The 115,343-nt window shown below is 57.4% G+C and carries 99 protein-coding genes (1 of these 99 running past the window's edge); 69 read left to right on the forward strand and 30 right to left on the reverse strand.

From position 1 onward, the window contains the following. The 18 genes from BUC36_RS00005 to BUC36_RS00090 all read left to right on the forward strand — a co-directional run. Positions 1-295: integrase core domain-containing protein (locus tag BUC36_RS00005; RefSeq protein ID WP_143186829.1), on the forward strand; the 295-nt coding region annotated here is incomplete at its 5' end. Between the two features lie 224 nt (positions 296-519). Beyond that, positions 520-756, forward strand: coding sequence for an AbrB/MazE/SpoVT family DNA-binding domain-containing protein (locus BUC36_RS00010; protein WP_073270229.1), 237 nt, complete (start codon positions 520-522; stop codon positions 754-756). Continuing rightward, positions 749-1,153: a PIN domain-containing protein gene (locus BUC36_RS00015; RefSeq protein ID WP_073270231.1), complete on the forward strand. Its 405-nt coding sequence runs from the start codon at positions 749-751 to the stop codon at positions 1,151-1,153. Before BUC36_RS00010 ends, BUC36_RS00015 begins: the two co-directional genes overlap by 8 nt. Before the next feature lie 191 nt (positions 1,154-1,344). Next, on the forward strand, positions 1,345-1,710 hold the full coding sequence (locus tag BUC36_RS00020; protein ID WP_073270233.1) for an MbcA/ParS/Xre antitoxin family protein: 366 nt from the start codon (positions 1,345-1,347) through the stop codon (positions 1,708-1,710). Beyond that, entirely contained in the window at positions 1,707-2,492 is a 786-nt protein-coding gene (locus BUC36_RS00025; RefSeq protein ID WP_073270235.1) for an RES family NAD+ phosphorylase, read from the forward strand. Before BUC36_RS00020 ends, BUC36_RS00025 begins: the two co-directional genes overlap by 4 nt. A gap of 68 nt (positions 2,493-2,560) precedes the next feature. Next, complete coding sequence (locus BUC36_RS00030; protein WP_159435957.1) at positions 2,561-3,529, forward strand: 1-aminocyclopropane-1-carboxylate deaminase/D-cysteine desulfhydrase; 969 nt, start codon at positions 2,561-2,563, stop codon at positions 3,527-3,529. A 197-nt stretch (positions 3,530-3,726) separates the two neighbouring features. After that, complete coding sequence (locus BUC36_RS00035; protein ID WP_073270237.1) at positions 3,727-4,596, forward strand: NAD(+) kinase; 870 nt, start codon at positions 3,727-3,729, stop codon at positions 4,594-4,596. A gap of 28 nt (positions 4,597-4,624) precedes the next feature. Further along, positions 4,625-5,929, forward strand: a complete 1,305-nt coding sequence (locus BUC36_RS00040) for a nucleotide sugar dehydrogenase (protein WP_073270239.1) — start codon at positions 4,625-4,627, stop codon at positions 5,927-5,929. A gap of 95 nt (positions 5,930-6,024) precedes the next feature. Continuing rightward, positions 6,025-8,295 (forward strand): glycosyltransferase family 2 protein, encoded by a 2,271-nt coding sequence (locus tag BUC36_RS00045; protein ID WP_084535399.1) that lies wholly within the window; start codon positions 6,025-6,027, stop codon positions 8,293-8,295. Between the two features lie 43 nt (positions 8,296-8,338). Continuing rightward, on the forward strand, positions 8,339-10,366 hold the full coding sequence (locus BUC36_RS00050; protein ID WP_073270243.1) for an acyltransferase family protein: 2,028 nt from the start codon (positions 8,339-8,341) through the stop codon (positions 10,364-10,366). A 118-nt stretch (positions 10,367-10,484) separates the two neighbouring features. Continuing rightward, complete coding sequence (locus tag BUC36_RS00055; protein WP_073270245.1) at positions 10,485-11,489, forward strand: DUF6395 domain-containing protein; 1,005 nt, start codon at positions 10,485-10,487, stop codon at positions 11,487-11,489. 146 nt (positions 11,490-11,635) lie between these two features. Beyond that, the gene (locus BUC36_RS00060) at positions 11,636-12,514 is read left to right on the forward strand and encodes a glycosyltransferase family 2 protein (protein ID WP_084535401.1); all 879 of its coding nucleotides are present in this window, start codon (positions 11,636-11,638) and stop codon (positions 12,512-12,514) included. A 14-nt stretch (positions 12,515-12,528) separates the two neighbouring features. Next, entirely contained in the window at positions 12,529-14,283 is a 1,755-nt protein-coding gene (locus tag BUC36_RS00065; RefSeq protein ID WP_143186830.1) for a hypothetical protein, read from the forward strand. Next, positions 14,276-16,576: an alginate lyase family protein gene (locus BUC36_RS00070; RefSeq protein ID WP_200797163.1), complete on the forward strand. Its 2,301-nt coding sequence runs from the start codon at positions 14,276-14,278 to the stop codon at positions 16,574-16,576. The genes BUC36_RS00065 and BUC36_RS00070 overlap by 8 nt, the downstream gene beginning before the upstream one ends. A 5-nt stretch (positions 16,577-16,581) precedes the next feature. Continuing rightward, the gene (locus BUC36_RS18650) at positions 16,582-17,745 is read left to right on the forward strand and encodes a glycosyltransferase (protein ID WP_159435958.1); all 1,164 of its coding nucleotides are present in this window, start codon (positions 16,582-16,584) and stop codon (positions 17,743-17,745) included. 44 nt (positions 17,746-17,789) lie between these two features. Continuing rightward, positions 17,790-18,908, forward strand: a complete 1,119-nt coding sequence (gene gmd, locus BUC36_RS00080) for a GDP-mannose 4,6-dehydratase (RefSeq protein ID WP_073270252.1) — start codon at positions 17,790-17,792, stop codon at positions 18,906-18,908. Beyond that, the gene (gene fcl / locus BUC36_RS00085) at positions 18,909-19,886 is read left to right on the forward strand and encodes a GDP-L-fucose synthase (protein ID WP_327049677.1); all 978 of its coding nucleotides are present in this window, start codon (positions 18,909-18,911) and stop codon (positions 19,884-19,886) included. Between the two features lie 73 nt (positions 19,887-19,959). Next, on the forward strand, positions 19,960-20,712 hold the full coding sequence (locus tag BUC36_RS00090) for a glycosyltransferase family 2 protein (protein WP_073274361.1): 753 nt from the start codon (positions 19,960-19,962) through the stop codon (positions 20,710-20,712). A 225-nt stretch (positions 20,713-20,937) separates the two neighbouring features. On the opposite strand, the gene BUC36_RS00095 is transcribed toward BUC36_RS00090, so the two are convergent. From BUC36_RS00095 to BUC36_RS00120, 6 genes are read right to left on the reverse strand one after another with little or no spacing between them, the layout of a single operon-like run. Beyond that, a complete protein-coding gene (locus tag BUC36_RS00095) occupies positions 20,938-22,653 on the reverse strand; it encodes a BatD family protein (protein ID WP_234994844.1) in 1,716 nt (571 codons plus the stop codon). 30 nt (positions 22,654-22,683) lie between these two features. Further along, positions 22,684-24,525, reverse strand: coding sequence for a VWA domain-containing protein (locus BUC36_RS00100; protein ID WP_073270255.1), 1,842 nt, complete (start codon positions 24,523-24,525; stop codon positions 22,684-22,686). Beyond that, entirely contained in the window at positions 24,525-25,604 is a 1,080-nt protein-coding gene (locus BUC36_RS00105) for a vWA domain-containing protein (RefSeq protein WP_073270257.1), read from the reverse strand. Before BUC36_RS00105 ends, BUC36_RS00100 begins: the two co-directional genes overlap by 1 nt. Further along, positions 25,597-26,163, reverse strand: coding sequence for a DUF4381 domain-containing protein (locus BUC36_RS00110; protein ID WP_073270259.1), 567 nt, complete (start codon positions 26,161-26,163; stop codon positions 25,597-25,599). The genes BUC36_RS00105 and BUC36_RS00110 overlap by 8 nt, the downstream gene beginning before the upstream one ends. Next, on the reverse strand, positions 26,160-27,125 hold the full coding sequence (locus tag BUC36_RS00115; RefSeq protein ID WP_073270261.1) for a DUF58 domain-containing protein: 966 nt from the start codon (positions 27,123-27,125) through the stop codon (positions 26,160-26,162). The genes BUC36_RS00110 and BUC36_RS00115 overlap by 4 nt, the downstream gene beginning before the upstream one ends. Next, positions 27,125-28,096: an AAA family ATPase gene (locus BUC36_RS00120; RefSeq protein WP_073270263.1), complete on the reverse strand. Its 972-nt coding sequence runs from the start codon at positions 28,094-28,096 to the stop codon at positions 27,125-27,127. Before BUC36_RS00120 ends, BUC36_RS00115 begins: the two co-directional genes overlap by 1 nt. 315 nt (positions 28,097-28,411) lie before the next feature. Here BUC36_RS00120 and BUC36_RS00125 point away from each other — a divergent pair, with 315 nt between their 5' ends. Beyond that, positions 28,412-33,298 (forward strand): NAD-glutamate dehydrogenase, encoded by a 4,887-nt coding sequence (locus BUC36_RS00125; protein WP_407661748.1) that lies wholly within the window; start codon positions 28,412-28,414, stop codon positions 33,296-33,298. Between the two features lie 94 nt (positions 33,299-33,392). After that, the gene (locus BUC36_RS00130; protein ID WP_073270267.1) at positions 33,393-34,430 is read left to right on the forward strand and encodes a quinone-dependent dihydroorotate dehydrogenase; all 1,038 of its coding nucleotides are present in this window, start codon (positions 33,393-33,395) and stop codon (positions 34,428-34,430) included. Positions 34,431-34,519: 89 nt separating this feature from the next. On the opposite strand, the gene rmf is transcribed toward BUC36_RS00130, so the two are convergent. After that, the gene (gene rmf / locus BUC36_RS00135; protein WP_073270268.1) at positions 34,520-34,771 is read right to left on the reverse strand and encodes a ribosome modulation factor; all 252 of its coding nucleotides are present in this window, start codon (positions 34,769-34,771) and stop codon (positions 34,520-34,522) included. Between the two features lie 462 nt (positions 34,772-35,233). Here rmf and rlmKL point away from each other — a divergent pair, with 462 nt between their 5' ends. Continuing rightward, positions 35,234-37,432 carry a bifunctional 23S rRNA (guanine(2069)-N(7))-methyltransferase RlmK/23S rRNA (guanine(2445)-N(2))-methyltransferase RlmL gene (rlmKL, locus tag BUC36_RS00140; protein WP_234994944.1) on the forward strand — a complete coding sequence of 733 codons (2,199 nt, stop codon included), beginning with the start codon at positions 35,234-35,236 and terminating at the stop codon, positions 37,430-37,432. A 93-nt stretch (positions 37,433-37,525) separates the two neighbouring features. On the opposite strand, the gene BUC36_RS00145 is transcribed toward rlmKL, so the two are convergent. Continuing rightward, on the reverse strand, positions 37,526-39,985 hold the full coding sequence (locus BUC36_RS00145; RefSeq protein WP_073270270.1) for a bifunctional serine/threonine-protein kinase/formylglycine-generating enzyme family protein: 2,460 nt from the start codon (positions 39,983-39,985) through the stop codon (positions 37,526-37,528). Positions 39,986-40,003: 18 nt separating this feature from the next. Further along, a complete protein-coding gene (locus tag BUC36_RS00150; protein ID WP_073270272.1) occupies positions 40,004-40,927 on the reverse strand; it encodes a PP2C family protein-serine/threonine phosphatase in 924 nt (307 codons plus the stop codon). A gap of 312 nt (positions 40,928-41,239) precedes the next feature. On the opposite strand from BUC36_RS00150, the gene BUC36_RS00155 reads away from it, so the two are divergent. Further along, positions 41,240-42,106, forward strand: a complete 867-nt coding sequence (locus BUC36_RS00155; protein ID WP_073270274.1) for an FHA domain-containing protein — start codon at positions 41,240-41,242, stop codon at positions 42,104-42,106. A gap of 5 nt (positions 42,107-42,111) precedes the next feature. Continuing rightward, positions 42,112-42,360: a glutaredoxin family protein gene (locus BUC36_RS00160; RefSeq protein WP_073270276.1), complete on the forward strand. Its 249-nt coding sequence runs from the start codon at positions 42,112-42,114 to the stop codon at positions 42,358-42,360. Between the two features lie 89 nt (positions 42,361-42,449). On the opposite strand, the gene BUC36_RS00165 is transcribed toward BUC36_RS00160, so the two are convergent. Continuing rightward, the gene (locus BUC36_RS00165) at positions 42,450-44,426 is read right to left on the reverse strand and encodes a transglycosylase SLT domain-containing protein (protein WP_073270278.1); all 1,977 of its coding nucleotides are present in this window, start codon (positions 44,424-44,426) and stop codon (positions 42,450-42,452) included. A gap of 159 nt (positions 44,427-44,585) precedes the next feature. Between BUC36_RS00165 and BUC36_RS00170 the strand changes: the two genes are divergently transcribed. After that, positions 44,586-46,463 (forward strand): ATP-binding cassette domain-containing protein, encoded by a 1,878-nt coding sequence (locus BUC36_RS00170; protein WP_073270279.1) that lies wholly within the window; start codon positions 44,586-44,588, stop codon positions 46,461-46,463. Positions 46,464-46,508: 45 nt separating this feature from the next. On the opposite strand, the gene BUC36_RS00175 is transcribed toward BUC36_RS00170, so the two are convergent. Continuing rightward, entirely contained in the window at positions 46,509-46,952 is a 444-nt protein-coding gene (locus BUC36_RS00175; RefSeq protein ID WP_073270281.1) for a universal stress protein, read from the reverse strand. Positions 46,953-47,100: 148 nt separating this feature from the next. On the opposite strand from BUC36_RS00175, the gene BUC36_RS00180 reads away from it, so the two are divergent. The 4 genes from BUC36_RS00180 to BUC36_RS00195 all read left to right on the forward strand — a co-directional run bounded on the left by BUC36_RS00180 (position 47,101) and on the right by BUC36_RS00195 (position 51,395). Continuing rightward, positions 47,101-47,625, forward strand: a complete 525-nt coding sequence (locus tag BUC36_RS00180) for a hypothetical protein (protein WP_073270284.1) — start codon at positions 47,101-47,103, stop codon at positions 47,623-47,625. Between the two features lie 229 nt (positions 47,626-47,854). After that, positions 47,855-50,542 (forward strand): type I DNA topoisomerase, encoded by a 2,688-nt coding sequence (gene topA / locus BUC36_RS00185; RefSeq protein WP_073270285.1) that lies wholly within the window; start codon positions 47,855-47,857, stop codon positions 50,540-50,542. Further along, on the forward strand, positions 50,539-51,027 hold the full coding sequence (locus BUC36_RS00190; RefSeq protein ID WP_073270287.1) for a DUF6586 family protein: 489 nt from the start codon (positions 50,539-50,541) through the stop codon (positions 51,025-51,027). The genes topA and BUC36_RS00190 overlap by 4 nt, the downstream gene beginning before the upstream one ends. Before the next feature lie 110 nt (positions 51,028-51,137). Beyond that, on the forward strand, positions 51,138-51,395 hold the full coding sequence (locus BUC36_RS00195; RefSeq protein WP_073270288.1) for a hypothetical protein: 258 nt from the start codon (positions 51,138-51,140) through the stop codon (positions 51,393-51,395). Between the two features lie 125 nt (positions 51,396-51,520). Here BUC36_RS00195 and lexA read toward each other — a convergent pair whose 3' ends face one another. Continuing rightward, the gene (gene lexA, locus BUC36_RS00200) at positions 51,521-52,126 is read right to left on the reverse strand and encodes a transcriptional repressor LexA (RefSeq protein WP_073270290.1); all 606 of its coding nucleotides are present in this window, start codon (positions 52,124-52,126) and stop codon (positions 51,521-51,523) included. Positions 52,127-52,295: 169 nt separating this feature from the next. Between lexA and BUC36_RS00205 the strand changes: the two genes are divergently transcribed. Then, positions 52,296-52,934, forward strand: a complete 639-nt coding sequence (locus BUC36_RS00205; protein WP_073270293.1) for an LOG family protein — start codon at positions 52,296-52,298, stop codon at positions 52,932-52,934. 31 nt (positions 52,935-52,965) lie between these two features. Here the strand turns inward: BUC36_RS00205 and BUC36_RS00210 are convergent, their stop codons facing one another. Then, the gene (locus BUC36_RS00210) at positions 52,966-53,289 is read right to left on the reverse strand and encodes a DUF6763 family protein (protein WP_073270295.1); all 324 of its coding nucleotides are present in this window, start codon (positions 53,287-53,289) and stop codon (positions 52,966-52,968) included. Positions 53,290-53,422: 133 nt separating this feature from the next. On the opposite strand from BUC36_RS00210, the gene BUC36_RS00215 reads away from it, so the two are divergent. The 4 genes from BUC36_RS00215 (at position 53,423) to BUC36_RS00230 (ending at position 56,918) form a co-directional block, all read left to right on the forward strand. Then, positions 53,423-54,055: a TetR/AcrR family transcriptional regulator gene (locus tag BUC36_RS00215; protein ID WP_073270297.1), complete on the forward strand. Its 633-nt coding sequence runs from the start codon at positions 53,423-53,425 to the stop codon at positions 54,053-54,055. A gap of 50 nt (positions 54,056-54,105) precedes the next feature. Further along, positions 54,106-55,122, forward strand: a complete 1,017-nt coding sequence (nagZ, locus tag BUC36_RS00220; RefSeq protein WP_073270299.1) for a beta-N-acetylhexosaminidase — start codon at positions 54,106-54,108, stop codon at positions 55,120-55,122. Between the two features lie 99 nt (positions 55,123-55,221). Continuing rightward, positions 55,222-56,274, forward strand: a complete 1,053-nt coding sequence (locus tag BUC36_RS00225; RefSeq protein WP_234994845.1) for a mechanosensitive ion channel family protein — start codon at positions 55,222-55,224, stop codon at positions 56,272-56,274. 428 nt (positions 56,275-56,702) lie between these two features. Beyond that, positions 56,703-56,918: a cold-shock protein gene (locus BUC36_RS00230; protein ID WP_020413094.1), complete on the forward strand. Its 216-nt coding sequence runs from the start codon at positions 56,703-56,705 to the stop codon at positions 56,916-56,918. A gap of 180 nt (positions 56,919-57,098) precedes the next feature. On the opposite strand, the gene BUC36_RS00235 is transcribed toward BUC36_RS00230, so the two are convergent. From BUC36_RS00235 to mfd, 3 genes are all read right to left on the reverse strand, one after another. After that, a complete protein-coding gene (locus BUC36_RS00235; RefSeq protein WP_073270303.1) occupies positions 57,099-58,334 on the reverse strand; it encodes a DUF819 family protein in 1,236 nt (411 codons plus the stop codon). An 88-nt stretch (positions 58,335-58,422) separates the two neighbouring features. Next, positions 58,423-59,163, reverse strand: coding sequence for a CsiV family protein (locus tag BUC36_RS00240; protein ID WP_073270305.1), 741 nt, complete (start codon positions 59,161-59,163; stop codon positions 58,423-58,425). Positions 59,164-59,262: 99 nt separating this feature from the next. After that, on the reverse strand, positions 59,263-62,742 hold the full coding sequence (gene mfd, locus BUC36_RS00245; RefSeq protein ID WP_073270306.1) for a transcription-repair coupling factor: 3,480 nt from the start codon (positions 62,740-62,742) through the stop codon (positions 59,263-59,265). 382 nt (positions 62,743-63,124) lie between these two features. On the opposite strand from mfd, the gene BUC36_RS00250 reads away from it, so the two are divergent. The 12 genes from BUC36_RS00250 to BUC36_RS00305 all read left to right on the forward strand — a co-directional run bounded on the left by BUC36_RS00250 (position 63,125) and on the right by BUC36_RS00305 (position 75,388). Then, complete coding sequence (locus BUC36_RS00250; protein WP_234994945.1) at positions 63,125-64,510, forward strand: glyceraldehyde-3-phosphate dehydrogenase; 1,386 nt, start codon at positions 63,125-63,127, stop codon at positions 64,508-64,510. Between the two features lie 351 nt (positions 64,511-64,861). Then, positions 64,862-66,202, forward strand: a complete 1,341-nt coding sequence (locus BUC36_RS00255) for a Na(+)-translocating NADH-quinone reductase subunit A (RefSeq protein WP_073270309.1) — start codon at positions 64,862-64,864, stop codon at positions 66,200-66,202. Positions 66,203-66,204: 2 nt separating this feature from the next. Beyond that, positions 66,205-67,416 carry an NADH:ubiquinone reductase (Na(+)-transporting) subunit B gene (locus BUC36_RS00260; RefSeq protein WP_073270311.1) on the forward strand — a complete coding sequence of 404 codons (1,212 nt, stop codon included), beginning with the start codon at positions 66,205-66,207 and terminating at the stop codon, positions 67,414-67,416. After that, entirely contained in the window at positions 67,409-68,191 is a 783-nt protein-coding gene (locus tag BUC36_RS00265) for a Na(+)-translocating NADH-quinone reductase subunit C (RefSeq protein WP_073270313.1), read from the forward strand. Before BUC36_RS00260 ends, BUC36_RS00265 begins: the two co-directional genes overlap by 8 nt. A 2-nt stretch (positions 68,192-68,193) precedes the next feature. Continuing rightward, positions 68,194-68,850, forward strand: coding sequence for an NADH:ubiquinone reductase (Na(+)-transporting) subunit D (locus BUC36_RS00270; RefSeq protein ID WP_073270315.1), 657 nt, complete (start codon positions 68,194-68,196; stop codon positions 68,848-68,850). 3 nt (positions 68,851-68,853) lie between these two features. After that, entirely contained in the window at positions 68,854-69,462 is a 609-nt protein-coding gene (gene nqrE, locus BUC36_RS00275; protein WP_073270317.1) for an NADH:ubiquinone reductase (Na(+)-transporting) subunit E, read from the forward strand. Positions 69,463-69,480: 18 nt separating this feature from the next. Beyond that, a complete protein-coding gene (gene nqrF / locus BUC36_RS00280) occupies positions 69,481-70,704 on the forward strand; it encodes an NADH:ubiquinone reductase (Na(+)-transporting) subunit F (protein WP_073270319.1) in 1,224 nt (407 codons plus the stop codon). Between the two features lie 107 nt (positions 70,705-70,811). After that, the gene (locus BUC36_RS00285; RefSeq protein WP_234994846.1) at positions 70,812-71,789 is read left to right on the forward strand and encodes an FAD:protein FMN transferase; all 978 of its coding nucleotides are present in this window, start codon (positions 70,812-70,814) and stop codon (positions 71,787-71,789) included. Further along, positions 71,789-72,028 carry a (Na+)-NQR maturation NqrM gene (gene nqrM, locus BUC36_RS00290; protein ID WP_073270321.1) on the forward strand — a complete coding sequence of 80 codons (240 nt, stop codon included), beginning with the start codon at positions 71,789-71,791 and terminating at the stop codon, positions 72,026-72,028. The genes BUC36_RS00285 and nqrM overlap by 1 nt, the downstream gene beginning before the upstream one ends. 73 nt (positions 72,029-72,101) lie before the next feature. Then, positions 72,102-73,499, forward strand: coding sequence for a Si-specific NAD(P)(+) transhydrogenase (gene sthA, locus BUC36_RS00295; protein WP_073270323.1), 1,398 nt, complete (start codon positions 72,102-72,104; stop codon positions 73,497-73,499). Beyond that, the gene (locus BUC36_RS00300; protein WP_073270325.1) at positions 73,496-73,960 is read left to right on the forward strand and encodes a thioesterase family protein; all 465 of its coding nucleotides are present in this window, start codon (positions 73,496-73,498) and stop codon (positions 73,958-73,960) included. Before sthA ends, BUC36_RS00300 begins: the two co-directional genes overlap by 4 nt. Before the next feature lie 597 nt (positions 73,961-74,557). Further along, entirely contained in the window at positions 74,558-75,388 is an 831-nt protein-coding gene (locus BUC36_RS00305) for an N-acetylmuramidase family protein (protein WP_073270326.1), read from the forward strand. A 270-nt stretch (positions 75,389-75,658) separates the two neighbouring features. Here BUC36_RS00305 and BUC36_RS00310 read toward each other — a convergent pair whose 3' ends face one another. Then, positions 75,659-75,955, reverse strand: a complete 297-nt coding sequence (locus BUC36_RS00310; protein WP_073270328.1) for a hypothetical protein — start codon at positions 75,953-75,955, stop codon at positions 75,659-75,661. Positions 75,956-76,150: 195 nt separating this feature from the next. Between BUC36_RS00310 and BUC36_RS00315 the strand changes: the two genes are divergently transcribed. The 5 genes from BUC36_RS00315 to BUC36_RS19290 all read left to right on the forward strand — a co-directional run bounded on the left by BUC36_RS00315 (position 76,151) and on the right by BUC36_RS19290 (position 81,337). Continuing rightward, positions 76,151-77,782, forward strand: a complete 1,632-nt coding sequence (locus tag BUC36_RS00315) for an alpha/beta hydrolase (RefSeq protein ID WP_073270330.1) — start codon at positions 76,151-76,153, stop codon at positions 77,780-77,782. A 51-nt stretch (positions 77,783-77,833) separates the two neighbouring features. After that, complete coding sequence (locus BUC36_RS00320) at positions 77,834-79,075, forward strand: lipoprotein-releasing ABC transporter permease subunit (RefSeq protein WP_073270332.1); 1,242 nt, start codon at positions 77,834-77,836, stop codon at positions 79,073-79,075. A 129-nt stretch (positions 79,076-79,204) separates the two neighbouring features. Further along, positions 79,205-79,960: a lipoprotein-releasing ABC transporter ATP-binding protein LolD gene (lolD, locus tag BUC36_RS00325; protein WP_084535409.1), complete on the forward strand. Its 756-nt coding sequence runs from the start codon at positions 79,205-79,207 to the stop codon at positions 79,958-79,960. After that, positions 79,953-81,215: a lipoprotein-releasing ABC transporter permease subunit gene (locus tag BUC36_RS00330; protein ID WP_084535411.1), complete on the forward strand. Its 1,263-nt coding sequence runs from the start codon at positions 79,953-79,955 to the stop codon at positions 81,213-81,215. The genes lolD and BUC36_RS00330 overlap by 8 nt, the downstream gene beginning before the upstream one ends. Continuing rightward, positions 81,212-81,337, forward strand: a complete 126-nt coding sequence (locus BUC36_RS19290; protein WP_268778183.1) for a hypothetical protein — start codon at positions 81,212-81,214, stop codon at positions 81,335-81,337. The genes BUC36_RS00330 and BUC36_RS19290 overlap by 4 nt, the downstream gene beginning before the upstream one ends. A 1-nt stretch (position 81,338) precedes the next feature. Here the strand turns inward: BUC36_RS19290 and BUC36_RS00335 are convergent, their stop codons facing one another. Continuing rightward, positions 81,339-81,863 carry a DUF2062 domain-containing protein gene (locus BUC36_RS00335; protein WP_073270335.1) on the reverse strand — a complete coding sequence of 175 codons (525 nt, stop codon included), beginning with the start codon at positions 81,861-81,863 and terminating at the stop codon, positions 81,339-81,341. A 318-nt stretch (positions 81,864-82,181) separates the two neighbouring features. On the opposite strand from BUC36_RS00335, the gene BUC36_RS00340 reads away from it, so the two are divergent. The 12 genes from BUC36_RS00340 (at position 82,182) to BUC36_RS00400 (ending at position 96,866) form a co-directional block, all read left to right on the forward strand. After that, positions 82,182-82,865 carry a GntR family transcriptional regulator gene (locus BUC36_RS00340; protein WP_200797164.1) on the forward strand — a complete coding sequence of 228 codons (684 nt, stop codon included), beginning with the start codon at positions 82,182-82,184 and terminating at the stop codon, positions 82,863-82,865. Positions 82,866-82,887: 22 nt separating this feature from the next. Then, positions 82,888-83,766: a methylisocitrate lyase gene (gene prpB / locus BUC36_RS00345; RefSeq protein ID WP_073270338.1), complete on the forward strand. Its 879-nt coding sequence runs from the start codon at positions 82,888-82,890 to the stop codon at positions 83,764-83,766. 120 nt (positions 83,767-83,886) lie between these two features. Then, a complete protein-coding gene (prpC, locus tag BUC36_RS00350; protein ID WP_073270340.1) occupies positions 83,887-85,014 on the forward strand; it encodes a bifunctional 2-methylcitrate synthase/citrate synthase in 1,128 nt (375 codons plus the stop codon). A gap of 268 nt (positions 85,015-85,282) precedes the next feature. After that, the gene (gene acnD / locus BUC36_RS00355; RefSeq protein ID WP_073270342.1) at positions 85,283-87,880 is read left to right on the forward strand and encodes a Fe/S-dependent 2-methylisocitrate dehydratase AcnD; all 2,598 of its coding nucleotides are present in this window, start codon (positions 85,283-85,285) and stop codon (positions 87,878-87,880) included. A 161-nt stretch (positions 87,881-88,041) separates the two neighbouring features. Further along, positions 88,042-89,220 carry a 2-methylaconitate cis-trans isomerase PrpF gene (gene prpF / locus BUC36_RS00360; RefSeq protein WP_073270344.1) on the forward strand — a complete coding sequence of 393 codons (1,179 nt, stop codon included), beginning with the start codon at positions 88,042-88,044 and terminating at the stop codon, positions 89,218-89,220. A 417-nt stretch (positions 89,221-89,637) separates the two neighbouring features. Further along, positions 89,638-89,970, forward strand: coding sequence for a hypothetical protein (locus BUC36_RS18655; protein WP_143186833.1), 333 nt, complete (start codon positions 89,638-89,640; stop codon positions 89,968-89,970). A gap of 106 nt (positions 89,971-90,076) precedes the next feature. Next, entirely contained in the window at positions 90,077-91,300 is a 1,224-nt protein-coding gene (locus tag BUC36_RS00365) for an ABC-three component system protein (RefSeq protein WP_073274373.1), read from the forward strand. Then, positions 91,297-91,785, forward strand: a complete 489-nt coding sequence (locus BUC36_RS00370) for a three component ABC system middle component (protein WP_073270347.1) — start codon at positions 91,297-91,299, stop codon at positions 91,783-91,785. Before BUC36_RS00365 ends, BUC36_RS00370 begins: the two co-directional genes overlap by 4 nt. Beyond that, the gene (locus BUC36_RS00375) at positions 91,782-93,725 is read left to right on the forward strand and encodes a DUF3732 domain-containing protein (RefSeq protein ID WP_073270348.1); all 1,944 of its coding nucleotides are present in this window, start codon (positions 91,782-91,784) and stop codon (positions 93,723-93,725) included. Before BUC36_RS00370 ends, BUC36_RS00375 begins: the two co-directional genes overlap by 4 nt. A 464-nt stretch (positions 93,726-94,189) precedes the next feature. Further along, complete coding sequence (locus tag BUC36_RS00380; protein WP_073270350.1) at positions 94,190-94,882, forward strand: transposase; 693 nt, start codon at positions 94,190-94,192, stop codon at positions 94,880-94,882. Positions 94,883-95,024: 142 nt separating this feature from the next. Continuing rightward, a complete protein-coding gene (locus tag BUC36_RS18660) occupies positions 95,025-96,095 on the forward strand; it encodes a hypothetical protein (protein WP_143186834.1) in 1,071 nt (356 codons plus the stop codon). Positions 96,096-96,569: 474 nt separating this feature from the next. Further along, positions 96,570-96,866, forward strand: a complete 297-nt coding sequence (locus BUC36_RS00400) for a hypothetical protein (RefSeq protein WP_200797165.1) — start codon at positions 96,570-96,572, stop codon at positions 96,864-96,866. 348 nt (positions 96,867-97,214) lie between these two features. Here BUC36_RS00400 and BUC36_RS19125 read toward each other — a convergent pair whose 3' ends face one another. After that, the gene (locus BUC36_RS19125) at positions 97,215-97,484 is read right to left on the reverse strand and encodes a hypothetical protein (RefSeq protein ID WP_234994847.1); all 270 of its coding nucleotides are present in this window, start codon (positions 97,482-97,484) and stop codon (positions 97,215-97,217) included. A gap of 237 nt (positions 97,485-97,721) precedes the next feature. Between BUC36_RS19125 and BUC36_RS00410 the strand changes: the two genes are divergently transcribed. The 4 genes from BUC36_RS00410 (at position 97,722) to BUC36_RS00425 (ending at position 100,400) form a co-directional block, all read left to right on the forward strand. Next, the gene (locus BUC36_RS00410; protein ID WP_073270361.1) at positions 97,722-98,066 is read left to right on the forward strand and encodes a hypothetical protein; all 345 of its coding nucleotides are present in this window, start codon (positions 97,722-97,724) and stop codon (positions 98,064-98,066) included. A gap of 223 nt (positions 98,067-98,289) precedes the next feature. Further along, positions 98,290-99,213: a M14 family metallopeptidase gene (locus tag BUC36_RS00415; RefSeq protein ID WP_073270363.1), complete on the forward strand. Its 924-nt coding sequence runs from the start codon at positions 98,290-98,292 to the stop codon at positions 99,211-99,213. A gap of 59 nt (positions 99,214-99,272) precedes the next feature. Next, positions 99,273-100,121, forward strand: a complete 849-nt coding sequence (locus tag BUC36_RS00420; RefSeq protein ID WP_073270365.1) for a PA4780 family RIO1-like protein kinase — start codon at positions 99,273-99,275, stop codon at positions 100,119-100,121. A gap of 90 nt (positions 100,122-100,211) precedes the next feature. Next, positions 100,212-100,400, forward strand: a complete 189-nt coding sequence (locus tag BUC36_RS00425) for a hypothetical protein (RefSeq protein WP_073270368.1) — start codon at positions 100,212-100,214, stop codon at positions 100,398-100,400. Positions 100,401-100,855: 455 nt separating this feature from the next. Here the strand turns inward: BUC36_RS00425 and BUC36_RS00430 are convergent, their stop codons facing one another. The 4 genes from BUC36_RS00430 to BUC36_RS00445 all read right to left on the reverse strand — a co-directional run bounded on the left by BUC36_RS00430 (position 100,856) and on the right by BUC36_RS00445 (position 104,114). Continuing rightward, a complete protein-coding gene (locus BUC36_RS00430) occupies positions 100,856-101,464 on the reverse strand; it encodes a peptidoglycan recognition protein family protein (RefSeq protein WP_073270369.1) in 609 nt (202 codons plus the stop codon). A 265-nt stretch (positions 101,465-101,729) separates the two neighbouring features. Further along, positions 101,730-102,179: a hypothetical protein gene (locus BUC36_RS00435; RefSeq protein WP_143186835.1), complete on the reverse strand. Its 450-nt coding sequence runs from the start codon at positions 102,177-102,179 to the stop codon at positions 101,730-101,732. Beyond that, a complete protein-coding gene (locus BUC36_RS00440) occupies positions 102,166-102,858 on the reverse strand; it encodes a response regulator (RefSeq protein ID WP_234994848.1) in 693 nt (230 codons plus the stop codon). Before BUC36_RS00440 ends, BUC36_RS00435 begins: the two co-directional genes overlap by 14 nt. After that, on the reverse strand, positions 102,858-104,114 hold the full coding sequence (locus BUC36_RS00445) for a sensor histidine kinase (protein ID WP_084535413.1): 1,257 nt from the start codon (positions 104,112-104,114) through the stop codon (positions 102,858-102,860). Before BUC36_RS00445 ends, BUC36_RS00440 begins: the two co-directional genes overlap by 1 nt. 241 nt (positions 104,115-104,355) lie before the next feature. Here BUC36_RS00445 and BUC36_RS00450 point away from each other — a divergent pair, with 241 nt between their 5' ends. Both BUC36_RS00450 and BUC36_RS00455 read left to right on the forward strand, forming a co-directional pair. Continuing rightward, positions 104,356-105,186 (forward strand): DUF2306 domain-containing protein, encoded by an 831-nt coding sequence (locus BUC36_RS00450; protein ID WP_073270374.1) that lies wholly within the window; start codon positions 104,356-104,358, stop codon positions 105,184-105,186. A gap of 281 nt (positions 105,187-105,467) precedes the next feature. Then, positions 105,468-106,391, forward strand: a complete 924-nt coding sequence (locus BUC36_RS00455) for a M14 family metallopeptidase (RefSeq protein WP_073270376.1) — start codon at positions 105,468-105,470, stop codon at positions 106,389-106,391. A 24-nt stretch (positions 106,392-106,415) separates the two neighbouring features. On the opposite strand, the gene BUC36_RS00460 is transcribed toward BUC36_RS00455, so the two are convergent. The 7 genes from BUC36_RS00460 to rfbF all read right to left on the reverse strand — a co-directional run bounded on the left by BUC36_RS00460 (position 106,416) and on the right by rfbF (position 114,706). After that, positions 106,416-108,512 (reverse strand): acyltransferase family protein, encoded by a 2,097-nt coding sequence (locus BUC36_RS00460; RefSeq protein ID WP_073270379.1) that lies wholly within the window; start codon positions 108,510-108,512, stop codon positions 106,416-106,418. Between the two features lie 83 nt (positions 108,513-108,595). Next, the gene (locus BUC36_RS00465) at positions 108,596-109,687 is read right to left on the reverse strand and encodes a glycosyltransferase (protein WP_073270381.1); all 1,092 of its coding nucleotides are present in this window, start codon (positions 109,685-109,687) and stop codon (positions 108,596-108,598) included. 65 nt (positions 109,688-109,752) lie between these two features. Then, positions 109,753-111,093 carry an NAD(P)H-dependent oxidoreductase gene (locus BUC36_RS00470; protein ID WP_073270383.1) on the reverse strand — a complete coding sequence of 447 codons (1,341 nt, stop codon included), beginning with the start codon at positions 111,091-111,093 and terminating at the stop codon, positions 109,753-109,755. Continuing rightward, the gene (gene rfbC, locus BUC36_RS00475) at positions 111,087-111,629 is read right to left on the reverse strand and encodes a dTDP-4-dehydrorhamnose 3,5-epimerase (protein WP_073270385.1); all 543 of its coding nucleotides are present in this window, start codon (positions 111,627-111,629) and stop codon (positions 111,087-111,089) included. Before rfbC ends, BUC36_RS00470 begins: the two co-directional genes overlap by 7 nt. 12 nt (positions 111,630-111,641) lie before the next feature. Then, the gene (locus tag BUC36_RS00480) at positions 111,642-112,688 is read right to left on the reverse strand and encodes an NAD-dependent epimerase/dehydratase family protein (protein ID WP_073270388.1); all 1,047 of its coding nucleotides are present in this window, start codon (positions 112,686-112,688) and stop codon (positions 111,642-111,644) included. Then, positions 112,666-113,844, reverse strand: coding sequence for an NAD(P)/FAD-dependent oxidoreductase (locus tag BUC36_RS00485; RefSeq protein ID WP_073270390.1), 1,179 nt, complete (start codon positions 113,842-113,844; stop codon positions 112,666-112,668). Before BUC36_RS00485 ends, BUC36_RS00480 begins: the two co-directional genes overlap by 23 nt. A gap of 88 nt (positions 113,845-113,932) precedes the next feature. Further along, positions 113,933-114,706 carry a glucose-1-phosphate cytidylyltransferase gene (gene rfbF, locus BUC36_RS00490; RefSeq protein WP_073270392.1) on the reverse strand — a complete coding sequence of 258 codons (774 nt, stop codon included), beginning with the start codon at positions 114,704-114,706 and terminating at the stop codon, positions 113,933-113,935. Positions 114,707-115,291: 585 nt separating this feature from the next. Between rfbF and prpD the strand changes: the two genes are divergently transcribed. Continuing rightward, positions 115,292-115,343: the 5' end (the start) of a 2-methylcitrate dehydratase gene (gene prpD / locus BUC36_RS00495; RefSeq protein WP_073270394.1), read on the forward strand. The gene runs 1,445 nt beyond the window's last position; the window shows 52 of its 1,497 coding nt (coding positions 1-52); the start codon lies at positions 115,292-115,294; the stop codon falls past the right edge of the window.

Genomic DNA, 115,343 nt, shown 5'->3' on the forward strand with positions numbered 1-115,343 from the left:
AGATCGAGGGGTTCAATACTGTTCGGCGCTGTACCAAAAGGAACTGAGGAAAAGCGGCATTCAGCCATCGATGACCGACGGGTACGATTGCTATCAAAATGCACTGGCTGAGCGCGTCAATGGCATCCTGAAACAGGAGTTCCTCACGGTCCGCTGTCGCACATTTGCGGAACTACAGGCGCTCCTCACTGAGTCGATCTACGCCTACAATCACCTACGGCCGCACTTGAGCCTCGGCATGGAAACGCCAGAATCTGTGCACAAAAAAGCCAGCTCCGATCAGAAGCTGGCTTAATTGAAAACCGTCAACGTATTTCAGGACGGGACATCGGGCACACACTCAAAAGCCACGAAACACCCTGTGGGAGCCTGCCTTGCAGGCGAAATCGAGTTGGGTGCGCCGCGCGCACCAACATTCCTTTCCGCCTCGCTTCAAGAACATCCTCCCCTGGCATATCCTTACCTCCAAGCTTATCCTTACCTGTGTCAAACGTCGTTTAATTGTGGAAGGTAAGGAATATGTCAGTCTCCACTGTTACCAAAAAGGGACAAACCACAGTTCCCAAAGATGTACGAGACAGCCTCGGAATAGGGCCGGGTGGAGTACTCGAATGGAAAAAGGCCGGAGAGAATACCTATATCGTCGTAGTCGTCGATAGGAGCGTCAAAAAACTGAAGGGTATGATCAAAAAGCCATCGACCAAAGTGTCGATTGAAGACATGAGGAAAGCGATCCGGGAAATGGGCGATGGATAGGGTCAATCTCGATTCCAATGTATTAATTCGTTATATCGCCCAAGATGACGAACAGCACTCGCGGGTAGCCAGTGAGTTAATCGAGGCCGAGGGATTCAGGGGTGTCGTGACGCCGGTTGTACTGGTGGAAGTGATCTGGGTACTGTTGCGTCTTTACTCTGCCCAAAAGGCCGATATCGTCCGGGTTGTCGATGCGTTGCTGACGAGTAGCGGGATTGAAATACTCGAAGATGGAAAGGTGGCTGCCGCCCTCGAGCGCTACCAGAAGCATTCGGCGGTCTTCAGCGACTGCCTGATCATCGAACTTGGTCAAAGCCTGCCGGGCTGTAAGGGCACAGTTACTTTCGACAAAAAGGCGGCCAAAGCTGGCATGAAATTGCTCGCTTCGGGCTCCTAAATGTGTGCCTATCGAAATGCCCTGTGCCCTCCGTCACGTATTTCTGGTACGCACGGCACACCCTATTTGACTCCGCCCTAGGGTGCGCCGTGCGTACCACTTCGTTTGTCGGTCATTTTGCTATTTGCTTTCTGACCGATTAAACCCTATATTTCGGACAAATGACCATTCTCAGTTGAGAGGGGCCCGCAATGACATCAATTCCCAATCATCAGCCCCAGCCCAGTGCCGATGCAGTACTGCTCGAAGCGGCGCTCAATACCGCTGACCACCTGGGCCTGAAAAAGAAAGAGCTAGGCGAAATCATCCACCTCGATGACCGCACGCTCCGGCGCAGATCGGGCCTGGATCCAGACAGCGCGCCCGGCCAGCTGGCGCTGCTGCTTGTCCGTGCCTATCGGGCCGCATTTGTATTGATGGGTGGCGCAGAGGGGGCGCGTTATTGGTTCGCTACCCCCAACCGTGCGCTCAATGCTACGCCGAGGGAATTGGCCCACCGTATTGACGGTCTGGTGCGCATCGTCACCTATCTGGATGCCATGCGGGGCAAGGTTTGAGCGCGGATATTGCGCAGAGAATAGAGGCGGGCAAGGTGCGCCTGCTCGGGCGTCTGTACCGTATCGTCGAGTCACAGGAAGAAGTCGCCACCCGCAGCCTGGTCGACAACCTGCAGAAGCAGCAGGTGCTGGAAGACTTGCTGGAGCAGGCCAAACCACCGCGGTTGCCCGGGAGTGAGCAGCTGCATTACCTGCTAGCTACCCCCTTTCGTTACCCGCCGCTGCCCTGGGGTTCCCGCTTCGGCAGCATTGCGGAGTCCGGTATTTTTTATGGCAGTAAAACCATTTCCACCGTACTGGCCGAGGCTGCTTATTACCGGCTCCTGTTCATTAATGACATTGACCCGGTCCCGCCCAAGCCCGTGACCAGCTATCACAATATATTCTCCGCAAAGTACTGTGCCGACCCCGGCATTCGATTGCAGTCACCAGACTGGGAAAGAGAATGGCCAGCCCTGACTCACCCAGCGAATTATCACTTTTGCCAGAGTCTGGGCAGGCAATTGCGCGAAGCCTCGATTATCGGCGCCGAAGTGCCGTCATCGCGGGCGCTACAGGCCGACCAGGTGCAGTTACCGCCGCTGAACTCGGATGGGATCAATGTCGTCCTGTTCGAACCGCAGGCTCTGCTGAAGCGCCCACCGACCCAGGAAGCCGACGTAACGGCGGAAACCGGTAGTGGCGATGTCGTTTTCCTGGTGAAGTCCGGTGATGGCACCTCGACTGAAACCTTCCGGCGCGAAGCCTTCGAAATCGACGGCGTCCTGCCCCTGCCTGCATAGCTCAAAGCCTGACGACGAATGATGACTTCCGGGCGAGCCTCAGTTATTTACTGTTCACCGTGAATAGCGTGAGTATTCGTTATTTAACCAGTCTCGACCTGGAAAGTTTTATCAGTGCGGCTCGCGCGGTGCCCTATCAGGGGGTGAATAGCGATCTGTTTCCGGGCGTGGAAGTCTGGATTCGTCGTGATGATCTGCTGGATCCATTGATTTCCGGCAACAAGGCCTACAAGCTGTTTTACAACCTGTTAGCCGCGAAAGAGCAGGGGGCGGATACGATCATCACCTGTGGCGGTGCCTGGTCAAATCATATCCACGCCACGGCTGCAGCCGGAGCCCGGTTTGGTTTGCGCACCATGGGTATTATCCGCGGAGAGCGCCCACCACTACTGAGCGCCACACTTCAGGATGCGGAGCGTTTTGGTATGCAGCTCAAATTCGTCACCCGCGAGCTGTATCGGCAGCGCAACCGGCCAGAGTTCCTCGAGCTGGCTGAACTTGATGCCATCAACAGCCTTTATGTGCCGGAAGGTGGGGCCAATCTTGCAGGAGCCGAGGGAATTCGCTTATTGGGAGAAGTAATTGAAAGGACCGCCCCGATTAGTTTTGATCAGTTATGGGTGGCCTGCGGCACCGGCCTGACTCTGGGCAGCCTGGCTTCATCCGTACACCGCTTTCCTGTTCATGGTGTAGAGGTGCTAAGAGCTGGTGACTCCATTCGCCGCGACGCCGAACACTGGATCGCTGTGCTGGGCACGAATAGAGATTGGCGAAAGGGATCTATACCCACAAAGGCATTTGAGTTAACCAATAAATACCACTGCGGCGGCTATGCGAAATATCCGAACTGCCTGCGGGAATTCCAGCAAGATTTTGAGCAGCAGTCTGGCATCCCACTGGATCCCGTGTATACCGCAAAACTAATGTATGCGGTGTCCCAAGAGGCGATCGGCGGCCGTATATCGCGGGGAGCGAGAATCCTGGTGCTGCATTCTGGTGGATTGCAGGGGCGGCGCGGATTTCAACCGCGCAAATAGAGCAAAAAATAAACAATTAAATTTGAGGAGCCTCACACTGACTCCGGGGCCTCGTTCGACTCCAACCCCAAGCTAAGGCATAATCGCCCGTCACATTTTATGGGGAAGCTTTCCCTCCGGTGCACAAAAAACAACCAAGTGTCCGGCTGGAAAAGCGTCAATCGCTGGGCCCAGATTCGGGCACCCAGGGGGGAGCGGTGTCGGAATTTCAAAATATCGGCCTGATCGGCCGCACCGAAAGTGATAGTGCTGTTCTCTCGCTCAAACGCCTGATGGCATTTCTAGAGCGGGAGGGTTATTCCGTGGTACTGGAGCAGGAAACTGCCAGTGCCGCTCCCAATCACAATGCCCGTGTGGCGCCAAAAGACAAGCTGGGTGAGCTCTGCGATCTGGTCATCGTTGTCGGCGGTGATGGCAGTTTGCTCGCAGCCGCCCGCGCCCTGGCCAAATTCAGTGTGCCCCTCCTCGGCATCAACCGCGGCCGGTTAGGCTTCCTGACCGATATCACTCCCGACGAGATCGAACAAAAAGTAGGCGAAGTATTGGCCGGCAAATATATGGCCGAGAGCCGCTTCCTGCTCGATATGTCGGTGACCAGAGATGGGAAGCCGATCGGCAAGGGATCCGCACTGAATGATGTCGTCTTACACCCGGGCGAATTTATCCGCATGATCGAATTTGACCTCTATATCGATGGTCAATTCGTCTATACCCAGCGCTCAGATGGGCTCATCGTCTCCACACCCACTGGTTCAACGGCATATGCTCTTTCCGGTGGGGGACCAATCATGCATCCGAAACTGGATGCAATTGTCTTGGTACCACTAAATCCGCACACGCTGAGCAGTCGCCCGATCGTTGTCGAGGGAAGCAGTGAATTCAAAATCATTGTGGGTGAGCACAATACTGCTAAGCCACATGTGACTTGTGATGGACATGAGCAGGTGATTACAAAGCCGGGGGATGTGATTCGGATACATAAGAAACCGCATCGGCTGACATTGATCCATCCCCTTGACCATAATTTTTATGAAACTTGTCGGTCCAAACTGGGCTGGTTGAATTGATAACATAAATAGGTAGTAGGAGAGCGTAATGGCTCAACAGTTGATTTCGAAACTAAGCGACAAAGAAGCGGTCATCGGAATAGTCGGGCTTGGCTATGTGGGGCTTCCCCTCTCATTGAGTTATTCAGAAAGTGGCTACGTGGTACTTGGATTTGACATTGATGCCAGTAAGGTCGATGCCATTAATGCCGGTAAGTCCTATATAAGGCATATTTCATCTGAGGGTGTAAAAGAGGCGTCTGAAAAAGGTTTTTCTGCCACAACTGACTTCTCTCGTATTACAGACGTTGACGCAATTATTCTCTGTGTTCCGACACCTTTAAATAAGTATCGAGAGCCGGATCTTTCCTATGTCATTTCAACTGTGGAACGGGTTATTCCGCATATGAGGAAAGGGCAAGTGCTTTCGCTGGAGAGTACTACTTATCCTGGTACTACAGAGGAAGAGTTGGTACCACGCGTCGAGGCTGCGGGATTTGTCGTGGGTGAAGACGTTTATGTAGTTTACTCCCCGGAACGCGAAGATCCGGGCAATCAAAACCATACGACAAAGTCGATACCAAAGGTCTGCGGAGGTCATACAGATGTCTGTATGAAGGTCGGTATTGCTCTCTACGCATCCGTCATAAGCGAAGTGGTGCCGGTAAGCTCCACTAAGGCGGCAGAGATGACAAAGCTTCTCGAAAATATTCACCGTGCAGTGAATATTGGGCTTGTCAACGAAATGAAAGTTGTAGCGGACTCGATGGGAATAGACATCTATGAAGTGATCAGAGCCGCCGCTACAAAGCCCTTTGGCTTCGTTCCTTATTACCCAGGCCCTGGACTTGGTGGACATTGTATCCCGATCGATCCTTTTTATCTAACCTGGAAGGCGCGTGAGTTCGACCTGCATACACGCTTTATCGAGCTTGCTGGTGAAATTAATACCTTTATGCCTGACTACGTTATTTCAAAGATTACCAACTCGCTTAACGGAATCCAGAAGTCAGTTAGCGGCAGCAAGGTGCTTGTTTTGGGGGCAGCATATAAGAAAAACGTCGATGATATGAGGGAGTCACCTTCGGTAGTCTTGATTGAGAAGCTTCAAGCGCTGGGCGCTAATGTTAGCTACAGTGACCCGTTTGTGCCGAACTTGCCTAAGATGCGCGCACATAACCTGGAAATGTCTAGCATTGAATTATCTGCCGAAACACTGAGCGAGCATGATTGCGTGCTAATCGCAACAGATCATGACGAATTTGATTATCAGCTCATTTTGAAGCATGCCAAGTTAATTATTGATACTCGCGGCAGGTATGTCGGGGGCGAAGAAAAGGTAGTTCGCGCTTAAAAGCTTTATTTTTGGCATCGGGCAGGCACCATCGCCTGCCTGTATACCTGCTGTAAAAATTGAGCGCCTCAAAAATGCGTTCATCGGAGGGGAAAATGAATGTATTTGTCTTGTGCGCGGGCCGCTGTGGTTCCGTGACGTTATCTAAAGCCTGTCAGCATATTGAAAATTTCTCATGCGGACATGAGTCGCGCACCGGTCTTCATGCGCATCACAGGTTGTCGTTTCCCGAAAACCATATTGAGATAGATAATCGACTTTCCTGGATGCTGGGTGCGTTAGATGCTGCATTTGGTGATGAGGCTATATACGTACATTTAACCAGGAACGACTTTGCTACAGCGGAAAGCTATAACAAACGCTGGGATAAGGATATGAGCATCGTGACCGCCTACACCGCGGGGATATTGATGCGAGATTCTCAGGGGATGGACGATTGTCTAGATTATGTCGCCACTGTCAATGCCAATATACACCATTTTCTCAAGAATAAAAGCAAGGTTTTTAAAATCGCAATTGAAAATTTCAGTGACGATTTTGCGGCATTTTGGGAAGGGATTGGGGCGCAAGGTGACTTAGATAAATCGTTGGTTGAGTTACAGAGTAATTACAATGAAAGTAAACTGGTGGAGGGGAATCGGAAGCTTCCAGTAGGGGGGAACCATAGCTTCATTTCTCGGAAGTTGTACCAAATTCTTGTCGGGCAGCAGGAGAGATTGGACACAGTTGGGAATAGGTTGGAAGCTGTTGGGGGCGGTTTGGACTCTGTTGGAAACAGGTTGGAGGCTGTTGGGTGCGGCCTAGATGCTGTGGGAAAGAGGGTAGAGCAAGCTGAGCAGCTACTAAGTAAACAGGAAAAGATGGGAGCTCTCGAACGGGAGTCGCTAAATAAAGAAATTAAGAACAATAAAGAATTGATTTCCAAGCTCCAGCTTGAAGGTAAACATTTGAATAGCTTGCTAAAAAAAGAGCGAAAAAGAAATGCGGATCTCCGAAGTAGTTTAATGTATTCGGTCGGGGCAGCCTTTATGAAAGGGCTGGGTTCTGGGCGATTGCTGCCCTTGCGCTTGCCATTCGCGTGGATTTACAGCCTGAAAGGCGTGGTTGATTACCGGAAGGCAAATCAAGCTGCTGCTGGACGTGACTTGCACGTCAGGACCGGCGCGGAGGGGGCTGCGGTCAAAAGTACTGTGGTCAGTGTCGTGAATAGGGGTAGCGAAAAATGGCCAAAGCCAAACTCGACATCTCTTGCATTTCAGGCAATGCGAGTGATGGAAAATCATGGGTTGGATGAGGCCATCAAATTTTTTGAAACTTATAAGACTGAACGCGATAACGGCGTCTACCAAGTTTTACTGGCAAATAAGGTAGTTTCCGACGATAAACAGTGGTTGTTCCATATTAATAAGTACTTGGAAGATCAGGGTGTTTTGCCAATTGCATTATTGTCGCGAGGAGAAGATGTCGCTTCAGAGTTTCAGAGAATAACCAGTGAGGTGCCGAGTTCATATTGTCTAGATGAGAATCCGAAAGTTTCTATCATAATGCCCGCATTTAATGCGGAAAAAACAATTAAGCATTCAGTGTCATCCATATTAAGCCAGACATGGAAAAATATCGAATTAATTATCGTCGATGATTGTAGTAGCGATAATACTTGGGAGTTGATTCGCGAATTTGAGCGTTGCGATGATCGTGTCATAGCTGTCAAAAATAAGGTCAACGTCGGACCCTATGTATCCAAAAATATGGCCCTAAAGTTCGCCAGCGGTGAGTTCCTTACTGGGCATGACGCGGATGATTGGGCACACCCCCAGCGAATCGAGCGGCAGCTGAAGCTTATGTTAGGCGATCGAGATATCAAGGTTAGTATCGCGCGGATGTTGCGACTGCGGCAGGATCGCTATGTCGACCGATTCTCCCGGATTGGCTCGACTAGCCATGATGGAGTCGCTCGGATAGCCAGTATTTCTTGTATGTTCGATTTGCAAGAGTTTAGGGAAAATCTAGGGCATTGGGATTGCGTCCGCTTCGGCGGGGACAGTGAGCTGATAGCGCGAGCGACGAAAATTTTCAAGGATAAATTTGTTGTTCAGGATCTTATTTCCATGATCTGCCTAGATGCAGAGGGTAGCCTGACAAACCACCCGGAACATGGGGTTGACCGAGTACGAGGTATTTCTCCCTCTCGCGCGGAGTACAGGGAAGCCTGGATGCGTTGGCATGAAGGGCTGGAAAGGGACGCGGCTTATTTAGAGTTTCCTTACGTGACAAGGAAATACCCGGCGCCTGAGGCTGCGCTTGTCCCGCTGCAAGCGATTAACGAAAACCTCGACGAGCTAACTAAACCAACGCTGCCCGCATGATGTAGTTAGTTGGCGATTATTGTTGAGATTGAGCTTTAATGGTATGAAATATATCAAATATGTTAAGGAGCTGGATGGCCTTAGGGCACTAGCTGTGCTCGGCGTCATTGGTGCACACCTCGGTGTGAGTCTGCTTCGTGGGGGGTTTGTAGGCGTTGATGTCTTTTTTGTCATCAGTGGATACCTGATCACCGCACTCTTATGTGCAGAACATGAAAAGACCGGCACAATCAATCTCCGAGGTTTTTTCTGGCGGAGAATTCGCCGGCTGTTGCCGGCGGTTCTCGTAACGGCCATGTTGGCAGTTTTAGCGGGCTATCTTTTGCTGTCCCAAGAGCAATTTGTCTCTACTATTTGGTCCGCGGTAACTGCAATATTTAGTGTCTCGAATATCTACTTCTGGCTGAATGTCGGATACTTTGACTCCATCGCAATGACCAAGCCGCTGCTTCATACTTGGTCACTTGGGGTCGAGGAACAATTTTATTTATTCTGGCCTTTTTTGTTGTTGCTCTTTCTAAAGCTGGGGCGGAGGAAGGGTGCTGTTGTTGGGGTGTCGATTCTCGCCGCCTTTTCATTCCTGTTGAATGCATTATTTCTCGATTTCACCTATGGTGAAAAAATTGCACCGAAAGTCGGCTTTTTCTCGAATTTCGTTGATGGGCCTGCGACCGCCTTTTACTGGTTTCCTTTCCGCATTTTTGAGTTTGGACTGGGGAGCTTACTTGCGGTTGCCCCTGTCGCTAGCACGATGACAAAAGTATTGCGAAGACATGTGATAGTCGCGGATCTTTTGCTGGTGCTGGGTGTTGCAGTCGTAATAGGCTATATGGTGTTACTAACTGAAGAGGCGGTCTTCCCATATTACAATGCGTTAATCGTTTCTCTGGCTACCTGCATAATCATCCTAGCGGCAAGCACGTCCCGGGTGGCAAGTGTAATTCTGGCAAATCGGGTATCTCGGCATCTGGGTAAAATCAGCTACTCGCTATATTTGGTCCACTGGCCGGTTATTGTCTATTTTACAAATCTCGGCGGTGACCTAGAGGCCTGGCAAGCTAAGGTCGCGATGCTGGCGGTTACCCTAATTTTAGGGCAGTTGCTATATTCCTTTGTCGAAAATCTATTTCGAAGTGCAAATGTGTTAACGAAGCCCCCAAAGCGTGCGTATCATTATATTGCTCGAGCGGGCCTGCCTCTTTCCGTCCCTATATTAGCAGTTGGCTTTTTAGCGCTAGCAGAGGATGAGGGCCGAATTCCTGAGGCGAGAAAAACGTTGTCCAATCAAGAATGGAGAAGCACCAGGGAGAGACTTTACTGTCAGGGTAGTTTAGAGGGGTTCCCTGCATCGCTGTTTACCTGTCAAAACGATCGTAAATCAGATCAAACGATTATTGTCTGGGGGGATAGTCACGCATTTCATTTGGTGGCTGGTGTCTCAGAGATGTTCCCTCATCATAATATTGCGGTCGCATATATGTCGGGCTGTATTCCTCAAAGCGGATTCGATGGTTACGTACGAGATATGGGGCGATCTGATCTTACGGTTGAGTGTGGAAAGCGAAATGAAGACTTTCTGGCTTGGGCAAAAAGCCAAAAGCGGCGCCTGATAATATTTATTTCTGCAGCAAAAAGATCTACCCCACAAATTATAGCTCCCATTAATAATAGACTGGTGTCCGAGCTTAATGACCTAGGGCACGCCGCATACGTTTTAGGTGATTTTATTCGGCCAGGTATTGAGCTCGCCCAATGCCGCGCTGTGCCGAATTTTATCTTGTCTGACAAATTATTGGAAGACGTCTGTACTCCGGATTTCCGCCAGGTGAAACGCGAATGGGCCTACAATGAGGCTCTTGAGGCTCTAGTGGAAAATTATATCCCTGTTAGGCAGAGCCAGTGCCCAGGTGGGCAATGTTCATTCCTTGACGATACTGGCAGAGTCACTCATCGAGACTATCACCACTTATCGTATGTCGGTGCCATTTATGAGTTTTCGAAATTGCGTGGGTTGTTAATTGAAAAAATTCCGGAGTTAAATGTGACTATTGCAAGAAATTCTGAGAATTGAGTTGAAATGCTAAGTGCGCTTAAGTAAAGCAGCATGAAATTGACAATATGAACGCTCCTGCTTTTTTTGGGGGGGCGATAGATTTTAGAAAGAAGATAAAATTCAAAATAGGTGGTTTATGCTTTCTGGCGATTGGGTGCTCGAGCAAAATACAGTGAAGTTCTTATTTCAAAATAGAGAATACTTTTGGGAGATGCCGGAAGATTATGAAATGCCGAGTAAGGCTCTATTGGATCTGGCTGAATTCCTCCTGCTACAGCCTTATGGAAAGGTGGCCGAGTCACAGGCGAGCCGAAAGTTTGGTTCGCGTGTTGGCGTTGCATACTCCGGAGGCGTGGATTCTACAGCTGCAATGAACCTGCTCCCTGATCCCATTGCAGTTTACACTCAGATAGTCAAGCCATCGGCAATCCATAAAATGGATAATGCTCTGGCCGCGTTGAAGGAGCGAGACGGGTTGGCGATTAAAAGTAATTATGATGAGCTCCCGAAACAGTACAAGAGGTCTCCAGGATTTTATGGTGCTGGCGGATTTACGATCACTCTGGTCTTATTGGCTGATTATCTTGATCTGCATACCGTAGCTGATGGTAATGTTCTTGAGACCGTTTATCTGTTTTCCGCTCATGGACATGGCACAAAATATACTCCTCGGGATTTTAGTTCGGTTTTAGAGCGATTCGAAAAAGCCGGTCTCTATTACTCCATGCCTTGCGCAGGCTTAACAGAAGTCTCGACCACATTGATTGCTGGCGAGAGCGACTACGTCATGGGGTGTATGCGTGGAGACCTGGGAACTCCATGTAATTATTGTGCAAAATGCTATCGAAAAAGCGCTCTTGCAGGACACCCCATTGCAACTTGTCCGGAAGCTGAAAAGAAGATTAATAAAGAGTACGTTTCGATGCTGCCATCCCTGCTCTGGGCGGTGGAGAGGTGCGGTTTGGAGCATCCGAAGCTTTCTCCACTGAAGAAAGATATTAGTTGGGTCGATAAATGGTATGCGGACTCAATTAAGTATGTTCCTGGCAAGTTGCGAGAGTTTTTTACAAAGAGACTGGAAGATTTTGGGATCGAGTCACTTCATGGGGTTTCCCCTCTCCAGGAATGGGAATCAAGATGATTTTTTTCTTTTCTCCAACTGGTTATTCTAGGTTGGCAATTTTTTATGAGATATATCGCTGACTCAAAGGTCCTGTTTCCTATGCGTCAGGGGTGCAGCGCATTGCGTCGTTGGTCGTAAGTTTAGCCCGGCTCCAGAGACAAAAAATGGAAAATCCGTATCTAAAATTTTCGGTCATCGTGCCAGTGTTCAATCAGTGGCGGCTTGTTTCAAAACTATTGACATGTCTGTCGCGCCAAACTTTAGCGCGTGAAGTATACGAAATTATACTTGTGGATAATGGCTCTGATTTGGAGCGGGCGCCGGAATGCTTTGGGCTTAACGTGCGCATACTTCATTGCCAGAAGCCAGGTTCGTACGCTGCACGAAATATGGGAGTCCGCGCCGCACATGCGGAGTGGTTGGTATTCACGGATGCGGATTGTCTTCCAAATCCGGATTGGCTGGAACGGATAGCTGATAGAATTAAATCGGTTTCACAGTCGAATCTCGTTCTCGCTGGGCGTGTAACGGTTACGCAGGCATCAAAAAATCCCTGCGCCTATGAGATTTATGACTTTGTAAAGGGCATTCGCCAAGACCGGTATGTTTCTCGTGGGTATGCCGCCACCGCTAATCTTTGCGTGGCAAAGTCGTTTGCTGAGCAGATAGGCCTGTTTAATGCGGAGGTCTTCTCTGGTGGTGATGTAGATTTTTGTAGGCGGGCTTTAAAATCTGGTGCCAATTTAGTTTATTTAGCTTCGGCTAATGTTAATCATCCCCCAAGGACTTCTTGGCGAGAGCTCGCAATTAAGGCTCGGCGTATTAAGGGGGGGCAGTATGCAAAAGCGCGAGGCCTCGCTAGGTTTATGATTGTGTTCAGGACACTTCTGCCTCCAGTTAATGCCTTTAAAGATTTTTTGTATTCTGGTCAGTATTCCTTCAAGTTCAGGGTTCTTGCTGCAATGGTACAGGTCAGGCTGTGGTTTTTGGAGGTTTGCGAATTATTTCGTTTGGCGGTTAATGGCCAGGCTGAGCGACGATAAGATTAAGTGGTGGTATGAATCTCTTTAATTTATGCGGAAAATTTTTGCGATGGTACTTTAGGGTCTCTAAGTATTTTTGGCGGCAATATCCTGGTACAACTTTAATTGTGGTGTGCGCCGCGGTCGTTTCTCGAGTCGCGAACATTGCTGCCTTTATCTTGCCCTTGAAAATACTTTTGCTGGCGACATCGAAATCGGTTCCAAGCTATTTGAGTAATTTAGTTGCTGTGGAAGATAAGGCAATCTGGATTGTCTGGCTTTCTGTGGCGGCTTTTTGTTTTTATGCTTTGGCAGTTTTGACCGATTTGATGATGGATCACTTTTCCTTGTCGGGTGGTTCCAAAATCATGCTGCGAGCGAACGAGATCAATGTTGTTGGCAACCAAAAGGAGAGGGTAAAAGGATTTTATTCTGATTCCTGTGAAATATGGGCTGGAGGAATTTTTGTCGGATTGATATTCCTTATTATTTCTCTACTCAATATCTGGCTTTCCTTAGTGTACTTCGCTCTTTTTCTAATTGAGTTTTTGATCTCCGCTGCAGCCTTTAAGGGGCGAAGAGGGGGCTTGTCGAGCATAAAGAGGTTTATGCTGAATAATGTCGGCGGGTATCTAAGGCTTTTATTGTCGATTAATTTTTTGTTCGGTTTTGTCGTTATTCTTCTGCCGTTTTTTTTGTACGGTGAATTGCATGTTCTGACTGCAATCCTTTCGATTGTGTTGTCGCGGCAAATGCTGGCGGCAATGTCTGGAATGATAGCGAAAAGCGTTAAGATCTTTAAGATCCGAGATCTCACCGATCCATTAGTATTTCGTCATATCCAAGTCCCTGTAAAGGGGATTAAGAAGACGGCGCCATTGGCAAAACTGTTAAATGGCCCAAATTTAGCGGGGTGGATCGGTAATCATGTGGGGGGAGCCCTAGCGGTTGATCAGCCTCTGTTTATTAGCTGGGTTGATCCAATTATTCCTGATGTAAATAGTCTCCTGCTAAGTTCGAATGGTAAATTTGCTAATGGTGCAAAATACCTACGTATTCAATTATTCTCTCCGAGTTGGGAATATCTATACGCAAACGAGGAATTTCTATTTGCCCATCTGTCGCGGGATGCTATCGGGGCACCGGCTAAATTGTCAAGTTTTGAAGAGTCGGAACTGCAATGTCAGTTGTTGGATATCTCAGATTGTGTGCCAGTGACGCTGGCAGACTGGAAAAACATCAGTCGGGATGTTTTGCTGCAACAGTGGTCGGCTAAGCCCCCCAAGGCATTGGTGTCCGCATATGTCTCCACCCATCCGTTACTCCATCAAAGAATTGCTTCGGAGCTGGTCCAGAGAGTCGAAATAGCGTGTGAGACGGCATTCCAAAAGGAACTGTTGGTGGAGTTTCTCAAAAAGCTTCCCATGGTAAGGAGAGTGCTTAAGACTTTTCCACTATATATCCGAAACCAGGATACTCATCCGTCGAATGCCGTTTCGAATATGAAGGGAAAGTTCTTTTTGATTAATTGGGGTCGCTGGTCTGTTCAGCCTATTGGGGTAAAGCTACCAAATGGTATTGCGGACCAAGAAATAGGGAATATTTTAAGTCGCGCCAGGTTGGCCCGAAAAGATATTCCGGAATGGTTCGGATTTCAACATGTAAAATTCTCACAAACTGCTCTGCAATTGGAAGAAGAAATAAAATCGCAAAGATATAACTCAGCGCTTAAGTTGATTGAGTCCCTGCTATGCAACGAAGTCGTTCTCGGGGTTAATGAACATGCTTGATCTGCGTGCTTTAGTGGCTTCTATTCCGTTTGCACGCCGTATTAAACGAGTGTTCGATAAGCATGCCAGAATGAAATTTGTGGAGGTTTCATATCCTAAGGATAGGTTGAAGCCGGTTGGCACAAATGTGAAAGACGGGGAAAGTAAAGAATGCCAGCCCGATTCGAATAATTTCGTACTATACCGGATAATAGGTAATGACCTTGTGCCTAGGCACAAAAAAGGGCAGTCGAGAAAAAATCTGGAATTTATTCTGAAGCACGAGGCGGATCTCGCGAATTGCGAAAAGAGATTTATTGTTAATCGAATCGTTGATAGGGGCGAAGAAGAAAAGATAATACAACTATTGCAAACTTATCGGCTGCCGTATATCCGCATCCCATTTGACTACGATGCGTATCGTACCGTGGGGTGGGACATCTCTGGGCTTCCTGTTCACTTTGCTCCATATTCGTCCGGCTTTAAGCGGCTGCACCTCTCGTCACAGGGGATAGCACTATTACGTGTTTACCGGAAAAAAAACAACTATGTAATGAATAATAATGGTGCAAGGAATGTGGCACTGCAAGATGGAAAAAGGCGAGCAAAGTGGATCCTTCCCTGGGATGGCAACTGTTTTCTTACGCTTTCTGCGTGGGAGGAGATCCGGCGATCTGTTATCGCGCAGGCCGATTTTCCCTACCATATTGTGCCAATGGCCCGGATTCTGGATAACAATGAATTGCTGAATCCTGGTTATCGCCCGGAGGCGATAGAGGAGCCGCAGGTTGTTTTCAGGGCGGATTCAAACGAGGAATTTGATCCTGAGTATTCTTATGGGCGGCGTCCCAAGGTCGAGTTTTTATGGCGGATCGGTTTTCCGGGCAAGTGGGACAACTGGCCGATAGAGCCTTGGGACCTCCCGTGTCCCGCGTACTCTGCTGATGCCGGGAGATACGCGCAGGGCGGATGGGTCGCCCGTTTATATTCCGGTAAGGCAGAATTCGAGAAGCAACGTGATCACAACGCTTGGGTGGGGCGTGGCGAAGCTCGTACCGAGGCCATTGCGAGTATGCTTGATATGCTCGACGCAAAGGCCTTTGACCACAATCTCAACCCAGAACAGGTAATTTTTGTCCCCACGGCGGACAGGCTCGATGGTTCCGCCGTTGCACTGGGGTACCTCAGGAATGCTGCTGCGGAGGCTCTTACCAGAGGGCCGTTTTCAGTTGTGGATAAAACGACGCTTCCCCCTGGGCGGAATCGAAATGATTACTGGCATCCGGCTCCATACTATTGGCCGCATCCGCTGAAGATTCCGGGGCTGCCCTATGTGCGGCGTGATGGCCAGCGTGTTCCGGGCACTCGGATGTATGAACCGCTCAGTGAAAAATACGACCGTACCCGTGTCCAATACTTGTTTGATGACACCTATACGCTGGCTCTGGCGTGGTTGCAGTTTGGAGATCCCGAATATGGAAGGCACGGGGCGGAACTGGTTCGGCAATGGTTCCTGAAGCCTGAGACCGCTATGACGCCTCATCTTGAGTATGCGCAGGTTCGGTGCGGTCATAACAATAATCGCGGCGCCTGCTCCGGCATTATAGAGTTTAAAGACCTTTACTATTTCCTCGACGCTGTGCGCATTCTGAAGTCGGGCAACTTCCTGGTCACGGAGGAATACGCGGCCTTCAAAGCCTGGCTGGGTAACTATCTCGAATGGTTGCGTTTCAGCAGGCAGGGTATTGAGGAGCGCGCCGCCCTCAATAACCATGGAACCTATTACGATCTTCAAGTTGCAGCCATCTGTGCTTTTCTAGGTGAAGCCAAACTCTTGCGAGAGACTTTGCGTGATTCACGCTTTAGGTTGCTTGCGCAATTTGATGCGGCAGGGGCTCAGCCTCACGAGCTAGAGCGGACTAGTACTGCCCATTATTGTTGTTTCAACCTTCAGGGATGGATTCATCTCGCCCTTATCGCTGAATCGGTCGGCGAGGATCTTTGGAGCTTCACCGGGAAAGAAGGAAACGGAATCCGGAACGGGATGGAATGGCTTTTGGGGCACTCCGCCGGTTCCTGGCCTTACGCACAAATTGATGAATTCGATGCCGAACGCTTTTATCCGATTGCCTATTGCTACCTCGATAAATACGGTCATTCAAGAGCGAATATAAAGTTTCCAATACCGGCGCCTACTAAGATCAAGCCTCTGTACCACCCGCATGATGGTATCAGACCCTATTGGAACCTGTTCATGCCCGGGGCAGTTGGCAACGCGGTACCAGTGGCCCACGAGGAAGGGGTAATGGGGTGACTCGAGTGGAAAGGCATATTGCGCTGATTCCAGACAGGTTTGCTCTGTACCGTTATCCGGTCTTCAGGCTGATTAGCGAATATAGGAGATCAGGTTCGGAGGTGGTGATTTTTGCCGATCCTAGGGAGGATCCTTCAAGAGTAAGGCTGGCGCCAACAGAGTTCTGCAGTATGGATCCGGACGAAGGCGGGATTCGTTGGCAGAAAATCCGCAGTTTTTATTTTCGCAATATTTGTTTTTGGCAGACGGGCCTTCAAAGGCTGGCATTTTCGCGAAAGTTTCGAGTAATCGTCTATTGGGGTGAGGCCCACCGTGTTTCTACCTGGCTGAGCGCTACCATCGCAAAGTCATTTGGGAAGAAGGTCGTCTTCTGGACGCATGGCATATATGGGAATGAGGGGCGCCTGAAGAAGATCATCAGGACCTGCTTTTATCGTCTGGCCGATACCATTTTGCTATATAGCGAGCACGGCAGGCAGGAGCTCGTGTCCGCCGGCATTCCCGCTGAACGCCTCCACGTCATCAATAACTCTCTTGATGTCAGCGCACAATTGGAAGTCTTGAATTCCATAGATGATGCCTACGTGGAAAAAGTCAAGCGAGGGTTCTGTGAAGCGCCTGAGCGGTTGCTTGTCTTCATCGGCCGGCTCGAGCCGCAGAAATGCCTGCATTTGCTGATCCACGCTGTAGCGCGGCTCAGAAAGAGAGGCAGCCCGGTGAAAGCGCTCCTTATTGGAGATGGGATTGAGCGTTCAGCCCTATCTCAACTGGCTATGCAGCTTGGAGTAGAGAACGATATATTGTTCTACGGCGAATGTTATGACGACGCAGTTATCGTGCCATTACTGGCGGTCTCTGATATTTGTGTGTCCCCGGGCGAGGTGGGGCTGACAGCGATGCACGCACTGGTATGTGGTACGCCTGTCATCTCACACGATGACTTTCCCAATCAGATGCCAGAGTTCGAGGCAATCAAAGTTGGAAAAAGTGGTGCATTTTACCGGCGCGGTGATGTCGAGGATCTGGTAAAAAGGATCTCGACCTGTCTGGCCGATATTGATTCCGGCCGTATAACTCCTGAAAGTTGTCGTGAACAAATTCTGAGTAGTTACACGCCCGAGTTTCAGAGGTCGGTCTTCTATCGGGCCATTGATCCTTTGCTCGCGTAACGTTGTGCAGGCTAAGATTTAATCTTTTTTACATGGGGATTTGAATGCGTAAAGCATTGATTACGGGAATTACGGGTCAAGATGGCTCTTACCTTGCTGAGTTCCTGCTGGAGCGAGGTTATGAAGTTCACGGTATTAAACGCCGCGCGTCGTCTTTCAATACAGATCGAATCGATCACCTTTACCAGGATCCTCATGAGGCGGACCGGAGATTTGTTCTACATTATGGTGATCTTACCGATAGTTCCAATCTCACGCGAATTTTGAAAGAAGTGCAGCCCGACGAGGTTTATAACCTGGCTGCGCAGTCACACGTTGCGGTCAGCTTCGAGTCTCCAGAGTACACCGCTGATGTGGATGCGCTCGGGACGTTGCGGCTACTGGAGGCTATACGTCTCTTGGGACTTGATAAAAAGACTCGTTTTTACCAAGCGTCCTCATCCGAGCTCTATGGGCTCGTGCAAGAGACTCCGCAAAAAGAGACAACACCATTTTATCCCCGATCACCCTACGCAGTTGCTAAGTTATATGCGTATTGGATAACTGTGAACTTTCGGGAATCGTATGGCATGTACGCTTGTAACGGTATTCTTTTCAACCACGAATCTCCGCGGCGGGGAGAGACATTCGTCACGAGAAAGATCACCCGTGGACTTGCTAACATTGCTCAGGGTTTGGACACGTGCTTATACCTCGGAAATATGAATGCGTTGCGGGACTGGGGGCATGCGAGGGATTATGTCGAAATGCAGTGGCTGATGCTGCAGCAAGAACAGCCTGAAGATTTTGTGATCGCAACTGGAGTTCAATACTCCGTGCGCGATTTCGTCAGGATGACTGCTGCGGAGCTTGGAATCGAGATCGAGTTTGTTGGCGAGGGCCTACAGGAAAAGGGTGTGGTTGTTTCTGTTGTGGGCCGGGACGCCCCTGCTGTGAATCCTGGAGACGAGATTATTCGAGTTGATCCCAGATATTTCAGGCCTGCCGAGGTTGATACCCTTCTCGGGGATGCCAGTAAGGCTAAAGAAAGACTCGGATGGGCGCCTACTAGATCCATTGAAGAGTTGGTGGCCGAAATGGCGGCAAGCGATTTGGATCAGGCCAAACGTAATGTGCTATTAGCCAAAAATGGTTACTCGGTCACTACCCGGCAGGAAGGATAGATGCTGTCAAAGAAACGCGTTTTTGTAGCTGGGCACAAGGGTATGGTGGGGTCAGCCATCGTTCGAAAGTTCCGCGAAAGTGGTCGCGAAGATATTGTTACGCGCTCTAGAGATGAGCTCGACTTGTCAGATCAGGCCGCTGTTAGGCGATTTTTTGCGACCGAAAGTATCGACATTGTGTATCTCGCCGCAGCGAAAGTTGGCGGTATCTATGCTAACAATCAATATCCGGCTGAGTTTATATACCAGAACCTAGCCATAGAGTGCAATGTTATCCATGAGGCGCATCGATCGGGTGTTCAGCAGCTTTTGTTTCTGGGGTCATCCTGTATATATCCTCGTTTAGCCCAGCAGCCGATTGTTGAGGCGTCTCTCTTGCAGGGTTATCTGGAGCCTACTAATGAGCCTTATGCGATAGCAAAAATTGCCGGTATTAAACTCTGTGAGTCCTATTCTCGTCAGTATGGAAGAGATTATCGTAGCGTAATGCCTACAAACCTTTACGGGCCAAATGATAATTTTCACCCGGAAAATTCCCATGTGGTACCGGCGCTGATTCGGCGTTTCCATGAGGCTAAAGCCTGTGGTGCATCGGAAGTGGATGTCTGGGGTAGCGGTAGGCCGATGCGGGAATTTCTTCATGTGGATGACATGGCTGATGCCTGTATTCATGTTGCGGGGCTCGCAAGAAGTATTTATGAGTCTGAGACTCAGCCACTAATGTCGCATATTAATGTCGGATCGGGCGTTGACTGCACGATTCGAGAACTTGCGGAGAGTATTGCTCGAGTCGTTGGGTTTACTGGGCGTCTTGTTTTTGATGATAGCAAACCAGATGGCACCCCAAGGAAGCTGCTAGACGTTTCTCTGTTGAGGCGGTTAGGTTGGGAGTCCCAAATATCCTTGGAAGATGGGCTGCAATCGACTTATGAGTGGTTCGTTGAAAATATATATCTGCAAGAAGTCGCTTCAATTTGATAAATATTGTGACGTTATAACTGGGCGTTGATCTGAATAGGTCCGTTAGTTTTGTGGTTGGTTGGGGTTTTTTGTGCAGAAAGTAAGTGTTATCACTGTTTGTTTTAATAGTGTGGCAACCATCAGGGATGCAATTGAGTCTGTCTTGGGACAGGACTATCCAAATATTGAATACATTATTGTGGACGGTGGCTCCAGCGATGGAACAATGGACATCGTTCATGAGTACGCGGGGCGGATTGCGAAGGTTGTGTCAGAGCCAGATGATGGCATCTATGATGCAATGAACAAGGGGATACGTTCTGCGAGTGGTGATATTATCGGAATGCTTAATTCTGATGACGTCTATTCTGACGTTAAAGTGATTTCCGACATTGTTGAACAGTTCAATGTTTCAAGGGTTGACTCGGTTTACGCGGATTTATCTATAGTTGACAGGGTCAATTTGGATAAGACTGTTCGCTTCTGTAGCTCTAAGGACTTTAGTGTTTCCCGCGTGCGATGGGGATGGATGGTTCCCCATCCTACATTCTTTGTTAGGAAGCGTTGCTATGATGAGTTTGGTTTATACAAGTTGGATTATCGCGTGTCCGCGGATTTTGAAATGGTGGCCAGGTTGCTGTGGAAAGAAAAGGTTACTTTTTCTCGTCTTCCAAGGTGTATAGTAAAAATGCGCAATGGCGGTATAAGTACAACAGGTTTTTGGTGGAGGATTCACCAAAACTTGGAAATTGTCCGTGCGTGTAAGGAGAATGGGATATATACGAATATATTTCTTGTCATGCTTAAGGTGCCGATGAAGCTCCTTGAATATCTTAAAGCTTAGCAGGTGTGAGTGACGGAGAAATCTGTTAATGTACCAAATCTGCTGGGCGTTGATTTTCCTCTGATTGCCGGATTCATCTTATTTTTTCTTTCTTTTCACTATAGCTGTACAAGTGGAGTTGTGCCCCACTCATATTACTTGAAAGACTATTCGCCTTTTCTTTGCCAGCCTAATCGGATCTGTTTGCGGGTCAAACGACGCGCCCCACCTGCCAGCCTGAGAGGCTCATGTAAATAGTTCGGGTAAATAGCTATTGCTCGTCAGTCGATTTGGACTTGGTTCTCTTTTGAGTAGTCTGCTCACTAGTATTTGGATCTGTTGGCGGCTAAGCGGTTTCGGCGGGCTGAGGTAAAGGGCTGCATCCAGTAGTCGCTGCAGTTTTTCCACTTCTTCAAATTGCAGCTTTCGATTGGCCTCACTGAGGGTGTTTCCACTGACCTGGGGCCAGCGGGTACGCAGCCAGTTCAAGGTGGCCTGTTGTATCAGCTGTGCTTCGCCACTCTCCACGGCTCTTTCCAGGGCGCGGGCCTGCTGCTCGGCGTTTGGCTGGCGTTTCTCCACTTCCGCGTGACGCTTGCCGCCGCGATCGCGCAGATAGAAGAAATACAGCAGCCACAACAGGTGCGAGGCGAGGGCGGCTATGGCCAGGTTGCGCCAGAACTGGTTCTGCTCCACTACTGGCGCGGCGCCGGGCTTCAGGTCGGGAATGCCCTCGCCGGGTTGCTGCGCCGGTGTGGCCGCTGCCGCGCCGCTCACGGTAAAGCGGAAGGCCGGCAGCTGGGTTGCGCGCTGGCGGTCGGTTTTGGTATCCCACCAGGTGATGGTGATCGGTGGCAGCTGGTAGTCGCCGGGCTTGGTGGCGACAAGGGCCGTGGTTTCTATGCGGCTGCCGGTAACACCGTTCTGGTCTATCTGGTCATCCTGTTGCGGCTGGTCCGGATAGGTTTTCAGGCCCTCGACATTGAGCTTCGGCATGGGTGGGAGTTGCGCCGCGCGCAGCCCTTCGGCGCGCAGGGTAATGATACGGGTGATGGGTTCGCCGACCCTGAAGCTTTCCGGATCCTGGCTCCAGCTTTGCACCAGGCCGAGGCTGCTGGCGGGCAGCCAGTGGGGGCCGCTGTATTTGTCCGGCTTGGGTTTTACCTCGATGGTCTGGGCCTCGGAGCGCAGGCGCAGTCGCTGGCTGTTGCGGTTGAACAGTGAGAAGGGGTCGCGACGGCCGGCAACGGCGACATAGTTCAGCTGTGGAATGGTCAGTTCGCCGGAGCTCTCCGGGAAGACGGCGTAGACGAGTTCGTAGACGGCGTGGCCCACGCCATTGATGCGCCGTTCATAACGCTGTTCGTCGACCTTCTCCACGTGGGCGCCGGGAATCTGCAGGGGTTCCGTGGCGATATCGTGCAGCCCAATGGTGGTATACAGGCGCACCCTGACCAGCAGCTGCTCCTGCACGTAGATCTTGTCCTTGTCCAGTTCGATTTCCAGGAAAGCCTGTCGATCCGTCGCATCGGGTCCAGCGCCGGCTTCGGTCACGGTAATCGGAATCGCGTCGGAGATCTGCCCCTTGTGGTGCAGGGAGGGGACGAACAGGTTTCCCTCCCGTTTCGGGGCCAGGGTCAGCAGCCATTCGACGAAACTCTCTGCGCGGCCGTTGATGATCCGGTATTGGTTAGACTGCTGGCGGGAGAGGATGTCGAAGTCCTGTTCCAGCAGTTCGAAGTCTGGCTGGCCGCCACTCTCGTCGCCGGAGTAGCGCAGGCGCAGGTTCAGTGTTTCATCAATGCCGATCTTATTGCGGTCGACGGTTGCGGAGAGTTCGGACGCATGGGCGGCATTGGCGACTGCCAGTAACAGGAAAAGTTGAATCAGTGTCCTGACCCAACGGGTGACAGAGACACGATTACGGCCAGTGACAGAGTCCGACCAACTGATTGGTTTCACTTCGCAATAACCTTTTGCCATCTTACTTCGCTACCATCGCTGCGTGGCCCCGTTTTCCGGGGGGCGCCATTCACCGCTGCGATAGGCGCGGCGGCGCTGCAGGCTTTCGTACTTGAATTTCTCGCGCATCAGGCCGGCGGGATCATCGGGGATCTGCCGCAGCCACTGATCCAGGGCCTGTTGCGTCTCCGGATCCAGCGGGCTTTCTTCGGCACCGGCCTGCGGCTGTTCCCCTTGCTGCTCTTCGCCGTCCATTGCCTCGCCCGGTTGCTGCTGCGCTTGCTGTTCCCGTTGCTCGCCGTTTTGTGGCTCTTGCTCGGAGGGTTCCTGGTTTTCGCTGCCGGATGTTCCCGTTTGAGACCCGGAACCCTGCTGGTCTTGTTGTTGCTGATCCTGGTTCTGTTGCTGCTGTTGGTCGCTGCCGGACTGCTGTTGCTGCTGATCGCCGGACTGCTGTTGGTTTTGCTGAGACTGTTGTTGCTGTTGCTGCTGTTGTTCCTGCAGCTTTTTCAGTTTCTCGGCGATTTCCCGATTGTGCTCGGCGTCGGCAAATTGCGGCCGCTTTTTCAAGGCTTCGTCATACGCCGCGATGGCCTCGTTATAGAGTCCCTGGCGCGTCAGGCTGTTACCGAGATTGTACAGCCCCTGGGCGTCGGGGCTGCGGGCAAAATCTTCCTCGGCTGCGGGGAAGTCGCCGGCGCGGTAATTGGCCGTACCGCGCCACTGGGGGTTTCTGAAAGTCTTCGCGGCCTGTTCGGCCTGGCCATCCTGTAGCAGCTGCTGGGCCTGTTGATCCTGGCGCTGCCAGAGATCCTGCCACTCAAATGCCTGGCTCTGCTGTGGCGGTAACAACAGTAGTGTAAAGGGGACGGTGCAGGCCAGGGCGCCGCGACGGAAAAGCAGGGCGGCCAGCGGCAGCAACAGCAGCACCAGCCAGGGCCCTTCTTCGCTCCATTGATCGAACTCGCGTTCCGTGAGCTGGGCCTGCTCCGGAGCTTCACTTTCCGGAAGTAGGTGCGCAATATCGCTGTCGTCGACACTGATCTTGGCGAAGCGGCCGCCACTGCCGCGTGCCAGCCGCGACAGTTCGCCGGCATCAAAATTGGCGATGATGATAGAGCCATCGCTGTCGGTGACAAAGCCACTGCCATTGCCGCGGGGGATGGGGCTGCCTTCGCCACTGCCAACGGCGAGAATATTCAGCTCTACTTTGGCGTCCCTTAGTAGCTTGGCGACGGTGTCCACTGCCATTTCGTCGATGCCGTCAGTGACGGCCAGCAGCTGCCCCTGCCCCGCGGCGCCGTCCTTCAGCAGGCGGATACCGGTTTCCACGGCCATTTCGGTATTGCTGCCGGGTACTGGCACGATCGACGGCGATAGGGCCGGTACCAGGTTGGCGATAGTGGCGGTGTCCTCGGTCAGCGGTGTTACCACATGGGCCTCGCCGCCATAACCCACCAGTGCGGTGAGCCCGTCCTTGCGCTGTCGCAGAATATCGAGGACTTTCAGTCGCGCGCGGGTGAGTCGGTTCGGCGAGAGATCGGTCGCCATCATCGACGGAGACAGGTCCAGCAGAATCACCAGGGCGTCCTGGCTGCTGTATACCGGTGTGGGCAGTTTGCGCCAGGTAGGTCCCGCGAGGGCGACAATCATTCCGGCAAGCAGCGCGAAGATCAGCGCGAAGAGCCACGGCCGCCGTGCGCCGCCGCGCAGCAGCAGGTGGGGCAGGAGGTCGGCATCGATGATTTTTTGCAACTGGCCACTGTTCAGGATGGTACGGGCCAGGCCCCAGCAGGCGAGGGCAGAGGGCAGCAGCAGCCACAGGAAATGTGGTCGCAGGAAGTGGAATTGTTCGAGGTCGGAGACATACATCAGGTAGCTTGACTCCGGTTCGAGAAATCGCCGGCAGGGCCGGCTCCCACAGCGTGCTTTCGAGTTGTCCGGCTGGGACGGGGCTCGCCACTGCCGATATTGAGCAGCAGCGGCACTGCGGTCCAGAGCAGCGCCAACGACAGCGCGGCGCCCAGCGGCCAGATATACAGGGATTTCAGTGGCCGGTAGCTCTCGGCCTCCTGTTCGACCGGCTCCAGCCGGTCCAGTTCGGCGTAAATTTCTGCCAGTTCCTGGGGGTTGTGGGCGCGGAAGTAGCGTCCGTCGGTTTTATCGGCGATGGCCTGCAGGGTTTCACTGTCCAGGTCGCGCGACGGATTAATGCGCCGGCTGCCAAAGCGGCTGCCGAGCAAGCCCGGCTGGACCATTTCCTCGGCACCGACGCCGACGGTATAGACGGTGACACCGGCCTGCTGGGCCAGTTCGGCGGCCTTGAGCGGCGATACCTCACCGGCGGTATTGGCGCCGTCGGTGAGCAGGATCAACACGCGCTGCTCCGCCGGGCGCTGGGTCAGGCGCTTGACCGACAGCCCGATCGCATCGCCGATGGCGGTGCCCTGTCCGGCGAAGCCGATCTGCGCTTCGCGCAGCAGGGTGCCGACGGTTTCGCGGTCATAAGTCAGTGGCGCCTGCAGGTAGGCGCGGGTGCCGAACAGAACCAGGCCCAGGCGGTCGCCTTCGCGGCGTTCAACGAAATCACCGACAACCTGTTTTACGGCATCGATGCGCATCGCCGGCCGGCCGCCGAGCAGCATGTCCGGTGTTTCCATGCTGCCGGAGATATCCACCGCGACGAGCAGATCCCGCGCGCTGCTGGTTTGGGTGATCGGCTCGCCATACCACTGCGGCCGCGCCGCGGCGCCGATCAGCAATAGCCACAGCAGTGCCATAAGCAGCAGGTTGAACAGGTTGCCCTGGTCGCTGCTGCCGCGCTGGGATAGCTCGGAATAGAAAGGCACCTTGAGGGCGCTGCTGAGTGGCCGGGCGCGCGGCAAAAAATAGCGGGCCAGCACGGGGAGCGGCAGGAGGGCGAAGGCCCAGGGCCAGGCAAATTCAAACATTGCTGGCCTCCACTGTCCCGGGTATGGGGGGGCGGGAGTGCTTTTCGCCGTGTCGCTTTACCCACTCAACCGCGTAGCGGCGGAATGCTTCGCTGGCGGATTTGTCAATGGTGTCCGCGCGGTAGAGGTGTTCGAGCACGGCCTTTCTGGCCGGGTCCGGGCAGGGGATTGCGGCGCTGTCTGCCAGGAACTCGAGCCAGGGCAGGCCGGTCAGATTTCCGCAATCACTGCGGCCGAAGGTGGTTACGGCGACGCGCTTCAGGATCTCGTTGATTTCCTGGAGGGCGGTCCGCTCCCCGATGTCGATTGACTGCAGCAAGCGGACCGCCTCAACGCGGTAGCGATTGTGCAGTCGTTGCCGGCGTCGGTGACGCCACCACACGTACACGCCGACCGCACAGGCGAGTATCACCAGCGCCAGCAACCACCAGCCAGGGGCGGGCGGCCACCAGCTGACGGGTGCCGGTTCGTGGATATCGCGCAGCTGCTCCAGCAATTTCTGCGCTTCCGGTGACGGCGGCGGTGCAGCCGGTGCCTGCTTCACTGCGACTGCCCTCATGCGCTCCGCCCCCGCAGCGCCTGTTGGCGTCCGCCGTAATAAGAGAGCAGGGTGGGCAGCAGCGGCTGGGTATTGTCAAAATCCAGCAGCGGCAGTCGGTGTTTGCGGCAGAGTTGCTCGACTTCGGCGCGGGCCTGGGCCTGTTTGTCGGCAAAGTGTTCACGCAAGGGGCGACTGCTGGCGTTGAGGAAGGTGCGCTGGCGACCATCCGAAATGGTCAGGGAATGTGCTGGCAGTTGCTGCTCCAGCGGATCGGACACGCGAATCACCTGCAGATCGGCGTGACGGGTCAGCAGATATAGAGGCTGTGAGCAGCGCTCGTCGAGATCGTGGCAGTCGCTGATCAGGAAGAGGGCGCTGCCGGGGCGCGCGATGCGTCGCGCTTCCTCGAGCAATTGCTTGAGCGACTGGCTGCCGCGCTCCGCGATCGGGCTCTGCAGTTCACCGGCGCGAGCGACCATGCCGTGAATCATGGACAGTACCGCGTGATGGCTGCGGCGCGGTCGCACCGTATCGATTTCCCGGTCGGCGAACAGCAGCGCACCGATGCGATCGCTGTGCTGCAGGGCCGCCCAGCCAAGTGCCGCGGCGATGCCGCTGGCGGCCACGGATTTGAAAGCGAGGTGGCTGCCAAAAAACATCGGCGAGCGCAGGTCGAGCATAATCACCACCGGCCGCTCGCGCTCTTCCTGATACAGCTTTGTGTGCGTCGTGCCGGTGCGCGCGGTTACGCGCCAGTCGATGGTGCGCACGTCGTCCCCGGCCTGGTAGTCGCGCACTTCTTCGAAGTTCATGCCGCGGCCGCGATAGCGGGTGAGCAGATTGCCGGCCTGGTCGCTGCGGGCCAGGCGCGGCTTGAACAGCTGCAACTGGCGCGCGATATAGCGCATCTGCACGAGCGGGGCCACCTCGGGGTAGGCGCCGCGCAGATTCAGGTCGGAGTGGGGTACAGCTTGTGGCATCAGATCGCCGGTACCTGTTGCAGCAGTCGCGTGATCACCTGGTCGGCGGTAACGCCGGCGGCTTCCGCTTCGAAGCTGAGCAGCAGGCGGTGGCGCAGAATGTCGGGGGCCACGTCCATTACGTCGTCGGGAGTGACGAAGTCGCGTCCGGCAAGCCAGGCCCGGGCGCGGGCGCACCGATCCAGTGCAATTGTGGCTCGCGGACTTGCACCAAAATCTAGCCAGGATGCCAGCTCGCTGTCATACTTCGCCGGCTCTCGTGTAGCAATGACAAGTTGGACAGTATAGGTCTCCACCGCTTCCACCATCTGCATCTCCAGAATCTGGCGGCGGGCGCGGAAAATGGTTTCCTGGCTGATCACTTCGGAAGGGCGATTTTCGCCAAGGCTTGCCTCGGATCTGGCCAAGCGCAAAATTTTAGCTTCCGCGTCGGCACCGGGGTAGGCAAGATTCACCTGCATGAGGAACCTATCCAATTGTGCCTCTGGCAGCGGATAAGTCCCTTCCTGTTCTATAGGGTTTTGTGTCGCCATCACCAGGAATAATTCTGGAAGCGGATACGTTTTTCGGCCCACGCTGATCTGGCGTTCTGCCATGGCCTCCAGCAGTGCCGACTGTACTTTCGCCGGCGCGCGGTTGATCTCATCCGCCAGTACCAGGTTGTGGAACACAGGCCCGGGTTGAAAATGGAACTCTCCGGTTTCCGGTCGGTAAATATCGGTGCCGGTAATATCGGCCGGCAACAGGTCCGGCGTAAATTGGACGCGATGGAAATCACCCTCTATAGCCTCGCCCAGCGTTTTGATCGCCTTGGTTTTGGCCAGCCCCGGCGCCCCCTCCACCAGCAGGTGGCCGTCCGCCAACAGGGCAATCAGTATGCGGTTGACCAGGGTCTCCTGGCCGATGATCTGCTGCCCCAGCCAATCGCCCAATGCGATGACGCGATCCCTGATATTCCGGTTTGCTTCCATAGTCTCGTTTCTTCTGTGAATGATCCTGCCCCCGTCCGGCCGGGCGGCTATCTATCATCTTTTATATATAGTCGCCGCCACCGCGAGGGTGGGGCCTGTTGATTTTAGCGGCACTCGGCTCTGAGGCAAACGCCGCGCAGCTGATAGACCGTCCGACTTTGGCATAGTTCGGCCGGGACTGGAGCCGGGTTCGAGCCCGGCAAAATTTTAAATTTATGGACTTGTTCCTGCACCCGTGTGGGGATAAGGCGACAGTATTTTCGGATCTGGGGAAACCGGAGCCGGTGTTAGAAGATTGAACTTGGGAGGTTCTCCGTGAATATGGCGACGGTGATCACCGACAGCCGTGAAGAATTAGTGGCGCAGGTTAGCGCATTGATTCGGGAAAAGCTGGCGGAACAGGCTGAGCCGGTAGTGGCCTTTGCGCAGCAGTTCCTGCACCAGTACCCACTGGAAGATATGGCAGGTCGGCGCCTGGTCGACGTCTATGGCTGCATCTACAGCTGGTGGAACTTTATCCAGCAGCGCCCGGGGGACAAGCCAAAGGTGCGCGTATTCAATCCGCGCCTGGAGGACGACGGCTGGGAGTGCTCCCATACCGTGGTTGGCGTACTGCAGCGGGACATGCCGTTTTTGGTGGATTCGGTGCGTATTGAGATCAATCGCCGCGACACCGTCATCCACTCAATAAAAAGTACCGTGATGCGGCTTAAGCGCAGCAAGTCTGGCAAGCTGCAGAAACTGCTGCCTTCACCCTGTGAGGCACCGGATGAGCCGCAGGAATCGAGTGCATCGAATGAGGCGTTGATCTATGTCGAGATCAACCTGGACAGCTCACCGGGCTATGCATCTGACCTGACTGCGGCCCTGAAGGACGTACTGGGTGATGTCGAGCTCGTGGTGGACGATTACGTGCCGATGCTCGATACCTGCAGCGCGATGGAAGACCAGCTGCACACCGGCCTCGCCGAGGATGATGCCAACCTGCAGGAGGCGTGTGCCTTTTTGCAGTGGATGCGCGACGGCAACTTTACCTTCCTTGGCTACCGCGAATACGAATTCTGCCAGCAGGGGGACAAGAAGATTCTCTGTGAGGTGGAGCAGCGCCGTCTCGGCATTTTCAAGAAGTTGGAGGAGCCAGCGGAACCGACACCGGAAGCCGCTTTCAACGAAGGCAAACAGCGCTTCTACCAGGGGCCGAATTTCCTCACCTTCGCCAAGTCATCGGTGCAATCGCGGGTGCACCGCGCCGCTTATTCAGATTATGTCTCCGTCAAGCGCTACAACGCCGACGGCGAAGTCATCGGCGAGTCCGCCTTTATGGGACTCTATACATCTCCGGTTTATACCGAGAGCCCGGCCAAGATTCCGATTATCCGTCGCAAGATGGCATCGATCGTCGAATCGAGTGGTCTGGCCCCCCACAGTCACGACGGCAAGGCGCTGCGCCGTATTCTCGACACCTTTCCCCGCGACGAGCTGTTCCAGAGCAGTACCCAGGGGCTGTTCGATACGGTGATGGGCGTGCTGAGCATGAACGAGCGCGCGCATATCCGCCTGTTTATGCGCCGCGATCCGTTTGGCAAGTTCGTAACCGCCACCGTTTATGTGCCGCGGGAGCAGTTCAACAGCAGCGTGCGGGAGCTGATCTGCGCGCATATTGCCAAGGCCATCAAGGCCATCGATTCCGATTTCACTACTTACTTTTCCGAGTCCATTCTCGCGCGGGTGCACTTCGTATTCCGTGTTTCCCCGAGCGAGCCGGTAGACATTGACGTGGCGCGACTGGAGGCGCAAATCGTGGACATAACCCGTTCCTGGGAAGATGTATTCCAAAAATCCCTGATCGAAAGCCACGGAGAAGAGGAGGGCAACCGACTCTACAGTGTTTACGGCCGGGCATTTCCCGCTGGTTATCGCGAGGATTTTGAACCGCGTATCGCCGTGCAGGATATCGCGGCCATCGACGACCTGAGCGAGCAGAACCGGGTGGCGATGAGTTTCTACCAGCCGGTCGGAGCAGCGCCGGGCAGCCTGCGTTTCAAGGTGTTCAACTGGGGCAGCGGCCTGACACTGTCAGATGTGATTCCCGTGCTGGAAAACCTGGGTCTGCGGGTGATGGGCGAGTTCCCATACACCATCCGCCCGAGCGGCAGAACCGATGTGTGGATGCACGAGTTCCATCTCGAATTTGGCCTGCCCACCCGCGTGGATGCGCAGGCGTCCCGCAACCTGTTCCAGGACGCCTTTGCCGCGATCTGGAGCAATGTGGCCGAGAGTGACTCCTTCAACCGGCTGGTGCTGGCGGCCCGCCTGAACTGGCGCGAAGTTGCCATGCTGCGCGCCTACGCCCGCTACCTGAAGCAGACCAAGTTCAGTGCCAGCCAGGAATATATCGCTGCGACCCTGGCCAACCATGTGGAAATCACCCGCAACCTGGTGGCGCTGTTCCGCGCGCTGTTTGATCCGCGCATCAGCACCGGCAAACAGGACCAGTCCCGCGTAGAGCGCCTGATCAAGAAGATCCACGAGGGGCTCGATGCGGTTGACAACCTGAACGAAGACCAGGTGATTCGCCGCTACCTGGAACTGATCCTGGGCACGCTGCGCACCAACTGCTTCCAGACCGGTGCCGATGACCAGCCCAAGGACTACATCTCGATCAAGTTCAGCCCGCGCAATATCCCCGGCATTCCGGAGCCGCGGCCGGAATTCGAGATCTTCGTCTATTCGCCGCGCGTGGAAGGCGTGCACCTGCGGGGCGGCAAGGTGGCGCGCGGCGGCCTGCGCTGGTCCGACCGGCTGGAGGATTTCCGCACCGAGGTGCTGGGTCTGGTGAAGGCGCAGGCGGTGAAGAATGCGGTTATCGTACCCAGTGGCGCCAAGGGCGGCTTCGTGGTGCGCCAGCCGCCGGCGGACAGCAGCCGCGAGGCGATGATGGAGGCGGGCATCGCCTGCTACCAGACATTTATTCGCGGTTTGCTCGATATCACCGACAACCTCAAGGACGGCGAGGTCGTGCCGCCGGAGCAGGTAGTGCGCCGCGACGAGGATGACCCCTATCTGGTGGTCGCGGCCGACAAGGGCACTGCAACCTTCTCCGATATCGCCAACAGCATTGCCGCGGAGTACGACTTCTGGCTGGGAGACGCCTTTGCCTCCGGCGGCAGCCAGGGCTACGACCACAAGAAGATGGGCATTACCGCCCGCGGTGCCTGGGTATCGGTGCAGCGACACTTCCGCGAGATGGGCGTGAATGTCCAGAAAGAGGACTTCTCTGTTATCGGCATTGGCGATATGGCGGGCGACGTGTTTGGCAACGGCATGCTGCTGTCCGAACATATCTGCCTGAAGGCGGCATTCAACCATCTGCACATCTTTATCGACCCGAACCCGGATGCGGCGAGCAGTTATGCCGAGCGCGTGCGCCTGTTCGAGATGCCGCGCTCCAGCTGGACGGATTACAACCAGAAGCTGATCTCCAAGGGCGGCGGAATCTTCGAGCGCCGCGCCAAGTCGATCAAAATCACGCCTGAAATGCAGGCGGCATTCGGCATCGACGCGGACCAGCTGAATCCGAACGAGCTGATCAGCGCCTTGTTGCGCGCGTCGGTGGACCTGATCTGGAACGGCGGTATCGGCACCTACGTGAAAGCCAGTACCGAGTCTCACGCCGAGGTCGGCGACAAGTCCAATGACCATCTGCGCGTCGACGGCCGCGAGCTGCGCGCCAAGGTGTTCGGCGAGGGTGGCAACCTGGGCATGACCCAGCGCGGCCGCATCGAATTCGCCCTGAACGGGGGCCGCTGTAACACCGACTTTATCGACAACGCCGGGGGCGTGGACTGCTCGGACCACGAGGTCAACATCAAGATCCTGCTGAACAAGGTGGTTACCAACGGGGATCTGACCGACAAGCAGCGCAACCAGCTGCTGGAGGAAATGACCGATTCTGTCGCCGAGCTGGTGCTGCACAATAACTATGACCAGACCCGCGCCCTGAGTCTGGCCGAGTACCAGGTGCCCGAGCGACTGGACGAGTACCGCCGCACCATCAACGCGCTGGAGAGCGAAGGGCGGCTGAAGCGCGCCCTGGAATTTATTCCGGATAACGAGCAGATCACCGAGCGCCAGAACAAGGGGCAGTACCTGACCCGCCCGGAACTGTCGGTGCTGATCTCCTACGTGAAGGTGAAGCTGAAGGAGGACCTGCAGAGCGCGGAAATCATCGACAACGCGCAGGTTCAGGAAGCGGTTGAGTCCGCCTTCCCCGAGGAACTGGTCGCGCGCTACCGCGAGCTGGTCTATGACCACCCGCTGCGCCGCCAGATCGTGTCGACCCAGGTGGCCAACGAGATGGTCAACAGTATGGGGATCACCTTCTATCACCGCATCAGCAGTGCGACCGGGGCGGATATCAACAGTGTGGCCGCGGCCTATATCAGCGCCCGCGATGTTTACCTGATGCCGCAGTTCCAGGAGCAGGTCGCCTCACTGGACTACGAAGTGCCGGCCGAACTGCAGAAAAAGCTGCTGAGTTCCATGGCGGGTCGGGTGCGCCGCGCCACCCGCTGGTTTATCCGCAACCGCCGCAATGACCTGGAGCCGGCGCTGAACTGCGAGCTGTTCCAGGCATCGGTTCAGCGGGTCATCAAGGCGCTGCCGGAAGTCCTGAGCGGCGCGCCGCGGCGCGACTGGGAGTCCCGCTACCAGAAACTGCTGGAGGCCAAGGTGCCGGAGGAAGTGGCGCTGCTGGCGGCCTCCCCGACCTACCTGTATTCGGCCCTGGGGATCTCCGAATCCGCCCGCGCCAGTGAGCGCCCGGTGGAGGAGGTGGCGATCGTCTACTTCCGCCTCGCCGACGTGTTGAATCTGCACTGGTTCGGCAACCTGATTATCGATTTACCGGTGGAAAGCTTCTGGCAGGCCCAGGCCCGCGAGACCAGCATGGATGACCTCGACAGCCAACTGTCGAGTCTTGCCGTGAACATCCTGCGTCTCGCCGGAGAGGCCGGAGTTGACGTGGATGGTGCAATGTCCCGCTGGAGCGCTATCATGGCGCCCACGATCCAGCGCTGGAACAGCATGATCGCGGAACTGAAGGCATCTCCGGTAAGCGATTTTGCGATGTTTACGGTCGCGCTGCGGGAACTGATGTATCTGGCCAACGCGACCGCGGACCAGGAATCGCTGGCCGAATAGTACAGCGCGGGCCGCAATTGTGCGGCCCGCGCAGAGCCGGGGTGGGGCGTTCGTTCGCCCCGGTCGGTCGAAAGAGACAGAAAAAAGGAAAGGCATGTATTCACATCTGCGCAAGGCCCTGTTTGCGCTCGATCCCGAGCGAGCTCACCACCTGTCGCTGGATGCCATAGGTGCAGCTGAGCGGCTCGGCTTGATGTCCCTGTTCGCCAAGCCGATAGCCGATGACCCGGTGGAATTGATGGGATTGACGCTGCCGAATCCGGTAGGGCTCGCGGCGGGTCTGGACAAGAATGCCCAGGCATTCAACGGGCTGGGAGCGCTCGGCTTTGGCTTTGTCGAAGTCGGTACGGTGACGCCGCGCCCGCAGCCGGGTAATCCGCTGCCGCGCCTGTTCCGCCTGGAAGAGGCCGATGCAATTATCAATCGCATGGGATTCAATAACGAGGGGGTCGATTACCTGGTACAGCGCGTCAAGCGCCGCCGCTTCGGTGGCGTGCTGGGTATCAATGTCGGCAAGAATTTCGATACGCCGGTAGAGCGCGCCGCAGACGACTACTGCCTGTGCATGGATAAAGTCTATCCCTATGCGGATTACATCACCGCCAACGTGTCGTCTCCTAACACCAAGGGACTGCGGGACCTGCAGTTTGGGGAGAGCCTGAACCGTCTGCTCGGTGCGATCAAGGAGAAGCAGGCACAGTTGGCTCAGCAGAGCGATCGATACGTGCCGCTGGCCGTCAAGATTGCGCCGGATGTGGACGACGATGCGATCGCGCAGATCGCCGAGACCTTGTGTGAATTTGAAATAGACGGCGTCATCGCCACCAATACCACCATCGACAAATCGGCGGTGGCTCACCTGCCACATGGAAATGAAGAGGGTGGCTTGAGCGGCAAGCCGTTACAGCAGAAATCCACCAGGGTCATTGCGCAGCTGGCAGAAGAGCTGAAGGGGCGCCTTCCGATTATCGGTGTGGGTGGAATCTTCGATGGCGAGAGTGCGGCAGAAAAAATCCGTGCCGGCGCAACGGCAGTGCAGATCTATACCGGCTTTATTTACCGCGGTCCGGAAGTGATCCGTGAGGCTGCCGAAGCGATCGCACTGGTGCGCCGCAGTGGCGCCGCGAGTTGACTGACTGCCATCACTCGAAGTGAAGGTCGAGAGGAGCCCGCGGCGCAATCGGGGTAAAGTCTATTGATCGAGTTCGCAATCGCTCGAATCTAGACGGTACTCCAGCCGTCGGGGTATTGGATATCGGTGGAGACGGCGCTGTAGATCTCCAGTTTTTGCGCCTTGGTGGTCTTGTCGAAGCCGTTCCAGTAGTCTTCGCGCCCTTCACGCCAGCCATTTACCCATTCCTGATGGGACGCACCGTTGATATACGGGCAACTATCCATGGATTTGTTATGCAGGGCTGCGAGGTAGCCCTTGTAGAATGCTCTATCGGCTGGGTTGCGTTTTTGGCGTTTCATCGTATGCAGTACCTCTGCTCTTGTTTATGCACAGGCGGCTCCGCCGCATGATCTTAGTTATTGCCGTTTTATTGCACCTGTATTTCTAAGCTTAGTGAATGATTCAATTAGGTTGCCACGCCACCCTCCATTTAACTCCGCGTTAATCCAAGAGTATTGTCGTGCCTGGCGAATCAGAAAAGCGCTCACCTCGGCATGTTGTTTTGTGCACTAAATGACATTGTGTTGGGGGCGGCCTCTCAGCGCCTCAAAGCTAACAGTAATGACGACGCATTCTAGTAGAGCAAAAGGTGCTTAATGTGTGAACGAACACTTTTGACTTAAAGCGGCTCTTGATAGACAAAATACGTATAGGTAGCAGCGCGGAATCGCCACTCCGGCGCCAATAGGTTGCATTGAGCGTCTCGGCGAAATGTTGGAAACCTGTTTCCATCAGGTTTCAAGAATGAGTAAAAGATTTTGATTGAACAGCTGAATGAACAACTGGCACTGACTGCCACCTGTCCCAAGGGTCTCGAGGGGCTTTTGGCTGAAGAACTGCGCGCACTCGGTGCCAGTGATACCCGTGAACAACCGGCGGCGGTGCATTTCTCCGGTTCGCTGGAGCTGGCTTATCGCTGTTGCCTGTGGAGCCGCCTGGCCAATCGTATCATGCTGCGCCTGGAGCAGGTCCGCATCAGCAGCGCGGAAGACCTGTACCGCGCGGTCGCGGCGCAGCCCTGGGAGCGGCATATCAATCCTTCCGGCAAGTTGTGGCTGCAGTTTTCCGGCACCAACCGAGAGATCCGCAACAGCCAGTTTGGCGCGCAGAAAGCCAAGGACGCGATAGTGGACCGCTTGCGTCGCGACAGCGGTGCGAGGCCGGTGATCGACAAGCAGAATCCGGATTTGACGGTTGCCCTGCGGCTTCAGCGGGACAGGCTGGATATCGCCATCGATCTCAGCGGTGACAGCTTGCACCGGCGCGGCTACCGCACCCATATCGGCGCAGCGCCGCTGAAGGAGAACCTCGCCGCGGCACTGTTACTGCGCGCCGGCTGGCCCCAGATTGCGGCAGAAGGCGGAACCCTGCTGGATCCCATGTGCGGTTCCGGCACCATCCTGATCGAAGGCGCGATGATAGCCGCAGACATCGCGCCGGGCCTGCTGCGCGACAGTTTTGGCTTTGAGCGCTGGCTCAATCACCAGAGTGATATCTGGAATCAGCTGCGGGAGGAAGCCCTGGAGCGCCGGCGTCGCGGACTGGAGCGGGAACTGCCAGAAATTCGCGGCTACGATGCCGACGCCAAGGTCCTGTTTGCCGCGGAAGCAAATATTGCCCGTGCCGGGCTGGAGCGGCAGGTGCGCGTCAGCTGCCGTCCGGTGGCGGCCTTCAAGGTGCCGAGCCACCGCGAGATCAAGCCCGGCCTGGTACTTACCAACCCTCCATACGGCGAGCGTCTCGGTGAACAGGAAGCGCTGCGCGAAACTTACGCAGAGCTGGGCCGCCAGCTGAAGAGCGAGTTTGGTGGCTGGCTGGTTGGTATCTTTACCGGTAATCCGGAACTCGGTTTCGAAACAGGGCTCCGTTCGCACAAGCAGTATCAGCTCTACAACGGCAGTATTCCCAGCCAGTTGCTGCTGTTCCATGTTCGCCAGCAGTCGGCCGAAAGTGGGGCGGAAGAGGGCGCCCGCAAGTTGTCCCCGGAAGCCGACATGGTGGCGAACCGGCTGCGCAAGAACCTGCGCAACATCGGCAAGTGGGCGCAGAAAAATAATATTGATTGCTACCGCCTCTACGATGCGGACTTGCCGGAATACGCCGCGGCCATCGATTTGTACAAATCAGTTGATGGGCAGGTGTCTGCCCATGTGCAGGAATACCGCGCGCCGGCCAGCGTAGATGAAAACAAGGCGCGCTCGCGTCTGCGCGATCTGGTGCGTGCGGTGCAGCTGGTGCTGGAAATTCCACAGCGCAATATCAGTATCAAGGAGCGTCGGCGCCACAGTCATAAGGGCGACCAGAAGGGCGGCAGCCAGTATCAGAAGCAAGCGGATTCTTCTGCCGCCAGCATCTGGGTCACAGAACACGGGGCCGAGCTGGAGGTAAATCTCCGGGCGTATCTGGATACCGGCCTCTTCCTGGATCACCGCCCCGTGCGTCGCTATCTCCGCGAACACGCGCGTGGCAAGAAATTTTTGAATCTCTTCTGCTACACCGCCAGCGCTACCGTCCAGGCGGCCCTGGGTGGTTGCGAGCAGAGCACCAGTGTGGATATGTCGAAGACTTATCAGGCCTGGAGTGCGCGCAATTTCCGCCGCAACAACCTGGATCCCTATCGTCATCAGTTGGTGGAGGCAGACTGCCTGCAGTGGCTGGCATCGGCCCAGCAGAACCGTCGCGCGCACTACGATCTGATTTTTCTGGATCCGCCGAGTTTTTCCAATTCCGCCAAAATGCGCGGTGTCCTGGATATTCAGCGCGATCACGCCACGCTGGTTCGCCAGTGCATGTCACTCCTGGCGCCGGGGGGAATGCTGGTATTTTCCAATAACCTGCGCAGCTTCAAGATGGATGAGAGCCTGGTGACGGAGTTCAACGTCGAAAACTTACCGCTGCTGGATAAGGATTTTCAACGCAATCCGAAAATTCACAATGTGTGGAAAATTCAGGCGAAGTAGGGCAGTTGATTAATTGTTGGAGCGCACCGGTAAAACACAGCCCCGTGTTTTACCGGTCCACTCTATCGCGCGATCGGGTGGGGATGTGCTCAGTTAGTCCAGTTCCATGACTATTCGGAAGCCCACCTCGACGGACATGGTGTTTTCACTAAGCCCCTTGCGGTAATCGGAGCTGATGTTGTTCAGTGGATCGCGCATGGATCCACCGCGCACCGCGCGCAGGCCGCAGTTGTCGATAACGACCGGGCGCGCGTCGCTGCGGCTTTTACTGTAGTCACCCAGATAGCAGTCCTGCACCCATTCGGCCACATTGCCGGCGGTGTCGTACAGGCCAAAGTTATTTGCCCGGTAGTGACCGGTCGGCGCGCTGCTGACGCGGAAGATACTGTTGAACTCGCTGGCGCAGCCGCGCCGGCAGTTGGCTTTGCCCCGCGCGTCGTCGTCGCCCCACCAGAACGGGTGTCGCACGCCACTGCGGGCGGCATACTCCCACTCCGCTTCGCTGGCGAGCCGGTAACGCTTGCCGGTTTCCCGCGACAGCCAGCGCACGTAGTCCCGGGCATCGCGCCAGCTGACGTTGATCACCGGTCGTTCGCCACGGCCCCAGCCGGCGTCGCCGGGTAGGGCGGCACCGGTCGCCTCGGCGAAGCGGTCGTATTCATCGAAAGTGATTTCGTGAGTGGAAATCGCAAACGGTTTCTCGATGCGCACGCGATGAGCCGGGCTGGCGAAAGCGCGCTTGCTGTTACCCATGCGGAAGCTGCCCGCCTTGACGACGATCATTTGTGGCCCGCGTCCGCCGGACGCCAGCGTCGAACGAATTTTTTTCCCGGCAGTGTAGGCGCGCTTCAGTTCTACGGGCACGGAGAGATCCCGGTCGTCGACTGCTATCCAGCGACGAACGGTGGTGTAGCCGGGTTTGCTTACTTCCAGGTCGTAATTGCCGGGTTCCAGTTCCATGCCGGCCTGGTAGCGCGGATTGATGTTCATGATCCGCACGCGGGCGTCGCGCGGCTTGGGGCGCACGGTGAGACTGAACAGGTCCAGCGGAGCGGTGTCGGTAGCCTCTTCGTTTGCCGCCGGCTTTTCGCTGCCGGCTTTTACCGGTGTTTCGTCCTCGACCGCTGCGGCGATATCTTCCGTCGGCGTCCCGGGTATTGCCGGTTCGTCAACTGCGGACGCTGCGCCGGTTGTTTCGGTTTGCTCCGATGCACTGGCGGCCAGCGCGCTATCGATGACTGGTGTTAGCGGGGAGGGCAGTGCTAGCGCGGCAGCGGCGGGGGCTTGCTGCGTGGCGTTATCCGCCTCCCGGGCACTCGGGTTCGTGCGGGCAAGAAGATCCCCATCCTGCTCCGGCAGGAACAACTGTGCAGTGAACCGGGTGGAATTTCCCAGCAGCGGCGAGTCAGCGTGCCACCGCAGCTTGTAGCTGATCAGGCTGAAAAGAATCCACCCGAAGGCGACGGAAACGATAAGCAGGCTGCTCAGTAGCCACCGTCGGCGCTTGTACTGGGGTGCCTGCTGAATCACCTGCTGGATGCGCATAATGGTCGCCTGTTCGGCGCGCGGGTGATTCTCGTCTAGGGGTTTGTCGCGCCAGCGCGCCCAGGCCCTAATGAGATGGTCGCTGAATGTGCCCCACAGGGTCAGTAACAGGGCGCGCATCAGGCTGGAAACACGCACCGAAGTATTGTTGAGCTGGGTGGCCTGGGCTGTCGGCTTGCCCGCCAGGGCGGCGATCAACTGGTCGATCGCATCCACAACGTCGAGGCCGCGCTGGAAGCGCTGCTCCGGGTCTTTCGCGAGAAAGCGGTCGACCAGGTTCTGATAGAGGGAGTGGCGCGCCGGCAGTCGGGGAATAGGGTCCGTCAGATGTTTGATCGCGATGGCGACGGCCTCATCCGCCTGATAGGGCACCGCGCTGGTGATCATCTCGTAAAAGACGACGCCGAGGCTGTAGAGATCGGCGCGACCGTCGATCGCCGCGCCGCGGGCCTGCTCCGGACTCATATAGTGCGGGGTGCCAACCACCATGCCGGTATTGGTCATGCGGGTGGTGCGGGCGACCGCCCGGGCCACCCCGAAGTCTGTCAGCACGGCAGAACCGTCTTCGCGGAACAGGATGTTTTCCGGCTTGAGGTCCCGGTGCACGTAGCCCTTACCGTGGGCGTTATCCAGTGCCATGGCGATCTGGCGGGTAACGTTCAGGGCTTCCAGCGGATCCATGACGCCCTTCGCCAGCCGGTCGGATACCGAGCCGCCGGGCATGTAGTCCATGGCGATATAGTTGAGGCTGCGGTAGCGGCCGATATCGTGAATGGCGACGATATTCGGGTGCGAAAGCTGGCCGACAATATTGGCTTCGCGCTGGAAGCGCTCGCTGAATATAGGGTCGGCATTGAGTACTGGTGACATCACTTTGAGAGCCACCTGGCGGCCGACACTGCGCTGGATCGCGAGGTACACGGTCGACATACCGCCCTGGTTGATCTTTTTCAGGATTCGGTAGCCGGGGATTTCCAACGAGTTATTGCTGGTACTGACGACTTCCATAGAGCGCTTTCCCTGAAATTAAAATTGGCCGAGCAGGTCGGCGGCGAAGGCGGCGATAAGTCCTACCGCGATAATCGCCAGCAGTATTTTAACGCTCACTTTAAAACGCCGAAGCAACCTGCGTAGTGCGCCAGTTGTGCACGAAGTCCACTTTTGGGCACTGGTTGGCGCCGGACTCGGCGCATTGATGACCTGGACAGTGATGTTGTCTTTGCCTCCCGCATCCAGTGCGGCGGCGATCAACAGATCGGCAGCGCGGCGATTGTCGCTGTTATCCGCCAGGACCTCGGCAATCAGCTCTGCGTCGACTTCGGCGCTGAGACCATCGCTGCACAGCAATAATTTTTGTCCCGGCGCCCAGGTCGACGAGACGCGGTCAATTTCCAATTTGGGATTGGTGCTGCCGCCGATGCAGCGGGTGATTACATGGCGATTAGGGTGGCTGGCAGCTTCCGAAGAATTGATGGCACCAGAATCCACCAGCATTTGTACGTAGGAATGATCGCTGGTGAGTTGCTTCAGTTCACCCTTGCCTGCGCCGGGTGACCAAAGATAGGCGCGGCTGTCGCCGACCCAGTAAACGTGGAAATAGGCGCCGTCCTCGGCAACCACTACCGCGGTGGAGCCCATATTGACGGAATTTTGATCATCTCCCAGTAACAGCGCGTGGGCGCGCTGCAGAGCCCGCTCGTAGTGGCGGTCGGTGGCGGCAGAGCGCTGAATCTCTTCTACGACCGTCTGGCTGGCAATCTCGCCGGCCTGGTGGCCGCCGAGGCCGTCGGCCACGACCCAGATGCCCCGTTGTTCATCGGCCCAGTAGGAATCTTCGTTTTGATCGCGTTTATAGCCGGGGTGGGTGGCGCCGGCGCTGCGCGTGGCGCCACTGGTGCGCTGGACTGTCCCGCTGTGCCGCGATACTTCGCGTACTTTGGCTTCACTCACTGGCGTGCAACTACCTGTCTTTATTCTGTTTTCCGGCGATCCAACGGCTGACCAAGATAACCGCTGGTCCCGTCCCTGTGGAACTGCAGGGAGAAGCAGTTCACGCTGATTTCGGCGCATCACCGATGTTAAACGCGTTGGCCATTGTAAGCTGCAAACGGAATCACACGCTAACGAAAATCCACGTGATAAACTCCAGACCATCGATAAGAATCAATGTTGCGGCAGCGGGCTGCTGCAAAATTGTCATCATCACCACCCAGTGGGCGCGTTTTTTTTTGCCGCGATGGGTCTGGTAGGGGAAATATCCACATGTTCAAACTTTGTGACCTGAAAGATGCCAGTTTAAGTGTCTGGCTGGTTGCGCCGAAAGTAACCTTGGGGCGCGCTGCCAACTGCGACTTAACCATTGCCGATGACTCTGTCGCCAAGCTGCAGGCGGAAATTGTCGTCGACGGCGAAACACTGACACTGAATAATCTGTCGGGTGCAGGTCAAATTCTGCTCAATGGCAGTCCGGTAAAGGGCAGCTGCGAGGTCAAGCTGAACGATCAGTTGCAGGTCGGCGGCCGAGTGCTGCAAGTGGTGGATCCCAAAGTGACCAAGCTTAGGGCGGCGGCATCCGCCAGCAGTGTCGCCTGGGCGCTGAGGGCCAATCATCCGGCGATCGCCGGCAAGGTCTTCCCGGTCAAAGAGACTACGGTGGTGGGGCGCTCGGATGAATGCGACATCACTTTTTCGCTGTCACACCTTTCCCGCCGTCACGCCCGTTTGGAAGTTCGCGAGGGGTTGTTGTTTGTCACCGATCTCGGTTCAGCGAACGGTACTTACCTCAATAACAAGCGCATCGTGGAAACCCGAGTGCGCCGCGGTGATGAACTGCGCTTCGATACATTGAGTTTCAGCGTTGTGGGCCCGGCGGACGATCTCGACAAGACGACGGTGCGGCCGGCAATTTCCATTCCGCAGGCAAGAGCTGCCAGCCAGGAGGCCAAAGACGCGCAGGGAAGACCCAATGTGGTTTCTTTCGCTGAAACCACACGGGAGCGCCAGAAATATCAAGGCAGTTCGGCCGTCGCTGAAGCGAGTGGCGGCAGTGGCTGGATCTGGGTTACCGGTTTGTTACTGGCGGCGGCCACGCTCGGCTACTTCTGGGCGCGCAATCAGGGATATTTCTGATTTCCATGTCTCGCGAGTTGTTGCTTTACACAACGCTTGGTTGTTCCCTCTGTGAAAAGGCCAAGTGCGAAATATGGCCGCAACTTGAAAAATTCCAGTTGCGCCTGCGGGAGGTGGATATCGCTGACGATCCGCTACTACTCGATCGTCTGGCGACGCGGATTCCTGTGGTCGGGCTGGGCGATCCTGACGATGTCTGCGCCTGGCCATTTGATCAACGGCAATTGGCTGAGTGGTTGCAGCGGCGTCTCTGAAACATTGCGTCAACGCTTAGTCTGTTCGTTTTCGTCACCGCACAATTGCGTTAGCTGCCTGCCGGAAAGCGGCTTACGAAAAATGTCCTCTACAGTTTACGGCTCGCCTCGTTTTCGTTGAGCAGTGACGCCTTGGTACCGCTGCGATAGGCATATATTACCGAGTACGCCAGTACATTCTGGACGTAGTGGCGAGTTTCGCTAAACGGAATCGTTTCAATCCATACATCAAATGGCAGTTGGTTTTTGCTTTCCTTTAACCAGCTCGCTACCCGAGTGGGGCCGGCATTGTAGGCTGCCGCGGCGAGAAAGCGGTTGTTATCGAAGCGACTGAGCAGCGTATTGAGATAGAAACTGCCGAGGGCGATGTTGGTGCTCGGGCTGAGCAGGTCCCAGCTTCGCCGGTAGTGCACGCCGGCCCTGCGGGCAGTTGCGCGGGCCGTCGACGGCAGCAGTTGCATCAATCCCAGTGCGCCTGCATGGGACCTTGCGTCGTGGCTGAAATGGCTTTCCTGGCGCGCGACGGCGTAGATTAGGTATGGATCCAGGGCGGTTTTGTCGCCCATGCGCTTGCTGACGTCGGCGACAATGTCGGCGAAGGCCAGTGGGAAGCGCAATTCCAGGTCATCCAGATAGTCCGCCGCCAAAACCGACTGAATGGACTTGTGGTACCAGCCCCAGGAGCTGGCCAGTTTGCCGGCCGTGAGCAGTTCGTCGTGCGACAGGCCGGCAGTGGCGTAGTCCCACTCCCGGCGCGCGTGATACAGCTCGCCAATGGCCTGCAACTCGCGCGCCCGCAGCATGGCCGGGCGCTTCGCCATCTGCTCTACCTGCATCGGAGTGACGGGCGCCGGGCGGTCGACGAAACTGTAGTTCTGTCCCAGTGTGTCGGCTGCAAGGAAGCCGTAGTAACTCCGCTCTTCCGCGGCTTTGCGATAGAGGTGCACGGCCGCGTCGGCACGGCCCTTGCCGTAGACTTCTTCCAGGGAGCGGGCCTTCCAGTAGAGCCAGCGGTCGCGCTGCTGCTGTTCCTCTGGCAACCGGTCTATCCAGAAGGCGAGCTGCTCCCAGTCCATTTCCCGCAGCGACTGTCGCGCCAGCCATTCGATGGTGCGCTCGTCGGCTATTTCCTGGTCCTTGACGAGTTGTCTGACCGCGGCGAGGTTGTCCTGACGGGCAAACTGCAGGGCCAGGTCGCGCAGGATCTCTTCCCGCTCCTGGTCGCTGAACAGGTAGCTGGCCTGGTAGCGCCGCCAGGCTTGCTCCGCGCTGGTGGCATCCTGGCGCGCCAGGCGGTGGAGGCCGTGTACCACTATGTCGCGATACTCGGGTTTATCACTGATAAATCTCGAATAATTGAGCAGCAGCTCCGGGTTCTTGTGTACCGCGCGAAGCAATTCCGCCATTTGTAGGTGGGGGGCGTCCATCTTGCCGGCGATATAGGTGGCGAGGTCCAGGTGGCCGCTCTGGAGCGCCAGCTGGTGACGGCGCCAGGCCAGGCTCTGGGTGAGGCCGCCTTCTTTCATCCAGCGGGCGAACACCGGATCACACTCCTCGGCCTGGGAGTTGCCTACCAGCCACAGCTCTTCCACCAGGCGATAGGCTTCGTCCTTGCTGCCGTGATGCGACAGCGCATCGGCGTAATAGCAGCGCAGGGCGTCGCGGGTTATCTTGTCCGGCTCGTAATATTTGAGGTAGGCCTGAAAGCGCTTGCGACTGCCCAGTTCCCGCAGTACGCGCACTCGCATCCAGTCGCCGATGGCCGTGTCTCGATTGTCGGCCAGGAATTGATCGATCTCGTCGTAGGGCAGCCGTGAGAGTTTCTTGCTGATGGCCCAGTAGTCGATATAGGGCTGCAGCGGATAATCCTGCAACTCCGTTTTCAGTGCTTGCAGAGTGCGCTGGTCATTGTGCGCAATTGCAGTGCGCGCGGCCCTCAGCTTTTCCCGCTGGGCTACGGCCGCTTCGGCGTCGCCCTCGGCTGCATGCGCCGGGGGCAGGCCCGATGTTATTGAGGTGGCCAGTAGTGAAAAGAGAAGCGCGATTCCCTTTGCGTCAATCGACATCACATTTACCCGATTGAAAGTTCGCACCGTTAATTTACCAGAACGGTGCGGAAAAAATGCGTAAAATATCCGTTTTTCACATGGCCGGATTCACTATTCCCCACAGTTTTCAGGGCTGTTTGGTTTCGAACCGGCCTACTTACATTGTAGTGCTTATTTATGTTGCTTCAGTTGGACGGGGTCAGTCTTCGTTACGGAACCCAAGTACTTGCGGATGATGTCTGTGCAAAGATCGAGCGGGGCGACCGTATCTGCCTGGTGGGTCGCAACGGCGAGGGGAAATCCAGCCTGTTGCGCCTGATTGCGGGCCAGATTGATGTCGATGGTGGCGAGGTTGTGCGAGCTAGCGGCTTGGTGCTGGCCACGCTGGAGCAGGAGCTGCCGTCGGACTGTACTGACAGCGTCTACCGCTTTGTTGCCGGCGGGCTCGGCGATGTGGGACTGTGGCTGGCAGACTACCGCGCGGAACCCTGTGCCGAACTCCAGTCGCAAATCGAGTCGGCACACGGCTGGGATCTGCTGCCGCGCATCGATAGTGTTCTGGACCGGCTGGGCTTGAATGGTGAGGATTCCGTCGCAGATCTGTCCGGTGGCTGGCAGCGGCGTGCTGCGCTGGCTCGGGCGCTGGTTACCGAGCCGGACCTGCTGATTCTCGATGAGCCCACCAACCACCTGGATATCGCTGCCGTGGAGTGGCTGGAAAACTTCCTCGCCAGTTACCGCGGTGCGCTCCTGTTTGTCAGTCACGACCGCGCGCTGGCGCAGCGGCTGGCGCGGACAGTCTGGGACCTGGATCGCGGCCATCTGCGGGTCTTCCAGTGCAGCTTCGACAGATACCAGCAGGAAAAAGAACGGGTGCTTGAGGAGGAAGCGCGGCACGAAGCGCTGTTTGACAAGAAGCTCGCCCAGGAAGAGGCCTGGATTCGCCAGGGTATCAAAGCTCGCCGCACGCGCAATGAAGGGCGGGTGAGGGCCCTGCAGGCGCTGCGAAGCCAACGCGAGGCCCGGCGCAGTCGCCAGGGGATCGCCAGGATGGCCCTGGACGCTGGCGAGATGTCCGGCAAGCTGGTGGCGGAGCTGGAGGACGTCTCGTTTGCTTACCCCGGTGAGGCGCCTCTGATCCGCAATCTGTCCTTTACCCTGTTGCGCGGCGACAAGGTCGGCCTGATCGGTCCCAACGGCGTTGGCAAGAGCACATTGATTCGCCTGTTGTTGGGTGAGCTGCAGCCGGACGCCGGCCAGATTCGCCTCGGCACCAAACAGCAAGTCGCTTATTTCGACCAGCGCCGCGATCGGCTGAATCCTGAACTGACGGTGCTGGACAATATCGCCGAGGGGCGGGATTCCATTACCGTCGGTGGCAAAAGCCGCCACGTGATGTCCTACCTGGCGGATTTCCTGTTCACTGGGGTCAAGGCACGTACCAAGGTGGAAGCCCTCAGCGGCGGCGAGCGTAATCGCGCGCTGTTGGCGAAACTGTTCAGCCAGCCGGCCAATATCCTGGTGCTGGACGAGCCGACCAATGACCTGGATGTGGAAACCCTGGAGCTGCTCGAGCAGCTGCTGCTGGACTTTACCGGCACAGTATTGCTGGTCAGCCACGACCGCGCCTTCCTCGACAATGTGGTGGACTCCTGCCTCGCCTTTGAGGGTAGTGGTCGCGTGCGGGAATACGTCGGTGGCTATGGTGATTTTCTGCGCCAGGGAGGCAGCTTCGCGCCGCTAGAGCAGAGCAAAGAACTGGCGGAGGCAAAAGCCGACATAGCCCCGGAAAGTAAAACTGCGCCAGAGAGCAGAGCGCCAGCGCAGAAGAAAAAACTCAGCTACAAACTGCAACGCGAGCTGGACAGTTTGCCGGCGCTTATCGAGCGGCTCGAAGGGGAGGTTGGTGAACTGGAGGAGCAGGTCGCGCAGCCGGAGTTCTATCAGCAGGATCAGGCCGCGGTAGAAGCCAAGTTGCGACTGCTTGCCGACAAGCAATCAGAGCTGGAGACTGCATTTGACCGCTGGTCGGAGCTGGAAAGTGGTGAAGGGTGAGTGACAAGGGGGAGAGTGGCGCGCTCGGCCACTCACCGCAATATGTTATTTCGATTCCACGTTGACCCTGACAGCCAGTACATCGCAGCCGGCGCCGTGCAGTACGCCATTGGCGGTGGAGCCGAGCAATAGCGCGAGCCCGTGACGGCCGTGGCTGCCGATGACAATCAGGTCGGCCTCCTGCTCTTCGGCGAGGCGGTGAATTTCCGTGGCCGGCTGGCCCAGTACCACGTGCTGTCGCTCCGCTGGCACATTCAGCTGGTCCGCAGCCTTGCGCAGTTGTTCCTTGGCCTGTGTCTGCAATTGTTCCTGGACTTCGGACAGGTCCATGGGGATATCGCCGCCATAGGCAAACGTCAGGGGCTCGATCACATGGACAAGACTCAGGTCTGCATCGAAAGCCTTGCCGAGTTCCCCCGCTTTTTCCAGAACTTGAGAAGATTCCTCCGAAAGATCCAAGCCAACGAGAATGCGTTTGTAACTGGCCATAAATCGCTCCGCTCCTTTCCTTTTATGTACGCGAGTGCTTTCATTGCGCGCCTCGCTCCCCGAAAGTCTACTGTAAAAAAAACTGGTTGACATAAATGGCGCGGGGCATCGCACAATAGGCGCCGTTTTCTACCGACAAGGAGTGGTTATGTCCGGTTGGCTTCCGCTGATCATTATTCTATTTGCCGTAGCCCTGGTGCTCGGGCCGGTAATGTGGCTCAAGCCCAACCAGCGCGACCGCCGTCTCGCCAAATTGCGCGGCAGCGCCGCCAAGTCCGGTATGCCAGTGCAGATGCTAAAACTTCCGGCGGCACTGGGCGAGGGGACCGCCGCAGTCTATTACAACCGTTGGGGCGACTCGCGGCGATTACAACTGGGCTGGGTGCTGGAGCTACAGCGGATGGAACACGATATGCACTTTGCCGGTCGTTGGGATTGGCGCAAAGGGCGCGCTGCGCCGCAACCGGCGTGGGAACCCTTGCGGCAATTGCTGGACCAACTACCCAGGGATGCCTGTGCAATCGTGGCCAATGAAAACGGGTTTGGCATCCAGTGGCAGGAGACTGGCGGCGATTCAGCCTTTAGTCGCCTCGAGGCCACTCTCAACGAATTTCGCCCGAGAATAGAGGAAGCAATACGCCAGCCGAAACCCGAGGAGGTGGAGCGGGAGTAGGGCGTAGGGCACAGCCAAAGAAGCGCGTGAATTGCGTTTCCCGGGCAGCAAATTGGCGCGGTTTGGCACAGTGCACTGCCCTGCAAATCCGGTGACCGACTTCGCGAATTTGCGTCACTGGCTTGACCGCACCGGGGGCGGAGCTTATATATTCGCGCAGCGTCGGCCTTCGCCAAAGGGCTGTCAGGGATGCGAAAGCAGTAAATTTTCTTATTGAAATCAAAGGCTTATGGGTAAATCACTGGTCATCGTCGAATCACCGGCCAAAGCGAAAACCATCAACAAGTATCTCGGCAAGGACTTCATTGTTAAGTCCAGTGTCGGCCATATTCGCGATTTGCCTACCGGTGGCGGCAACAAGCAACCGGTCGACGCCAAGGAGCGTGCCCGCCGTGCCGCCGAGACGCGCAAGCTGTCTCCGGAGGCCAAAGAGGCTTACAAGCGCAAGAAAAACCGGGAACAGTTGATCAAGCGCATGGGTATCGACCCCGATCACGATTGGGCCGCACACTACGAAATTCTGCCGGGTAAGGAAAAAGTGGTCAGCGAACTGCGCAAACTGGCGGTGGAAGCGGACAACATTTATCTGGCGACGGACTTGGACCGCGAGGGGGAGGCGATCGCCTGGCACCTGCGCGAAGCCATTGGCGGCGACGATCAGCGCTACCGGCGGGTGGTGTTTAATGAAATCACCAAGTCCGCGATCCAGGAGGCGTTCAAGGACCCCGGGCGGCTGAACATCAACCGCGTAAACGCGCAACAGGCGCGCCGGTTCCTCGACCGCATCGTCGGCTATATGGTCTCGCCGCTGCTGTGGGAGAAAGTGGCTCGCGGGCTGTCCGCCGGGCGCGTGCAGTCTGTGGCAGTGCGCCTTGTCGTCGATCGCGAGCGGGAGATCCGCGCATTTATCCCCGAGGAATACTGGACACTGTTTGCCGATACTGCGACAGCCAAATCCGATGCCTTGCGCCTCGAGGTCAAAAAGCAGGGCGGCGAAGCTTTCCGCCCGACGAACGAAACCGACGCAACCGCCGCCGCCAAGGCGCTGCAGGCGAGTGATTATGTCGTCAGTGCGCGAGACGACAAGCCGACCAGCTCCAAACCGTCGGCCCCCTTTATCACGTCCACTCTGCAGCAGGCTGCGAGCAACCGCCTTGGCTTCAGCGTCAAAAAAACCATGATGCTGGCACAGCGCCTTTACGAAGCTGGCCACATTACCTATATGCGAACTGACTCCACCAACCTGAGTAAGGAAGCGGTGGAATCCGTGCGCGAATTTATCGGCGAAAATTACGGCGATAAATATCTACCGGATACGCCCACCAGCTACAGCAGCAAAGAGGGTGCCCAGGAAGCGCACGAGGCAATCCGTCCGTCCGATGTGCGGGTACAGCCGAACATGCTCACCGGTGTCGAGCGCGATGCGGAGCGTTTGTACAACCTGATCTGGCAGCAGTTCGTCGCCTGTCAGATGACGCCGGCTCAATTTACTTCTACATCAGTCGTCGTCAGTGCCGGTGATTTCGAACTGCGTGCCCGCGGCCGGGTGATTCGCTTCGACGGTTTCCTCAAAGTGGCACCGCCGGTCAGTAAAAAAGATGAGGATCTGGTACTGCCGGATGTCAAAGTGGGCGAGAAGCTCTCGCTGAAAAAGCTGGATCCGAAGCAGCATTTCACCAAACCGCCGGCACGCTACAGCGAGGCGGCGCTGGTTAAAGAGCTGGAAAAGCGTGGTATCGGTCGCCCCTCTACCTACGCTTCGATTATCTCTACCATCCAGGACCGCGGTTACGTGCGTCTGGAGAATCGTCGCTTCTACGCCGAGAAAATGGGGGATATCGTCACTGACCGCCTCAGTGAAAGCTTCAAGAATCTGATGGACTACGGCTTCACCGCCAGTCTCGAGGAATCCCTGGACTCTGTTGCCGATGGCGACAAGGGCTGGAAGCAGCTGCTCGACGAGTTTTACAAGGACTTCTCGGGGCGTCTGGAAAAGGCCCAGGCTGCGGATGGCGGCATGCGGCGCAATACGCCGACGGACACGGACATCGAGTGCAGCAAGTGCGGCCGGCATATGCAGATCCGTACCGGTTCCACCGGCGTGTTCCTCGGTTGCTCCGGCTATGCGCTGCCACCGAAGGAGCGCTGCACCAACACCATGAACCTGGTGTCCGGGGATGAAGCGGTGGATGCGGATCAGGATGAAGAGGCGGAATCCCGGCAACTGCGTGACAAGCGCCGTTGCTCCAAGTGCGGCACTGCCATGGACAGCTATTTGCTGGACGAGCAGCGCAAGCTGCATATTTGCGGCAATAACCCGGACTGCAATGGTTACGAGGTCGAGAAGGGCACCTTCAAGATCAAGGGTTATGACGGCCCGCTGATCGAGTGCGACAAATGCGGCAGCGATATGCAGTTGAAGTCCGGCCGGTTTGGCAAGTATTTCGGCTGCACCAATGAAACGTGCAAGAACACGCGAAAGCTGCTCAAAAGCGGGCAGCCGGCGCCGCCGAAAATGGATCCGGTTCCAATGCCCGAGCTGTCCTGCGAGAAGGTGGATGACCACTACATTCTGCGCGACGGTGCCTCTGGCCTGTTCCTCGCTGCCAGCCAGTTCCCGAAAAATCGCGAGACCCGGGCGCCCCTGGTGAAAGAGCTGCTGCCGCACAAAGAGGCAATAGATCCCAAGTACAGTTTCCTGTTTTCCGCACCGACGGAGGATGACCAGGGTCGCAATACGGTGGTGCGTTTCAGTCGCAAGACCCAGGAGCAGTACGTGCAGTCGGAGGAAGAGGGCAAGGCCACCGGCTGGCGCGCCTTCTACCGCGACGGCAAATGGCAGATCGAAGCCGGCAGCAAGGCCGCCGGTACCACGCGCAAACCGGCGCGCAAGAAAGCGGCCGCGAAGAAGTCATGAGCAATCCCTATACCGGAACGGTAGCTTCGGCGCTGCGCAAGAGTCAGTTGCTGCTGGCGACTGACTGCGAGGCGGCGCTACAGCGAAGCGCCGTGCAGGAAGCCGCGGTATTGCAGTTGTGGCGGGCCTATCGGGCATTTCTGGCCGAACTGGCCTATCAGCTGCACCTGGATGCCGAGCCCGAATCTGCACAGGCGCTGCTGGAGCGTGCACACGCCTTTGGTAAAAGCAGTGGCGAGGCGGCGGAGTTGCATGAGCTGGCTGCTGATCCGGACAGCTGGCTCGCCCGCTTACAGGCGGCTTGGGTGGCGCTGTGGAGTTTTTCCGCAGACCAGGCTGGCAGGCGCGAAGCCGCAAACCTGATTCCGGTGCAGAACCTGTCGGCTACCGAGCCGCTGCAGCTGACTGATGAATTATTGCACGATTGGTACAAGGCATTGAGTGAGCTGGTGCGGCGGCAGCGGGCTCAGACGGAAGAATGGTAGGCCCGCCCACTGCCTCCTCGCCCCGAACTTCATGGCCCTGCTGCGCTGAAACTCGCAAATTGCCTGTGGTACACTGCATAGAAATCGATGTGCAGTGAAGGGAGAAGCGAATGTCCTCCGAGACTTTTGAAATTATCGAGCTGGCCAATGGTGATGTGGCACTGCGTCGCGCCGGCCACAAGGAGGACCCGCTGGTGCGCATTCAGTTTTCAGCGGAAAGCCTGCAGTTCCTGGGTGAACATAAAGTAACCATTGCCCGTGCCATGCTGGAAGCGGGAATTGAGGCCGTGCAGAATCTTGATGATCTGGAGCCGCCCTATCTGGACGAAGAAGAAGAGCTGATGCCGATCAACCATACGGTGCATTGATCGCAAAATAGACAGTTCGTTTGTTGCCGAAGCGGCCCATGGTCGCGATCAGGTCCCCAAATGCCGGGGCTGGATCGCGACCATGGGCCGCTTCGTTTTATCCGGAAGAACGTCGCTGCAGATAATCAGGGGCTTTGACGGATCACCCCAACCGCCAGTCCCTCGATGGCGAAACTCTTGTCCCGCATGTCCACCTGAATCACTTCGAAATCTTCATTTTCGGGCAGCAGCTGCACAGTGGCCTGGTTGCCCTTGCGACGGAAACGCTTGACCGTCACTTCGTCCTCGATGCGGGCGACCACGATCTGGCCGTTGCGTACCTGATCAGTTCTCTGCACCGCGAGCAGGTCGCCATCGAGTATGCCGGCATCGCGCATGCTCATGCCGTGTACCCGCAACAGATAATCTGCCGGAGGGTGGAAGAAGTCCGCAGGCAGGTCACAGTAATCCTCGATATTCTCTTCGGCCAGGATCGGGTTGCCGGCGGCTACGCGGCCGACGATAGGCAGGCCTGTCTGGTGGTCCGGTATGCGAATGCCGCGCGAGGCGCCGGCCACCATCTCAATCGCCCCCTTGCGCGCGAGTGCCTTTAGGTGTTCCTCGGCCGCATTCGGCGAGCGAAAGCCCAGTTCCTGGGCGATCTCGGCGCGCGTTGGCGGGTAACCGGTTTCGTCCAAATAGACTTTGATCAGTTCGAGCACCTGAGCCTGGCGTGCAGTGAGATTGGTCATCGGGTCACCTTGTCTGTTTCTGTATTTATATACAGGTGCTGTGATTATATACAGATTTGTTGACTGCGCAATCTTCGCATGGATGTCGCGGGAAACTGCTACATTGAAGAGGAAGAAACAGAGCGAATAAATAGAACGTCGAATGACGCGACAATGAGGGAATACAATAATGCTAGATGCAAAAATGCCCGAGGCCTGGCGCGTACTGCGTATTCAATCGGAATTGGTGGATGGCATAGAGCGATTGATCGCGCTCAGTGGCGCGGTCACTGTGTTCGGCGGTGCGCGATTTACCGAGGATAGCGCGGAATACAAACAGGGCGTGCGACTGGGTGAATTGCTGGCGGCGGAGGGGATTTCGGTGATTACCGGCGGCGGGCCCGGTTTGATGGAGGCCTGTAATCGAGGGGCCTATCCGCAACCGGGCACTTCGATCGGCCTGAATATTGAGCTGCCGTTCGAGCAGGAGCCGAATCCCTACCAGGATATCAGTTTGAATTTTCGCTATTTTTTTGTGCGCAAGTTTATGTTTGTGAAGCACGCTGTTGGATTTGTCGGATTGCCCGGTGGCTACGGCACGCTTGACGAATTATTTGAGGCGCTGACCCTGGTGCAGACACAAAAAGTGCGGCGTTTCCCCATCGTGCTGGTGGGAAAACGCTATTGGTCAGGATTGCACGGCTGGCTGCTAGACACGGTACTCGAGCGCAACTGTATTGACGCTTCAGATCTGGAACTATTTCGCATCGTCGACACCGTGGATGAAGCTGCCGAAGCGATTATCGAATATATCAAAGAGCGGGAGTGACAGCGTTGTATGCAATCGCGCTAGTTATTAATCAATAGAGGCTTTCGTCCGTCCCCGGCAACGTCTCACCCTCCATTGTGTCGAGTGGACCCAGACCCGGGGAGAACTCAAATCCGCTAACGTTCGGATCTTGCTCAATCGCGGTCAAGCCGAAGGCGGCATTGGAATCCTCGGGTGGTGGGGCGCTGACCACGGGCAGGCCCTGCCACTGATCGAGTTCGAACTCGTCCAGAGTGCCGTCCAGGTACTGCACTTCCACCGTTTGCTGCAGTTCGTCAATCGCCACCACCTCGAACAGCAGTCCGCTGTCGAGATCCTCAAACCAGCTGCCGATTTCCGGTTGCAAATGTGCCATGGCCGTTTGCTCCTTGTTGCTTTCCCCTCAATCTAATGTGTGCACATCCGGCTCGGTAGCGGCGTCAGTTTTGGCGCGGAATGTGCTAATCTGGCCATACTAAACAACCGTTTTAAATGTTGGTTTGAAACCTATGAGCCAGACGGATACCGTCAGTCGAATTCTGGATGCGGCGGAAGTGCTGTTTGCCGAGCGCGGCTTCACCGAGACCTCTCTGCGGACGATTACCACTACCGCCGGCGTGAACCTGGCCGCTGTAAACTATCACTTCGGGTCAAAAAAAGAATTGATACAGGCGGTTTTCGAGCGGTTTTTGACGCCTTTTACCGGGGCGCTGGCCGCCGAACTGGACCGGCGGGTCGCCGCCGGAGAGGCGCTGACGGTGGAGGGGTTGCTGGAAAGTCTGTACCGGGTGGGGATGGGCAGTCTTGCGGAGCAGGGGCGGGACCCTCAGCGCTTTATGCGGTTGTTGGGCCTGGCCTATACGCAGTATCAGGGGCACCTGCGCCGTTTTATCGTATCCCGCTACGGGGACAGTTATCGCCGCTTTGCCGGCCTGCTGGCCCAGGCACTGCCGGGACTGGATCCGGTGACCTTTTACTGGCGCCTCTACTTTATGCTCGGTGCCACCATCTTCACTTTGTCGAGCTACGATGCCATTGAGGCTATCCTGAGGGAAGATTTTGGTGCACCGAGCAGTCTGCCCGAAACGCTGGAGCGCCTGGTGCCGGCAGCGGCAGCCATGCTCAAAGTCAATTCGCAGTAAGGTCGACCGCCGCAATCCAATATGTATGTCGAACTGATGAGGGATGCCCTATGTCTGCACTGCTCGGCCCGGTAATGATCGATATCGATGGACTGGAACTAACGGCAGAAGACCGGGAGTTGCTGCGTCATCCGCTCGTGGGCGGACTGATTTTTTTTGCGCGCAACTATCGCGATCGCAGTCAGCTGCAGGACCTGGTCGCGGCGATCAGGGAGGTGCGCCCGGAAATACTGCTGGCGGTCGACCAGGAAGGGGGCAGGGTGCAGCGTTTTCGCGATGAGTTCACCCGGCTGCCGTCCATGCAGGCCCTGTGCGCCGAGGCCAACGACGAGCAGTTACAGGATGTGGGCTGGCTGCTGGCGGCAGAACTGCTGGCGGTGGGCGTGGATTTCAGTTTCGCGCCGGTACTCGATGCGGACGACCAGCACTGCCGCATCGTGGGTGATCGCAGTTTCTGCGCCGATGCCGCTCGGGTCGCTGCGCGCGTGCGGCCCTTTATGCGGGGGATGCACGAGGCGGGAATGGCGACGACCGGCAAGCACTTCCCGGGCCATGGCCACGTACTCGAGGACAGTCACGAGGAGCTGCCCGAGGACGAGCGCTCGCTGGAGCAGGTGATGACCTCGGACGCGCTGCCATTTATCGAGTGTATCGAGGCGGGCGAGCTGGATGCAGTGATGCCCGCGCATATTCGCTTTGTGCAGGTCGATAGCCAGCCGGTGGGATTCTCGCGCTACTGGCTGCAGGAGGTTCTGCGCGGGCGGCTGGGTTTCGATGGAGTCATTTTCAGCGATGACCTGTCTATGGAGGGGGCCGGTGCTGCCGGAGGTTACGGCAGCCGGATAAGAGCGGCCATGGACGCGGGCTGCGATATGGGTGTGGTCTGTAACAATCGGGCCGGTGCACTGGAGATACTCGATGCGCTGCACGATTTTTCACCAAGACGCGCGTCCAGTGACAGGCTGCAACGTATGCGGGGCAGGCCGGCGATAGAATCCTGGTCGGAGCTGGAGGCCAGCCCGCGCTGGCAGCGCACCCGCGATTGGCTGGCCGCGCTGCTGGCCTGACCATCGAACACGATCGACATAAACGCATAACAGGAGAGGTATTCAGTGGAGTCCGCGAAGGGAATGGTGTTGTCCTGGATAAATAGTAACCAATACTGGATGTTGGCAATTTTTCTGATCGTGCTGGCGACGGCGGTGGCTGCCTGGCTGTTCGGGCGCTTCGTGCAGCGCCTGCAGCTGCGGGCCGAGAAGACGGTAAATGCCTGGGACGACGCGCTGGTGGGCGCTCTGACGCCGCCTGGTCCGGTGCTGATCTGGTTGTTGGGCTTGACGGTGGCCGCCGGGCGCGCGGGTAAAGCGACCGGAGCCGAAGTCTTCGACCTTGCCACACCTGTCCGCGACGTGGGTGTGATTCTCGCAATTGCCTGGTTCGCCTGGCGCTTTTCCCACAATATCGAGCAGAACCTGCGTGACCCGCGCTATATGGGCAAGCCGATGGACACGACCACGGTTCGCGCCATGGGCAAGCTGGTGCGCGCCTCCATCCTGATCACCGCTGCCATGGTGATCATGCAGTATTTCCAGTACAGCATCAGCGGCATACTGGCGTTCGGCGGTATCGGCGGTCTCGCCATCGGCTTTGCCGCCAAGGACCTGCTGGCCAACTTCTTCGGCGGTTTGATGATCTATCTGGACCGGCCGTTTTCGGTGGGAGACTGGGTGCGCTCCCCGGATAAGGAAATCGAAGGCACTGTCGAGGATATCGGCTGGCGCCTGACCCGCATCCGCACCTTCGACAAGCGCCCGCTCTATATACCCAATGGCATCTTTACCCAGATTGCGGTAGAGAATCCGTCCCGTATGTTGAATCGGCGCATATACGAGACTATCGGTATACGTTATGAAGATGCCCCGTTAATGTCTGCAATTGTTGCGGATGTGAAAGCGATGTTACAGCGGCACCCCGAAATCGATACCAATCAAACGCTAATCGTCAATTTCAATAGTTTTGCCCCATCGTCACTGGATTTCTTTATTTACACCTTCACGAAAACTACCGAATGGGTGCGATATCACGAGATTAAACAGGATATCCTGCTGACTATCCTGAAGATAATCGAGGGGCACGGTGCCTCCTGCGCTTTCCCCACGTCCACGCTGCATATCGCCGAAATCCCCGCATTGAGGGGGGAAGCCGTGTTAGACAGCTGAAGGACAGTAGTGCGTAAAAGCACAATTGGTCAGTAATGGGGTAATTGATTTTGTCTTTTGGCGATTAATTGCGCATATATTTGAAACCGTAGTATTTATTTCACATAGAAACCTAGACACTGGCGCCATTTTATCTAAGAATCAGATATGTCTATTGAGCGTGACTTGGTGGACAGTGCAAGACAGTAATTGGCTAGGGGCCCATTGCTGATATTGGGGTGGCGTTTTCCCCTCTTGCCTATAGAGGTTAAAGGAATCTCGGAAAAAGTGACGAGCGGGTGGTTGATGGTGGCCGCCGAAGCGCAGCAGGCGGAGTGTACTTAAGTACATGAGCATGCGAGCATCGCCGGACGCCGGCAGGCGCACGCGCAGTAGTTTTCAGGGATTCCTTAAGAGGTGGACGCAATAACAATAATGAGGTTGTCTCAATGAGTGATCGCGTTACAGGTACTGTGAAGTGGTTTAATAACGCCCGGGGTTATGGCTTCATCACCTGTGGAGAAGGAACTGAAGACATTTTCGTTCATTACCGCAGTATTCGTGGTGAAGGGTATAAGACCCTGAACGAAGGTCAGGCGGTTGAATTTGAAATGCAGCAGGGTGACAAAGGATTGCTGGCGGAAGATGTTGTTCCCTGTGAGTGATTCCCGCCGAATTACTCGTTGAAATATCTTTTCTGCACGGTGGGTCTGGCCAGGCGGTTTCGGTCACGGACCCCAATCAGCGCTTCCTGAAAAGCGGGCCTACTGGTCCGCTTTTTTATTGGGCGTCGTGCGGTGTCAGAAATCCCCGCGGGCAAACCCGCAGGGATTCTCGCAACTTGATCAGCCCCCGCCGACCACGCGCAGTAACTGCCCGCAGAACCAGGCCGCATAGGTGCCGAGGGCGTAACCCATCACTGCCAGCAGCACGCCCACCGGTGCCAGTGATGGATGGAAGGCCGCGGCAACGACTGGTGCCGAAGCGGCCCCGCCGACATTGGCCTGGCTGCCCACTGCCATAAAGAAGGTGGGGGCCTTGATCAGTTTGGCAACCAGCAATATCAGGCCCGCATGTACCGCCATCCAAATCGCGCCCAGCAAGAACAGTTCGGGGCTATCTCTCAGTGCGGTAATGTCCATGTGGGTGCCGATGGTGGCGACCAGGAAGTAGATAAATACAGAGCCCACCTTCGAGGCGCCGGCGCCCTCGAGTTTTTTCGCCGGTGAAAAGGCCATGACGATGCCGAGGGTCGTGGCGATGACGATCAGCCAGAAGAACTGGCTGGTAAAGCTGAAGCGCGCCAGCTGCGGCGCGTTGGCCTGGAACCAGGGGGCCAGCTGGTCCGCAAAGGCGTGAGCGATCGCGGTGATGCCGAAGCCGACCGCTGCTATCAACATCAGGTCGGGCAGGCTCGGAATTCGCGAGTGCTTCTTCTGCCGTGCTTCCACTTTCTCGCGCAGTTCGGTGATGGCGGTGGTGTCGGCACCACGGCGCTCGTCCAGCTGCTTGGCATTGCCGGCCATAATCAGCAGTACCGCCATCCAGATATTGGCAATAATCACGTCCACGGCGACCATGGCGGAGAACACCTGTCCGCCCACGTCGAAGATTTCCTTCATGGCTGCTTGGTTGGCGCCGCCGCCGATCCAGCTGCCGGCCACGGTGGTCATGCCGCGCCAAACGGCCTCGGGGCCGGTGACACCGATCAGTTCCGGATCGAAGGTAGACATGATCAGCAGGGCAATCGGGCCGCCGATGACAATCCCCAGGGTGCCGGTCAGGAACATGATCAGCGCCTTGGGGCCGAGGTTGATAATGCCCTTGAGGTCAATGCTCAGGGTCAGCAATACCAGGCTGGCCGGCAGCAGATAGCGCGAGGCGACGTAGTAAAGCTGCGATGCCTCCGCATCGATGATGCCGAAAGTGGTGAGCAGGGACGGCAGGAAGTAGCAGAGCAGCAGTGCCGGCACAAAACGGTAAAAGCGTTTCCAGAAACGGTGCTCGCTGCCGGCGGTATAAAAGACAAAACCGAGGATAGCGGCAAGCATGCCGAGAATAATGGCGTCGTTGGTAATCATCAGATAGTTGCGAAGTCAGTTGGAAGTGGTTGTTGTCGTTGTTGTGCTTGTTCTTCTTGTTATAGGTGCGCGTTATAGGTGCGCGGGCTTATTCGCCCGCGTCTTGTTCTTCTTCCGGCGCGACAGTGCGGATTTCGATCAGGATGCCGAATGCGGGATGGTCGAGATAGTGCAGTTCGCCGCTGCGCATACGGCGCTCCTGTTGCAGTTGGGCCACGCGCTGGGCGTAAACCGGCGCCGGAGTTTCAGCAAAAAAGCCGCCGGCCGTCGTCGGGGTGAACTCACCGCTGGTCACAGTCAGTTCCATGGGCTCTTCACTGCGGGCCTGGGGGCGGCGCGGCAGCAGTATGCCGTTTTCCGACTGGCTGGGGCCGAATTCACTCAGCCATAGATCCGTACTCAGGTGCAGGTAGCGGGACACGCTGACCGTGACGCTGCCTTCCAGTCGGCGGTGGCCGTCGATACTGTCACCGCCAGAGATCAGGATCGCCGGGGATCGGCGTTTCTGCTGCAGCACTTGTTGCCAGGCTTTGTGGAATAGCACGCGGTCGCCACCGCGGGTCAGCGCCGCGGCCTTGTTGTCCAGCCTGGTGGCTACCGGGGACAGTACGAGCTGCTCCCCCTCGGCAGTGTCGAAGTCCACCCAGCGGTTCGGGTACTGCAGGCGCGGCGCAGCCGGCCAGGTCTCGCGGGCCTGCGCCATGCCCTGGGGGCGCTCGAACACGATCATCTCGATTTCGAAGGTGGTGCCGGCATAGTTGACTGCCTGGGCACCCGCCGCCGCCAGGGTCAAAAGCAGGGCGGAGCAGATCTTTAAGAATCTTGTCATGGTGTTACCGCTTGTCTCGTAATGCTGTCAGTTGCGTGTATGCCGGTCGCGGCGACGTAAAGCCGCCACAACAGGGCGCTGCCCAATGGTCAGATGGTATCACTGCGCCAGCCGCTCCAACACTCCGGCTACCTGTTGCAGGCGCTGGTCGGGGCCGTCCTCGTCCAGGCTGAAGTTGAGCTGGTTGGCGCCGGCCAGCTGGTAGCGGCCGGGTTCGGTCTGCACCATCTTAACCAATGCGAGCGGATCGACGCGGGTATTGTCCGCAAATTCGATACGTCCTTTCGCCGCCGAGGCCTCCAGTTTGCGGATACCCATGGCGTCGGCCTTGAGCTTGATCTCGGTGGTACGGAACAGGTGCTTGACCGGCTCCGGCAGCAGGCCGAAGCGGTCGATCATCTCCACCTGCAGCTCTTTCAGCTCCTGCGCATCGCTGGCGTTGGCGATGCGCTTGTACATGATCAGGCGTCCGTGCACATCGGGCAGGTAGTCTTCGGGGATCAATGCCGGTACGCGCAGGTTGACGTCTACCGCCAGCGATTCCAGCGGCTCGTCGATGTTGGGGGTACGCCCGGCGCGAATGGCGTGGACCGCCCGGTCGAGCATTTCCATGTAGAGGTTGAAGCCGACGCTCTGGATCTGGCCGCTCTGCTCCTCGCCCAGCAGCTCGCCGGCACCGCGGATTTCCAGGTCGTGGGTGGCCAGGGTAAAGCCGGCGCCGAGGTCCTGGGCCTCGCTGATCGCCTCCAGCCGCTTGACCGCATCGCCGGTCATGGCGCGTTTATTCGGTGTCAGCAGGTAGGCGTAGGCCTGGTGGTGCGAGCGCCCGACGCGTCCACGCAGCTGGTGCAATTGCGCCAGGCCGAACTTGTCGGCGCGCTCGATCAGGATGGTGTTCGCCGTCGGTACATCGATGCCCGTCTCGATGATGGTGGTACAGACCAGTACATTGAAGCGCTTGTGATAGAAGTCGCCCATCACCTGTTCCAGCTCGCGCTCGCGCATCTGGCCGTGGCCAATGCCAATGCGCGCCTCGGGAACCAGTTCCTGCAGTTCCCGCGCGATGCGCTCGATGCTCTTGACCTCGTTGTGCAGGAAGTACACCTGGCCGCCGCGCAGTATCTCCCGCAGCACCGCCTCCTTGATCAGGGCCTCGTCCCGCTCGCGCACGAACGTCTTTACCGACAGGCGCCGCGCCGGCGGGGTGGCGATCACGGACAGGTCGCGAATGCCGGCCATGGCCATGTTCAGGGTGCGCGGGATGGGGGTCGCGGTCAGGGTGAGAATGTCGACTTCGGCTCGCAGGCTCTTCAGGCGCTCTTTCTGGCGCACACCGAAGCGGTGTTCCTCGTCGATGATCAACAGGCCGAGGTTCTTGAAGTCCAGGTCGCTCTGCAGCAGTTTGTGGGTGCCGACGAGGATGTCGACCTTGCCGCTGGCGACCTTCTCTTTCACGCTGTCTACTTCCTTGCCGCTGCGGAAGCGCGAAATCACGTCCACATTCACCGGCCAGTCGGCGAAGCGGTCCTGGAGGGACTGGAAGTGCTGCTGCGCCAGCAGGGTGGTGGGCACCAGCATGGCCACCTGTTTGCCGGCGTGGGCGGCGACGAAAGCCGCACGCATCGCGACTTCGGTTTTTCCGAATCCAACATCGCCACAGACCAGTCGATCCATCGGCTTTTTCGAAAGCATGTCCGCAACGACCGCTTCGATTGCCTGCTGCTGGTCGGGTGTTTCCTCGAACGGGAAGCCGGCGGCAAACTCGCGGTAGGCCAGCCCCGGGTCTGCAAACGCGTGGCCGACACGGGCCTCGCGCCGGGCGTAGATATCCAGCAGTTCGGCGGCGGCGTCGCGAACTTTTTCCGCCGCCTTGCGCTTGGCCTTCTGCCACTGTTCGCTGCCGAGTTTGTGTTGCGGTGCCAGCGCCTCGTCGGCGCCGGAATAACGGCTGATCAGGTGCAGGCTGGCGACCGGGACATAGAGCTTGGCCTCGTCGGCGTACTCGAGGGTCAGGAATTCGGCCGGTTGGCCGTCGATATCGAGGCTCTGCAAGCCCCGGTAGCGGCCGACGCCGTGATCGATATGTACCACCGGTGCGCCAATGCGCAACTCGGCCAGGTTCTTTACGGCGTTGTCGGCATCTTCCTTGGCCTTCTTGCGGCGGCGCTGTTGCAGCACGCGCTCGCCGAACAGTTGCGGTTCGGCAATCAAGTTGATGGCCGGCTCCGCCAGTTTCAGGCCCTGGTCCAGCGGCGCCACGGTGATACCGAAGGTCTCGTCGCTATCGAGGAACTCTGCCCAGCTGCCGAAATTTTTCGGCTGCCGGCGGATTCCCTGCAGCAGTTCCAGCAGGGCTTCGCGGCGCCCGCCGCTCTCCGCGCAGAAAAGCACTCTGCCGGAGTACTCCATCAGGTAGCTCTCCAGCGCCGCCAGCGGCTGCTCGGACTTTCCGTCGACCGGCAGCGAGGGCGGTGCTTCGCTGGCGAAGTTGTAGTTGCCCTGGGCTTCTGGCAGCGATTCCGCCGAAAAGATCGCGCGCGGCATGGTTTTCAGGGCGGAGTTGAACTCGGCGATGTCGAGCAAAATCTGGCGCGGCTGCAGTATCGGTCGGGTCAGGTCACCGCGGCGGCTCTCGTAGCGGTTGCCGACTTCCCGCCAGAAGCTCTCCAGGGGCTTCTGGATATCGCCCTGCAGGAAGGCCTGGCTGCCCTCCGGCAGATAATCGAACAGGCTGGCGCAACCGCCGCCGAAAAACAGCGGCAGGTAATATTCGATGCCGGCGGGGGCGATACCGGCGCTGATGTCCTGGTATATGGGTACCAGGCTCGGATCGCAGTCGAACTGTTCGTGCCAGTTTTGCAGGAATTCCGCCAGCGCGGCCTTGTGCAGCGGGAACTCCCTGGCGGGCAGCAGGTGGATACTCTCGACGGTGTCGACGGTGCGCTGGGTCTCCGGGTCGAAGGTGCGCAGGGACTCGATCTCATCGTCAAACAGGTCGACGCGGTAGGGCAGGCGACTGCCCATCGGGTAGATGTCCATCAGTGCGCCGCGCACCGCGAATTCACCGTGTTCGTAGACGGTGTCCACGCAATGGTAGCCAGCCTGCTCCAGCAGCCGGCGCTGGGTGTTGATGTCGAAGCGCTGCCCCTCGCGCAGAATCAGCGCGTTACCGGCCACATAGTCCCGTGGCGGCAGGCGGTGCATCAGGGTGCTGACGGGTACGATGACAATGCCGCGCCCCATCTGCGGCATCCGGTAGAGGGTGGCGAGGCGATCGGAGATGATGTCCTGGTGGGGGGAGAAGGTGTCGTAGGGCAGTATCTCCCAGTCCGGAAAGTGGAAAATCTGCAGTTCTTCCGCGTCGTCGCTATCTCGCTGCGACTTGTTAAAAAATTTCAGCTGTACCTCGAGGCGATGTGCTTCGAGGCTGTCGCGGGTGACCAGCAGGGTCGGCGCCGAGTTGCTGCGCGCGGCGTTCAGGATCGCCAGTGCGGCCGCTGCGCCATGCAACTGCCCCCAGTACTGGCGGTCAGTGGTGGAGCGAAACGAGGGCGGCGCCAGGGGGTTTAAATCGGTCATCTTTCCTTATATATCCGCACTTTCTGTCAGGACAGGGTCAGGGGGGCGCTATTGTAACGGTGAACTCCGGTCGGTGCAGTTTATCCGCGCCAGTGAGTGAATTTCAGTTGGCGGGGAAGTCCCGCTCTGCGGGTTGCGCAAAGTCCCTGGAGTGGGGAACAGCTTGGTAGTTTTACTACAATTTCCGGGCTCTTTTTTGCTCAGTTGCGCACCTATAGATGAATGCTGATAATGCGCAGCCACACGGCCCGGGACCCGTTGTCGGGCCGCATTTTCCCGCCTATCAAACACATTGCAGAGGTGTCTGACAGTGACTCAGAAGCGACCGAAGCCCGCGGACTTTTTCAAGGACTGGAAAGAGCGTGAAGCACTGGCCGAATCCATGATCCCGATGATTGGTAAGCTCAATCGTGAGCGCAACGTCGGTGTTTACATGTATGGCCGCAACCTGGTTAACCGCTCAGTTCTGAGCATCATGAAGGCGCACCGCTTTGTGCGGCAGGTGGAAGAGAACGAACTCTCCGAATTCGAAAGCTTCCCGGTGCTGGAGGCGATCACCAAGCTGGACCTGGGCCCGGTACACATTGACCTGGGTACCATGACCAACAAATACATGCGCGACGCTCACGGCCTGTCCGTCGATGAGTTCGTTAAGCGGGAGCTGGCCGACGCCGTGGGCGCTGGCAAGCCGCTGCCGGAACCGAAAGACGTGGTCATTTACGGTTTTGGTCGCATTGGTCGCCTGGTGGCGCGCCTGCTGATCGACAAGGCCGGCAGTGGCGATGTGCTGCGCCTGCGTGCCATCGTGCTGCGCAAGGGCAAGGCCGACAACGACCTGGTCAAGCGCGCCTCCCTGCTGCGCCGGGATAGCGTACACGGCGCCTTCAAGGGCACCATCCGTGTCGACGAGGAAACCAACACCCTGATCTGCAACGGCAATGAGATCAAGGTGATCTACGCCAACTCGCCGCAGGAGGTCGACTACACCGCGCACGGTATTCACGATGCGCTGATCGTCGACAGCACCGGCGTGTGGCGCGATGAGGAAGGCCTGAGCCAGCACCTGGAGAGCAAGGGTGCCGCCAAGGTGCTGCTGACTGCGCCGGGCAAAGGTGACATCAAGAACATCGTTTACGGCATCAACAACGACGATATCACGCCGGATGACAAGATCCTGTCCGCGGCATCCTGTACCACCAATGCGATTGTGCCGGTACTGAAGGCGATGATGGACAAGTACGGTGTGGAACACGGTCACGTGGAAACCGTACACGCCTATACCAACGACCAGAACCTGATCGACAACTACCACAAGGGTGAGCGCCGCGGTCGCGCCGCTGCGCTGAACATGGTGTTGACCGAGACCGGTGCCGCCAAGGCGGTCGCGAAGGCGCTGCCGGAGCTGAAAGGCAAGCTGACCGGTAATGCGATTCGCGTGCCCACCCCGAACGTGTCCATGGCCATCCTGAACCTGAACCTGGGCAAGGAAACTAGCAAGGACGAGCTGAACGATTACATGCGTGATGTGGCGCTGCACTCGCCGCTGCGCCAGCAGATCGACTACACCAACTCTCCGGAAGTGGTCTCCAGTGATTTCGTTGGCTCCCGTCGCGCCTGTGTGTTCGACTCTATCGCCACCATCGTCGACGGCAAGAATGCCGTGCTGTACTGCTGGTACGACAACGAGTTCGGCTATAGCTGCCAGGTGGTGCGCTGCCTGGAGGACATGGCCGGCGTTCGCTACAAGCTGTTCCCGAAGAAGGACTAAGTGCCATCGCTGACGCCTCCCTGGCGGCCCGCGGGGCCGCCGGGGAGGAGTGGGGTGACATTTCTGGTCACCCCGACCATTCCGCCAAATCCCTGTTTTTTCAGCAAAAATTTCCTACCACAGTGCCAATTCGGCCGCTTCTGCACTGGTAAACAAACAAGCCCATCTTTATAATGCGCGCGATTTTGGCGGGGCCGCCGTGCGCCGAGAAGTTCTCTCCTCACCCGATCCCGGGTAAAGCGGCTTAAGTCCTCGCAATGTGGGAATTCCTATATCTGGCTTTGCGGCCCGTACGCGTGGTTGCAAGGCCAGTTTGCATACTTTTTAAACTAGAAACTTAGGCATAGGCGTATGAGAAAGATCCGTCGGGGATTGGATTTACCCATATCCGGCGCGCCCGAGCAGGCCATCCATGATGGTCCTGCGCTCAAGACCGTCGCAGTGCTCGGCCCCGATTACCACGGGATGAAGCCGACCATGGCGGTGGCTGAGGGGGATAGCGTCAAACTCGGACAGCTGCTGTTTACCGATAAGAAGACCGAGGGCGTGCGCTACACGGCGCCGGCAGCGGGTCGCGTGGTCGCGATCAATCGCGGTGCCCGCCGCGTGCTGCAATCCGTGGTCATCGAGATCGACGGTGATGAGGCAGAGCAGTTCGCTACCTACAGCGCCGACCAGCTGGCCACTCTCAGTCGTGAGCAGGTGGTGGAGAACCTGGTCGAGTCCGGTCTGTGGGCCGCGCTGCGCACCCGCCCGTACAGCAAGGTGCCGGCCATCGACGCCCAGCCCGTGGCCATCTTCATCAACGCCATGGACACCAACCCGCTGGCGGCCAACCCGGAGCTGGTAATCGCTGAGAATCGCGATGCCTTCGCCCAGGGCGTGGAGATTCTGTCCAAGCTCGCCGATACCACCTACGTGTGCACTGCGCCGGACGCCGATATCCCGGTGCCCAGCGCCGGCAACATCCGTCGCGAGGCCTTCGCCGGCCCGCACCCGGCGGGACTGTCCGGTACCCATATTCACTTCCTGAGCCCGGTAAAAGCGGGTCGCAGTGTCTTCACCATCAATTACCAGGATGTGATCGCCGTAGGCAAACTGTTTGCGACCGGCAAGCTGTTTACCGATCGCGTGATCTCCCTGGCCGGCCCGCGTGTGAACAAGCCGCGCCTGCTGCGCACCCGCCTGGGCGCCAGCCTGGACGAACTGACTGCGGGTGAGCTGCAGGGTGATGACAACCGCGTAGTTTCCGGCTCCGTGTTCGGTGGCCGTACCGCCGCGGGCCCGCTGGCCTACCTGGGTCGTTACCACAACCAGGTGAGCGTGCTGGAAGAGGGCCGTGAGCGTCCGTTGCTGCACTACATGCGCGCGGGCAACAAGCGTTTCTCGGTATACCCGATCTACCTGTCGCGCCTGTTCAAACACAGACTGTTCAACTTTACCACCAGCACCAATGGCTCCGAGCGTGCGCTGATGCCCATCGGCACTTACGAAACCGTGATGCCGCTGGACATCCTGCCGACGCAGCTGCTGCGCGCACTGATCGTTGGCGACACCGCCACCGCCCAGAAGCTCGGCGTGATGGAGTTGGATGAAGACGATCTGGCGTTGTGCACCTTCGTGTGCCCGGGCAAGTATGAATACGGCCCCATTTTGCGGGACAACCTGACCCGTATTGAGAAGGAGGGTTAAGGATGTTGCGTAAATTCCTCGATTCCATTGAGCCGCATTTCCACAAGGGCGGTAAGTACGAGAAGTTCTACGCGCTGTACGAGGCCGTCGATACCGGCCTGTTCCAGCCCGCGGAAACCACCAAGACCACGGCACACGTGCGCGACGGCATCGACCTGAAGCGCATCATGATCACCGTGTGGGCCTGTGCCATGATCCCGATGTTCTACGGCATGTGGAACGTCGGCTTTCAGGCCAACACCATCATCGCCGGCATGGCCGATGCGGAACTGAGCGGCTGGCGCCACGCCTTTATCGGCGCACTGGCCGGCTACGATCCCAGCAGCCTGTGGGACAACTTCGTACACGGTGCCATGTACTTCCTGCCGATCTACGCGGTGACCTTCATCGTCGGCGGTATCTGGGAAGTGCTGTTTGCCGCAGTGCGCGGCCACGAGGTGAACGAAGGCTTCTTCGTTACCTCGATCCTGTTCGCACTGACCTGTCCGCCGGATCTGCCGCTGTGGATGGTGGCGATGGGTATCAGCTTCGGTGTCGTGATCGGCAAGGAAGTGTTCGGTGGTACCGGCAAAAACTTCCTGAACCCGGCTCTGACTGGCCGCGCCTTCCTGTTCTTCGCCTATCCGGCGGCCATGTCCGGCGACGCCGTGTGGACCGCGGTCGACGGCTACACCGGTGCCACCGCACTGTCCGTGATGGCCAGCGAGGGCATCCAGAACGGTGCCGTCGGCGTGCCCACCGGTCAGCTGACCTGGTTTGATGCCTTTATTGGCAACATGCACGGCTCCATCGGCGAGACCTCCACGCTGGCTATGCTGATTGCAGGCGGCATTCTGCTGTTCATGAAGATCGCCAGCTGGCGCATTGTTGCCGGCACCATGCTCGGCATGATGGCCACCGCCTTCCTGTTCAACATGATCGGCTCCGACACCAACCCGATGTTCAATGTGCCCTGGTACTGGCATCTGGTTGTCGGCGGTTTTGCCTTCGGCCTGATCTTCATGACCACCGACCCGGTGTCGGCGGCCATGACCGATACCGGCCGCTGGTGGTACGGCATCCTGATCGGCGTGATGTGTGTATTGATTCGTGTGGTGAACCCGGCCTTCCCGGAAGGCATGATGCTGGCGATCCTGTTCGCCAACCTGTTCGCACCGCTGTTTGACCACTTTGTGGTGCAGTCCCATATCAAACGGAGGTTGGCACGTGGCTAATAAAGATTCCGTTAAGGGCACGCTGATTGTTGCCCTGGTGATGTGTCTCGTTTGCTCGGTGGTGGTTTCCACCGCGGCAGTGATGCTGAAGCCGAAGCAGGAAGCGAATGCTGAGCTGGATATGAAGCGCAACGTGCTTCTGGCCGGCGGTCTGATCGATGCGGATCAGCACAACGCCAAGGCGATCGAGGCGGCATTCGAATCCGTAACCATTAAATATGTCGACCTGAGAACCGGCAAATTCACCGACGAGGCGCCGGCCGGCGGCAGTGGTCGTGCTGCTGCCAAAATTGCCGATGCCAGTGAAAAACTGCCGCCGGAACAGGATCGGGCCAAGATCATCCGCCGCGAACACACCAAAGAGGTGTACCTGGTGGAGAAAAACGGTGAATTGGAAAAGATCATTCTGCCGGTTCGCGGTTACGGCCTCTGGGGTCAGCTGTACGGCTTCCTCGCTCTTCAGAACGACCTGACGACTGTTGCCGGTCTGGGTTTCTATGAGCACAAGGAGACTCCCGGACTGGGTGGTGAGGTGGACAACCCGAACTGGAAGGCCCAGTGGGTTGGCAAAGAAGTCTTCGACGAGGGCCTCGATGTAGCCATCAACGTGATCAAAGGCAGTGTCGATCCGAACAGCCCGAAAGCCGTTCACCAGGTAGATGGCCTGTCCGGTGCCACACTGACCAGTAAAGGTGTCGATAACCTGATCAACTTCTGGTTAGGCAGTGAGGGCTTTGGTCCCTTCCTGAAAAACCTGCAAGCAGGGGAGGCGTAAGCATGAAAGTCAAAGAGACTCTGCTGGAACCCATTTTTAATAACAACCCCATCGCGCTGCAGATCCTCGGTATCTGCTCTGCACTGGCGGTAACCAGCTCGCTGAAGGTAACTCTGGTCATGTGTGTCGCACTGACTATGGTAACTGCCTTCTCCAATATGTCGGTGTCCCTGATCCGCAAACAGATTCCCAACAGCATCCGTATCATCGTGCAGATGACCGTGATTGCGTCGCTGGTAATCCTGGTGGATCAGGTCATCAAGGCGGTTGCATACGACATCTCCAAGCAGCTGTCGGTATTCGTTGGCCTGATCATCACCAACTGTATCGTGATGGGACGCGCGGAAGCCTTCGCCATGAAGAACCCGCCGCTGCCGAGCTTCCTGGACGGTATCGGTAACGGCCTCGGCTACAGCGTTATCCTGATCGGCCTGGCCTTCGTCCGTGAACTCTTCGGTGCCGGCAAGCTGTTCGGTGCGGAGATCCTGGAGACCGTAAGCAACGGTGGCTGGTATGTACCGAATGGCCTGCTGTTGCTGCCGCCCAGTGCCTTCTTCCTGATCGGCCTGTTTATCTGGGCAATTCGCTCCTGGAAACCGGCGCAGGTGGAAGAGGACGAGTTCAAGATTGCGCCCAATACGCAAGCGCAGGAGGCTTAAGTCGTGGAACATTTGATTAGCCTGGTAATTCGCGCTGTTTTCGTTGAAAACATGGCGCTGGCCTTTTTCCTCGGCATGTGTACTTTCCTGGCTGTGTCCAAGAAAGTGGAAGCCGCAGTTGGACTGGGTGTTGCGGTAATCGTGGTGCTGACACTGACAGTGCCGGTCAACAATCTGATCTACACCTACCTGTTGAAAGACGGCGCGCTGGCCTGGGCCGGCTACCCGGATGTGGACCTGAGCTTCCTCGGCCTGCTGTCCTACATCGGTGTTATCGCCGCGTTGGTACAGATCCTGGAGATGTTCCTGGATAAGTATGTGCCGGCGCTGTACAACGCGCTGGGTGTATTCCTGCCGCTGATTACCGTGAACTGCGCCATCATGGGTGCGTCTCTGTTCATGGTAGAGCGCGAGTACAACTTCGGTGAGAGTGTTGCTTACGGCTTCGGTGCCGGCCTCGGCTGGGCGCTGGCGATTACCGCTCTGGCGGGTATTCGCGAGAGGCTGAAGTACAGCGACGTTCCGAACGGCCTGAAAGGACTGGGCATCACCTTCATTACCGTAGGTCTGATGTCCCTGGGCTTCATGTCTTTCGGCGGCATCGACATCTAAGCGGGGGAACGCAATAGCATGAATATTGAAATCATCCTCGGCGTCGCCATGTTTACCGTCATCGTGCTGGCGCTGGTGGCGGTGATCCTCGTCGCCCGCTCGCGCCTGGTAAACACCGGCAACGTCAACATTCTGGTCAACGGCGAGAAGACTCTCACTGTGCCTGCCGGCGGCAAGCTGCTGCAGACCCTGGCGGCCAACAACCTGTTCCTGGCCTCCGCCTGTGGCGGCGGCGGTAGCTGCGCCCAGTGCGTCTGTAAAGTGGTCTCCGGCGGTGGCGATATGTTGCCGACCGAAGCTGCACACTTTACGCCGCGCGATGCGAAGGAAGGCAAGCGCCTGTCCTGTCAGGTTGCGGTGAAGCAGGACATGGAAATCGAGGTGCCGGAAGAGGTGTTTGGTGTGAAGCAGTGGGAGTGCACTGTGGAATCCAACCCGAACGTGGCGACCTTCATTAAAGAGCTGACGCTGAAACTGCCGGAAGGCGAAAACGTCGACTTCCGCGCTGGCGGTTACGTACAGCTGGAAGCGCCGGCACACCACGTGAAATTCTCCGATTTCGAAATCCAGAAAGAGTACCGTGGCGACTGGGAGCACTTCGGCTTCTTCAACTTGGAATCCAAAGTGACCGAACCGGTAGTGCGCGCCTATTCCATGGCCAACTACCCGGAAGAAAAGGGCGTTGTTAAGTTCAACATCCGCATCGCGACCCCGCCGCCGCGCACCGAAGGTGTGCCGCCGGGCCAGATGTCTTCCTACGTGTTCAGCCTGAAGCCGGGTGACAAGATCAAGGTGTACGGTCCCTTTGGTGAGTTCTTTGCCAAGGATACCGACAACGAGATGGTGTTTATCGGCGGTGGCGCCGGCATGGCCCCGATGCGTTCACACATCTTCGACCAGCTCAAGCGTCTGAAGAGCAAGCGCAAGATCAGCTTCTGGTACGGTGCTCGCTCCCTGCGCGAGATGTTCTACGAAGACGACTACAACGGCCTGGCGGCAGAGTGCGACAACTTCCAGTGGCACGTGGCCCTGTCCGATCCGCAGCCGGAAGACAACTGGACCGGTTATACCGGCTTCATTCACAACGTGGTTTACGAGAACTATCTCAGGGACCACCCGGCTCCGGAAGACTGCGAGTACTACATGTGCGGACCGCCCATGATGAACGCAGCCGTCATCAATATGCTCAAAGATCTGGGTGTAGAGGATGACAACATCCTGCTGGATGACTTCGGTGGTTAATCGGGGAGCGTAAATTGCTTACAGCAATCCGAGAGCCGATAAAAACAAAAACAGGGCCCGCATTCACGGCCCTGTTTTTGCTTTTAATGCTGGTAACAGCTGCGGCAATGTTTTCCGCGTGCACGCCGTCCCCGAAGAGCTGGCAGCTGAGTGGCCCGACCATGGGCACCAGTTACCACATCACGGTGGTGGACGTGCCCGCTGGCCTGACGCGTACCGCGCTGCAGCAGCTGGTTGATGGCGAGCTGCAGCAGGTCAATCAGGAGATGTCGACCTATATCGACGATTCCGAGTTGATGCGTTTTAACCGCGGCCCAGTTGGCGAAGCGGTGCCCGTCAGTGCACATCTCGCGCAAGTGGTGGAGCTTTCGAAGGATATCTACCGGCGCAGCGATGGTGCCTTCGATGTGACCGTTGGCCCCCTGGTCAACCTGTGGGGCTTTGGGCCGCAGCCAGAACCCGAGCGAGTGCCGGATGACGCGGCTATTGCGGCACTGCAGCAGCAGCTTGGCTCTGATGCGCTGACGATCGAGCGCAATCCCGATCGTCTGGCGCGCAGTCGCCCGGTACAGATCGACCTGTCGGCCATCGCCAAGGGGCACGGTGTCGATCGCGTGGCGCGGCTGCTCGAAAAGCAGGGCATAGCGAATTACCTGGTGGAGATCGGCGGCGAGCTGCGCACTCTGGGCAGGAACCCGAAGGGGCAGGAATGGCGCATCGGCATCGAGAGCCCGGATTCTGCCGGCCGCATGGTGCAGAAACCCATTTCGGTGAGTGGAAAATCCGTCGCTACCAGCGGCGATTACCGCAATTACTATGAGCGCGAGGGTGTGCGCTATGCGCACAGCATCGATCCGCGCACCGGGCGTCCGCTGCAGCACCGCCTGGCGTCCGTTACCGTGATTGCCGATACCTGTGCCGAGGCCGACGGCCTGGCGACGGCGCTGAATGTGCTTGGGGCCGACGCGGGATTAAAATTGGCAGAGAGGGAGAATCTCGCCGTATTTATGCTGGTGAAAACCGACGAGGGATTCCAGGAGCGTTACAGCGACGCTTTTAAACCTTATCTTGAGAGGTCTGAATAGTGACTGTATTTGTGTTTGCCTTTGTTGCCATGTTGCTGATCGTTGCGGGTATGGCTTTGGGCGCGATATTCCAGAATAAGCCGCTCAAGGGCTCCTGTGGCGGCCTGAACAATCTCGGTCTGAAAGACGGCTGCGAGATTTGTGGTGGCGATGATGATGTCTGCAAGAAAGAGCAGGAGCGCCAGCAGCGTCTGGCCGATGAGGCAGATCTCGCCTACGACGCAACCAAGCGTAAGTAATCTGATTGAGCGGGAGTGGGGCGGGTCACTCCAGCCTGCGTATTTGTTGAATAATTAAAAATAGAGCTTGTAGATGGCAGAGCAAAAATTCGATCTGGTGGTAATCGGTTCCGGTCCCGCTGGTGAGGCCGCGGCGATGAGCGCGGCCAAGAAGGGACTGCGTGCGGCGGTGATTGAGAAGCGCCAGGTGGTGGGTGGCAACTGTACCCACAAGGGCACCATTCCCTCCAAGGCACTGCGCCATTCAGTCAAACAGCTGATGCGCTACAACACCCAGAGTGTCTTTCGTGCTCTCGGCGAACCGCGTCGCCTGACGTTCCCGCAGGTCATGCAGACGGTCAACAAAGTCATCTCCTACCAGGTGGAGATGCACACCGCCTGTTACGCGCGCAACCGCGTCGAGCTGATTGTCGGTGAGGCGCGTTTCCGTGACACCAACAGCGTGGAAGTGCTGTTGCCGGACGGTGCCACGGAAATTATCAGCTCAGAAAAATTTATCATTGCAACCGGTTCGCGTCCCTATCGTCCGGCAGATGTAGACTTTGGCCATGCACGGGTCTACGACAGCGATACCATCCTCGATATGCAGCATACGCCGCACTCGATCATGATCTACGGTGCCGGTGTGATCGGCTGCGAATATGCGTCGATTTTTGCCGGCCTCGGTGTCAAGGTGGACCTGATCAATACCCGTGGCAGCCTGCTGGAGTTTCTGGACGATGAGATTTCCGATGCGCTGAGCTATCACCTGCGCGATATGGGTGTAACCGTTCGCCATCGCGAGGAATATGCCAAGGTGGTGCCCACTGATAGTGGTGTCATCATGGAAATGCAGTCGGGCAAGCGCATCCACGCCGACGCCCTGTTGTGGTGTAACGGCCGCACGGGTAACACCAGCGGCCTGGGGCTGGACAGTATCGGCCTCGAAGCAAACCATCGCGGCCAGTTGAGCGTAGACGAACACTACTGTACGGAAGTCGATAATGTTTACGCGGTTGGCGATGTGATCGGCTGGCCGAGCCTCGCCAGCGCTTCCTACGACCAGGGCCGCGCTGTTGCGGCGGCCATTGTCGGCCGCGGCCACAGGATTATCGAGGATGCTCCGACCGGTATCTACACGCTGCCGGAAATCTCGTCCGTCGGCAAAACCGAGTCGGAGTTGACTGCCGCCAAGGTTCCCTACGAGGTGGGCCGGGCGCTGTTCAAGCACACCGCGCGGGCACAGATTTCCGGTGAGCGCGTGGGTATGCTGAAGATTCTGTTTCATATCGAAACCGGCGAAATACTCGGTATCCACTGCTTCGGTGCCGAAGCGGCAGAAATCGTGCATATCGGCCAGGCCATCATGAAGCAGCCGGCGCCGAACAACAGCATCGACTATTTCGTCAACACCACCTTCAACTACCCGACCATGGCAGAAGCCTACCGCAGTGCGGCCCTGGACGGACTGAACAGGGTGGCACGGCTGTGACAGAACCTTCCCCTAGTGAATTCCAGGAGCTGGTAAAGGGCTTTTTTGAGCAGATTCCCTTTAACCGACAGATTGGCCTGGAAATGTGCGAGCTGGATCTCGAGGCGCTGACGCTTTCCGCCTCCTTCGAGTTGCGCCCGGAGCTGATCGGTAATATCTGGAAAAACATACTGCACGGCGGTGTTATTGCCACAGCACTGGATACCATCGGCGGCTTGACCGCGATGGTGGCCGCTTATCAGCGCATGGGCGATATCGACTGGAAAGAGAAGACCGAGCGCCTGTCGAAGCTGGGCACCGTGGATATGCGCGTTGACTACCTGAAGCCGGGCAGGGGAGAGCACTTTATTTGTCATGGCTCTATCTTGCGCGCCGGCAACAAGCTCGTTGTATCGCGAATGGAGCTGCGCAACGACTCCGACGAGTTGATCGCTACAGGTACCGCCACCTACCTCTATTGACTTCGCGCGATTGGCCCCAGAAGAACCGCCGGTTTTGCCGGCGGTTAATTTTATCCCTTTTCAGACACACCGATCAGTTGTGAAGCGACCGGGCAGAAGTCTCTGCCGGTGTTGTCACCGTTAAATATTCCACAGTCCCCGATAGTCGTTGGAACCCTATGCGTACGTTAGGCCGTCGAGCACATCGGCGCGGCTGGCGACGTTGTTGTTGTCCATGGATTTTGTGCAGCCAGTTGACTCGCGGCGATATAAAAAATATTTGTGTCGCTAACATTGGTCCGCTCGTTTCATCTCCGGGCATTGGAATTGGACGACAGTTCTGACGCCCGGGGCACTGCATCCTGCTCTCTCGCCCGATAAGGCAAAGCTGCGAGTCCAAAGGGAAACTCAATGGCCGTTACCCCGTCTTGTCCCGTATGTGGGCGACATTACGTCTGTAAGGCTTTTGGGCTGGGCTACGCTACTGTTAGCTGGACAACCAAGCCTCTGAAAGTCAAATAATTTCGTCTTGTGGCTGGGCTCCCAGCGCCTCGAATACAAGGCTGGGCCGACAGGGTGGTCGGCAGTGGCATCCAGTAGCGCAGGGAGGAATATTCGGTGAGTGACTTCAGAAATTTCAAAGGTGCGGCCCAGCCTTTGACTGACGGGGATATAAAGACCATTGCCGGTTATCTCGGCTGTCATATCGCCGCGCTTCGTGCCGTGCTCGCCGTCGAGTCGGACGGCAAGGGATTCGGCTCAGACGGGCGTCCGCGGATCCTCAATGAACCGCATGTTTTTTACCGCGAGTTGGGTGCTGGTGCGAAGCGCAATAAAGCTGTGCGGGCAGGGCTGGCCTATCGGAAGTGGGGCACCAAGCGCTATCCGAGTACCCAGGCGGCAAGATACGTATGGCTTGAAAAAGCCATGGCGATCGACGAAGACGCTGCGCTCAAGTCCTGTTCGTGGGGGTTGGGCCAGTGTATGGGGTTCAACCACAAGCTGTGCGGTTATGCGTCCGTACAGGAGTTTGTGCGAGCTATGATGCACTCCGCTGGCGCTCAGCTTTATGCAATGGCGCGCTTTATTGTTAGCAATGGACTGCAAAAGCATCTGCGCAAGTTGAACTGGAGGGGCTTCGCCAAGGGATATAACGGCCCCGCGTACGCGTCACACGGTTATCACACCAAGCTTGCCAATTCTTACTCGAGGAAACCCGCTGCCGAGAAGGTGACACCAGCGCCGGCTACCGAGGTAGAGCTGGTGGTGCTGTCGGGCCGGCAACCAGCGCCTGCCGAAACTGATCTGGTGGTCGACGCCGAGGGGGACCAGCCTGTCGCCAGGGTCGAAATCAGAGCCTGTGAGCACTGTGGCGGCTCGCTGGAGATCGTGGCCAGTATTCAGGATCCGAAAATAATCGCGGCTGTACTGGCTCCGCTCACCAGGTGAATAAAGCTCAATGGCAGGTGCGAATATCGAAATGGGGGGCTGAAGTGTCGCTCGATAGCGCTTTAAAAAGCTGGTGGGTCCGCATCAGGTGAGGTTGAATCTCGCGAGCGCCAGCGGTTTACCAAGACGCCAGCAGCGCTGGGGCAACGATGTTGGGATCCGGCTTTGGGGGATTGACGGCCTATTGCTGCAGGGTGCCATGAAGCGGATCGTCATCCCCTCTGGATCAAGTCTCTCTGCGCATTCACCTGAAGCGTCAGAGCGCCGGCATTAGCCTTGTGGCTTCCGCACGGTATGCAGCACCGTTTCCCACTCGAAGTACACATAGAAATCCGCATATTCCCAGCGGCTGATCGCCGGATCGCCGATCGGGCCCTGGATGCTGACGGGTTCCCCCAGACGGGCCGTTACTTCGTCCTTTTTCAGGCCGCGCACCTGCTCGACATGGGTGTCGCCGCCCTGGGCGCCGACAGGGATTTCAATGGTTTCAGCCTGAACGCCGACTGTGAGCAGCAGGGTGACTGTGCCGGCGGCTAAAGTGGCACGCTTGCTGATTCTGCGGAACATGTGACCTTCTCCGGTTCTTGTTCTGAGTTGCTGGCCAATTAAAGCAGATATTGTGCCTAAACACTTGGATTTCTTCACGTTTTTACGCCGCAATCACCAGTCTGGAGATGCCGCCTGCCGATTGCTGGCCGGAACCGGGATCGCGGCGCCGTATGCTAGTCTGAAAGTCAGACTTGGCCCTGCGGGCAGGCATGGATGCGACTTGGACATAGCTTTTCGATTCCGGGATTAGTGCTCGGCGCGGTGTTTTTTGCACTGTCGCTGACGCCCTCATTGATTCCACGCAGTGACCTGGTGCAGGGCGGTATCTGCGGGCTTTCATTCACGGCTGGATACGCGGTCGGCGTATTTGGCTCTTGGCTGTGGCGCTATCTGGGGCTGCCGACTCCAGTGGACAGAGTGCGCCGGTTGTTGCTGTGGAGCGCTGTTGCTGTATGCGCGCTGCTCCTCCTGGCATTCCTGCTAAGGGCCAATCACTGGCAGAACTCCGTCAGGGCGCTGATGGGACTCGAGGAGGTCTCCGGCTTGCGGCCCTTTACCGTGACGCTGGTGGCTCTGCTGTTTTTTCTGGCGTTGCTCGCGATTGGCAGGCTGTTCCGGCGTACTTTTTTCTTTCTGTCACGCAGGCTCGAGCATGTGATACCGCGGCGTGTTTCGCTCCTGCTGGGCCTGGTTGCGGCTTTCTGGCTGTTCTGGGCCATCGTCAATGACGTGCTCCTGTCCGCCGCCTTGCGTACGGTGGACTCCATCTACCAGAGGCTGGACGCGAATATCGAGCCGGACATGCAGCCGCCGACAGACCCTGAGATGCCCGGTGGCGCCAGGTCGCTGGTGCGCTGGCAGGACATGGGCCACCAGGGGCGCCGCTACCTGGCGCTTGGACCCACGGCCGCGGATATCGGCGCCGTAACCGGAGAGGCGATGGCGCCGATTCGCGTCTATGTGGGCCTCAATGCGGCGGAAACGCCGGCTGAGCGCGCGCGCCTTGCGCTGGAGGAGCTCAAGCGGGTGGGGGGCTTTGAGCGTGCGACGCTGGTGCTGATCACGCCGACCGGTACCGGCTGGGTCGATCCGGGCGGCATCAACTCCGTCGAATTCCTGCACCGGGGCAACATCGCCAGCGTTGCGGCGCAGTATTCCTACCTGCCCAGTCCCATTGCACTGATGACTGAAGATGCCTATGGCAGGGAGACGGCCGAGGCGCTGTTTCAGTCCATCTACGGTCACTGGCGCCAGCTGCCGCGGGAAGCGCGGCCGAAGCTGTACCTGTTTGGGCTGAGCCTCGGGGCGCTCAATTCCGATCGCTCATTCGATCTTTTCGACATCATTGACGATCCCTTCCAGGGGGCGCTCTGGACCGGGCCGCCGTTCCGCAGTGATACCTGGCGGGAGGTGACGGCCCGCCGGGACTCGGGCTCGCCGGCGTGGCTGCCGCAGTTCGGCGGCGGCGCCGTGGTCCGGTTTGGCAATCACTTCGGCGGTTACCAGGCAGGCAGGGTGCCATGGGGAAACTTCCGCATTGCGTATCTGCAGCACGCCAGCGATCCGATTGTGTTCTTCGAGCCTGAGGCGCTGTTTCGCAAACCGGCCTGGATGGAGAAGCCGCGCGGGCCGGACGTGTCGCCGGACCTGCGCTGGTATCCGATTGTCACCATGTTCCAGCTGGCAGCGGATATGCACGCGGGCATAGCGCCGATGGGCTACGGGCACACTTATGCGCCGGCCGACTATGTGCGGGCCTGGCAGGCCCTGACGGAGCCAGAGGGCTGGACCGAGGAGGAGCTGGAGCGGCTGCGCGAGAAACTCGGCACCTTCAATGAGAGGTAAATCTTGCTAAAGATTTGGCTTTCCGGACGTTTTTCCGCTTAAATCCCCCCTATGTTGAAACCTGTACCCCTCTTTATCGGCCTGCGCTATGTGGCCGCTCGCCGCCGTCAGCAGTTCATTTCCTTTATCAATGGCTTTTCTCTGCTGGGCATGGCGCTGGGCGTGCTGGCGCTGATCGTCGTGACCTCGGTGATGAACGGCTTCGATCGCGAACTCAAGACCCGCATACTCAGTGTGGTGCCCCACGGCTTTGTCGAGAAGGACGGCGGCCTGGAAGACTGGCGCGGTGCCGCGCAACAGCTGGCGCAGCAGCCGCATGTGGAGGCGGTCAGCCCCTTTGTGCGCGGCTTTGCGCTGTTGAGTGCCGGTGGTGGCAGTCACGGCGTGGAATTCCAGGGTGTCGTCCCGCAGGCGCTGCGCGATGTGTCCACCGTCGGCGAACATATGCTGATGGGCAGCCTGGACGTACTGCAGCCGCGCGGCTATCAGATCGTTCTCGGGCGAATCCTGGCCCGTCAGCTGAATGTGATACCGGGCGACAGTGTGGTGCTGACGCTTCCGGAAGTCGTGGTGACGCCCGCCGGTATCTTTCCTCGCACCAAACGCTTCACCGTCGCTGGCGTTTTTTCCGTGGGCGCCCAGGTCGATCAGAATATGGCGTTGATGCATATAGACGACGCCGCCCGCCTGTTGCGGATGCCGGGTCGCGTCCAGGGCCTGCAGTTGCGTTTCGACGACATGAACAACGCGCTCGACCGGGTTTCCGCGTATGCGCAGGAGCTGGGTGAGGGCTTCAGCGGTGAGGACTGGAGTCATTCCCAGGGCAGCCTGTTCCAGGCGGTGAAGATGGAGAAGACTGTCGTCACGCTGATGTTGCTGATTATTGTTGCAGTGGCCGCATTCAATATTGTCTCCGCGCTGGTACTGATGGTCGCAGACAAGCGTTCTGATATCGCGGTGCTGCGCACGCTGGGGCTGACCTCCCGGCAGATTATGTCGGTGTTCGTGGTGCAGGGCAGTGCCATCGGTATTATCGGGGCCTTTATCGGCGCCGTGCTCGGTATCCTGATCGCGCTCAACCTGACGGACATGGTCAGCTGGGCGGAAAACCTGCTCGGGGCGAAAATTTTCGATCCGCGGGTATTTTTCGTCAGCTTCCTGCCGTCGGAATTCCGCCCCGGTGACGCGGTCATAGTGCTCACGGCCGCCGTGTTGATGAGCCTGCTGGCGACGCTGTTTCCGGCCTGGCGCGCGGCGCAGATAGAGCCGGCCGAGGCGCTGCGCTACGAGTAGTGGCAAGTTTGCTCCTACGGTTTGTAGGATGGGCAAAGCGTAGCGTGCCCATCGCTTTCCGGCCGATGGGCACGTCGCTTCGCTCCTTTGCCCATCCTACGAAGAAAGAAATTTAAGCCAGAGAAATTGATGAACAGCCAAGTGGAAATAAATACCGAACAGGCGACACCCGCAGAGTCCGGCGGCAATAGCGCGGTGCTGGCTTGCCGCCAGTTGCGCAAGAGTTATCGCCAGGGCAGCAACGAGCTCGAAGTACTGCGTGGTGTGGAGCTGGAAGTTAAGCGCGGCGAGAAGCTGGCCATTGTCGGCGCTTCCGGTTCCGGCAAATCGACGCTGCTCAATCTGCTCGGCGGGCTGGATACGCCGACTTCCGGCGAAGTCCGGGTGGCAGGGCAGGATCTGGCCAAGCTGAATGCCAATGAACGCGGCTGGCTGCGCAACAGCAGCCTCGGTTTTGTCTATCAATTCCACCATCTGCTCGGTGAGTTTTCCGCGCTGGAAAATGTGGCTATGCCATTGCTGATCGGCAAGCATTCCGTCGCCAGCGCGCGCGAGGAAGCCACGGCAATGTTGCAGGCGGTGGGGCTCGGCGAGCGCCTCAGCCACAAGCCTTCACAGCTCTCCGGCGGCGAGCGCCAGCGGGTTGCGATTGCCCGTGCACTCGTCACCCGACCCGCCTGTGTATTGATGGATGAGCCTACCGGTAACCTGGACCGGGCCACCGCCAGGGAGATCCACAAGCTGATGGACAAGCTGAACCGCGAAATGGGTATCAGCTTCGTCATCGTTACCCACGATCCGGATCTGGCCGCGGCGCTGGACCGCTGCCTGCACCTGATCGATGGCAAACTGGAAAGTAACTGGCACGAGGGCGACCGTGTTTAGGCCGCTGCCCGCATTTATCGGCCTGCGTTACGCGGGCGCCCAGCGCCGCAGTGAGGATTCCGCCGGGCTGGTGTCGTTTATTTCCGGGCTGTCCATGGTGGGACTGATTCTCGGCGTGGCCCTGATGATCGTGGTGATGTCGGTGATGAACGGCTTTGACCGCGAGCTGCGCGAGCGCATCCTCGGCATCATGCCGCACGCCACCATTTACAACGCCAGTCCCGAAGTGGATTGGCCTGCGCTGCGCGATCAGCTGGCGGCCAACCCCGAGGTGGTGGCCGCTGCCGAGGTGTGGCAGGTCAATGCACTGGCACGCAAGGGCAGGGAAGTGACGCCGCTGCTGGTGCAGGGTGTCAATCCCGACACCATTGTGCGGGTATCGAATATCGCTGAGTTTCTCGATCCGCAGGCGTTCGCCGCCCTCGGCGAACCGGCCGAACCCGGAGTCATCCTCGGCCGCGGTCTGGCGGATAAACTCGGCGTCGAGGAGGGAGAGCACCTCTCGCTGATAGTGCCGAACAGCGACAGCGAGGATGGCGGCCGCCGTGCGGCGCGCCTGGCCGGTTTCAAGGTCACGGACATATTCCATTCCGGCACAGCGCTGGATCATTCCCTCGCGCTGGTGTCCTGGTCGCAGGCGCAGGCGCTGGCTGGCGACAGCGGCGGCGCGGGGGTGCAGCTGCGGGTGAAGGAAATGCTCGAGGCCAACTGGATCATGCGCAGCCTGCTGCAGGAGCTGCCGGCGCAGAACTTCTACGGCAGCGACTGGAGCAGCACCCACGGTAACCTCTATCAGGCGATTCAGATGTCGCGCAACCTGGTGGGGCTGCTGGTGTTGCTGATTATCGCCATCGCCGCCTTTAACGTCGTTTCCACACTGGTGATGGTGGTCATCGACAAGCACAGTGATATCGCCATCCTGCGCACCATGGGCGCCAGCACCCGCGAGATCCTGCTGACTTTCGTCAGCCAGGGGGCGCTGGTCGGGCTCGTCGGGGCTGTTGTGGGCGGCTTGCTCGGCGTGCTGGGCTCGCTGACCGTCACTGACCTGGTGGCGGGGCTCGAATCGGTACTGGGTATCCAGTTCCTGAAGTCCGATGTCTATCCGGTGGACTATCTGCCCTCTGAATTGCAGTGGCCGGATGTGGCGCTGGTCGTCGGGGCCGGTTTCCTGCTCAGTCTGCTCGCGACCCTGTACCCCGCACTTCAGGCAAGTCGCGTGCAGCCGGCGGCGGCCCTGCGCAACGAACAGTGATCGATTCAAATCAATTGTTGGGGAAGTTGCGGCCGATTCCGGCCGCCGTGGTGGTCGGGCTGCTGGTCCCGCTTGCCACCCTGAAGTTTGCGCAGTGGCGCGCAGCGGCGGAACCCGAGTAGCCTAACTGGCGATCGAACGTCGCTGCAGGCGCAGCTTCCACCGCTTGACCACATGCCAGCGCCACAGTGCCTGCATCGTAAAGTAGGACACCGTCGCAAAAAAAATGCCGGCCAGTAGTGAGCCGAAGAACAGCGGCATCCAGATTTTTCCCACCTCTTCAGTCAGCCACTCCCACGACAGCTCGATGCGGAAATCCAGCGGCGGTGTGCCCAGGATCCAGGCGCCGAGCTTGTAGGTGCTGTAGAAAATTGCCGGCATCGTCACGGGATTGCTGATCCACACCAGAATCATCGACAGCGGCAGGTTGCAGCGGAACCAGAGCGCCAGCAGGGCGGCGATGATCATCTGCCCGGGTAACGGTAGAAAGCTGGTGAAGACGCCGACGGCGAAGGCTACGGAAACCGAATGCCGGTTGAGGTGGAAGAGGTTGGGGTCGTGCAACAGGGTGCCGAGAAACTTCAGGCCGCTGTTGGCGCGAACCTGTTCCGGTGTTGGCAGCCATCGCCTGATAATACTCTTCGGCATAACTCTGTTTACCCGGGTACCGGCAGCCTTGGACAGTGTCGCATTTGAATCTGAGGTGAAGTCGGCGACGGGACTGTCCGTGCTGCCCTCGAATAAGCATAGAGTGCTCGGGCAGTCGGGGCACGGGCGTACCGGCGCGGGCGCTATTATGCCCACTTAGCGCTGACAAGACTACCGCTCCACAAAAAGTCAGCTTTTTCCTCAGATTGTCAACACTTTGGCTGTGATGGTTCAGTTGACGTGGGTTTTATAGTGGTTTAAGGTCTCCGCCTACAACAGATTGTCGACAATCAAGCATCAATCCGGGAGTGATCGACGTTGGAAGGCGGGCAGCTGCAGACCATAGAGACAAGTCAGAGCTTAGCAGAGCGGCTGTATGTCACACTGCGTGGCGAAATTGTCGAAGGACAGATCGGCGCCGGCACCAAAATCAGTGAGCCGGAGCTGGCGCGGCGCTTCAACGCGAGCCGCGGCAGTCTGCGCGAGGCGCTGATGCGGCTCGAATCCCTGGGCCTGCTCGAGCGCCGTGTCAACGTCGGCGCAAGGGTAGTCGATCTGACCGAGCGCGGCCTGCTGGACCTGTATGAGGTGCGGGAGGCGCTCGAGGGCATGGCCTGTCGTCTCGCCGCTCAGCATCGCAGCGACGAAGATCTGGCAGAATTGCGCCAGATGCTCGCTCACCACGAACAGCAGGAAGAGCTGCAGGCGGGCCAGGCCTATTTCCAGCCGGAAGGCGATTTCGACTTCCATTTTCGCATAGTGCAGGCGTCAAAGAACGACCTGTTGATCGACACCCTGTGCAACCGTCTCTATTTCCGCGTGCGCATGTACCGCTATCAGCTGGGCATGGCCAGTCCGCGTGCGAAGCGCGCCTTCCGCGAACACAATCACATTATTGAAGCCATCGAAGCGGGGGATGGTGAGCTGGCCGAGCTGTTGATGCGCCGGCATATCCGCGCCTCGCGAAACAACATTGAAAAGAAACTTACGAAAGAAACCTGATAAGAGAAACCAGAGGTCGTCTATGAGTCAGAAGCTTTCCGCCGGCGCGCGTTTTCGCCGTGCCCTCGCCGAAAACCAACCGCTGCAGGTTGTTGGTACCATCAATGCTTACACGGCCATGATGGCCGAGCGCATCGGCCACAAGGCGATCTACCTGTCCGGTGCCGGCGTCGCCAATGCCTCCTATGGTCTGCCAGACCTGGGCATGACCAGCCTCGAAAATGTACTGGAAGACGTGCGCCGCATTACCGCGGCCAGCGAACTGCCGCTGCTGGTGGATATCGACACCGGCTGGGGCGGTGCCTTTAATATTGCCCGCACCATCAAGGAAATGATTCGTGCCGGCGCCGCCGCCGTGCATATCGAAGACCAGGTGGCGCAGAAGCGCTGCGGTCATCGCCCGAACAAGGAGATTGTCTCCAAAGAGGAAATGGTTGACCGCATCAAGGCCGCGGTCGACGCGCGCACTGACGACGACTTCTTCATCATGGCCCGCACCGACTCTTTTGCGCAGGAAGGTCTGGAAGCTGCCATCGATCGCGCCCAGGCCTGCATCGAAGCGGGCGCCGACGGCATCTTTGCCGAAGCAGTCACCGAGCTGGAGCACTACCGCGCATTCAAGGACGCGCTGAATGTGCCGATCCTCGCCAATATCACCGAGTTCGGCAAAACCAAGCTATACAACAAGGCGGAACTGGCAGAGTCCGGTGCCGATATGGTGCTGTACCCGCTGTCTGCCTTCCGCGCGATGAACAAGGCTGCTGAGAATGTGTACTGCAGCATTCTGCAAAACGGCGACCAGCAGGCGGTGGTAGACACCATGCAGACCCGTGCAGAACTGTATGACTACCTGAACTACCACGAGTTTGAAGACAAGCTCGACGCGCTGTTCAAAAAATAACTGGCAAAAAGTTTGTAGGATGGGCAAAGCGCAGCGTGCTCATCAACCTGACGCCGATGGGCACGCTGCGCTTTGCCCATCCTACGGCGTGAGAAAAATTCGACAAAAGGGGAATTAACGATGGCAGAGAAAAAAGTTGGTGGTGCAGGCCTGCGTGGCCAGGTTGCCGGTAAAACCGCACTTTCTACCGTGGGCGTATCCGGCTCCGGTCTGACTTACCGCGGTTACGACGTCAAAGACCTGGCGGAGAACTGTGAGTTTGAAGAAGTCGCCTACCTGATTTTTTACGGTGAGCTGCCCACCAGGGCACAACTGGCGGATTACAAAGGCGTACTGAAAGGCATGCGCGGTCTGCCGCAGGCACTGAAAGAAGTGCTGGAGCGCATCCCCGCCGACGCGCACCCGATGGACGTCATGCGCACCGGCTGCTCCATGCTGGGCAACCTGGAGGGCGAGGAGTCTTTCGACCAGCAGCAGGATCGCGCCAACCGCCTGCTGGCCGCCTTCCCGTCCATCATCTGCTACTGGTACCGCTTCAGCCACGACGGCGTGCGTATCGAAACCGAGACCGACGACGATTCTATCGGCGGCCACTTCCTGCACATGCTGCGCGACGAGAAGCCGAACGCGCTGCACGAGCAGGTGATGAACGTCTCCCTGATCCTGTACGCCGAGCACGAGTTCAACGCGTCAACTTTCACCGCGCGCGTCTGCGCCTCCACGCTGTCCGACCTGTTCAGCTGCATCACCGGCGCCATCGGCTCCCTGCGCGGCCCGCTGCACGGCGGTGCCAACGAAGCGGCCATGGAACTGATCGAGCGTTTCTCCTCCGCCGACGAGGCCGAGAAGGAACTGCTGGGCATGCTGGAGCGCAAGGAAAAGATCATGGGCTTCGGCCACGCGGTCTATACCGAATCCGACCCGCGCAACGCCATCATCAAGCAGTGGTCCGAGAAACTGGCTGCCGACGTCGGCGACGACGTACTGTACCCGGTATCCGTGCGCTGCGAAGAAGTAATGTGGCGCGAGAAGAAGCTGTTCTGCAACGCGGACTTCTTCCACGCTTCCGCCTATCACTTCATGGGCATTCCCACCAAGCTGTTTACGCCGATCTTCGTAATGTCCCGCGTAACCGGCTGGGCCGCACACGTATTTGAACAGCGCGCCGACAACCGCATTATCCGTCCGAGCGCCGAGTACACCGGTCCGGAACTGCGCAAAGTCGTGCCGATTGCCGAGCGCGGCTAATTCCCTGGGAATGCCGAGCTGTTTACCTTGGAGCGCTGAAGGCTCCAGCTCGGCACGCGGGCCGCAGGCCCGCCGTAGGAGCCTGCTTGCAGGCGAAAGGACACGGAGCTCCGTTGCCTCTCGCCTGTAAGCAGGCTCCTGCATGCAGATTCGTAGGATGGGCAAAGCGCAGCGTGCCCATCAGATTTCCGCAAGATGGGCACGCTGCGCTTTGCCCATCCTACAGTTGAAAGCGGGTGCTGAGTCTCCCCGGAAGTATCGCCTGACTATGAACACCGAATACCGCAAAAATCTCTCCGGCACGGAACTCGATTACTTCGACACCCGCGCCGCCGTCGACGCCATCCAGCCCGGCGCCTACGCCAAGCTGCCGTACACCTCGCGCATCCTGGCTGAAAACCTGGTGCGCCGCTGCGAGCCGGAAAACCTGACTGCAGCACTGAAGCAGATCATTGAGCGCAAGCGCGACTTGGATTTCCCCTGGTTCCCCGCACGCGTCGTCTGCCACGATATCCTCGGCCAGACCGCCCTGGTGGACCTCGCCGGCCTGCGCGATGCCATCGCAGAGAAGGGCGGTGATCCGGCCAAGGTCAACCCGGTGGTACCGACCCAGCTGATCGTCGACCACTCCCTGGCCGTCGAGCACCCGGGCTTCGAGAAAGACGCGTTCGAAAAGAACCGCGCAGTGGAAGAGCGCCGCAACGAAGACCGCTTCCACTTTATCAACTGGACCAAAACCGCGTTCGAAAACGTCGACGTGATCCCGCCCGGCAACGGCATCATGCACCAGATCAACCTGGAGAAAATGTCTCCGGTGGTGCAGGTGAAAGAAGGTGTTGCCTTCCCCGATACCTGCGTCGGTACCGACAGCCACACCCCGATGGTGGATGCGCTCGGCGTAATCTCCGTGGGTGTGGGCGGTTTAGAGGCCGAAAGCGTAATGCTCGGCCGCGCTTCCTACATGCGCCTGCCCGACATCGTCGGCGTCGAGCTGACCGGCAAGCTGCAGCCCGGCATCACCGGTACCGACATGGTACTGGCCCTGACCGAGTTCCTGCGCCGCGAGCGCGTGGTCGGCGCCTACCTGGAATTCTTCGGCGAAGGCGCCTCCAGCCTGAGCCTGGGCGACCGCGCTACCATCGCCAACATGACACCGGAATACGGCGCCACCGCCGGCATGTTCGCCATCGACGAGCAGACCATCGACTACCTGAAACTCACCGGCCGCGACGATGAGCAGGTGGCCCTGGTCGAGAAATTCGCGAAAGAAACCGGCCTGTGGGCTGATTCTTTGAAAGACGCCGAATACGAGCGCGTACTCAAGTTCGACCTCTCATCAGTAGGCCGCAACCTGGCCGGCCCGTCCAACCCGCACGCGCTGCTGCCGGTATCCGAACTGGCCAACCGCGGCATTGCGAAAGAGTGGAAGGAAGAAGAGGGCCTGATGCCGGACGGCGCGGTGATCATCGCTGCGATCACCAGCTGCACCAACACCAGCAACCCGCGCAACATGATTGCCGCGGGCCTGATCGCCCGTAACGCCAACAAGCTCGGCCTGACCCGCAAGCCCTGGGTGAAAACCTCCCTGGCGCCGGGCTCCAAGACCGTAAAAATGTACCTGGAAGAAGCGGACCTGTTGCCGGAACTGCAGCAGCAGGGCTTCGACGTGGTCGCGTTTGCCTGCACCACCTGTAACGGCATGAGCGGCGCACTGGACCCGGTAATCCAGAAAGAAGTGATCGACCGCGACCTGTACGCCACCGCCGTACTGTCCGGCAACCGCAATTTCGACGGCCGTATCCATCCCTACGCCAAGCAGGCGTTCCTGGCTTCGCCGCCCTTGGTAGTTGCCTACGCCATCGCCGGCACCATCCGTTTCGATATCGAGAAAGATGTACTGGGCCACGACAAAGACGGCAACCCGGTCACCCTGAAGGATATCTGGCCGAGCGATGAAGAGATCGATGCGATCGTCAAGCAGAGCGTGAAGCCCGAACAGTTCCGCGAGGTCTACATCCCGATGTTTGACCTGAACAAAGCAGAAGCAGAGAAGGGCGAGCCGCTGTACGACTGGCGCCCGATGAGCACCTATATCCGCCGCCCGCCATACTGGGAAGGCGCGCTGGCAGGTGAGCGCAGCCTGAAAGGCATGCGTCCGCTGGCGGTGCTGGGTGACAACATCACCACCGACCACCTGTCGCCGTCCAACGCGATCCTGGCCAGCAGTGCCGCCGGTGAATACCTGGCGAAAATGGGCCTGCCGGAAGAAGACTTCAACTCGTACGCGACGCACCGCGGCGATCACCTGACCGCCCAGCGCGCCACCTTCGCCAACCCGAAACTGTTGAACGAAATGGTGCGCGACGAAAGCGGTGCAGTGAAGCAGGGCTCCCTGGCCCGCGTGGAGCCGGAAGGCAAGGTCACGCGCATGTGGGAAGCCATCGAAACCTACATGGACCGCAAGCAGCCGCTGATCATTATCGCCGGCGCCGACTACGGCCAGGGCTCCTCCCGCGACTGGGCCGCCAAAGGCGTGCGCCTGGCCGGTGTGGAAGCGATCGTGGCGGAAGGCTTCGAGCGCATTCACCGCACCAACCTGATCGGCATGGGCGTGCTGCCGCTGGAATTCCAGCCCGGCACCACCCGCGAGACCCTGGGCATCGACGGTACCGAAACCTTCGACGTACTCGGCGACCGCACCCCGGGCGCAACCCTGACTCTGCTGGTTCACCGCAAAGACGGCGAAACCGTGGAAGTGCCGGTGAAATGCCGCCTGGATACCGCCGAAGAAGTCTCCATCTACGACGCCGGCGGTGTACTGCAGCGCTTCGCCAACGACTTCCTGGAAGCCGAAGCGCAAGCCTAAAGCGCACCACCCCGTAGGAGCCTGCTTGCAGGCGAACTGTTCAGCACTCCGAATGGTTCGCCTGCAAGCAGGCTCCTACAACCAAATCGCAAACCGTAGGTTGGGCAAAGGAGCGCAGCGACGTGCCCAACAGTCTTTACGCCAAACCCGCGAGACTAAAAATGACCTCCGCCCCCCAAATCAAAGTCCCCGCCACCTACATGCGCGGCGGCACCAGCAAAGGCGTCTTCTTCCGCCTGCAAGACCTGCCCGAATCCGCCCAAATCCCCGGTGAAGCCCGCGACAAACTGCTGCTCCGCGTCATCGGCAGCCCCGATCCCTACGGCAAGCAGACCGACGGCATGGGCGGTGCCACCTCCAGCACCAGCAAAACCGTCATCCTGTCGAAGAGCGAGCAGCCGGAGCACGACGTGGACTACCTGTTCGGCCAGGTTTCCATCGACAAGCCGTTCGTGGACTGGTCCGGCAACTGCGGCAACCTCACCGCCGCCGTCGGTGCCTTCGCCATCAACAGCGGATTTGTCGATGCCGCGCGCGTTCCAGAGAACGGCATCTGCACCGTGCGCATCTGGCAGGCCAACATCAAGAAAACCATCATCGCCCACGTACCCATCACCAATGGGGAAGTGCAGGAGACCGGTGATTTCGAACTGGACGGCGTCACCTTCCCGGCGGCCGAAGTACAGATCGAATTCATGGACCCGGCCGATGGGGAAGGGGCCATGTTCCCCACCGGCAACCTGGTGGACGACCTGGAAGTACCCGGCGTCGGTACCCTGAAGGCCACCATGATCAACGCCGGCATCCCGACCATCTTCGTCAATGCCGCCGATATCGGTTACACCGGCACCGAACTGCAGGAAGCTATCAACGGTGACGACAAGGCCCTGGCCATGTTCGAAACCATCCGTGCCCACGGCGCGGTGAAGATGGGCCTGATCGAAACGGTGGAAGAGGCAGCCGCTCGCCAGCATACCCCCAAGGTCGCGTTCGTCGCGGCACCCAAGGGCTATGCGGCATCCAGTGGGAAGCAAGTGGGCGCGGGTGATATCGACCTGCTGGTGCGCGCCCTGTCCATGGGCAAACTGCACCACGCCATGATGGGCACCGCCGCCGTCGCCATCGGCACCGCCGCCGCCATTCCCGGTACCCTGGTCAATCTGGCTGCCGGAGGAGGGGAGCGCAATGCGGTGACCTTCGGCCATCCGTCCGGCACCTTGCGGGTCGGTGCGGAAGCGGAAGTCGTGAATGGGCAGTGGAGCGCCACCAAGGCCATTATGAGTCGCAGTGCGCGGGTTTTGATGGAAGGTTGTGTGCGGGTGCCTGGCAATTCTTTTTAGTCTGTCTTGCAGTGGAAACCGCGATTAGCGGCGAGTACTGTTTGAGCTGATTTCGGAAGTCGAAAAAGCGAGCCTCAATTGAGGCTCGCTTTTTTTATGAGTGTCACCTGCCGATTAACATTTAGCCGAAACGCAACTTATTACCATTTGGTAGAATGGTATCTGGCGGAAAATTCATTCCGAAGAGCCTAAGCCATTGACTTAAAAGGGAATTCAAATACTATCGAGAGCAGCTATATCCAGAGGTATAAAGATACTGTGCTGAATAATTTTTTACGGCAGGGGATCCAATCCATTGCAAGTGGTTGATAAATAGGATCTTGGCCGATTGAAGAGTGTTTTGATCGAAGAGTTAACGGGAGCTAAATTGTATAGCAGCGTCTGCTTAATAAATTTTCACGAATTTAGGGGGAAGAGTTGGAATTTTCAAAAAATCTAGTCGTCGCTGCGTGGTTTGCAGCGGCCATTGCTCTGATAACTGATTTACTCGGCTATACGGCTGATATTGCACTATTTGGCCGAGCAGGGGCTGTAATGACGCTCTGTGCTGTCGTCTTGGAATATAAATTATCCACAAAAGGGCAAGCTGATACGGATTACATTGCTGATGGCCCAGTTTCCCTGGGTGATGTAGGTAAGGCTACTTTGCTTACCGAGGCCGAAAAAAAGATTCAAAGGGGAGCGCATGTTTCAGTAGTAGTGGGCACTATTATTTGGGGCTTTGGTGATTTGATAACAAGAATGGCGTAGTTCTTAATGATAAGGATAGGTCGCCCGTAGCCGAGAGCAAAGCTCGGCTTCGCCTTGTGTATGGCCTGCAGCCATTTTTGTGACCCCATTTTTGTTGGACTTGCACATGACAGATTTAGCCACGGACAAGTACTCGGCCAGCGAACAAGGCTTGGGATACATTTATCAACCGCGCCTCGCTTTGCTTCGGTTGCTAGAGTTGCCGGAGAACACCTCGGTCTACTTGGAAAAGGACGACGACCTCGACTTCGTAGGCAAGGACGGCAGAAAATCCCTCGCATCGCTCAAGCATAAGGCTGCCAGCGACCGTCTGACAGACTTGTCGACTGACTTCTGGAAGTCCGTTCGCATCTGGTTGGTCCGTTACAAACGTGACGGCCGCAGCGCATCGAACCTGCGCTTCTTCTTGTTTACGACTGGCACAGTTTCAGATACATCGTTCCTGAAGAAATTTCTACCGATCCAGAGCGGCACGGACGATGAAATTAAGACATTGGCCGAACAGGCGGAAGAAGCCCTCAGCAGATCTAAGTCGAACTTCATCGGCGACATCGCGAAAGAATTCAATGAGCTGACTCCAACCGAAAAGCAGGACTTTCTTGTCCGAATCCTAATTCTTGACGGCAGCCCCCGGATTGAGGATATCCCGGAAACCATCAGGGACAGGCATATGCGCAGCATCCGACGTGAGCATCGAAATTCCGTGTTCGAGCGGCTTGAAGGATGGTGGAATGACGAAGTCATCAAGCAACTGACCGGCAACAGGGATGAAGGAATTTTCGGCTTCGAGGTGTCGGACAAGCTCTATGCATTATCCGAAGAATACAAGCTGGACAATCTTCCCATCACGTTTCGCGGGAAAGTGCCAGCGGGCGAGATCGACATCGAGAACGACCCTCGAACCTTTGTAGTGCAACTGCGGGAAATTGGGGTATCCTCCAGCCGCATCCGAAACGCGATCTTGGATTACTACAAGGCGTTTGAACAAAGATCGGAATGGGCTCGTGAGAACCTACTGGTGACGGGGGAGATCGAGGACTTCGAAGACCGACTTGTCGATGAATGGAGCCGCTACAGAGATGTCGTATTCGAAGATCTTGACGAGAGCAGTGCAGAGACTGTTCTGCAGCAGGCTGGAAAGGAACTGTACAAGTGGGCGGATCAGCAGAGTGGGAACATCGAATCGCTTCGCATCCGAGCACGCGTGACTGAACCCTATGTCACCCGGGGTTCATTCCATATCCTGGCCGATGCAACGCCGGAACCAAGAGTTCACTGGCATCCCCGCTTTCTCGACCGCCTCGGTACGGTATTGGGAGTGTCTAAATGAAACGCTGGAGCCAACGCCCTACTGAGATAAGAAACCTGTTCAACCCCGCGTTCTGCGGCCTAATCCTGTTTCGTGCCATGCAGGGCTACGAGGAAGTAGAACCCTGCGGTATGCACTTCTCGCTCGCCCTACTCATTTTGCCCCTGTGCTTGCACAAGGATTCACGCGAAGTGATCACTGGTAATTCCCGGAGCTACCTTCTGAAGATTACGGAGACGAACCCGCAAATACAGGTGGGTTTCGCCGATAGGGTTACCGCGATGCTGCCTTATACGTTCGAGGGTTTCGGACTGCTGATGGAAAGAGGCTGCATCTCGGTTACTGATGACGGGCGTCTCCAGACCGTCCCCGGCAAGGTTAGGAAGTCCGTAACGGGAACTGATGAAACTAAATCCTGCCAGCGGGCGGCGCGCTTCGCCGGAAAGGAATTCGCGCGTATTGTTGACCGAGCGACCATCTATACCACTTTCGGAATCCGCCCATGAAGATAAAGTCTATTCACGTCTATAGCCACGAAGGGCAGCGCCGCGATCTGCAGTTCAAGGTGGATGGCCTTAACATCATCACCGGGAGGTCCTCCACCGGCAAGTCGGCCCTGTCCGAGATCGTCGAATACTGCATGGGACGTTCCTCGTTCAATGTCCCTGAAGGCATCATTCGCGATAAGGTTGCTTGGTTTGCCGTCATATACCAGTTCGAGCGTGAGCAGGTGTTGGTTGCCAAACCCACGCCACCGGGCGGTGGAGCAAGTTGCAGTACCACAATGCTGCGCCGGAGCATAGAACTGCAGGCTCCATCGTTCGAAGAGCTAACGCTCAATTCGAACGACGAAGCAGTCGTCGCTCTTCTCTCACGCCTGCTCGGAATCCCTGAGAATCGCACCGAGGTCGCCCTTGAACACAGCCGAGACAGCTACGAAGCCAACGTCAAACACACATTCTACTACCTGTTCCAGAAACAAGGGTTGGTAGCTAACAAGGACCAACTTTTCAGTTATCGTCAAGACGAGTACAACCCGGCACAGACGATCCGCGACACGTTACCGATTCTTCTTGGTGTCTCCTCAGAGGATCGTTATACACTCGAATACAAGCTGCGTGTTGCAAAGCGGGATCTCAAGCTTAACGTGAAAATGCTAGAACAAGCACGTGATGCCATTGACATGGCGCATGAGAAGGCGGTCGGCCTTTACTCCGAGGCCAAGACAGTTGGCGTGATCGCCAGCGTCGACCCAAATATCAATGCCGGCGGCATTATCGAAAGCTTGAAGGCCGCCCTTTCCTGGGAACCCGAGAAGATTCCCGAAGACGATGGCAACCAGATTTCACGCCTCGAAGAGGAACTGGGCCAATTACGAAAGGATCGCCGCGAAGCACAGGCTAGGATCGATGCCGCACGCCAGTTCTCCAAACGCGCCGGCGGCTACGAGAGTGAAGCTATCGAGCAGTTGAACCGCTTGGCCTCGATCAAGGCGTTACCGAAGAACCCAGACACCGGCGAGTGGCAGTGGCCGTTCAGCGAGCAAAACCTCGCATTGGAATCCCCTATCGCCACAGCTCTTCTAAACGAACTTCAAACGCTCGACACCGAACTACGCATCGCCACCGGTCAGCGTCCTAAGCTAGATGCTTACTTAGCGGATCTGGATGGCAAGGCGCAGGAAATCGCCGACGCAATCAAAAGGAAAGAAACCGAGCTTTCCTCAGCGATAGAGGCCGATGAAATGATTGCTCGGATGGGCACCCGTAACAACGCGGCTGCGCGTGTCGTCGGCCGTATCAGCTTGTTCCTGGAAAACCTCGTCCCTAACGAGGAACTCAGCAACCTTAAGGCCGAAAACCAGCGCCTGAAGCTGAGGGTCGAGGACCTGGAAAGCCGCATCGGTGAGGACGACAGCCACGAAAGGTTAAATTCAATATTAAACATTATCTCATCGCAGGTAACGCAGTACATTCGACAGTTTGAGGCGGAGTTTCAAGAATGCCCGGCGCGATTCGATCTAGCCAATATCACGATCGTCTTCGACCGTATCGAGCGCTCGGTTCCGATGAGTCGAACCGGTGGCGGAGAGAATCACTTGGCCTACCACCTCTCCGCACTGCTAGCCCTCCACTTGTTCGCAGTCAAGAACAACCGGCCGATCCCGCGGTTCCTGATGATCGATCAGCCGACCCAGGTCTATTTCCCCTCCGAGCAGGTCTATCAAGAAGCCGACGGATCTATCCAGAAGACAGAGGCCGACGCCGACTTGAGCGCAGTCCGGCGGTTGTTTGAGCTTCTGCTTAAGTTTGTGAAGGAGGATGCACCCGGCTTCCAGCTTATCGTCACCGAGCACGCGAACCTTCGCGACCAGTGGTTTCAGGACGCGTTGGCGGAGCAGCCGTGGACTAAACCTCCGGCGTTGGTTCCGGAAGAGTGGAGTTAACGGCGATCTTTTCTCTAAGTAGCAGTGCCATCAAACGAGGATAATTTGGGGCAGAGTAAAATTTTGAAAGGTATATAAACTACCAGAAGATTCTTCAACGCTTACTCTGATAACCGCCTCGTACATGTTCTCCATAGATATTCTCGGTGCGATACGCTGGCCGGAAGTCCAACGGGCAGCCCCGACAAAGTATGAATGACGCCCAGATACAAGCCCGCGATCTAGGTAGGCCCTACCATAGCGACTGCGATCTGCTCAGTGTGCTGCGGGATTATCGTTCATGCTGAGGTACGGTAGGCGACAGCTATCCTGACATAGGAGGGTGGTGAGAAATCAGCAGTTGAGGAGGACCTGCGGCTGCGAGAAATAAATGGGGTCAGATCAACATTATGACACCCTTTAGCACCCACTGAGTTTTCCATCCATTAGTCTATGGCCATAGCAAAAAGGGAAGGGAAAGCTCGATGGCCAGATTGCCGCGCCTCGGGCCTGCAGGGATTCCGCAGCATGTTATACAGCGGGGTAACAACTGGCAGGTTTGCTTCTGTTTAGAACAGGACAAGATCGCCTACGCCGGTTGGCTAAAACCGTATGCAATGGAATTCGATATTCAGGTACATGCCTGGGTGTTGATGACCAACCATGTTCACCTGCTGGTACCCCCGCAGTCTGACCAGGGTGTTAGCAAGATGATGCAGGCGCTTGGGCGTATTTATGTGTGTAACTTCAACCGGGAATACCGGCGTTCGGGAACCCTGTGGGAGGGGCGCTACAAATCCTGTCTGGTTCAATCTGAGGATTATCTTTTGCAGTGCTACCGGTATATCGAACTCAACCCGGTGCGCGCGGGCATGGTGTCGGATCCGGGTGAGTATTTCTGGTCCAGCTATGGCTGCAATGGGCTGGGCAGGGCATCGAGCCTACTCACGCCCCACATACAGTATCTGGCGCTGGGCCACTATCCGAAGCAGCGGCGGGAACGCTACCGGGCGCTGTTCCGCCATGAACTGGATGCGCCCGCTCTCGACGAGATCCGGGGCTCATTGAATAGGGGGTTAGCACTGGGTAGTGATCGGTTCAAAGCGCAAATCGAGAAACAGTTTGCCCGGCGGGTGACGGAAATGTCGTTGGGCCGCCTGCGCATGGCTTTACCGTGAATGTGGGTTTTCCTGCCACAATGTTGATATGACCCCATTTATTCATTCTGCCACAATGTTGATCTGACCCCATTGAGTAGATTCAGCGGCGATTCAGTTGTGCCGGGTTAAAAAGCAGGTGTGAATCCAAGGAAAACGCACCATGCGCCAGGTCCCATACCGTTTACTCGCCGCTCTCGCCATCACTTTGACGCTCGGTGGCTGTGTCACCTACCCAGCAGCCCCGCCGGTGGTCGTCGGGAGTACCTATGTCCGCAAGGCTGCTCCGGTTTACTCCTATTCAGTGATCACTGATCCCGGCTATCGCTACTACGACGATACGCTCGGCGTTTACGTATTCTACGACCGCAGCGACGTTTTCTATCGACAGGGGCATTACTATCGTTGGCATCAGGACCATTGGATCAGTGCCAATCACTGGCGTGGCCCCTGGTATCCGGCCCCGAATCTGTATATCTCCGCAAACTTCAATGATCGCTGGCATACGCGCTTGCGCCGCCATGGCCATCGCTATGCCGGAGGACGCGACTACAGACCGCCGCGCCGGAACGTTCATGACGACGGTTACAACCGGCGGGACCGGCATGAAAGCAACGGGTATCGACGTGATCGTCGTGAGGAGGGCCAGGATCGTCGTGAGAAGGGCCAGAATCGTGGCCGAGGCGGTGAACATGGGTTTGCTGGCATAGCCGAGCCAAAGCGGCGGGCGTCTCAGACGGATAACCGGAGCGGGCATCGAGATGATCGTCGTGAGAAGGGCCAGAATCGTGACCGAGGCGGAGAACACGGGTTTGCTGGCCTAGCCGAGCCAAAGCGGCGGGCGTCTCAGACGGATAACCGGAGCGGGGAGCGCGGTAATGAACGCCGGAAGCCACGTCGGAATCCAAGTCGGGACGAGCGGGTAGTTAAAGTTGCGGACAAACCAACCGGCATTCGCGCCCCACGAGTTGTTCCTGCATTAGAGCGTCCGGCAACCGATCGCCGCGCGGTGCGCGACAGGCCCAAGCCACAAAACCAGCGCGGCCAGCCCCAGCGCCAGTACAATGCGCCAAATGATCGGCGCAATACTGCCGCTAAGCCAGCTGCGCGCCAGGAGGGCGAGGAACCAAAGGAAAAGAAAAAGAAGTCCAAAAAGAAAGCTGATAAGAGCGATCAGGCACGCCGGGCGCGTGAGCCGCTGGCCCGCCGGTCCAATGAAGCAAATCTAATCTAGCGATTTAGCAATTGCCTTTCTTGGCCTGTCCCGGCGGGCAGTGCTTCTGGCTCCCGCCAACAATGACGCCAGGGACCAGTATCTTTGCAGGCTTCATTTCCAAGCTGGGGCCAACGACTGCACAGCCGTTAAGAAAAGCGGTTGCGCACAGGATCAGGGCGATTTTTAGTTTCATTAGAATACTGCGGTAAATGGATTTCGCCGCCATGCTAAAGTCTGCGTAGCTAGAGGTCTATTTGTCTCCCGGGCTTTTCCCAAATTTTGAGGGCGGTTTCTCACTGCAATCCTCCTAAGAGTGCGGCTGATCACAGAGCGAACGCGGAGTCTGACACAGGTATGAATCCCGCTCGGGCCAAGTGGTTGAGGGGGACCGGAAGAGCCCTCTGGTCCAGTTTTGGCGATTGCTGATATCTGTGTATTTGTCCAGTAGAATGGCGTCTTTCACAAATTTAACTCCCAGCCCAGAACAGTCTCTTGCCCCTAGGATTTCTCCTCAGCCGCCACAGCTTTGTTCAGCGCGGCAGCACCTGCATCCATTACTGGCTGGCCACGCCCGAGGGCCCGGCCAAGCTGGTCATTGAAGGCGAGCGTCCGGTTTTTATGGTGAAGGTCGCGGACCGCACCCAGGTGGCCGAGGCGCTGGCCGGCGTGCCCTACGATTGGGAGCAGCTGGACTTCCAGACCTTTGGCCGCGAGGAAGCGGCTTGGCCAACTCTTCAGCGCGAAGGATATGCGCGGGCTCATGTCCGTGCCAGCAGCGGGCGCCCTTGAGGGAATCGAGTTGGATGCCACTATGTGGCGGCCAGCACAAATTCGATAACCTCACTCTCGTTGATGTGGTGCTTGTAGGTGTTTTCGAGCAGGGGCTTCAGCTGCTCGGAGGAATAACGGACCCTGGACCGCGAGGACGACCTCCAGCGCTTCACCCGGGTCGGCGTAGATCCGGCAGCCGCCCATGGGCTAGACCTTCAGGAAAAATGAGGCCGCCATTTACCAATATGCGGCCGCGCTGGGCTCTGCGCGTCGCCGCACCACAGCCTTGAGATGCTGGTGCGCCTCGGTGTCCGGCTCGCGCAGTTGCGCATGGCGCTGATCGTGGAAGTGCTGCCGATTAAATCGCTAAAGATTTTTGACGATCAACCGAATTTCGTCGTTATCTGGGAACAGTTGCTCGACAAATGCTACCGCTCGATTCAGGTCCGCCCAGCGGTGCGGCTCATTTCGGGTAGTGATTAACTGGGAAGCCTTTTCAGTACCGCGAGCGTTCAACACAAATTCAATCTGGTAATAGCGTTTACCTTCGTGCCTCACACGGACCAGCTTCAGGCTGGAAACCTTGGCTCCACCCTCCATCAAAAGCGTCGTTTCGCGAGTTGTCAGCGCCTGCATCGTAAAACTATCGACCGATCATGTGTACACCCTCCGTATTGTGAATATCCTCAAAACAGGATAGCTATCATCGATTAATCAATATGCTATATTTTGATTAAGCATTGTAGTATGTTTCGACAAATTGGTTGTCGCAGCTAGAGGCTTTTCTGCGCAGGAGGCAAGAGGCGGGGTCTAGGTGAAAATTCAGAGGTAGCTATTTGCTGACGAAGCAGTCAGTTTGCAAGGAGGTTGGATATGGCTGAAATAGACGAGCTTTTGGCAACCCTGCGCGAAGTTGCTGAAAACGCCAGACGGCTATCCATGGAGCTGTGCGACTTCATTTCCGCCGAGTCGCTGTCCATCGCCGATGTGACGGCGGATTGGTTTGATCTGTGCCCTTCAAACGATAGGCCAATAAGCGAACAGGTCATTGCACGGATTGTCGAACACCGACAAACCGCTACGCGTATCAAGGCATCCCGGCTTTTTTCAGAGATAGAACTAGCAATACTGGACGATTGGCAGGCGCTGGAAGTCAAAGCATTAACATTCTCCCTAAATGCGCTATTAAAAGCCCCTTGCGCATTCCTACGAACGTAAACGCCCATTCCAAAGCATCGTGATTACCCGGATCTCCCAAGGAAGTGCGGAGCCATTTGGTGAAGGTCGAGAAGTGCTCTTTTAGTTATGGGTCTTACCTTGGAGCTGCGGCTACGAGCAGAATGTCGTGAGGTGATATCAGGCCAGGTTGCGAGCTCCGCAATCTTTCGAACCGGGTGCTAGAATGCCCGACTGCCGCGCTCATCACTGGAGAACAAGCGAAATGAAGACGGCCAAAGCATTCTATCCAATCGGTACCCCCGGCACGCCCTGGGGTGACGCGGAGCGCGCCGAGTGGTTGTCGCGACAGACCCGCCAACGGAGCTACGCGTCTGAAGTACTGAGCGCGATTGAGCCGCTGCGCGCGCGCTTTGACGTGGAAGAGTATGGCCGTCTGGAATATGGCGATGAAAGCTTTCCGCTGCTGGCGATCCGCAGCCGCGACTGGAATGACGACCTGCCGGTGGTGCTGGTGACGGGCGGGGTGCACGGCTACGAAACCAGCGCTGTACACGGTGCGCTGCAGTTCGTGGATCAGCATGCCGCGGATTACGCAGGCCGCGTCAACCTGCTGGTGGCACCCTGCGTCAGCCCCTGGGGCTACGAGCGCATCCATCGCTGGAACCCGCATGCGATTGACCCGAACCGCTCGTTCCGCGAAGACAGCCCGGCGGAGGAGTCGGCGGCGCTGATGCGACTGGTGGCGCCCGTTCGCGATCGTGTGCTGATGCATATCGACCTGCACGAGACCACCGATACCGACGAAACCGAGTTTCGCCCCGCACTGGCCGCTCGCGACGGCAAGCGGTTCACGCCGGGCGGCATTCCCGATGGCTTCTACCTGGTGGACGACAGCGAGAACCCGCAGCCCAAATTCCAGCAGGCGGTGATCGCAGCGGTGAAGAAGGTCACCCATATCGCCCCGGCGGACGCCAATGGCGAGATCATCGGCTCTCCGGTGGTCGCGCGCGGTGTCATCGAGTACCCGCTTAAGCAACTGGGACTGTGCGCCAGCATCACCAACGCCCGCTACAAGACCACCACCGAGGTCTACCCCGACAGCCCGCGCGCAACGCCGGAGCAGTGCAATACTGCGCAGGCCGTCGCGGTGTGTGCGGCGATCGATTACGCGCTGGCGCACCGCTAACAGAGACTAGCAATCGGCGGCTGGGCAGATCGCCTCCGCCGACGATCAAAACGAGAAGCATGAAAGTACCCAAGAGATTACAACCGCTGGTCGACGACGGCATGATCGACGAGGTCATCGCCCAGTTGATGAGCGGTAAGGAAGCGCAGGTGTATGTGGTGCGCTGCGGCGGCAGCCTGCGCTGTGCCAAGGTCTTCAAGGAGGCCAGGCAGCGCAGCTTCAAGCAGGCGGTGCAGTACCAGGAAGGCCGCAAGATGCGCAACAGTCGCCGCGCCCGGGCCATGTCGAAGAAGACCCGCTACGGCCAGAAAGAGCAGGAACAGGCCTGGCTGAGTGCCGAGGTCGATGCGCTGTATCGGCTGGCAGCAGCCGGCGTGCGCGTCCCCGAGCCATTCGGCTTTGTCGACGGTGTATTGCTGATGGAACTGGTGGCCGATGAGGAGGGCTACGCGGCCCCGCGGCTGGATGATGTCACGCTGACCCCGGAGCAGGCCCGCGATTATCACGCCCAGGTGATGGCCGACGTGGTGCGCATGCTGTGCGCGGGCCTGGTACACGGCGACCTTTCCGAGTTCAACGTGCTGGTGGACCGCCACGGCCCGGTGATCATCGATTTGCCCCAGGCGGTGGATGCGGCCGGTAACAACAACGCCGCCATGATGCTGCAGCGCGATGTCGACAATATGCGAGCCTATTTCGGCCGCTTTACCCCGGAACTATTGGCCACCGATTATGGCAGGGAAATCTGGGCGCTGTATGAGGCGGGCGAACTGCATCCGGAAAGCGCCCTTACTGGGGTTTTCGAACGTGACACGACCAGTGTCGACGTCGCGGACCTGATGGAAGTCATCGATGACGTGCGCGCAGAGGAGGCCGAGCGCCTGGCGCCGGCTTGGGATGGGGCATAGGTCGCTGATGATGTCCCTCGCGCAGAATTCACAATAAGGCAAGAATTCCATCGCGCCGGCCGATGACAACGGCGAGATCATCGACTGCCGGTGGTCCCGCCGGGCGACACCCAGTACCCGCTCAAGCAGCTGGGCCTGTGTGCCAGCATCACTAACGCCCCCTACAAGACCACCACCGAGGTCTACTCTGACAGCCCCCGCGCGACGCCCGAGCAATGCAATACCGCGCAGCCTGTCGCGGTGTGTGCAGCGATCGACTACGCGCTGGAGAATTGGTAAGAACGGGTAATTGGGGCTGGGGACCTCTGCCGATGGATGCTACCGCTTTTCGAAATGTAACTAACGCGGTATTGGCCGCGTTAATTATTGTGGTGGCAGGCAGTCGTCACAGGCGAACAACTGTACCGTAGTGCCGCACTTAAGCTCTGCAGTGTTTCCTGCCCTTATTTCCCAAGTGCAACTTTTACTTCCAACACTGGCTGTTCCATAAGAATAGCAGGGCAGGTAGTCGTGCTCATCGTGCAATTGCTTAAGCGATATTGGCTTTGCTTTCCTGAAGAAATCTTCTGCTGATTCTAGCGATACGGTGAAGTCTGAACAGAACTCCGTTTTGTTTTCATCAGTTCCCGAGCCAGTTACTTCATTTATCACGATCTCGCTTGAGTCACTATGCTGTGCGCAGCCAATGGTTAGAACCATCAAGCTAATGATAAATATACGAAAAATATATTTGCTTACCATTGGGCACTACTCGCTTCAGTGGCCATTTTATATGAGACTTCAGGATGTCTGTACACATCGGCAGTCGTTATTTGGAAATGCGTATAGAGTTCACTAACTAGCCACTTGAGAGATGAGTTCTGGAGTGGAGAAATTGCTTCGTACTGCTTTTTCAGCTTGTCATATGAGCCGACAATTTCAATTCCTAGCGAGTCGCTATTCAACGGAAATCGATCCGGATAAGGCTTCGATTTTTCGTGATTGTGGAGGTTAGTGATTCTGGATGAGTACGATAACCCTTTTTGGAATAACAGCTGAGTGGCGTTTTGAAGTTGTACCTTGGTGCAAGATTTGCTTTCGTAGCATTTAGACTTGATTTTGCCGACATGGTACGCCTTCTGGGTAACTCTCGCAGTTTGGTAAATTACCCCTTGTTTGTCGATTAGGAAGTGTGCTCCGTGGCCACCTTTGGCATATGAATTAAACGTTTGTTGTGCGGTATTGGCACCTGTCTGGTGTATTACGAGCGCATTTATCTTATTCAGTGAACCATGCTCTATTCCCGAAAATACCTTTTGAGTAATTTTAGGATCCAAAAGCAGTCCTTGCTTTAGCGTTGACATCAAGCCTTCCAGTAAATTAATGCGCTAGCGAATATATCAATCATGATTGATACTCTCAATGAAAGTTAAATTGACTCTGGCACAATTTAAGAAATAAGGATAAATAAATCGGGTCGGGTCAGCCCCTTTTATGTCAACGCCCCATTACAGGCCACTTCGAAGCTCCTTGCTCGCAGCCCCTCATGGAGTGGGGCTATGATCGAATACAAATATCAAGAAGAAAAGTCGTTGCTAACTTTTTCGCAAACTTGCTGAAGGCAAAACACTACCGCTTGATATGAACTGCCGTTTCAGTTCGTGCTGGCCACACCATTCCTGCTCGTATAGCCACGAGCAGAATCACAAATGACATTTCCAATGCAAGGAAGACACCAATGGGGTGGCCGGGCACACCTTGTATCAGCAGGTAGATTAAATAGAGCATGGTAAGCAGATTGCCTGCCAGGGTGGCGGTAAGCGCGTAGCCGCGCGCTTGCCAGAGCGGCTGGCTGAACAGGATATTCAACGCGGCGGTGCCGGCGAGCACTGCTCCGGGCAGCATCAGCAACAGGCGACGGGGCAGGGCAGTAGCCTCGCTCATAACCTGTGCCCAGATAGCGACAAAATGACCGTTGGCGCCCAGGATTAGCAGAACGCTCAGGAGCACAGCGCCAGCCGCGGCAAGTCTATACAGGGCATTTTCCTGCAAGCCCGGTGATGAACTAGAAACCGACATCGCGCCCTCCGGCGGTGGCCAGGCCGCATTCGTAGGCGAAGACGACGGCCTGGGCGCGATCGCGTAATCCCAGCTTGGACAACACGCTGGAAACGTGGGTTTTTACGGTGGCCGCGCCAATAAACAGGGCCTCGGCAATTTCGGCATTGCTCTTGCCATCGGCAATTGCTGCCAGCACCTCGCGTTCCCGTGTGGTCAAGCGGTCCAAACGTTCGGCCAGGTTGCGGCCTGTTCCCAGCTTTTGCGCGAACTGGCTGATCAGGCGTTGGGTGATACCGGGCGCGAGCATGGCACCGCCATCCGCAACCGTGCGCACTGCCTCCACCAGAGCCTCGGGTGGAATATCCTTGAGCACAAAACCACTGGCTCCCGCCTGCAGGGCGCGAAACACGTATTCGTCGGGATCGAAGGTGGTGAGGATGATCACCCGGCAGGCTTTGTCGCCTGCCTCTGCTCTTTCCTGCGTTTGAAGGATGCGCGCGGTGGCCTCCAGCCCGTCCATCTCCGGCATGCGGATGTCCATCAGAATGATGTCCGGCTGGTGCACGCGTGCAGCCTCGATTGCCTCGACGCCGGTGCCGGCCTCGGCCACCACTTCAATATCGGGCTCGTTATCCAGCACCAGGGCAAAACCGCGCCGCACCAGCGCCTGATCATCCACCACCATGACTCGTAACATCAGGTTCCCCTTTCCGTAGTGGGCAGTTGTGCAGTCACTTCAAAGCCACCGCCATCGATCACACCGGCGCGTAGGTGGCCGCCGAGCAGTACCGCGCGCTCGCGCATACCCGCGATGCCGTGCCCACCGCTTTGTTGTCCGCCAATGGGCTGCTCAGCGGCGCCGCGGCCGTCATCCTGAACACAGATAGCAATGTGATCGTGCGCAACGCTAACACTCACGCGCACACTGGCTTCGGCACCGACGTGTTTAATGACGTTGGTCAATGACTCTTGAACGATACGGTAAGCGGCGAGGGCGACCCTGGCAGGTACACCCCCGAACTCGCCGTGCGGTTCATAGTCCACCCTGGCCACGACCTGGCGGACCTTTTCGATCAGGGCTGGGAGATCATGCAAATCCGGCTGCGGGGTGAGTTTGGCCTCGTCGCTGGCCGGGCGCAGTACGCCGAGCAAGTGCCGCATCTCCGACAGGGCGTGGCGGCCGGCAGCCTCCACCGCAGCCATGGCCTCACTGGCTGCCTCCGGATTATTGCGGCAGATGGTTCTGGCTGCGCCGGCCTGGACCGTCATCAGGCTCACCTGATGTGCCACCACATCATGCATCTCGCGGGCGATGCGGGTGCGCTCGGCCGCTACAGCGCGCTCGGACTCCGCATTGCGCTCCCGTTCCAGATACCTGGCTCGCTCTTCCAGCAAGCGCAGGCGTTCGCCGCGAAAGCGCAGCCTGCGGCCAATGTGCCACAGCGCCCATGCCAGCACGACAGCCACGGTACCTCCGGCCGTGGGCTGAACCAGTAGCTTCTCGTCTTGCACCACAAACGCCAGCGTTGCCGCGACCGCGATCAAGCTGATGCGGGTGTTGGCCTCATAGCGGCCAAGGCTGTACAGCGAAAACGCCAGCGCAACGATGCCTTCCGCTGGCAACCCCAGCTCCAGTATCAGCGTGGCTCCGAGAACAACGGCGTGTACCTGCCAGGGGTGGGTGCGACGCCACAACAGGGCGAAACAGCCGACGAAGGCGCATTGAAAAGCGGCGACGTCCCACAGGCTTTGCAGGGCCAGGACATCGCTTGCATTTTGGCGCGACCACATCAGCAGCGTCAGTAAAAAGGCGAGTATGGCGATGAGCAGGTCGGTCAGCTGTGGCCAGCGCTCGAATGGCCCGCGCAATGGTTGCCAGGCCGGAAGCTTGGGCAACTCGGTACTGGCGTCGGGCGGGTTCGATGCCTGCGTATTGGGGGGCGGCGACTTCATTCCCGCATGCTAAACCAGGCGCGGCCAGCTGTCATGAGACTTGCGGGGGAGGTGATAGCAGCACCCTCTCCACCTTTTGGGGGAGGTCAGATTCCTGCCTGTGGCCGATGTTCTGAAGTCTGAAAGCACCGACCATGCTCGCCAGGCACATTGAGCCCAAGCCCGCGAGGACCATGCCGTGAAAACCAAGGTGCGAGAGTACCGCGTGAGTCCCGCTCTATAAACGCCTGGAGAAAAAACGATGAACGACGCTGTACTCAGCACAACAGTGCTCCGCCCATTCGATACACGGCGGGCTGTCAATCTGGCGGTGACAACCTGGTTTAGTATCGCGGCGATCGGCCACGGGATATTCCTTGCCTATATTCTTGCCGTGTTCTATCCGCCCATTGCGCAGTCGGGGCTGCACGGCCTGCAGGGCCTCGATCACCTGCCGGCCGGCTTTCGCGAGGGCGATACACTGGGCAACCTGGCGGCGGTAGCGCACGTGCTGCTGGCTGCGATTGTGATCGGTGGCGGCCCTCTGCAGCTGGTTCCTGCCGTGCGCCGACACGCCCCCACCTTCCACCGCTGGCTGGGCCGCAGTTACCTGCTGGCTGCCGTCATTAGCAGTGTGGGCGGGCTGTACATGATCTGGACCCGCCACAGCATTGGCAATCTATGGTCTCAGATCACCATCTCCGTCGACGGTGTATTGATTCTGGTGTTTGCATTCCTGGCACTGCGCAACGTTATGGCCGGCCGGATTGCCGAGCACCGGCGCTGGGCCCTGCGCCTGTTCATGGCCGCCAGCGCGGTATGGTTCCTTCGTGTGGCCCTGATGGGCTGGGCGACGCTGACCGGTGGCTGGGGCATCGACTGGGAATCCTTTACCGGCCCCTTCGTGTACGCCCTGGGTGTTGGTCAGTACCTGGTACCCCTGGCCATGCTGCAATGGTATTTCCATTGTCAAAAGCGCGACGCCGGGCACCGCGCACAGCTCGCCTTCGTTAGCACCCTGGTGCCGCTGACCGTCTTTATGGCCATTGGCATCTTTGCCGCGACCATGGGTATGTGGTTGCCGCGGATCTGAGCCCGGCGGGTAGGTTGCCACGGGGTTTCTAGATTCCCGCCTTCGCGGGAATGACGATTTTTTGAGGTACCTTTAAGCCTGCTCTCCCTTGTAGGATGGGCAAAGGAGCGTAGCGACGTGCCCATCTTCCGCGGCGCTGATGGGCACGCTGCGCTTTGCCCATCCTACGAAAACTTATGCGCTCGCCCCATTCAGGTCTGCCTCCTTTTAAGAGCGCTGCAATGTTGCTGTACGGGTGTAGAATGCCCGCCTGCCTCGGTCATCACTGGAGAACAAGCGCTATGAACACGGCCCCCGCATTTTATCCAATCGGTACCCCCGAAACGCCCTGGGGCGAGGCGGAACGCGCCGAGTGGTTGTCGCGGCAGAGCCGCCAGCGCAGCTACGAGGCGGAGGTGTTGAGCGCAATCGAGGGCCTGCGCCCGCGCTTCGATGTGGAAGAGTACGGCCGTCTGGAATACGGCTCTGAGAGCTTTCCGCTGTTGGCGATCCGCAGCCGCGACTGGCGTGACGACCTGCCGGTGGTGCTGGTGACGGGCGGGGTGCACGGCTACGAAACCAGCGGTGTACACGGTGCGCTGCAGTTCGTGGATCAGCATGCCGCGGATTACGCAGGCCGCGTCAACCTGCTGGTGGCGCCCTGCGTCAGCCCCTGGGGCTACGAGCGTATCCATCGCTGGAACCCGCTTGCGGTAGACCCGAACCGCTCGTTCCGCGAAGACAGCCCGGCGGAGGAGTCGGCGGCGCTGATGCGACTGGTGGCGCCCGTTCGCGATCGTGTGCTGTTGCATATCGATCTACACGAGACCACCGATACCGACGAAACCGAGTTCCGCCCCGCGCTGGCCGAGCGCGACGGCAAGCCGTTCGCGCCGGGCGGGATTCCCGATGGCTTCTACCTGGTGGACGATAGCGAGAACCCGCAGCCGGAATTCCAGCAGGCTGTGATCGCGGCGGTGGAGAAGGTCACCCACATCGCCCCGGCCGATGACAACGGCGAGATCATCGGCTCACCGGTGGTCGCGCGCGGCGTTATCGAGTATCCGCTCAAGCAGCTGGGTCTGTGCGCGAGCATCACCAGCGCCCCCTACAAGACCACCACCGAGGTCTACCCCGACAGCCCCCGCGCGACGCCCGAGCAATGCAATACCGCGCAGGCTGTCGCGGTGTGCGCGGCGATTGACTACGCGCTGGCGCACCAGTAGGAAGGGCAATTGGGGGCGGGGCGCTTACATCGTGCGGCGGTCGCCGGCGGTATCTCTTTCCTTCTGTTCTGCCCAGAGTGCCTCGATCAGGAGCTCAGCGCCGAATGACGTGACGTGGTTGTCGTCATAGAGAACCGGTAGCTGGTTGATTACGCCCCGGCAAATGGTTTTATCACACAGGACCTGTTGGCTGTTGAATAGAGCAGCGCCGTTTTTCTCCGTGAGCTCGGTAATGGTTTTTATCGTATTGCTGGTGCGGGCGACTGCGTCGAGATAGGGCATGGAAATATCTACCTGTCGGTCAGTCATGGCCAGCCGCATTGCCGTGGGCGCTACGAGCAGAGGGAATTCAGGGGGTGATATGACTACGGTAACCTCGCGGCCCATCGATTTCAGTGCCGCGAGCGTACGCTGCAATCCCCGGGTGAATACCGCCGGATTATTGGCAACGTCGATGGTGTCTATCTCGTCATCGTACAGGTACACATGGTCCCCGGATTGGTGATCCGTTGGCAGGCGCCTGCCTTCATAATTCACGACCCACCGCGCATTCAGTATTACATGCCGTATCTCCGGATGATCGCGCACGAAGTTTAGAGCCGAGCTGTTGAAGCTGCGGCACTCATTTTCCGGGTGGGGTAGTTCTGCTCTGGCGCTCTTGGCGACCCCGAGCAGGGGCGGGCAGTCTACGGCACCCAGGAAATATATGTCCCGGTCGCTGCCGGATTCAGCCAGCAGTGAGCGAAAAGCTGGCGTCAGGGCGCGCGCGTGGGAGTCGCCCCACAACAATATATCCCCTTCGTTTGAAGACTTTCCCTCCCCTTTGTGGATCCGGCAACTGTCGAGTGAAAGTTCCACCACTTTGTCTCCGCCCTGAAAGCAAAGGCCCGGAATGGAATCGTACTGCTCGATAGTGTGGTTGATAGCTTGAGCCTGTGCTGGCAACCTGCCGGGAAGCCCGCCGCTCAGGAACAGAGTCAGCGCCAGCGTTATTCCCGCGATACTGATAGTTGCCGCCGTCAAAATCGGCTTGGCCGAGCCAAAGTGGGTTAACAAGCCCTTGGTGGGGAGGCTTTCCGCTCTGCCGGCAACGGGGGCGGTGCTCTTTTTGCGGAGGAACGGCTGCTCGATATACTTTCTCGAGAATAAGCCAACGACCAGGGTCAAAGTCAGCAGCAGCGCGGTTTCGCCGCTGCCGAGTGGCCGTCCCGCGTACATTCCTGCAAATACGATCAGCGGCCAGTGCCAGAGGTAGAGGGAGTAAGATGTTTTCCCTATCGTGACCAGCCCTCTGTGGGTGAGTATGCGGGTTGCAATGCTGGGGCCGTTGAGTCCCGCATTGATGACCATTGCACTGCCAAGCACCGGCAAGAGTGCAGCAGTACCGGGAAAGCGCGTAGAGTCATCGTAAAAAAGTGCTGCGCCTATGATGCCGGCGAGCCCCGCAATGCCCAGCAGGTCGTTCACCGGTCCGTGTGGCAGTTTTACCCGGACGCCGCACGCAAGGACCGCACCTATCAACAGTTCCCATGCGCGACTCCCGAGCAGGTAATAGGCGGCAGAGGGTGCATGATTGGATTGATATACGCTGAGCAGGAAAGACAGCAGAATCAGGGTGAGCAGGATATTGCGCAGTTTTTCTGTAGAGATTTTCGGTAGGAATACGAACAGGAGGGGGTAGAGCAGGTAAAACTGCTCTTCAACTGCGAGTGACCAGGTGTGCAGGAGTGGCTTGGTTTCCGCCGCAGCATCGAAGTAGCCGCTTTCCATCCAGAAAATAAAGTTTGAACTGAAGGCGAATGTTGCCCCGAGACTCTTGGCGAATGATTTCAGTTCTGTGGGTAGTAGCAGGAAATAGCCAACGATCGTGGTGATAATCATGACACCGAACAGCGCGGGGAGCAGCCGACGGACTCGGCGGTTGTAAAAGCGGATGCTGCTGAATGTTCCAGCCTTGTGCTCGGCGAGCAGAATCGAAGTGATCAGGTAGCCGGACACCACAAAAAAAACATCGACACCGACGAATCCACCACTGAACGCCGGCAGTCCGGCATGGAAAAGAATAACGGGAATGACGGCAAGGGCGCGCAGACCGTCGATATCACTTCTGTATTCTGTCATTGCGAGCCTTGTTGCCGTGCGTGCTTTCTTCGTCAGGATGTTTGTTTTTCGAAAAGGGTCCCATTCCTGCAGTGTCAGAATGCCTAAGCAATGATTGCGGGTGGGAGTTTTTCGCCTTCGCAGTGTGCTTGCAGGGTATCAAGCTGTAATCGCAGCGGCTCTGGAAGGGGAGCTCCCATCGTGTTTAGTATCCGGGCAAACCGGTAGCGCCAGTCGTGCCGGTGGAGGGCGTGGATCTGGTTTCGTCGCTGGATTGCTTGCAGGCGCTCACGATCGCGAAGTAGCTGGACTATCGCGTCCGGCCCGTCGGCCGGATCGGTGGGCACGTCGACCATGCTGTCTTCCCACCCCATCAGGCTGGGTGCAGAGGTGCATTTGGGGCGGGTACCTACGACGAGATTGCCCGCGGCCCAGGCCTCGAACCAGCGATAGAGTACTGGTGAACGGTTTAGGAATCGCGGAGTATCACTGGGTTCGAAACACAGGTTGATACTGCTCGCGGACATTAGCTTCCACTGCAACTGTCGGTGCTCCCGCATGCTATTGATCGTGGCGGTCTCGAATGTAGAGTGCACATAGGTATAGGGGCTGCTGGGTGCGCCGAAAGCACTTTGTAGTGCCCTGTGGTATTCCCGGTTGATTCGACCGTAGCCGAATACGTCCACCTGGTTTTTGTTTGGAATTCGTGCGTGCGAGAGAGCGTCGATCCCAAATGGCAGGAAGTGGGCCTGCTCGAATCCGTGGTGGTTGCGCAGGTCCTCGGCTATTTCTTCGATACCTGTGAATACCAGATCGACGAACTTCAATATGCGTGGTCCAAATCCGTCCAGGGTCACCGCGTCAAAGCTATCGACAAAATAGACCGCGATGCGTGAAAAACGGTGAATGTCACGGCCGAGGCTTGCCAGGGTCAACAGGAAATGCGGTGTGCTGCAGATTACCAGCAGCTGATTGCCAGGCGCGGTTGTGGATGAGACGTCGGCAACGCGGTAGGGATTGCGGAAGCGATTGTACAGCCTGGGATTATCCTGCATCGGAAACCGGTACGCGACGTCGAGGATGGGAATATTCCAGCTGAGAATCAGCTCTTGCAGGTCATAGAGCAGCGAGTAACCGACGTGGTCCCGCTGCAGGGGGTATTCGGACAGGACAACCAGATTCTGTTCCGGGGCCATCTGTTTTCCCTAACTGGCCGGCGGCCAATGATTGTTGCAAGTACCGGCGATTTGTCCGGGCCGCGCTAGTTGATGACTCTGTTGCTATTAACTTCCGGCCTCGTCCGTTCGCGGCTGAAGTACATTGAGTCTTGCTGGGATCTGAGCCTGTCTACCAGCCTGCCAGGAGGCAGAATGACGTCGTCGTAGGTGAGTACGGTGTCCCTGGGAATGTCACGTTTGAGCACGCAGTCTTCTGCCAGCCCCATTGGCAGTAGCTTTTCGGCAAAAACCCGGTCTGCGTTTTCCGCCTGACCGTAGGTCATGTACCAGCCAATGCCATCGAGTCTCTCGCCGGCTTTCAGGTCGATTTTGGCGGTCGCCACGACATCGACCACCGGTCCTTCCAATGGCGCCACTGCGGCGTCCTGGAACAGGGCGGCCCGCGCTACGGTATTGGCCACTTCGAAATGACACAGGTGATAGGGGTTGTAGAAACAGTACAGCGGCCCGGGGCCGACTTTGTAGAGGTTCAGGTAGTGCTGTTGGCGGGGGTCGTCGTGCATGCCGAGCACAAACACACCGCCGTTCGGTGTCGGCCCGACGACATAGTCGACAATACCGGGGCCGTCCTGCAGATATTCGAGCGGATAGATCTCTGTGGTCTTTTCCAGCGGGGTGCCCGGCGGGAGCGTCGGGCCCAGCATGCCGCGCTGTGCCACCCGCATACCGGTCGCATTGGCGACAATGGCCTGTTCAAAGGAAATCTTGGTCCCGTCGGCGAATGACGTCACCATGTGGGGTTTCTGTCCCCACTTTTCGGCGAATGCACGTTGCGTCGTCGGATTCCGGTAAGGGTCCTGAAGTCCCTTGACGTTCCCGCACAGAACGGGCCGAATGCCCAAGCCGCGGACAAACCGGTAAAGATTGAGAATGACGCCGGGCTGGTCTCCATCGACATTGGTGTAGACGACGCCCGCCCGATCCGCCTCCGACTTCAGCTGGGGACCAATGGTGCTGTCGAGCTCTGCATTCATCAGCAGCAGGTGCTTGCCGTGGCGGATCGCTTCCAGTGCAATAGCCGCGCCGTATTCGATGGCTCCGGTCACCTCGAGAATCACGTCGACGTTTTCCGCCTGGCACAGGGCCAGACCGTCTTCGGTGACTGCCGGTCTGCCCGCGGCGATGGCGGACTCGAGCTCCGCACGGTTGTCAGCGTAAACGACTTCCCCGACACCCGCTTCCAGATACGCCTGCTTCGCGCCACCGATATGCCTGTTGGCAATGGCGACCAGGTCGATTCCCGGGGTTGATTTGATGATATTGAGGACGACGCCGCGGCCCATAAAGCCCGCACCGATCATGCCGAGGCGAATTGGCCGTCCGCGCTGCGCGCGTTGCTGCAGGGCCGTGTCAATAATCAGCATTTCGGCAGCTCCGTGTATTCCGACCAGCTGGCGTCCTTGTCAGAAATCACGCGCGGTTCCTGGGGCCACTGGATGGAGAAAAAGGGATCGTTCCAGCGAATACCACGCTCCGAACCGGGCCGGTAGCGTTGGCTCACCATATAAAACGCTTCGGTATTGTCGCTGAGGGTGATGAAACCGTGGGCGAAATCCCGCGGCACGAACAGGGCCCGGCGATTGTCCGCGGTCAATTCAACGCCGAATGACTGCCGATACGTGGCCGAATCCGGGCGCAGATCGACAATGACGTCGTAGAGCGCGCCCCGGGTGCAGCGCACGAACTTGGTCTCCTGGTAGGGTTCAATCTGGTAGTGCATACCACGCAGTGTGCCGCGGCTCGGGTTCCACGACAGGTTGGCTTGCAACACGTCGCCGTCGAGCCCCAGTTCGCCGAACTCATCAGCACAGAAGGCCCGGGAGAAAAAACCGCGATCGTCAGCGATCGGGTCTATGTCGATAACGAATGCGCCGTGCAGCGGGGTTTCGGTAAAGTGCATCTTTGCTACCTGTCAGTTCAGCCAGTTCAAGTCGTCGTCGACACGATTTTCAGTCATGTGGTCGTTGAGCACTTTCAGGCGAATAAAATCCGAATTGCGGAAATCCCTGTCCCGGAAGCCGATCTGTTCCAGCCCTGCTTTGAGGCCTTCGACCGCCTCTGTCAGTGATACCCGCGGCTGGTGGTGCGGCGCCAGTTCGCGAAAGCGGCTGAAGTCCACCCGGTAGGAGCGTTTGTCCGGTGCGGCATCACTGTTGATGGTTATGCGGGTCCCCGGCACAACTTTCGCGACGGTTTCGGCCAGGTCTTTTACCTGGTAGTTCCACTGGTCGCTGCCAGCATTGATGGCCAGGAAAGCGCCGCCATTAGCAGCAGGGCGGTCGATCGCCCACTCGATTGCGCGCGCCATATCTTCGATGTGAATCAGTGGCCGCCAGGGAGAGCCGTCACTGAGGATATTGATTTCCCCACTGGCAACGGCACCGGCGACAAAGTCATTCAGTACCAGGTCGAGGCGCGTGCGGTCGCTAAAGCCACAGGCAGTCGCGAAACGCAGGCAGGTGATGACAAATTCCCCGTCGGCCAATTCCCGGACACCATCCTCGGTGCCGATCTTGGACTTGGCGTAGGCCGTCAGTGGGTTGAGCGGATCTTCCTCCTGTCGCGGCGCTCCGTCGGCGGCGCCATAGACGCTGCAGCTGGAAGCAAATACGTAGTGCCGGACACCCGCCTCCTTCGCCATCCGGGCTATCTCGATACTCGATCTGCAATTGATCTCGTGGGTGACTCTTTCGAAGGTGTGCCCCATAGGGTCATTGCTGATCGCCGCCAGGTGGACGACGGCGTCAAAGCCCTCAAGGTGGTGCGGCTGTATCCGCCGCACATCCGCGAACCACTGCTGGTCGAGCCGGGTCTCGGGAAGTTTCTGTGGGCCGCTGAGGCAGTGGGCAAAGAAGCCCTGATCCAGGCCGACCAGGGTCGCGTCGGGTTTTACCTTGCGCAGGTGGCGGGTCAGGGTGGGGCCGATATAGCCGAGGTTACCGGTGATTAGAATTTTCATAGTCCGCCTGTTGCTTTGTTATTGGGGAATTAGGAAGTGAACATTCTTTTTCGTGACAGCGAAGCCGGGCGCAGACCTCCTCGGCGATGGCCAGGCACGATGTCAGCCCCGGGGACTCGATCCCGTAAAGTGCAATGTAGTTCAGAATCCCGTGTGTGCGTTGGTTCACAATCATAAAATCGCCGGGACCCTCCCCGGGGCCTGCGACCTTAGGCCGGATTCCGGCGTAGTCGGGCACCAGTTCACCGTCGCGCAGGTCCGGGTAGTAGGCCCGGATCGCCTGGTAAAACGCTGCTGATCGGGCCGGGTCTACCCGGTAATCGAGGCGGTCAACCCACTCAGTGTCTGGACCAAAACGCGCGTTGCCGGCCAAGTCGAGGGTGAGATGAACGCCGAGCCCTTCGTTTGACGGCAAGGGATAAATCAGGTGGCTGAACGGCAGTCGACGAGAAACGGTGAAGTAGCAGCCTTTGGAAAGGAAGACAGGAGGGATTCCCTGCGCGTCGCCGCCCTGCAAAAGTCTGCTCAAAGTTTGAGCGCCGTGTCCGGCGGAATTGATGAGTAGACGGCAACTGACAGTGGTTGGATCCACGCCACCCACTTCTACGTAAAAACAGCCGTCACGCCGCCGCTTGAGCCCCGTTACCGGGCTGTTACAGCATACCAGGCCGCCGTGTGCTTCCAGGTCTCCCTGAAGTGCCAGCATCAAGCCGTGACTATCGATGATACCGGTGGAGGGGGAGTAGAGCGCTTCGATAGCATTGAGGTTAGGTTCTAATTCAGACAGGCATTGCCGGTCTATGAGTTTCAGGTCGGAAACTCCGTTTGCATGCCCCTGGGCCAGGATTTTCGCGAGTGCCGGGCGTTGGTCTGGAGAGGTGGCGACAATTAGCTTGCCGGTTCTGCGATAGCTAACACTATGCGCGTCACAATAGCGGTAGAGCAGTTCGCGCCCCCTGACACACAACCGGGCTTTCAGGCTGTTGCGAGGGTAGTAGATGCCGGCATGAATGACTTCGCTGTTGCGGGAACTGGTCTCGGTGCCGGGCCGGGCGAATTGCTCGAGCACTAATACGGAGCGTCCGGCTAGGGCAAGTTGCCGAGCCGTGGCGAGACCGATGACACCGGCGCCCAGAATGATTGCGTCAAAATCCATATCTAGAATACAGCCGTGAAGCGCTGAAGAGTGGGCTTGTCCAAACGCGTGTTCCGAGCGTTCCCCGGACTAGCGCCTTACTAACCGTTCACCACTTGACCCAGGGTGCCTCGCCGGATGTAACCAGGCTTTCAAGGTAATGCTTGTCTCGCAGCGTATCCATTGGGTGCCAAAAACCACTATGTTTATAGGCATTTAGCTGTCTTTCGCGGGCAAGAGTCTGCAGGGGTTCCGCCTCCCAGGTGGTTCGATCATCCTCAATCAAGTCAAACACCGTCGGTTCTAGAACGAAGTAGCCGCCATTGATCCAGGCGCCATCGCCATTTGGTTTTTCGTGGAACGAATTGATTCGGGTCTCGCTCTCTCCAAGAGCTATCGCGCCAAACCGGCCCGGAGGCTGAACCGCAGTAAGGGTTGCCATCAGACCCTCTTGCTGATGGAAGTCCACCAACTCGGAAATGTTCACATCACTAACGCCGTCGCCATAGGTGAAACAGAAGGTTTCGTCACCAACAAATTCACGTACCCGTTTCAAGCGACCGCCGGTTAGGGTGTTCTCCCCGGTATCGGCCAAGGTGACCCGCCAGGTTTCAGATGGCTTGTTATGTACTTCCAGAGTGTTGTTCACCATATCTACGGTAATACTGGCTGTCTTTATGAGATAGTTGGCAAAAAACTCTTTGATAATATGGCCCTTGTAGCCGCAGCAGATTACGAAATCATTAATTCCATGGTGAGAATAGATTTTCATGATATGCCAGAGGATTGGCATACCGCCGATTTCGACCATCGGCTTTGGCTTAACGGTAGTTTCCTCGCTGAGCCTGGTTCCCAGGCCCCCTGCAAGAATGACGGCTTTCATGGCTACTCCTTAGCGCTTTGTGCGGTCGCTCTTCGCTGGGTGGTGGGGAGCAAAGAGTGATTGAATGAAATTTTTTATCTACCCGATATCGACTGGGTGTCTCTTCGAATGTCTAGTTATTCCCCGTTGTAGGATTTCCCATTTTTCGCAGCTCGCTGTGGCGACATGCAAATTATTTAAAGAAGGTTCGCAAAACAGTATCGTGGGGTTTTTCTTCACTAGACTTTTAGATCATAAATTTTTCGAATTAAAGTTGGCGGGCGTAAATTCATGACATTATTAGTTTCGAAAAAACTGCGCGCGACAGACCTGGCGGCGAAAGCCGATTCACGGCGTGAAAATCTGAATCAGGACACTGGTTTCGCGTTTTTCCTTAACGCTACCGTGCGCTTTCAACTCGCTTAAAGTTGAGGTCAGCTTCTGTAGTTATCTATTCTCACAGCATTCGAACCGCAACTTTATGAAAGCAATCGACGTCTTTGTAGTCGCAATGTAGTCGCAATGGATTTTCGCTTCTTGTGACGCACCCGGCGACAGTGGCACTAGGTTGCGAATTGCGACCCACAAATCCAGCCAGGGAAGGGTATGAGCACCAACGTTGACCTGAACGTCCGCCCCGACTACGACCAGGTGATCC

This window comes from Microbulbifer donghaiensis (genome assembly GCF_900129095.1).
GTDB lineage: Bacteria > Pseudomonadota > Gammaproteobacteria > Pseudomonadales > Cellvibrionaceae > Microbulbifer > Microbulbifer donghaiensis.

What these genes read in the sequence shown, in the direction of transcription:
- BUC36_RS00065 (WP_143186830.1), top strand. Translation starts at nt 12,529, where the DNA reads ATGAATCTCTTTAATTTATGCGGAAAATTTTTGCGATGGTACTTTAGG.
- gmd (WP_073270252.1), top strand. Translation starts at nt 17,790, where the DNA reads ATGCGTAAAGCATTGATTACGGGAATTACGGGTCAAGATGGCTCTTAC.
- BUC36_RS00195 (WP_073270288.1), top strand. Translation starts at nt 51,138, where the DNA reads ATGTCCTCCGAGACTTTTGAAATTATCGAGCTGGCCAATGGTGATGTG.
- BUC36_RS00155 (WP_073270274.1), top strand. Translation starts at nt 41,240, where the DNA reads ATGTTCAAACTTTGTGACCTGAAAGATGCCAGTTTAAGTGTCTGGCTG.
- BUC36_RS00210 (WP_073270295.1), bottom strand. Translation starts at nt 53,289, where the DNA reads ATGGCACATTTGCAACCGGAAATCGGCAGCTGGTTTGAGGATCTCGAC.
- lexA (WP_073270290.1), bottom strand. Translation starts at nt 52,126, where the DNA reads ATGACCAATCTCACTGCACGCCAGGCTCAGGTGCTCGAACTGATCAAA.
- BUC36_RS18660 (WP_143186834.1), top strand. Translation starts at nt 95,025, where the DNA reads ATGCGCCAGGTCCCATACCGTTTACTCGCCGCTCTCGCCATCACTTTG.
- BUC36_RS00450 (WP_073270374.1), top strand. Translation starts at nt 104,356, where the DNA reads ATGAACGACGCTGTACTCAGCACAACAGTGCTCCGCCCATTCGATACA.
- topA (WP_073270285.1), top strand. Translation starts at nt 47,855, where the DNA reads ATGGGTAAATCACTGGTCATCGTCGAATCACCGGCCAAAGCGAAAACC.
- BUC36_RS00420 (WP_073270365.1), top strand. Translation starts at nt 99,273, where the DNA reads ATGAAAGTACCCAAGAGATTACAACCGCTGGTCGACGACGGCATGATC.
- BUC36_RS19125 (WP_234994847.1), bottom strand. Translation starts at nt 97,484, where the DNA reads ATGCAGGCGCTGACAACTCGCGAAACGACGCTTTTGATGGAGGGTGGA.
- BUC36_RS00470 (WP_073270383.1), bottom strand. Translation starts at nt 111,093, where the DNA reads ATGCTGATTATTGACACGGCCCTGCAGCAACGCGCGCAGCGCGGACGG.
- BUC36_RS00110 (WP_073270259.1), bottom strand. Translation starts at nt 26,163, where the DNA reads ATGAGGGCAGTCGCAGTGAAGCAGGCACCGGCTGCACCGCCGCCGTCA.
- BUC36_RS00240 (WP_073270305.1), bottom strand. Translation starts at nt 59,163, where the DNA reads ATGACAAGATTCTTAAAGATCTGCTCCGCCCTGCTTTTGACCCTGGCG.
- lolD (WP_084535409.1), top strand. Translation starts at nt 79,205, where the DNA reads ATGAACAGCCAAGTGGAAATAAATACCGAACAGGCGACACCCGCAGAG.
- BUC36_RS00100 (WP_073270255.1), bottom strand. Translation starts at nt 24,525, where the DNA reads ATGTATGTCTCCGACCTCGAACAATTCCACTTCCTGCGACCACATTTC.
- BUC36_RS00250 (WP_234994945.1), top strand. Translation starts at nt 63,125, where the DNA reads ATGATCCCGATGATTGGTAAGCTCAATCGTGAGCGCAACGTCGGTGTT.
- BUC36_RS00165 (WP_073270278.1), bottom strand. Translation starts at nt 44,426, where the DNA reads ATGTCGATTGACGCAAAGGGAATCGCGCTTCTCTTTTCACTACTGGCC.
- BUC36_RS00050 (WP_073270243.1), top strand. Translation starts at nt 8,339, where the DNA reads ATGAAATATATCAAATATGTTAAGGAGCTGGATGGCCTTAGGGCACTA.
- BUC36_RS00045 (WP_084535399.1), top strand. Translation starts at nt 6,025, where the DNA reads ATGAATGTATTTGTCTTGTGCGCGGGCCGCTGTGGTTCCGTGACGTTA.
- BUC36_RS00375 (WP_073270348.1), top strand. Translation starts at nt 91,782, where the DNA reads ATGAAGATAAAGTCTATTCACGTCTATAGCCACGAAGGGCAGCGCCGC.
- BUC36_RS00115 (WP_073270261.1), bottom strand. Translation starts at nt 27,125, where the DNA reads ATGCCACAAGCTGTACCCCACTCCGACCTGAATCTGCGCGGCGCCTAC.
- BUC36_RS00480 (WP_073270388.1), bottom strand. Translation starts at nt 112,688, where the DNA reads ATGAAAATTCTAATCACCGGTAACCTCGGCTATATCGGCCCCACCCTG.
- BUC36_RS00460 (WP_073270379.1), bottom strand. Translation starts at nt 108,512, where the DNA reads ATGACAGAATACAGAAGTGATATCGACGGTCTGCGCGCCCTTGCCGTC.
- rmf (WP_073270268.1), bottom strand. Translation starts at nt 34,771, where the DNA reads ATGAAACGCCAAAAACGCAACCCAGCCGATAGAGCATTCTACAAGGGC.
- BUC36_RS00170 (WP_073270279.1), top strand. Translation starts at nt 44,586, where the DNA reads ATGTTGCTTCAGTTGGACGGGGTCAGTCTTCGTTACGGAACCCAAGTA.
- BUC36_RS00255 (WP_073270309.1), top strand. Translation starts at nt 64,862, where the DNA reads ATGAGAAAGATCCGTCGGGGATTGGATTTACCCATATCCGGCGCGCCC.
- BUC36_RS00175 (WP_073270281.1), bottom strand. Translation starts at nt 46,952, where the DNA reads ATGGCCAGTTACAAACGCATTCTCGTTGGCTTGGATCTTTCGGAGGAA.
- BUC36_RS00435 (WP_143186835.1), bottom strand. Translation starts at nt 102,179, where the DNA reads ATGTCGGTTTCTAGTTCATCACCGGGCTTGCAGGAAAATGCCCTGTAT.
- BUC36_RS00365 (WP_073274373.1), top strand. Translation starts at nt 90,077, where the DNA reads ATGACAGATTTAGCCACGGACAAGTACTCGGCCAGCGAACAAGGCTTG.
- BUC36_RS00020 (WP_073270233.1), top strand. Translation starts at nt 1,345, where the DNA reads ATGACATCAATTCCCAATCATCAGCCCCAGCCCAGTGCCGATGCAGTA.
- BUC36_RS00455 (WP_073270376.1), top strand. Translation starts at nt 105,468, where the DNA reads ATGAACACGGCCCCCGCATTTTATCCAATCGGTACCCCCGAAACGCCC.
- BUC36_RS00415 (WP_073270363.1), top strand. Translation starts at nt 98,290, where the DNA reads ATGAAGACGGCCAAAGCATTCTATCCAATCGGTACCCCCGGCACGCCC.
- BUC36_RS00225 (WP_234994845.1), top strand. Translation starts at nt 55,222, where the DNA reads ATGTTGGCAATTTTTCTGATCGTGCTGGCGACGGCGGTGGCTGCCTGG.
- BUC36_RS00010 (WP_073270229.1), top strand. Translation starts at nt 520, where the DNA reads ATGTCAGTCTCCACTGTTACCAAAAAGGGACAAACCACAGTTCCCAAA.
- BUC36_RS00105 (WP_073270257.1), bottom strand. Translation starts at nt 25,604, where the DNA reads ATGTTTGAATTTGCCTGGCCCTGGGCCTTCGCCCTCCTGCCGCTCCCC.
- BUC36_RS00145 (WP_073270270.1), bottom strand. Translation starts at nt 39,985, where the DNA reads ATGGAAGTCGTCAGTACCAGCAATAACTCGTTGGAAATCCCCGGCTAC.
- BUC36_RS00310 (WP_073270328.1), bottom strand. Translation starts at nt 75,955, where the DNA reads ATGTTCCGCAGAATCAGCAAGCGTGCCACTTTAGCCGCCGGCACAGTC.
- BUC36_RS00320 (WP_073270332.1), top strand. Translation starts at nt 77,834, where the DNA reads ATGTTGAAACCTGTACCCCTCTTTATCGGCCTGCGCTATGTGGCCGCT.
- fcl (WP_327049677.1), top strand. Translation starts at nt 18,909, where the DNA reads ATGCTGTCAAAGAAACGCGTTTTTGTAGCTGGGCACAAGGGTATGGTG.
- BUC36_RS00430 (WP_073270369.1), bottom strand. Translation starts at nt 101,464, where the DNA reads ATGTCAACGCTAAAGCAAGGACTGCTTTTGGATCCTAAAATTACTCAA.
- mfd (WP_073270306.1), bottom strand. Translation starts at nt 62,742, where the DNA reads ATGACCGATTTAAACCCCCTGGCGCCGCCCTCGTTTCGCTCCACCACT.
- BUC36_RS00060 (WP_084535401.1), top strand. Translation starts at nt 11,636, where the DNA reads ATGGAAAATCCGTATCTAAAATTTTCGGTCATCGTGCCAGTGTTCAAT.
- BUC36_RS00270 (WP_073270315.1), top strand. Translation starts at nt 68,194, where the DNA reads ATGAAAGTCAAAGAGACTCTGCTGGAACCCATTTTTAATAACAACCCC.
- BUC36_RS00445 (WP_084535413.1), bottom strand. Translation starts at nt 104,114, where the DNA reads ATGAAGTCGCCGCCCCCCAATACGCAGGCATCGAACCCGCCCGACGCC.
- BUC36_RS00440 (WP_234994848.1), bottom strand. Translation starts at nt 102,858, where the DNA reads ATGTTACGAGTCATGGTGGTGGATGATCAGGCGCTGGTGCGGCGCGGT.
- BUC36_RS00235 (WP_073270303.1), bottom strand. Translation starts at nt 58,334, where the DNA reads ATGATTACCAACGACGCCATTATTCTCGGCATGCTTGCCGCTATCCTC.
- BUC36_RS00230 (WP_020413094.1), top strand. Translation starts at nt 56,703, where the DNA reads ATGAGTGATCGCGTTACAGGTACTGTGAAGTGGTTTAATAACGCCCGG.
- BUC36_RS00190 (WP_073270287.1), top strand. Translation starts at nt 50,539, where the DNA reads ATGAGCAATCCCTATACCGGAACGGTAGCTTCGGCGCTGCGCAAGAGT.
- acnD (WP_073270342.1), top strand. Translation starts at nt 85,283, where the DNA reads ATGAACACCGAATACCGCAAAAATCTCTCCGGCACGGAACTCGATTAC.
- BUC36_RS00380 (WP_073270350.1), top strand. Translation starts at nt 94,190, where the DNA reads ATGGCCAGATTGCCGCGCCTCGGGCCTGCAGGGATTCCGCAGCATGTT.
- BUC36_RS00335 (WP_073270335.1), bottom strand. Translation starts at nt 81,863, where the DNA reads ATGCCGAAGAGTATTATCAGGCGATGGCTGCCAACACCGGAACAGGTT.
- BUC36_RS00215 (WP_073270297.1), top strand. Translation starts at nt 53,423, where the DNA reads ATGAGCCAGACGGATACCGTCAGTCGAATTCTGGATGCGGCGGAAGTG.
- BUC36_RS00285 (WP_234994846.1), top strand. Translation starts at nt 70,812, where the DNA reads ATGTTTTCCGCGTGCACGCCGTCCCCGAAGAGCTGGCAGCTGAGTGGC.
- BUC36_RS00485 (WP_073270390.1), bottom strand. Translation starts at nt 113,844, where the DNA reads ATGGATTTTGACGCAATCATTCTGGGCGCCGGTGTCATCGGTCTCGCC.
- BUC36_RS00015 (WP_073270231.1), top strand. Translation starts at nt 749, where the DNA reads ATGGATAGGGTCAATCTCGATTCCAATGTATTAATTCGTTATATCGCC.
- BUC36_RS00070 (WP_200797163.1), top strand. Translation starts at nt 14,276, where the DNA reads ATGCTTGATCTGCGTGCTTTAGTGGCTTCTATTCCGTTTGCACGCCGT.
- prpF (WP_073270344.1), top strand. Translation starts at nt 88,042, where the DNA reads ATGACCTCCGCCCCCCAAATCAAAGTCCCCGCCACCTACATGCGCGGC.
- BUC36_RS00120 (WP_073270263.1), bottom strand. Translation starts at nt 28,096, where the DNA reads ATGGAAGCAAACCGGAATATCAGGGATCGCGTCATCGCATTGGGCGAT.
- rfbC (WP_073270385.1), bottom strand. Translation starts at nt 111,629, where the DNA reads ATGCACTTTACCGAAACCCCGCTGCACGGCGCATTCGTTATCGACATA.
- BUC36_RS00465 (WP_073270381.1), bottom strand. Translation starts at nt 109,687, where the DNA reads ATGGCCCCGGAACAGAATCTGGTTGTCCTGTCCGAATACCCCCTGCAG.
- nqrF (WP_073270319.1), top strand. Translation starts at nt 69,481, where the DNA reads ATGAATATTGAAATCATCCTCGGCGTCGCCATGTTTACCGTCATCGTG.
- BUC36_RS00160 (WP_073270276.1), top strand. Translation starts at nt 42,112, where the DNA reads ATGTCTCGCGAGTTGTTGCTTTACACAACGCTTGGTTGTTCCCTCTGT.
- BUC36_RS00180 (WP_073270284.1), top strand. Translation starts at nt 47,101, where the DNA reads ATGTCCGGTTGGCTTCCGCTGATCATTATTCTATTTGCCGTAGCCCTG.
- BUC36_RS00315 (WP_073270330.1), top strand. Translation starts at nt 76,151, where the DNA reads ATGCGACTTGGACATAGCTTTTCGATTCCGGGATTAGTGCTCGGCGCG.
- nagZ (WP_073270299.1), top strand. Translation starts at nt 54,106, where the DNA reads ATGTCTGCACTGCTCGGCCCGGTAATGATCGATATCGATGGACTGGAA.
- prpB (WP_073270338.1), top strand. Translation starts at nt 82,888, where the DNA reads ATGAGTCAGAAGCTTTCCGCCGGCGCGCGTTTTCGCCGTGCCCTCGCC.
- BUC36_RS00370 (WP_073270347.1), top strand. Translation starts at nt 91,297, where the DNA reads ATGAAACGCTGGAGCCAACGCCCTACTGAGATAAGAAACCTGTTCAAC.
- BUC36_RS00055 (WP_073270245.1), top strand. Translation starts at nt 10,485, where the DNA reads ATGCTTTCTGGCGATTGGGTGCTCGAGCAAAATACAGTGAAGTTCTTA.
- BUC36_RS00130 (WP_073270267.1), top strand. Translation starts at nt 33,393, where the DNA reads ATGTATTCACATCTGCGCAAGGCCCTGTTTGCGCTCGATCCCGAGCGA.
- prpC (WP_073270340.1), top strand. Translation starts at nt 83,887, where the DNA reads ATGGCAGAGAAAAAAGTTGGTGGTGCAGGCCTGCGTGGCCAGGTTGCC.
- BUC36_RS00040 (WP_073270239.1), top strand. Translation starts at nt 4,625, where the DNA reads ATGGCTCAACAGTTGATTTCGAAACTAAGCGACAAAGAAGCGGTCATC.
- sthA (WP_073270323.1), top strand. Translation starts at nt 72,102, where the DNA reads ATGGCAGAGCAAAAATTCGATCTGGTGGTAATCGGTTCCGGTCCCGCT.
- BUC36_RS00410 (WP_073270361.1), top strand. Translation starts at nt 97,722, where the DNA reads ATGGCTGAAATAGACGAGCTTTTGGCAACCCTGCGCGAAGTTGCTGAA.
- BUC36_RS00260 (WP_073270311.1), top strand. Translation starts at nt 66,205, where the DNA reads ATGTTGCGTAAATTCCTCGATTCCATTGAGCCGCATTTCCACAAGGGC.
- BUC36_RS00205 (WP_073270293.1), top strand. Translation starts at nt 52,296, where the DNA reads ATGCTAGATGCAAAAATGCCCGAGGCCTGGCGCGTACTGCGTATTCAA.
- rfbF (WP_073270392.1), bottom strand. Translation starts at nt 114,706, where the DNA reads ATGAAAGCCGTCATTCTTGCAGGGGGCCTGGGAACCAGGCTCAGCGAG.